At 67.7% G+C, this 85954-nt stretch carries 89 protein-coding genes, 2 tRNA genes and 1 pseudogene (1 of these 92 running past the window's edge); 46 read left to right on the top strand and 46 right to left on the bottom strand.

Annotated elements, in window-relative coordinates; all coding sequences use genetic code 11:
* Positions 1–124 precede the first annotated feature (124 nt).
* Genes ACFX59_RS12960 through purD form a run of 3 tightly spaced genes read right to left on the bottom strand, consistent with a single transcriptional unit; the run spans position 125 to position 2776 of the window.
* On the bottom strand, positions 125–685 hold the full coding sequence (locus tag ACFX59_RS12960) for a hydrolase (RefSeq protein WP_387432685.1): 561 nt from the start codon (positions 683–685) through the stop codon (positions 125–127).
* Between the two features lie 34 nt (positions 686–719).
* A complete protein-coding gene (locus ACFX59_RS12955) occupies positions 720–1439 on the bottom strand; it encodes a hypothetical protein (protein ID WP_309691636.1) in 720 nt (239 codons plus the stop codon).
* 44 nt (positions 1440–1483) lie between these two features.
* Positions 1484–2776, bottom strand: a complete 1293-nt coding sequence (gene purD, locus ACFX59_RS12950) for a phosphoribosylamine--glycine ligase (protein ID WP_387432683.1) — start codon at positions 2774–2776, stop codon at positions 1484–1486.
* Here purD and xseA point away from each other — a divergent pair.
* From xseA to ACFX59_RS12935, 3 genes are read left to right on the top strand one after another with little or no spacing between them, the layout of a single operon-like run.
* The gene (xseA, locus tag ACFX59_RS12945) at positions 2775–4208 is read left to right on the top strand and encodes an exodeoxyribonuclease VII large subunit (RefSeq protein WP_387432681.1); all 1434 of its coding nucleotides are present in this window, start codon (positions 2775–2777) and stop codon (positions 4206–4208) included. The genes purD and xseA overlap by 2 nt on opposite strands.
* Before the next feature lie 16 nt (positions 4209–4224).
* Positions 4225–4425: a DUF2093 domain-containing protein gene (locus ACFX59_RS12940; protein ID WP_387432690.1), complete on the top strand. Its 201-nt coding sequence runs from the start codon at positions 4225–4227 to the stop codon at positions 4423–4425.
* On the top strand, positions 4422–5276 hold the full coding sequence (locus ACFX59_RS12935) for a M23 family metallopeptidase (protein WP_387432680.1): 855 nt from the start codon (positions 4422–4424) through the stop codon (positions 5274–5276). The genes ACFX59_RS12940 and ACFX59_RS12935 overlap by 4 nt, the downstream gene beginning before the upstream one ends.
* Positions 5277–5282: 6 nt before the next feature.
* Here the strand turns inward: ACFX59_RS12935 and ACFX59_RS12930 are convergent, their stop codons facing one another.
* A complete protein-coding gene (locus tag ACFX59_RS12930; protein ID WP_387432679.1) occupies positions 5283–5945 on the bottom strand; it encodes a hypothetical protein in 663 nt (220 codons plus the stop codon).
* A gap of 97 nt (positions 5946–6042) precedes the next feature.
* On the opposite strand from ACFX59_RS12930, the gene ACFX59_RS12925 reads away from it, so the two are divergent.
* From ACFX59_RS12925 to ACFX59_RS12915, 3 genes are all read left to right on the top strand, one after another.
* Positions 6043–8931, top strand: coding sequence for a TonB-dependent receptor domain-containing protein (locus tag ACFX59_RS12925; RefSeq protein WP_309691646.1), 2889 nt, complete (start codon positions 6043–6045; stop codon positions 8929–8931).
* A 908-nt stretch (positions 8932–9839) separates the two neighbouring features.
* Positions 9840–12887, top strand: coding sequence for a TonB-dependent receptor domain-containing protein (locus ACFX59_RS12920; RefSeq protein ID WP_387432677.1), 3048 nt, complete (start codon positions 9840–9842; stop codon positions 12885–12887).
* A 139-nt stretch (positions 12888–13026) separates the two neighbouring features.
* Entirely contained in the window at positions 13027–13767 is a 741-nt protein-coding gene (locus ACFX59_RS12915) for a 2OG-Fe(II) oxygenase (protein WP_387432675.1), read from the top strand.
* A 52-nt stretch (positions 13768–13819) separates the two neighbouring features.
* On the opposite strand, the gene clpB is transcribed toward ACFX59_RS12915, so the two are convergent.
* Positions 13820–16399 carry an ATP-dependent chaperone ClpB gene (gene clpB, locus ACFX59_RS12910; protein ID WP_387432674.1) on the bottom strand — a complete coding sequence of 860 codons (2580 nt, stop codon included), beginning with the start codon at positions 16397–16399 and terminating at the stop codon, positions 13820–13822.
* Between the two features lie 213 nt (positions 16400–16612).
* On the opposite strand from clpB, the gene ACFX59_RS12905 reads away from it, so the two are divergent.
* From ACFX59_RS12905 to ACFX59_RS12895, 3 genes are all read left to right on the top strand, one after another.
* Positions 16613–19468 carry a M16 family metallopeptidase gene (locus ACFX59_RS12905; RefSeq protein ID WP_387432673.1) on the top strand — a complete coding sequence of 952 codons (2856 nt, stop codon included), beginning with the start codon at positions 16613–16615 and terminating at the stop codon, positions 19466–19468.
* Between the two features lie 12 nt (positions 19469–19480).
* Complete coding sequence (locus ACFX59_RS12900) at positions 19481–19780, top strand: hypothetical protein (RefSeq protein WP_307102239.1); 300 nt, start codon at positions 19481–19483, stop codon at positions 19778–19780.
* Positions 19781–20036: 256 nt separating this feature from the next.
* Positions 20037–20471 carry a hypothetical protein gene (locus ACFX59_RS12895; RefSeq protein WP_387432671.1) on the top strand — a complete coding sequence of 145 codons (435 nt, stop codon included), beginning with the start codon at positions 20037–20039 and terminating at the stop codon, positions 20469–20471.
* A 294-nt stretch (positions 20472–20765) separates the two neighbouring features.
* Here the strand turns inward: ACFX59_RS12895 and ACFX59_RS12890 are convergent, their stop codons facing one another.
* Complete coding sequence (locus tag ACFX59_RS12890; RefSeq protein WP_387432670.1) at positions 20766–21152, bottom strand: transposase; 387 nt, start codon at positions 21150–21152, stop codon at positions 20766–20768.
* Between the two features lie 9 nt (positions 21153–21161).
* Positions 21162–21428: a hypothetical protein gene (locus ACFX59_RS12885; RefSeq protein WP_387432669.1), complete on the bottom strand. Its 267-nt coding sequence runs from the start codon at positions 21426–21428 to the stop codon at positions 21162–21164.
* Positions 21429–21601: 173 nt separating this feature from the next.
* Between ACFX59_RS12885 and ACFX59_RS12880 the strand changes: the two genes are divergently transcribed.
* Together ACFX59_RS12880 and ACFX59_RS12875 are read left to right on the top strand one after the other, a co-directional pair.
* Positions 21602–23407: a DUF885 domain-containing protein gene (locus tag ACFX59_RS12880; RefSeq protein WP_387432668.1), complete on the top strand. Its 1806-nt coding sequence runs from the start codon at positions 21602–21604 to the stop codon at positions 23405–23407.
* 45 nt (positions 23408–23452) lie between these two features.
* Positions 23453–24265, top strand: a complete 813-nt coding sequence (locus tag ACFX59_RS12875) for an energy transducer TonB (protein ID WP_387432666.1) — start codon at positions 23453–23455, stop codon at positions 24263–24265.
* 12 nt (positions 24266–24277) lie between these two features.
* Here ACFX59_RS12875 and ACFX59_RS12870 read toward each other — a convergent pair whose 3' ends face one another.
* The 5 genes from ACFX59_RS12870 to glmM all read right to left on the bottom strand — a co-directional run bounded on the left by ACFX59_RS12870 (position 24278) and on the right by glmM (position 28749).
* Entirely contained in the window at positions 24278–25333 is a 1056-nt protein-coding gene (locus tag ACFX59_RS12870) for a 5-(carboxyamino)imidazole ribonucleotide synthase (RefSeq protein ID WP_387432664.1), read from the bottom strand.
* A 4-nt stretch (positions 25334–25337) separates the two neighbouring features.
* Complete coding sequence (gene purE / locus ACFX59_RS12865) at positions 25338–25817, bottom strand: 5-(carboxyamino)imidazole ribonucleotide mutase (RefSeq protein WP_387432663.1); 480 nt, start codon at positions 25815–25817, stop codon at positions 25338–25340.
* A gap of 623 nt (positions 25818–26440) precedes the next feature.
* A complete protein-coding gene (gene gpmA / locus ACFX59_RS12860) occupies positions 26441–27127 on the bottom strand; it encodes a 2,3-diphosphoglycerate-dependent phosphoglycerate mutase (RefSeq protein ID WP_307102248.1) in 687 nt (228 codons plus the stop codon).
* A gap of 57 nt (positions 27128–27184) precedes the next feature.
* A complete protein-coding gene (locus tag ACFX59_RS12855; protein ID WP_354296702.1) occupies positions 27185–27409 on the bottom strand; it encodes a DUF1272 domain-containing protein in 225 nt (74 codons plus the stop codon).
* Positions 27409–28749 carry a phosphoglucosamine mutase gene (glmM, locus tag ACFX59_RS12850; RefSeq protein WP_309691666.1) on the bottom strand — a complete coding sequence of 447 codons (1341 nt, stop codon included), beginning with the start codon at positions 28747–28749 and terminating at the stop codon, positions 27409–27411. The genes ACFX59_RS12855 and glmM overlap by 1 nt, the downstream gene beginning before the upstream one ends.
* 96 nt (positions 28750–28845) lie before the next feature.
* Here glmM and ACFX59_RS12845 point away from each other — a divergent pair, with 96 nt between their 5' ends.
* Together ACFX59_RS12845 and ACFX59_RS12840 are read left to right on the top strand one after the other, a co-directional pair.
* Positions 28846–30090, top strand: a complete 1245-nt coding sequence (locus ACFX59_RS12845) for a dicarboxylate/amino acid:cation symporter (RefSeq protein WP_387432661.1) — start codon at positions 28846–28848, stop codon at positions 30088–30090.
* On the top strand, positions 30087–31079 hold the full coding sequence (locus ACFX59_RS12840; RefSeq protein ID WP_387432659.1) for an aldo/keto reductase: 993 nt from the start codon (positions 30087–30089) through the stop codon (positions 31077–31079). Before ACFX59_RS12845 ends, ACFX59_RS12840 begins: the two co-directional genes overlap by 4 nt.
* Positions 31080–31272: 193 nt before the next feature.
* Here ACFX59_RS12840 and ACFX59_RS12835 read toward each other — a convergent pair whose 3' ends face one another.
* Complete coding sequence (locus tag ACFX59_RS12835; protein ID WP_309691670.1) at positions 31273–32859, bottom strand: peptide MFS transporter; 1587 nt, start codon at positions 32857–32859, stop codon at positions 31273–31275.
* Between the two features lie 149 nt (positions 32860–33008).
* On the opposite strand from ACFX59_RS12835, the gene ACFX59_RS12830 reads away from it, so the two are divergent.
* Positions 33009–33587 (top strand): nitroreductase, encoded by a 579-nt coding sequence (locus ACFX59_RS12830; protein WP_387432689.1) that lies wholly within the window; start codon positions 33009–33011, stop codon positions 33585–33587.
* A gap of 83 nt (positions 33588–33670) precedes the next feature.
* Positions 33671–34027 (top strand): GntR family transcriptional regulator, encoded by a 357-nt coding sequence (locus ACFX59_RS12825; protein WP_309691671.1) that lies wholly within the window; start codon positions 33671–33673, stop codon positions 34025–34027.
* On the opposite strand, the gene ACFX59_RS12820 is transcribed toward ACFX59_RS12825, so the two are convergent.
* The 4 genes from ACFX59_RS12820 to cobS form a co-directional block, all read right to left on the bottom strand.
* Positions 34008–35018, bottom strand: a complete 1011-nt coding sequence (locus tag ACFX59_RS12820) for a PepSY-associated TM helix domain-containing protein (RefSeq protein WP_387432658.1) — start codon at positions 35016–35018, stop codon at positions 34008–34010. The two genes, ACFX59_RS12825 and ACFX59_RS12820, sit on opposite strands and share 20 nt — an antisense overlap.
* 540 nt (positions 35019–35558) lie before the next feature.
* On the bottom strand, positions 35559–35804 hold the full coding sequence (locus ACFX59_RS12815; RefSeq protein ID WP_309691674.1) for a ribbon-helix-helix domain-containing protein: 246 nt from the start codon (positions 35802–35804) through the stop codon (positions 35559–35561).
* Complete coding sequence (cobT, locus tag ACFX59_RS12810) at positions 35801–37624, bottom strand: cobaltochelatase subunit CobT (protein WP_309691676.1); 1824 nt, start codon at positions 37622–37624, stop codon at positions 35801–35803. The genes ACFX59_RS12815 and cobT overlap by 4 nt, the downstream gene beginning before the upstream one ends.
* A 5-nt stretch (positions 37625–37629) precedes the next feature.
* Entirely contained in the window at positions 37630–38637 is a 1008-nt protein-coding gene (cobS, locus tag ACFX59_RS12805; RefSeq protein WP_307102269.1) for a cobaltochelatase subunit CobS, read from the bottom strand.
* Positions 38638–38846: 209 nt separating this feature from the next.
* Here cobS and ACFX59_RS12800 point away from each other — a divergent pair, with 209 nt between their 5' ends.
* A complete protein-coding gene (locus ACFX59_RS12800) occupies positions 38847–39611 on the top strand; it encodes a VOC family protein (RefSeq protein ID WP_387432657.1) in 765 nt (254 codons plus the stop codon).
* A gap of 380 nt (positions 39612–39991) precedes the next feature.
* Here the strand turns inward: ACFX59_RS12800 and ACFX59_RS12795 are convergent, their stop codons facing one another.
* Positions 39992–40606, bottom strand: coding sequence for a J domain-containing protein (locus ACFX59_RS12795; protein ID WP_307102273.1), 615 nt, complete (start codon positions 40604–40606; stop codon positions 39992–39994).
* A gap of 40 nt (positions 40607–40646) precedes the next feature.
* Here ACFX59_RS12795 and ACFX59_RS12790 point away from each other — a divergent pair, with 40 nt between their 5' ends.
* The 4 genes from ACFX59_RS12790 to ACFX59_RS12775 are packed head-to-tail and all read left to right on the top strand — an operon-like array spanning position 40647 to position 42963.
* Positions 40647–40931 (top strand): BolA family protein, encoded by a 285-nt coding sequence (locus tag ACFX59_RS12790; protein WP_387432655.1) that lies wholly within the window; start codon positions 40647–40649, stop codon positions 40929–40931.
* Positions 40932–40935: 4 nt separating this feature from the next.
* Positions 40936–41628: a glutathione S-transferase gene (locus tag ACFX59_RS12785; protein WP_387432654.1), complete on the top strand. Its 693-nt coding sequence runs from the start codon at positions 40936–40938 to the stop codon at positions 41626–41628.
* Entirely contained in the window at positions 41625–42071 is a 447-nt protein-coding gene (locus tag ACFX59_RS12780; RefSeq protein WP_387432652.1) for an NUDIX hydrolase, read from the top strand. Before ACFX59_RS12785 ends, ACFX59_RS12780 begins: the two co-directional genes overlap by 4 nt.
* Positions 42064–42963, top strand: coding sequence for a pirin family protein (locus tag ACFX59_RS12775; RefSeq protein ID WP_387432650.1), 900 nt, complete (start codon positions 42064–42066; stop codon positions 42961–42963). Before ACFX59_RS12780 ends, ACFX59_RS12775 begins: the two co-directional genes overlap by 8 nt.
* A gap of 247 nt (positions 42964–43210) precedes the next feature.
* Here ACFX59_RS12775 and ACFX59_RS12770 read toward each other — a convergent pair.
* The 11 genes from ACFX59_RS12770 to ACFX59_RS12720 all read right to left on the bottom strand — a co-directional run bounded on the left by ACFX59_RS12770 (position 43211) and on the right by ACFX59_RS12720 (position 50193).
* Positions 43211–43286, bottom strand: a tRNA-Phe gene (locus ACFX59_RS12770).
* Positions 43287–43317: 31 nt separating this feature from the next.
* Positions 43318–43485: a DNA gyrase inhibitor YacG gene (locus ACFX59_RS12765; protein WP_307102281.1), complete on the bottom strand. Its 168-nt coding sequence runs from the start codon at positions 43483–43485 to the stop codon at positions 43318–43320.
* Positions 43482–44432, bottom strand: coding sequence for a ribonuclease (locus ACFX59_RS12760; RefSeq protein WP_387432649.1), 951 nt, complete (start codon positions 44430–44432; stop codon positions 43482–43484). The genes ACFX59_RS12765 and ACFX59_RS12760 overlap by 4 nt, the downstream gene beginning before the upstream one ends.
* On the bottom strand, positions 44425–44994 hold the full coding sequence (locus ACFX59_RS12755; RefSeq protein ID WP_387432648.1) for a Maf family protein: 570 nt from the start codon (positions 44992–44994) through the stop codon (positions 44425–44427). The genes ACFX59_RS12760 and ACFX59_RS12755 overlap by 8 nt, the downstream gene beginning before the upstream one ends.
* Before the next feature lie 14 nt (positions 44995–45008).
* Positions 45009–45227 (bottom strand): translation initiation factor IF-1, encoded by a 219-nt coding sequence (infA, locus tag ACFX59_RS12750; RefSeq protein WP_007403889.1) that lies wholly within the window; start codon positions 45225–45227, stop codon positions 45009–45011.
* A gap of 142 nt (positions 45228–45369) precedes the next feature.
* The gene (thiL, locus tag ACFX59_RS12745) at positions 45370–46275 is read right to left on the bottom strand and encodes a thiamine-phosphate kinase (RefSeq protein WP_387432646.1); all 906 of its coding nucleotides are present in this window, start codon (positions 46273–46275) and stop codon (positions 45370–45372) included.
* 16 nt (positions 46276–46291) lie between these two features.
* Positions 46292–46747 carry a transcription antitermination factor NusB gene (gene nusB, locus ACFX59_RS12740; protein ID WP_387432644.1) on the bottom strand — a complete coding sequence of 152 codons (456 nt, stop codon included), beginning with the start codon at positions 46745–46747 and terminating at the stop codon, positions 46292–46294.
* 164 nt (positions 46748–46911) lie between these two features.
* The gene (gene aac(6'), locus ACFX59_RS12735) at positions 46912–47328 is read right to left on the bottom strand and encodes an aminoglycoside 6'-N-acetyltransferase (protein ID WP_387432642.1); all 417 of its coding nucleotides are present in this window, start codon (positions 47326–47328) and stop codon (positions 46912–46914) included.
* Positions 47325–48620: a histidinol dehydrogenase gene (hisD, locus tag ACFX59_RS12730; RefSeq protein ID WP_387432641.1), complete on the bottom strand. Its 1296-nt coding sequence runs from the start codon at positions 48618–48620 to the stop codon at positions 47325–47327. Before hisD ends, aac(6') begins: the two co-directional genes overlap by 4 nt.
* The gene (gene hisG, locus ACFX59_RS12725; RefSeq protein ID WP_261271083.1) at positions 48617–49279 is read right to left on the bottom strand and encodes an ATP phosphoribosyltransferase; all 663 of its coding nucleotides are present in this window, start codon (positions 49277–49279) and stop codon (positions 48617–48619) included. The genes hisD and hisG overlap by 4 nt, the downstream gene beginning before the upstream one ends.
* 185 nt (positions 49280–49464) lie before the next feature.
* Positions 49465–50193: a murein L,D-transpeptidase catalytic domain family protein gene (locus tag ACFX59_RS12720; protein ID WP_309691769.1), complete on the bottom strand. Its 729-nt coding sequence runs from the start codon at positions 50191–50193 to the stop codon at positions 49465–49467.
* Positions 50194–50391: 198 nt separating this feature from the next.
* On the opposite strand from ACFX59_RS12720, the gene ACFX59_RS12715 reads away from it, so the two are divergent.
* Positions 50392–50994 carry a L,D-transpeptidase family protein gene (locus ACFX59_RS12715; protein ID WP_387432640.1) on the top strand — a complete coding sequence of 201 codons (603 nt, stop codon included), beginning with the start codon at positions 50392–50394 and terminating at the stop codon, positions 50992–50994.
* 100 nt (positions 50995–51094) lie between these two features.
* Here the strand turns inward: ACFX59_RS12715 and ACFX59_RS12710 are convergent, their stop codons facing one another.
* On the bottom strand, positions 51095–51724 hold the full coding sequence (locus tag ACFX59_RS12710; RefSeq protein WP_387432639.1) for an HAD family hydrolase: 630 nt from the start codon (positions 51722–51724) through the stop codon (positions 51095–51097).
* 39 nt (positions 51725–51763) lie between these two features.
* The gene (gene ykgO, locus ACFX59_RS12705) at positions 51764–51889 is read right to left on the bottom strand and encodes a type B 50S ribosomal protein L36 (RefSeq protein ID WP_003046794.1); all 126 of its coding nucleotides are present in this window, start codon (positions 51887–51889) and stop codon (positions 51764–51766) included.
* 187 nt (positions 51890–52076) lie between these two features.
* Here ykgO and ACFX59_RS12700 point away from each other — a divergent pair, with 187 nt between their 5' ends.
* Both ACFX59_RS12700 and ACFX59_RS12695 read left to right on the top strand, forming a co-directional pair.
* Positions 52077–52694, top strand: coding sequence for a DUF4136 domain-containing protein (locus tag ACFX59_RS12700; protein WP_307102305.1), 618 nt, complete (start codon positions 52077–52079; stop codon positions 52692–52694).
* 4 nt (positions 52695–52698) lie between these two features.
* Positions 52699–53805, top strand: coding sequence for a M14-type cytosolic carboxypeptidase (locus ACFX59_RS12695; protein ID WP_387432638.1), 1107 nt, complete (start codon positions 52699–52701; stop codon positions 53803–53805).
* 139 nt (positions 53806–53944) lie between these two features.
* Here the strand turns inward: ACFX59_RS12695 and pgmG are convergent, their stop codons facing one another.
* Genes pgmG through ACFX59_RS12680 form a run of 3 tightly spaced genes read right to left on the bottom strand, consistent with a single transcriptional unit; the run spans position 53945 to position 56430 of the window.
* Positions 53945–55318: a phosphoglucomutase/phosphomannomutase PgmG gene (gene pgmG, locus ACFX59_RS12690; RefSeq protein WP_387432637.1), complete on the bottom strand. Its 1374-nt coding sequence runs from the start codon at positions 55316–55318 to the stop codon at positions 53945–53947.
* On the bottom strand, positions 55311–55580 hold the full coding sequence (locus ACFX59_RS12685) for a DnaJ domain-containing protein (protein ID WP_307102311.1): 270 nt from the start codon (positions 55578–55580) through the stop codon (positions 55311–55313). The genes pgmG and ACFX59_RS12685 overlap by 8 nt, the downstream gene beginning before the upstream one ends.
* Before the next feature lie 22 nt (positions 55581–55602).
* Positions 55603–56430, bottom strand: a complete 828-nt coding sequence (locus ACFX59_RS12680; protein ID WP_309691783.1) for a division plane positioning ATPase MipZ — start codon at positions 56428–56430, stop codon at positions 55603–55605.
* A 75-nt stretch (positions 56431–56505) separates the two neighbouring features.
* Between ACFX59_RS12680 and panC the strand changes: the two genes are divergently transcribed.
* From panC to ACFX59_RS12665, 3 genes are all read left to right on the top strand, one after another.
* The gene (panC, locus tag ACFX59_RS12675) at positions 56506–57348 is read left to right on the top strand and encodes a pantoate--beta-alanine ligase (RefSeq protein WP_309699655.1); all 843 of its coding nucleotides are present in this window, start codon (positions 56506–56508) and stop codon (positions 57346–57348) included.
* A gap of 76 nt (positions 57349–57424) precedes the next feature.
* Positions 57425–57727 carry a hypothetical protein gene (locus ACFX59_RS12670; RefSeq protein WP_309691788.1) on the top strand — a complete coding sequence of 101 codons (303 nt, stop codon included), beginning with the start codon at positions 57425–57427 and terminating at the stop codon, positions 57725–57727.
* A gap of 61 nt (positions 57728–57788) precedes the next feature.
* Positions 57789–58028 carry a hypothetical protein gene (locus ACFX59_RS12665; protein WP_387432636.1) on the top strand — a complete coding sequence of 80 codons (240 nt, stop codon included), beginning with the start codon at positions 57789–57791 and terminating at the stop codon, positions 58026–58028.
* Between the two features lie 95 nt (positions 58029–58123).
* Here ACFX59_RS12665 and topA read toward each other — a convergent pair whose 3' ends face one another.
* The 4 genes from topA to plsY form a co-directional block, all read right to left on the bottom strand.
* Positions 58124–60700 carry a type I DNA topoisomerase gene (gene topA / locus ACFX59_RS12660; protein ID WP_387432634.1) on the bottom strand — a complete coding sequence of 859 codons (2577 nt, stop codon included), beginning with the start codon at positions 60698–60700 and terminating at the stop codon, positions 58124–58126.
* Between the two features lie 113 nt (positions 60701–60813).
* On the bottom strand, positions 60814–61320 hold the full coding sequence (locus ACFX59_RS12655) for a GNAT family N-acetyltransferase (RefSeq protein ID WP_387432633.1): 507 nt from the start codon (positions 61318–61320) through the stop codon (positions 60814–60816).
* Positions 61317–62396: a DNA-processing protein DprA gene (gene dprA, locus ACFX59_RS12650; RefSeq protein WP_387432632.1), complete on the bottom strand. Its 1080-nt coding sequence runs from the start codon at positions 62394–62396 to the stop codon at positions 61317–61319. Before dprA ends, ACFX59_RS12655 begins: the two co-directional genes overlap by 4 nt.
* Positions 62389–62994 (bottom strand): glycerol-3-phosphate 1-O-acyltransferase PlsY, encoded by a 606-nt coding sequence (plsY, locus tag ACFX59_RS12645; protein WP_387432630.1) that lies wholly within the window; start codon positions 62992–62994, stop codon positions 62389–62391. Before plsY ends, dprA begins: the two co-directional genes overlap by 8 nt.
* 105 nt (positions 62995–63099) lie before the next feature.
* Here plsY and murI point away from each other — a divergent pair, with 105 nt between their 5' ends.
* Together murI and hemA are read left to right on the top strand one after the other, a co-directional pair.
* The gene (murI, locus tag ACFX59_RS12640; protein WP_387432628.1) at positions 63100–63897 is read left to right on the top strand and encodes a glutamate racemase; all 798 of its coding nucleotides are present in this window, start codon (positions 63100–63102) and stop codon (positions 63895–63897) included.
* A 147-nt stretch (positions 63898–64044) separates the two neighbouring features.
* Complete coding sequence (hemA, locus tag ACFX59_RS12635; protein ID WP_387432627.1) at positions 64045–65286, top strand: 5-aminolevulinate synthase; 1242 nt, start codon at positions 64045–64047, stop codon at positions 65284–65286.
* Between the two features lie 504 nt (positions 65287–65790).
* On the opposite strand, the gene ACFX59_RS12630 is transcribed toward hemA, so the two are convergent.
* Positions 65791–66237 (bottom strand): hypothetical protein, encoded by a 447-nt coding sequence (locus ACFX59_RS12630; RefSeq protein WP_387432626.1) that lies wholly within the window; start codon positions 66235–66237, stop codon positions 65791–65793.
* A gap of 118 nt (positions 66238–66355) precedes the next feature.
* Here ACFX59_RS12630 and rpiB point away from each other — a divergent pair, with 118 nt between their 5' ends.
* The 5 genes and pseudogenes from rpiB (at position 66356) to ACFX59_RS12605 (ending at position 70025) form a co-directional block, all read left to right on the top strand.
* Complete coding sequence (rpiB, locus tag ACFX59_RS12625) at positions 66356–66799, top strand: ribose 5-phosphate isomerase B (RefSeq protein ID WP_387432625.1); 444 nt, start codon at positions 66356–66358, stop codon at positions 66797–66799.
* A 21-nt stretch (positions 66800–66820) separates the two neighbouring features.
* Positions 66821–68119 carry a serine hydroxymethyltransferase gene (glyA, locus tag ACFX59_RS12620; RefSeq protein WP_307102337.1) on the top strand — a complete coding sequence of 433 codons (1299 nt, stop codon included), beginning with the start codon at positions 66821–66823 and terminating at the stop codon, positions 68117–68119.
* A 12-nt stretch (positions 68120–68131) separates the two neighbouring features.
* The gene (locus ACFX59_RS12615) at positions 68132–68323 is read left to right on the top strand and encodes a hypothetical protein (protein ID WP_309691817.1); all 192 of its coding nucleotides are present in this window, start codon (positions 68132–68134) and stop codon (positions 68321–68323) included.
* The gene (nrdR, locus tag ACFX59_RS12610) at positions 68324–68791 is read left to right on the top strand and encodes a transcriptional regulator NrdR (RefSeq protein WP_387432623.1); all 468 of its coding nucleotides are present in this window, start codon (positions 68324–68326) and stop codon (positions 68789–68791) included.
* Between the two features lie 185 nt (positions 68792–68976).
* A pseudogene (locus ACFX59_RS12605) lies at positions 68977–70025 on the top strand (TrmH family RNA methyltransferase).
* Between the two features lie 134 nt (positions 70026–70159).
* Here ACFX59_RS12605 and ACFX59_RS12600 read toward each other — a convergent pair.
* Positions 70160–70468, bottom strand: a complete 309-nt coding sequence (locus tag ACFX59_RS12600; RefSeq protein ID WP_307102347.1) for a chorismate mutase — start codon at positions 70466–70468, stop codon at positions 70160–70162.
* Positions 70469–70570: 102 nt separating this feature from the next.
* Here ACFX59_RS12600 and ACFX59_RS12595 point away from each other — a divergent pair, with 102 nt between their 5' ends.
* From ACFX59_RS12595 to aguB, 7 genes are all read left to right on the top strand, one after another.
* Positions 70571–70795: a hypothetical protein gene (locus ACFX59_RS12595; protein ID WP_387432621.1), complete on the top strand. Its 225-nt coding sequence runs from the start codon at positions 70571–70573 to the stop codon at positions 70793–70795.
* Between the two features lie 160 nt (positions 70796–70955).
* Positions 70956–71570 carry a 30S ribosomal protein S4 gene (rpsD, locus tag ACFX59_RS12590; RefSeq protein WP_183950038.1) on the top strand — a complete coding sequence of 205 codons (615 nt, stop codon included), beginning with the start codon at positions 70956–70958 and terminating at the stop codon, positions 71568–71570.
* 199 nt (positions 71571–71769) lie between these two features.
* On the top strand, positions 71770–72237 hold the full coding sequence (locus ACFX59_RS12585) for a GNAT family N-acetyltransferase (protein ID WP_387432620.1): 468 nt from the start codon (positions 71770–71772) through the stop codon (positions 72235–72237).
* Between the two features lie 76 nt (positions 72238–72313).
* Complete coding sequence (locus ACFX59_RS12580) at positions 72314–73945, top strand: M28 family metallopeptidase (RefSeq protein WP_387432619.1); 1632 nt, start codon at positions 72314–72316, stop codon at positions 73943–73945.
* 11 nt (positions 73946–73956) lie between these two features.
* Positions 73957–74928: an agmatine deiminase family protein gene (locus ACFX59_RS12575; protein ID WP_387432688.1), complete on the top strand. Its 972-nt coding sequence runs from the start codon at positions 73957–73959 to the stop codon at positions 74926–74928.
* A 144-nt stretch (positions 74929–75072) separates the two neighbouring features.
* The gene (locus ACFX59_RS12570) at positions 75073–76095 is read left to right on the top strand and encodes a hypothetical protein (RefSeq protein WP_387432618.1); all 1023 of its coding nucleotides are present in this window, start codon (positions 75073–75075) and stop codon (positions 76093–76095) included.
* A gap of 19 nt (positions 76096–76114) precedes the next feature.
* Complete coding sequence (gene aguB / locus ACFX59_RS12565; protein WP_387432616.1) at positions 76115–76963, top strand: N-carbamoylputrescine amidase; 849 nt, start codon at positions 76115–76117, stop codon at positions 76961–76963.
* A gap of 40 nt (positions 76964–77003) precedes the next feature.
* Here the strand turns inward: aguB and ACFX59_RS12560 are convergent, their stop codons facing one another.
* A complete protein-coding gene (locus ACFX59_RS12560; protein WP_387432687.1) occupies positions 77004–77678 on the bottom strand; it encodes a uracil-DNA glycosylase in 675 nt (224 codons plus the stop codon).
* A gap of 22 nt (positions 77679–77700) precedes the next feature.
* Between ACFX59_RS12560 and folK the strand changes: the two genes are divergently transcribed.
* The 4 genes from folK to ACFX59_RS12540 all read left to right on the top strand — a co-directional run bounded on the left by folK (position 77701) and on the right by ACFX59_RS12540 (position 82024).
* Entirely contained in the window at positions 77701–78177 is a 477-nt protein-coding gene (gene folK / locus ACFX59_RS12555; RefSeq protein ID WP_387432614.1) for a 2-amino-4-hydroxy-6-hydroxymethyldihydropteridine diphosphokinase, read from the top strand.
* 20 nt (positions 78178–78197) lie between these two features.
* A tRNA-Lys gene (locus tag ACFX59_RS12550) sits at positions 78198–78273 on the top strand.
* Between the two features lie 113 nt (positions 78274–78386).
* Positions 78387–80933 carry a DegT/DnrJ/EryC1/StrS family aminotransferase gene (locus ACFX59_RS12545; RefSeq protein ID WP_387432613.1) on the top strand — a complete coding sequence of 849 codons (2547 nt, stop codon included), beginning with the start codon at positions 78387–78389 and terminating at the stop codon, positions 80931–80933.
* Positions 80930–82024 (top strand): glycosyltransferase family 2 protein, encoded by a 1095-nt coding sequence (locus tag ACFX59_RS12540; protein WP_387432612.1) that lies wholly within the window; start codon positions 80930–80932, stop codon positions 82022–82024. Before ACFX59_RS12545 ends, ACFX59_RS12540 begins: the two co-directional genes overlap by 4 nt.
* A 146-nt stretch (positions 82025–82170) precedes the next feature.
* Here the strand turns inward: ACFX59_RS12540 and ACFX59_RS12535 are convergent, their stop codons facing one another.
* Both ACFX59_RS12535 and ACFX59_RS12530 read right to left on the bottom strand, forming a co-directional pair.
* A complete protein-coding gene (locus tag ACFX59_RS12535) occupies positions 82171–82302 on the bottom strand; it encodes a hypothetical protein (RefSeq protein ID WP_309691896.1) in 132 nt (43 codons plus the stop codon).
* Between the two features lie 53 nt (positions 82303–82355).
* Positions 82356–82508, bottom strand: a complete 153-nt coding sequence (locus ACFX59_RS12530) for a hypothetical protein (RefSeq protein WP_387432610.1) — start codon at positions 82506–82508, stop codon at positions 82356–82358.
* Positions 82509–82556: 48 nt separating this feature from the next.
* Between ACFX59_RS12530 and ACFX59_RS12525 the strand changes: the two genes are divergently transcribed.
* On the top strand, positions 82557–83231 hold the full coding sequence (locus ACFX59_RS12525; protein WP_387432608.1) for a phosphatase PAP2 family protein: 675 nt from the start codon (positions 82557–82559) through the stop codon (positions 83229–83231).
* On the opposite strand, the gene ACFX59_RS12520 is transcribed toward ACFX59_RS12525, so the two are convergent.
* On the bottom strand, positions 83208–84059 hold the full coding sequence (locus tag ACFX59_RS12520; RefSeq protein ID WP_387432607.1) for an HpcH/HpaI aldolase/citrate lyase family protein: 852 nt from the start codon (positions 84057–84059) through the stop codon (positions 83208–83210). The genes ACFX59_RS12525 and ACFX59_RS12520 overlap by 24 nt on opposite strands.
* Before the next feature lie 5 nt (positions 84060–84064).
* Positions 84065–85072, bottom strand: a complete 1008-nt coding sequence (gene galE / locus ACFX59_RS12515) for a UDP-glucose 4-epimerase GalE (protein ID WP_387432606.1) — start codon at positions 85070–85072, stop codon at positions 84065–84067.
* A 77-nt stretch (positions 85073–85149) separates the two neighbouring features.
* Between galE and msrA the strand changes: the two genes are divergently transcribed.
* Complete coding sequence (gene msrA, locus ACFX59_RS12510; RefSeq protein WP_307102371.1) at positions 85150–85689, top strand: peptide-methionine (S)-S-oxide reductase MsrA; 540 nt, start codon at positions 85150–85152, stop codon at positions 85687–85689.
* 185 nt (positions 85690–85874) lie between these two features.
* Here the strand turns inward: msrA and ACFX59_RS12505 are convergent, their stop codons facing one another.
* Positions 85875–85954, bottom strand: the 3' portion of a protein-coding gene (locus tag ACFX59_RS12505; protein ID WP_387432605.1) for an L-threonylcarbamoyladenylate synthase. The gene runs 856 nt beyond the window's last position; 80 of the gene's 936 nt are visible here — the last part of the coding sequence; its start codon lies off the right edge, out of view — the gene reads right to left on this strand; the stop codon is at positions 85875–85877.

The raw sequence follows: 85954 nt of genomic DNA, 5'->3' as shown, positions 1-85954 counted from the left end.
CTCACCCAAGCTGCGCTAGCCAGCAGGCTGGCAAGCTTCGCTAACCCTCTCCCCTGTCCAGGGGAGAGGGAAGAAGATGCAATACTGAATGGCGATCCGCCATGGGTGGGATTGATGGCGGGACTCAACCTTCCAACCGAATATCCCCGGACGCCACCACGCGCGCGATCAGCGGCAGGATATGATCGACCGCAAAGGCGTGGAGTTCGCTCGACCGTGACGCGCAGGCATCTTCGGCGATGACCACGTCATAGGACAGCTCCCACGCCGAACGCGCGGTCGATTCGACGCCCATATTGGTCGAGATGCCCGCAATCACCACCGTTCGCACCCCGCGCCGGCGCAGTTGCAGGTCCAGGTCGGTGCCGGTGAAAGCGCCCCAGTGATGCTTGAGCACCACGATGTCGCCAGGCTCGACCAGGCCGGGGACCAGTTCGCTGAAGTCGGGCGGGGTGCCCTCGGGCGGCAGGCTGGGGCGGTCGACCGCCTGGCTGGGCATCGTCTCGGGCGTGAAGCCGACATGGACCAGCACGACCGGCGCACCCGCCGCGCGGAATCGGGCGGCGAGCGCCTTGGCGGTGGCCACGACCTCGTCCCCTGAGCGGGGGCCACCGGCGCGCGGGACGATGCCCTGTTGCAGGTCGATGAGGATGAGTGCGGTGGTGGCGGGATCGAGTGTCGTCATCGCACCTCAACCGACCGGCAAAGCCCCCGTTCCGTCAGAGCCTGCCGAACACCGCCTCGAAGCCCGCACGATCGCCCGCCGCCAGCAGTCGCGCCTGCTCCAGCCAGCGGTCCCGCGCCATCCGGCCCGAAAACGGCCCCAGTTGCGCGTCGAGCGACTGGGCCTGCGCCTCGCTCAGCCCCGCCATGTCGCCGACCGTGGTGATGCCATGTTCGGCCAGCTTTTGGGTCAGCTTGGGCCCCAGGCCCTTGAGTAGCGTGATCGGCTGATCCTCGGGTCGCGCGGCCTGGGCCGGAGCAGGTTGCGGAGCAGCCTCGGCGGCGGGGCTGGCGGCCAACGGGGCGGCTGCGGCGACCGGCTCGGCGTTCAGCGGCTCGTCCGCCACCGGCGATTCCTCCGGTGCCGCAGGGGCGGGCATGACCGGGGGCGGCGGCGGGGCTGCCGGAGCCGGAGCGGGTGCAGGCGCTGGTGCGGGTTCCGGAACAGGCTGGGGTTCCGGAACGGGCCGGGGCTGCGTCAGCGCGGCTTCGCGGATCGGGGCGCTGTCGGGCTGGCGGAGCGCGACGCCCGCTTCCTCGGCATTGTCCTCGACCTGGCGGGTGGCCTTGTTCCGGCGATGCTTGAGCCGCATCCCGATCAGGATGACCGCGATCGCCGCCACCGCGACCAGCGCGATCAGGGCGAAATGGATGGTGGTGATGGTCGCCACGCCATCGGGGATCAGGCTTTGCGCCGTCGCAGAAGTCTCGTTCATCGCCTTACCCTATTGTCCCATCGCCCCGATCGCGAGCCCAATCGTCAGGCTCTGGCCTCGGTTCCCTGTGCATCGGCCTCCCGCGCGACCTCGCGCCAGCCGATGTCGCGGCGGCAGAAGCCGTCGGGGAAGCGGATCGCATCGACCGCGCGATAGGCGGCGGCCTGCGCCTCGCCCACGGTGGCGGCGCTGGCGGTGACGGCCAGCACGCGGCCGCCGCTGGCGACCAGCTGCTCGCCGTCCAACCGGGTGCCTGCCTGGAACACGACCGCGCCGGTCGCCTCGGCGGCGTCGATCGCATCGATGCTCCCGCCCGCGCTGGGCGTGCCGGGATAGCCCGAAGCCGCCATCACCACGGTCAGCGCGGGATCGTCCGAGAAGGCGGGCGCGGGCAGCTCGGCCAGCCGCCCCTCGGCCACCGCCAGCATCACCGCCAGCAGATCGCCCTGGAAGCGCAGCATCAGCACCTGGCATTCGGGGTCGCCGAACCGCGCATTATATTCGATCAGCTTGGGCCCCTGCTCGGTCAGCATCAGCCCGGCATAGAGTACGCCCGAAAAGGGCGTCCCTTCGGCGCGCAGCGTATCCACGGTGGGGCGGACGATCCGGTCGATCGCCTGGCGCTCCAGCTCCGGGGTCAGGACGCGCGCGGGGCTATAGGCGCCCATGCCGCCGGTATTGGGGCCGGTATCGCCATCGCCGACGCGCTTGTGATCCTGCGCCGAGCCGAAGGGGAGGAGCGCCTCGCCATCGGTCAGGACGAAGAGGCTGGCCTCCTCGCCCGCCAGGAATTCCTCGATCACGACTTCGGCGCCGGGGACGGAGAACAGGTCGGCGATCGCGGCATCGGCCTCGGCGCGGGTGAAGGCGACGGTCACGCCCTTGCCCGCCGCCAGTCCATCGGCCTTGATGACGACGGGCAGGCCGAAGGTCGTGGCGAGCGCCGCCTGCGCGTCGGCGAGGGTCGAGACGCGGACATAGCCCGCGGTCGGGATGTCGGCGCGGCGGCACAGGTCCTTGGTAAAGCCCTTGGAACCCTCCAGCTGCGCGGCGGCCTTGCTCGGGCCGAACACCGGCACGCCCTCGGCGCGCAGCGAATCGGCCAGCCCGTCGACCAGCGGCGCCTCGGGCCCGACCACGACCAGGCCGATGGCATGTTCCTTCACGAACGCCACCACGGCGGCGTGATCGGTCGCGTCCAAGCCGACGCAGGTCGCATGCGCGGCGATACCGGGGTTGCCGGGCGCGGCGTAGAGCGTATCTAACCCGTGCGACTGGGCCAGCTTCCATGCCAGCGCATGTTCGCGGCCCCCCGATCCCAGCAGCAGGACGTTCATGCCCGATCCTTATCCCTATGACGAAAGTTCGAGGCTGGTAGCCGAGGAGATCGCCGGCGACAACGCGCTCGCGCTGTCGGTCGGCGAACTCAGCCTGAAGCTGAAGCGGATGGTGGAGGGCGAGTTCGGCCATGTCCGCCTGCGCGGCGAGATTTCGGGATATAAGCGCGCCACCTCGGGCCATGTCTATATGAGCCTGAAGGACGAGAATGCCGTCATCGACGCGGTGATGTGGAAGGGGGCGGCAAACGGCTTGCCCTTCCAGCCGCAGGACGGGGTGGAGGTCATCGCCACCGGCCGCCTGACCACCTTCCCCGGCCGGTCCAAATACCAGATCGTCGTCGAGCGGATGGAGTTGGCGGGGGCGGGCGCGCTGATGGCCCTGTTCGAGAAGCTGAAGGCGAAGCTGGCGGGCGAGGGGCTGTTCGCGCGCGAGCGGAAAAAGCCCTTGCCCTTCATGCCGCCGGTGATCGGGGTCGTCACCTCGCCGACCGGCGCGGTGATCCGCGACATCCTCCACCGGCTGGAGGATCGCTGTCCCACCCATGTCATCGTTTGGCCGGTCAAGGTGCAGGGCGAGGGCTCGGCCAGGGAGGTCGCCGCTGCGATCCGGGGCTTCGACGCGATCGAACCCGGCGGCCCGGTGCCGCGCCCCGATCTGGTGATCGTCGCGCGCGGCGGCGGCTCGATCGAGGATCTGTGGTCGTTCAACGAAGAGGTGGTGGTCCGCGCGGTCGCGGAATGCACGATCCCGATCATCTCGGCGGTGGGGCATGAGACCGACACGACGCTGTGCGACTATGCCGCCGACCTGCGCGCGCCGACGCCCACGGCGGCGGCGGAGATCGCGGTGCCGGTGCTGGCCGACCTGCGCCTGACCGTGGCGAGCCACCGCCAGCGGACCGAACGCTGCGCGCGCCGCTATGTCGAGCGCGGGCGCGAGCGGCTGGACGCCATGGCCCGCCTTCTGCCCAAGCGCGACCAGCTGCTGGGACCCCAGCGCCAGCGCGCCGACGAGGCGGGGGTGCGGCTCGATCGCGGGCTGGAGCGGCGGGTGACGCTGGCGCGCGGCGGGCTGGACCGCGCGGGCGCGGCGCTGCGCCCGGCGATCCTCGAGCGCCAGGTCGAGCGCGGGCGCGACCGGCTGGCCTCGACCTGGCGGCTGGTCCAGTCGCTCAACCCCGACCGGATCCTGGAGCGCGGCTATGCCCGGATCACCGCGCGGCCCGGCGGCGAGACCTTGTCCTCGGCCGAGGCGGCGCGCGCGGCGGACACGCTGACGCTGCGTTTCCGCGACGGCATGGTCGATGTCGCGGTGGACGGGGACGTTAGCCGGGCCGGGGTTGAGCGCCCCGCCCCCAAAACCTATGACAAGCCCAAACGGGAGCCCAGGCCGGATCAATCCCGGCCGGACCAGCCCACGCTCCTTTGACCCGAAAGTGACGAAGATGCTGATGTCGAACACCGATCGCCCCGCGCGGCTCCATTATCTGGCCAATGGCTTTCGCGTCCTGTCGCCGGGCGACCATGTCGTCTGCGCGGTGACCGGCCGTCGCATCCCGCTCGAGGAGCTGAAATATTGGAGCGCCAGCCGACAGGAAGCCTATGCCGATGCGCATGCCACCGCGCAGGTGCTCGCCCCGCAATGAGGAAGGCGGGCGGTGTCGCGCTGGGGCTGCTGGTCGCGGGGCTGGGCCTGTCCCCGGTTCCGGCGCAGACCGTCGCGGTGTCCGCCGCCGCCCGCTCGGCGTTCCGCTGGACCGGCGAACTCAGCCAGGGCGGGTTGATCCGGGGACAGGCGCCCGCGGGCACGGTCGCGATGACGCTCGACGGACAGGATGTGCCGCTCACGCCGGACGGGGCCTTCCTGATCGGGTTCGACCGCGACGCCGGACCCGCCGCCGAACTGGTCGCGACGCTGGCGGACGGTCGCCAGTTGCGCCAGAGCCTGACCGTCGCGCCGCGCGCCTGGCGGATCGAGCGGCTCGACCGCCTGCCCAAATATCCCGTCCCCGATCCCGAATTCCAGCGGCTGCGCCCGCCCGAGCTCGACCGGATCCGCGCCGCCCGTGCCCAGGTCACCGATGCGGAGGGCTGGCGTCAGCCGCTGATATGGCCGGTCCGGGGTCGCATCTCCGGCCTGTTCGGGGCGCAGCGAATCTATCGTGGCGAGCCGGGCAGCTATCACTCCGGCACCGACATCGCCGCCGCCACCGGCACGATCGTCCGCGCACCCGCCGACGGCGTCGTGATCCTGGCGGCGGACACGCCCTTCACGCTGGAGGGGCATCTGCTGATGCTCGACCACGGCCAGGGTCTCAACAGCGCCTTCCTGCATCTGGCGCGCATCGACGTCCGCCCCGGCGACCATGTCCGCCAGGGCCAACCCATCGGCGCGGTCGGCGCCACGGGCCGCGCCACCGGCCCGCACCTCCACTGGAGCCTGCAATGGCGCGGACGTAAGCTCGACCCGCTGCTGGTGACGGGGCCGATGGGGTGAGGGGGGTCATTCCACTCGTTCGATCCGTACCGCTAGGTTGCCGTTGAACGAGGCCCGGAAACTGCCCATCGCCGCCTTGAAGATCCGCACCGGCTGACCGACCTCCGGATCGAATCGCGCCTTTTCGGTCGTGCGCCAGACGCCGCCCTGGTCCAGCCAGACGGTCCATTGATCCCGCCCGAATGGGGCGAGTCGAACCACCTTGGAGCGGACCTCGCGGATTTCCGGCTCCTTGGCTTCCTCGCGGCCGAACAGCTGAATCTCCGGCAGGCGCAAGCCGAACAGCGATTGCCGCTTCTGCCGAACCTCGCCCCGGTCGAGCACGACCATCTGTCGTTCGCTGCGCGCCTTGGCAAGCGCGGTTGCCGCTTGGTCGAAACAGGTCAGCCGTCGACCCGCATCGGCGATCGCGCGACAAGCCGTGATCTTGTCGATCAGCAACGCCGACTGCCCGCTATCCGGCGCATTCTGCGCCGCAGCGGGGCAGGCGCCCAGAATCGTGATCGCTAAAGCTATGACGTGTATAGCTTTTTTGGGTGTTTTTTGGGTCATTTTCCGCCGTCTACCCTTCCTATGATCCGACACGCCCTGTGTCAGTTTTGTCACTAGATTGCTAAAAGCCACGTCATTTTTGCTGTTTATGCGTGTTAGATTGTTGCCTGATGTCAAAACTATTGCATAAACCTTAACCCAGTCGATGGCGCACGGTCTTCGTGTGAGCATCGCCGATCCGCGAAGACGGATGAACAAAAAAAGGGGCTAGTATATGAAGGGAATGCGTTCGCGCTTGCTCGCGACGACGTTCATGCTGGGGGCTTTCGCGGCTGGCACGGCCGCTCAGGCGCAGACGGCGCCGGCCACCGGCGGTAACGCCGATGTCTCCACCTCCGCCGCAACGCAGCAGCCGGAAAGCGGCGAAGTCGTCGTCACCGGTTCGCGCATCGCGCGGCGTGACCTGCAGACGGCCGCTCCGATTGCGGTCGTGGGCCAGGAAGAGTTCCAGCTTTCCGGCACCGTGAACGTCGAGCAGGTCATCAACACCCTGCCGCAGGTGATCCCGGGTTCGACGGCCTTCTCGAACAACCCGGGTGGCGGCGTGTCGACGCTGAACCTGCGTGGTCTGGGCTCGCAGCGTACCATGGTGCTGGTCAATGGCCGTCGCTGGGTCTCCTACGACACCTCGCAGGTTGTCGATCTGAACACCATTCCGGCCTTCCTGCTGGAAGGTGTGGACGTGGTGACCGGTGGTGCATCGGCCGTTTACGGGTCGGACGCGCTGGCTGGCGTCGTCAATTTTCGTCTGCGCAACAACCTGAACGGCGTGATCGCCGGTGGCCAATATGGCATCACCGAGCGCGGCGATGGCCGTCGCTATGAGGGTTATGTCGCGATCGGCGGCGAACTCGGTGATCGCGGCCATGCGACGGTTTATGGCGAATATTACAACCGTGCCTCGATTTTCCAGGGCGCGCGTGACTTCTCGCGAGTCGCCCAGCAGGAGAATTTCGACGCCAACGGCAATCCGACCGGCTTGGTGGCTGGCGGGTCGTCGACCACCCCGAACGGCCGCGTCACCTCCACTTATGGATCGTCCGTCTGCCCGACGGGTAACGTCTTCTGTTCGCCGGGTGCCTTTTTCACTGCGCCGGGCGTCAGCCGTCGTCGGACCTCGACCGACCTCTATAACTATGCGGTCGACAATTATCTGATGGTCCCGCAGGAGCGTTACCTCCTCGGCGGCTATGCGGATTATGAGTTCAAGGACGGGCACACGGCCTATGTCGAGGCGACGTTCGTCAACAACCGCGTTGCCAACGAACTGGCACCGACCCCGGTCACGGGTACGTATCAAGTCAACATCAACGCCGTTTCGCCGTTCCTGTCGGCAAATGACGTGGCGGCGCTCCGTGCGCTGGATGCCGTCGCGGCGTCCGGTAACACGGTGGGCGATGGCATTGTCCCGCTCGCTATCCAGCGCCGTGTCAATGAAACCGGGTCGCGCAATTCGCTCGACGAGCGTAACGCATTTCGCCTGCTCGTCGGCGTTCGTGGTGCCATCACCGACGCTCTGAACTACGACGCATATTATTCCTATGCGCGGACCCGCAACTCGAACATTCAGGCCGGCAATATCTCCAAGTCGGCGTTCCAGGCGGGCCTGAACGGTTCGGCGAACGCGATCAATATCTTCGGTCCGGGTACCCTGACCAAGGCGATGGTCGATCAAATCTCGATCGTGGCACAGAACAGCGATATGTCGGTGCTGCAGGTGGCCAACGCCTCCGTGTCCGGCTCGCTTTTCAATCTGGGCCTGGGGGCCGGTGATGTCGGCTTCGCTCTGGGCGGCGAATATCGCAAGATGTCGGCCGAATTCGTGCCCGACACGGCGCTGTCGTCCGGTGACGTGATCGGCTTCAACGCCGGTGATCCCACCAACGGTAGCTACAACGTCAAGGAAGTCTTTGGCGAATTGCGCGTGCCGATCGTTGCGGACCGCCCGTTCTTCCACCGCCTCGAACTGGGTGGTGCAGGTCGCTATTCCAGCTATTCGCTGGGTGGCGTGGGCAACGTCTGGACCTATGCGGCGGATGCCCAGTGGGCGCCAATCCGGGACATCACCTTCCGCGCCCAATACCAGCGCGCGGTTCGTGCGCCGAACATCGCCGAATTGTATCAGGGCGCCGCAGTCGGCTTCCCGACCGCAACCGATCCCTGCTCGTTGGCTTCGGCGGCGAGTAATGCGACCATTCGAGCTCTTTGCATCGCGACTGGCGTTCCTGCATCGGCGGTTGGGCAGGCCAGCACCCAGATCAACTCGCAGATCCAAGGCGTTTTTGGTGGTAACCCGAACCTGAAGCAGGAAGTGTCGGACAGCATCACGGCGGGCGCGGTAATCCAGCCGTCCTTCATCCGCGGTTTGACGATCAAAGCCGACTACTTCAACATCAAGGTCAAGGATGCGATCAGCACCTTTGGCGGCGGTCTCGGCAATTCCCTCAGCCTTTGCTATAATGTCTTCCAAAACATCAGCAGCCCATATTGCCAGGTCTTCGTCGGCAAGCGGAATGCACTGGGCCAGTTTGACGGCGAGAACCTCCCGTCGTTGCTGAACGCCAATGTCGGTAAGCTGGAAGTCGAGGGTGTCGACCTTGCCGTGGATTACGCCACCAAGCTGGGCTTCTCGGTTTTCGGCGGGGAGCAGGTCAGCCGCCTGAACTTCTCGTTCCAAGGCACCTATACCGGCAAGAATACCCTGACGCCGGTCGCCACGGCACCGGATCTGAACAACAAGTGCGCCGGAGCCTTCGGTTCACTGGCCTGTGGAAGCCCGACGCCGCGTTGGAAGTGGGCGAGCCGCGCATCGTTGCTCGATGGTCCGTCGACCATTAGCGTGCGTTGGCGCCATCTGTCGGGTGTTCGCGACGACGATCCGGATACGACCTACTTCGTCGAGCGTATTCCCGCTTATGACGTGTTCGATCTGACGTTTGCGTTCGATGTTACCAACAACATGAACTTCGCGATTGGCGTGAACAACTTGTTCGACAAGAAGCCGAAGGTCCTGGGCTTGAACCAGGAGCAGTCGAACACTTATCCGGGCGTCTATGACGTGCTGGGACGTGATTTCTTCGCGTCGGTTCGTTTCACCTTCTAATTATCGCTATTCATCGGCGAAATTTCGCGGGCGGCAGGTCAATGATCTGCCGCCCATTTTTTTGGCTATATCCTACGATGCCGATTGATCGGTCCTCCATAAGCTCGGCGGCTTTTTGCCTGTTCGCAGGACGAAGGCGAGGGAGGCCATGGGGGTGCCCCGCGTGATATCCGCACGACGCTGTGGACCACGCTGCCGGACCGGGGCCCCGCGTCGCGGGAGGTGAGCCTGGTTGCAAGGTGAGGTCTTCACCTGCGACAACATGACCGACCCATGGCTGCGAGGCCTCGCAGGTCAGGTCGATTCACGCGATGCACTGTCTGGATTTTCCGCCTCCAAGCGCAGGCGGTGTCCAAAATCCTGTTTGCCGTTCTTGATCGGGTCAGAGGACTGGTGAACGGGTCAAGTGGCGGAATAGGCCTTGGGCGGTCCTATCAAGGCGCCCATTCTGCTGTCGGCGACGTCATTTTATCATCACGTTCTGATCGAGCGATATTGGCCTCGCCATGGCTGCACGCTGACCATGCGGGCGGATCTTGCCGGTAACCCATTCCGGGACCTGATAACCCCCCGATCCGGGCTTGCCCCGCGTCCGATACTGACGGTTGTCCCTACGATCACTTGCCGCACAAGCGTCAGGGATATTGTCATATCGTTTGCATTCAGAAACATGTCATCCTTGTGTCATGTGATGCGCCAGTACCCGGATAGGCCAATGTGGAAGTGGTTGTGTCATTTTTGCGACACACGTACGCTTGATGCGATTGTGGCGCTATTCCGGACTTTACAGCGGCGTAAGTTCCTCTCAATCAAGCAACATTCCATCAAGAAACGCAATTTTTGTTTCACCAGGGTGGGGAGCCGCCGAGCCCAAGGTCGGTCGGGTAAAAACAAGAGGGGTAGTAAACATGACCAATTCATGGATCGGTCAGCGCAAGCTTGGCTTGCTGGCGACCGTTGCGCCGCTGTCGATGCTGTTGGGCGCGCCCGCACTGGCGCAGACCGCGCCTGCCGCGAGCCAGAATGCCGAGAACAATGCGCAGGTCGCTCAGGGCGCCGAGCAGGCGAATGCGGGCACGAGCGGCGATATCGTCGTCACCGGCTCGATCATCCGCGGCGCCGATGTCGGCCCGTCGCCGGTGTCGACCATCACCGCCGAGAATCTCGACGTGCGCGGCATCAACACGGTGCAGGCCGGTATCCAGGCGCTGGCATCGAACAACGGCCCGGCGCTGACCAACTCGTTCACGGCCAATGGCGCATTCGCGACCGGCGCGTCGTCGGTGTCGCTGCGCGGCCTGTCGACCAACTCGACGCTGGTGCTGTTCGACGGCCTGCGCGCCGCCTATTACCCGCTGTCGGATGACGGCACGCGCAACTTCGTCGATCTGAACACCATTCCCGACGACATCGTCGACCGCGTCGAAGTGCTGCGCGACGGCGCTTCGTCGAGCTATGGCGCCGACGCGATCGCGGGCGTGGTGAACATCATCACCAAGCGTTCGGTGAAGGGTATCATGGGCCGCGCCGAGGCCGGTATCTCCGAGCGCGGCTATAACGCCAACCAGCGCCTGTCGCTGACCGCCGGCACCGGCGACCTCGATGAGCAGGGCTATAACGCCTATATCAGCGGCTTCTACTACCGCTCGGAAGGCGTGAAGGCGCGTCAGCTGCCCGCACCGTATAATTCGAGCGACGAGCGCGGCATCTGCTCCAGCCGCACCGGCACGCTGGTCTGCGGCCCCAACAACATCGCCAACGGCCTGGATCAGAACAACCAGTACACCAACGGCTTCGCGATCAACACGCCGAACTTCTATGTTCGTCCGGCGGATGCGACCAACACCACCGCGCTCGGCCGCTATCAGCTGCTGAACCCGTCGGCGGGCTGTCTGACCGGTAACCCGTACAACCCGACCGCGGCCGAACTCGCGCTGCCCGCCAACGCGACCGCACCGGGCACCGTCTGCCAGGTCGACGGCCAGAATCGGTACGGTAATATCACCCCGGACATCGAGCGTATCGGCGGTTCGGCGCGCTTCACCGCCAAGATCGGTGACACGTCGGAAGCCTATCTGCAGGTCAATTTCCAGCAGGCGACGACCAGCTATACCGGCACCCCCACGGTGATCCGCGCCAATGCGCCGGCCGGTATCCTGTTCCCGCAATATTCGACGTCGCAGAACGCCACGCCCTCGATCGATCCCAACTCGTCGATCCTGGCGCTGCCGATCTATATCTGCCCGCGCTCGACCGTCGGCGCGTGCAACGCGACCAACGGCACGCTGAACCCGAACAATCCGTTCGCGGCCCAGGGCCAGGTCGCGCGTCTGGTCGGCCAGCTGCCGGGCAGCTTTGAATCGACCCAGACCCGCAGCCGCGTCTATCGCGCCGCCTTCGGCATCCACGGTACGATCTTCGACGATGTCGACTATCGTTTCGACGCGACCGCGATGCACACCGATCTGCGTCTCGAGCAGAACGGCTATGTCTACATCCAGCACCTGCTCGATGTGATCAAGGACGGCAGCTACAACTTCGTCAATCCGGGCCTGAACAGCCAGGCGACGCTGAACTATCTGACGCCGACCAACATCACCAACGACAGCTCGGACCTGCTGCAGGCGCAGTTCACCCTGGGCAAGGCGATCATGGCACTGCCGGGCGGCGACCTGCGCGTCGCGGTCGGCGGCTCGATCTTCTACGAAGCGATCGACGCGCCCAGCGCCAATTCGGACGAGAACGGCCCGACCCAGCGCTATTTCCGCCTGAACGCGTTCGGCACCCAGGGCAATCGTACCGTCTCGTCGGCCTTCTACGAGGTCAATGCGCCGGTGTTCGACCAGCTGACGCTCAACGCCTCGGGTCGTTATGACCATTATTCGAGCGGCCAGAGCGCCTTCTCGCCCAAGTTCGGCGCGATCTTCAAGCCGATCCGCCAGGTCTCGCTGCGTGGCACCTACTCGCGCGGCTTCCGCATCCCCTCGTTCGGCGAGGCGAATGCGCTGCCCACCACGGGTTACGTGACCCAGCAGCTGACGAGCATCCCGGCGGCGTTCCTGCGCCAGTACAGCATCAATCCGGGTGCCAACCAGATCTGCTCGGCCCAGACGCCGCAATTCTGCTCGTCCTACATCACCAGCTACTCGATCGGGCAGACGACGCTGGCCTCGCAGAATCTCGACCCTGAAAAGTCGCGCAGCTTCACCGCGGGCATCAAGGTCGATCCGGTGCGCGGCCTGTCGCTGACCGTCGACTATTACAACATCCGCAAGACCGGGGCGATCACCACCCCCGACCTGTCGCCTGCCATCGCCGCTTATTATGCGGGCAGCGCGATCCCGTCCGGGTTCCAGGTCATCCCGGATGCCGTCGACGTCAACAACCCGACCGCCACGCCGAAGATCGCCTTCGTCCGTTCGCAGCTGATCAACGCCCAGACCATCAAGTCCGAGGGCATCGACTTCGGCACGTTCCGCTGGAACACCAACCTGAATGCCAGCCTGATCCTGGAGCTGAGCACGACGGTGAACGGCGTGCGCCAGACCTATGTCGACACGCTGGGTAACTTCAACCTGACGGCGGGTTCGGGCACGTTCGAGTGGAAGGGCAACTGGGTCAACACCTTCGACTTCGGCAACTTCGCCTTCACGGGTACGGTCAACTACACCTCGGGCTATGACCTGTCGGCCATGGACCAGGGCGATGCGTACAAGGATTGCGGCCAGGCGCCGGCCTATTTCGGCTGCCGCGTGAAGAGCTACATCACGGCGGATGCGAACGCGTCGTTCAAGGTCAACGACAAGTTCACCTTCTACGTGAACGTCCTGAACGTGTTCAACCGCCTGCCTCCGATCGATCCGGTCACGTACGGCGCGTATCTGTACAACGCGGTGCAGGGCGGCGACGGCATCTTCGGCCGTCAGTTCCGCGCCGGCGCCAAGTTCAACTTCTAACCCCAGGGTTCGCTTCGGCGAGCCCTACTCGGGGGCGGTTCCTTCGGGAGCCGCCCCCAATTTTGTGGAGCGGACAAGCGCGACCGGCCGCGCATGTTAAGGGTTGCTGGCGGGTGGCGGATCGCCGAACAATCGCGTGATGAACCTGCCCCCGCTTCACCTCAATCCATCCCTCGACCCGGATCGTCTGGCCGGGGATTTCGCGCGTGACCGCCGGGTGCGGATTCGCGATATCCTGACCGATGAATGCGCGGGCTGGTGGTACGATCATCTGCGTCAGCGCACCGATTGGCGGCAGGTGGTGAACAGCGGCGACCGGATATTCGAACTGGATCGTGCGACGCGCGAAGGGATGAGCGCCGCGCAGCGACAGGCGCTGGACGATGCCGTCTATGCGGGTGCCCGAACCGGGTTCCAATATCGCTATGAGACGATCCGCACGCCCGATGGCACCGCCGCTCGCGAGGCGAGCGACGATCCGCTGACGGCCTTTGGTCGCTGGATGTCCGAAGGGGCCGTGTCCGACCTCTTGCGCAGGATCGTCGGCGACCCTGCCGTCGCCATGGCCGATGCGCAGGCGACCGCCTATGCGCCGGGGGACTTCCTGACCGGCCATGACGATGGCATGGCGGGCAAGAACAGGGTGGCGGCCTATGTCCTGGGCCTGACGCCGGCATGGCGATGCGAGTGGGGCGGCCTGCTGCTGTTCCACCCGACACAGGCGGATGGGGATGCGGCGGAAGCCTGGGTGCCCCGATTCAACACGCTCAACATCTTCGCGGTGCCGCAACCGCATAGCGTGTCGGAAGTGACCCGCGCCGCGCCCTATCGGCGTTATGCGATCACCGGCTGGCTGCGACGCGGGCCGATCCCGGCCTGATCGGGCAGGGCGGGCGAAGCCGGGCATATCATCCCGGCTTCGCACGGAGAAATCACCCCACCGACAACGCCAGCTTCCCGTCGCCCTCATCCACGGTGACGGTCGCGCCGTCCTTCACATGCCCGCGCAGGATTTCCTCGGCCAGCGGGTCCTGGAGGTGCCGCTGGACCGCGCGGCGCAAGGGGCGTGCGCCATAGACCGGGTCGTAGCCCACCCGGCCCAGCCATTCGCGCGCGGCGTCGGTCAGGTGCAGGGTGATCTTGCGATCGCTGAGCAATTTGGCGACGCGGCCGACCTGGATGTCGACGATCGGTCCCATATGGCTCTGGCCCAGCCGGTGGAACAGGATGATCTCGTCCAGCCGATTGAGGAATTCGGGGCGGAAATGCGCGCGGACGATCTCCATCACCTGCGGCTCGACGCTCTCGATGCTCTGCCCGTCCTCGACATTGGCCAGATACTGGCTGCCGAGGTTCGAGGTCAGGATGATGAGCGTGTTCGAGAAGTCGACCGTCCGCCCCTGGCCATCGGTCAGGCGGCCGTCGTCCAGCACCTGGAGCAGCACGTTGAACACGTCGCCATGCGCCTTCTCCACCTCGTCGAACAGCACGACCTGATAGGGCCGCCGCCGCACCGCCTCGGTCAGCACGCCGCCTTCCTCATAGCCGACATAGCCGGGAGGGGCGCCGATCAGCCGCGCGACGCTGTGCTTCTCCATGAACTCGCTCATGTCGAGGCGCACCATCGCAGAGGGATCGTCGAACAGGAATTCGGCCAGCGCCTTGGTCAGCTCGGTCTTGCCGACGCCCGTGGGCCCCAGGAACAGGAAGCTGCCCAGCGGCCGGTTCGGGTCCTGTAGCCCGGCGCGCGCGCGGCGGACGGCGGTGGAGACGGCGCGGACCGCATCCTCCTGGCCGATCACGCGCGCACCGATCACCTCCTCCATGCGGAGCAGCTTTTCGCGTTCGCCCTGCATCATCCGGTCGACCGGCACCCCGGTCCAGCGGCTGACCACGCCCGCAATATCGTCGGCGGTGACTTCCTCGCGCAGCATCGCGCCCTCGGTCGCGGACTGCGCCTCGGCCAGCTGCTTCTCCAGCTGCGGGATGCGGCCATAGGACAGCTCGCCCGCCCGCGCGAGGTCGCCGCTACGCTGCGCCTGATCGAGTTCGATCCGTGCCTGGTCGAGCTGTTCCTTGAGCTTGGCCTCGCCCGCGATCTTGTCCTTCTCGGCCTGCCAGCGCTGGGTCAGCGCGTGCGACTGTTCCTCCAGATTGGCGAGTTCCTCCTCCAGATGGCCGAGCCGGTCGATGCTGGCGGCGTCGCTCTCGCGGCGCAGCCCCTCGCGCTCGATCTTCAGGCGCAGGATGCGACGGTCGAGCGTCTCGATCTCCTCGGGCTTGGACTCCACCTCCATGCGGATGCGGCTGGCGGCCTCGTCCATCAGGTCGATCGCCTTGTCGGGCAGGAAGCGGTCGGTGATGTAGCGGTTCGACAGCGTCGCCGCCGCCACCAGCGCGCCGTCGGTGATGCGCACGCCGTGATGGAGTTCGTATTTCTCCTTCAGGCCACGCAGGATCGAGATGGTGTCCTCGACCGTGGGCTCGCCGACGAAGACCGGCTGGAACCGCCGCTGGAGCGCGGGATCCTTCTCGACGTACTTGCGATATTCGTCGAGCGTGGTCGCGCCGACACAGTGCAGCTCGCCGCGCGCCAGAGCGGGCTTGAGCAGGTTGGAGGCGTCCATCGCCCCGTCGCCCTTGCCCGCGCCGATCAGCGTGTGCATCTCATCGATGAACAGGATGATGTCGCCCTCGGCGGCCTTCACCTCGTCCAGCACGCCCTTCAGCCGCTCCTCGAACTCGCCGCGATATTTGGCACCGGCGATGAGGGCGCCCATGTCGAGCGCCATCAGCTTGCGGTCCTTCAGCGTGTCGGGCACGTCGCCATTGGCGATGCGCAGCGCCAGGCCTTCGGCGATCGCGGTCTTGCCGACGCCGGGTTCGCCGATCAGCGCGGGGTTGTTCTTGGTCCGACGCGCCAGGATCTGGATGGTGCGGCGGATTTCCTCGTCGCGGCCGATCACGGGGTCGAGCTTGCCGTCGCGCGCCACTTGCGTGAGGTCGCGGGCGAATTTCTTCAGCGCGTCATAACGGTCCTCCGCCCCCGCCGTGTCGGCGGTGCGGCCCTGGCGCAGCTGTTCGATCGCGCCGTTCAGTCCTTGCGGATTGACCCCGCCCGCCGCCAGCGCCTTGCCCGCCGCCGTGGTGGAGGCCAGCGCCAGCGCGAGCAGCAGCCGCTCGACGGTGACGAAGCTGTCGCCCGCCTTTTGCGCGACCTGCTCGGCCTGGTCGAGCACGCGGACCAGGTCATTGTCGAGGCCGGGCGACGACTGCGCCCCCGAGCCCGAGACGGCGGGGATACGGCCGAGCGCGGCATCGGTCTCGCGCTCGACGCGCTTGGCGTCGCCGCCCGCTGCCTGGATCAGACCGGCGGCCATGCCCTGATCGTCCTCGATCAGCGCCTTGAGGAGATGTTCGGGGGCGATGCGCTGATGGCTGTTGCGGATCGCCACGGTCTGCGCGGCTTGCAGAAAGCCTTTGGCGCGGTCGGTAAATTTTTCGAGGTTCATCTGGGGTTCCTGTCGCTTTCCAGGTCAGATGGTGTTGCAAATTGGCAACACAAGGGGTGGGCGCATGATGCTGTCCGCAAGATGGGATGGCCGTTTCGATTGCGAAAGGGTGGCAAGCGGGATGCGGCGAAATCGCTGTGTCGGACCGGGATTGCGGTCCGTCGCGCGCCCGCTATGCTCGACCCCTTACTGAGTGGGGAGACTCAAAAGATCATGCGTATCAAGTCCGTGGCGCTGACCGGCGCCGCCGCCCTCGCGTTCGTCCTGCCGGGCCAGGCCGTTTCTGCACAGACCGCGGTCAAGGCCGCCGCCACCGCGAAGCCCGCGCCCGTATCGACCCTCGTGAAGGCGGTCGACATCCCCTATCAGACCTTCACCCTGAAGAACGGCCTGCGCGTCGTCGTCCACACCGACCGCAAGGCGCCCGTCGTCGCGGTCAGCGTGTGGTACGACGTCGGCTCGAAGCACGAGCCCAAGGGCAAGACCGGGTTCGCGCATCTGTTCGAGCATCTGATGTTCAACGGGTCGGAGAATGCGCCGGGCGACTTCTTCGCGCCGCTCAAGTCGGTGGGCGCGACCGACTATAACGGCACCACCTATTTCGACCGGACCAATTATTTCGAGACGGTGCCGACCGCCGCGCTCGACCGCGCGCTGTTCCTGGAATCGGACCGCATGGGCTATCTGCTCGGCGCGGTGACGCAGAGCGTGCTCGACGAGCAGCGCGGCGTCGTCCAGAACGAGAAGCGCCAGGGCGACAACCAGCCTTATGGCCTGACCCAGTACAAGATCCTGGAGGGGCTGTTCCCCGCGGGCCATCCCTATGCCCACACCACCATCGGCTCGATGACCGATCTCGACGCCGCGACGCTCGACACGGTGAAGGACTGGTTCCGGCAGCATTACGGACCCAACAACGCCGTGCTGGTGCTGGCGGGCGATATCGACGTCGCCACCGCCAAGCCGTTGGTGGAAAAATATTTCGGCGCGATCCAGCCGGGTCCCAAGAGCGTCCTGCCGACCGTCGCCATCCCGACCCTGCCCGCCCCCGTCAACGAGGTGATGAAGGACCGGGTGGCGGCGGTCATGATCAGCCGCAACTGGGCGGTGCCGGGGCTGAACGATCCCGAAAGCGCGCCGCTGGTGGTCGCGGGGTCGATCCTGGGCGGGCTGGCCTCGTCGCGGCTCGACAATATCCTGGTCAAGCAGGAGAAGCTGGCGGTGCAGGTGTCGGCCAGCGACCGTCCCTTCGCACAGGTCGGCATGTTCAACATGACCGCGATCGTCCGCCCCGGCGTCGATCCGGCGCTGGTCGACAAGCGGATGCAGGAGATCCTGGCCGACTTCCTGAAGAACGGCCCGACCGCCGACGAGGTGCGGCGCGCCGTGACCCGGTTCGTGTCGGGCCGTGTCGAGGGGCTGGAATCGGTCGGCGGCTTTGGCGGCAAGGCGGTGGCGCTGGCCGAGGGGGCGCTCTACTCGAACGATCCGGGCAAATATAAGAAGCAGTTGCTGGCGATCGCGGCGCAGACGCCCGCGACCGTCAAGGCGGCGGCCGACAAATGGCTGTCGCGCCCGGCTTATACGCTGACCGTCGTGCCCGGCGCGCGCGACGCCTATGAGGAGGCCAAGGTGCCGCCGCGCGCCGATGTGCCCGCCGCGCCCGACCAGCCGGTCAAGGGGACGCGCGGCAGCCTGCCCGAAGTCGGCGAGGTCAAGCCGCTGAGCTTCCCGGCGGTCGAGCGCAGCCGCCTGGCGAACGGGATCGAGCTGATCTACGCGCAGCGGACCGCCGTGCCGGTGACGCAGATCGCGATGTCGTTCGACGCCGGGATCGCCGCCGACGTGCCCGGCAAGCTGGGAACGCAGCGCCTGGTCCAGTCGATGCTGGACGAGGGAACCACCCACCGCAACACGATCGCGATCGCCGAGGAGCAGGAGCGGCTGGGCGCCTCGATCGGGTCGAGCGCATCGAACGACCGCACGGTCGTCGGCCTCGACGTGCCGAGCGCCAATCTGGCGCCCGCGCTCGATCTCTATGCCGATATCGTCCGCAACCCCGCTTTCCCCGATGCCGAACTGGCACGGGTCAAGGCGCAGACGCTGGCGGGCATCAAGCAGGAGCTGACCAGCCCGCAGGGGCTGGCGAGCCGCGTCCTGCCGCCGCTCGTCTATGGGCCGACCAGCCCCTATGCCAAGGCGCAGGGCGCGGGCGATCCGCGGGCGGTGGCGGCGCTGACCCGCGCCGACCTGATCGCGTTCCAGCAGGCGTGGCTGCGGCCCGACAAGGCGAAGATCTTCGTCACCTCCGACCGTCCGCTGGCTGAGGTGAAGGCGGCGCTCGACCGGGTGCTGGGCGACTGGCGCGGCACGGGCGCGGCGGGGGTCAAGAACTTCGCGGCGGGGCAGCCCTCGGCGCCCAAGATCGTGCTGGTCAACCGGCCCGACAGCCCGCAGTCGATGATCCTGGCGGGGGCGCCGACGGGGCTGAAGGGCATCGACAATCTGCTGGTGCAGAACACCGCCAACGATGCGTTGGGCGGCAGCTTCCTCAGCCGGATCAACACCGATATCCGGGAGAACAAGCACTGGTCCTATGGCGTGCGCGGCGGGTTCCAGACCTCGGAATTCGCGGCGCCCTATGTCATGTCGGCACCGGTTCAGGCGGACAAGACCGGCCCGTCGATCGACGCGCTGCGCACCGACGTCACCGAATTCCTGACCACCAAGCCGATGGACCAGGTGGAGTTCGACCGCGCGATCACCGGGGCGATCCGATCGCTGTCGGGCAGCTTCGAGACGTCGGGCGCGGTGCTGTCGGCGATGCAGGCCAACGACCTGTTCCGCCGTCCCGACGATTATTATGCGACGATCACCCGGCGGTATCAGGCGATGACGCTGCCCGAGCTGAACAAGTCGATCGAGGCGGCGTTGAACCCCAGGCAATTCATCTGGGTCGTGGTCGGCGATGCCAAGACGGTCAAGCCGCAGCTCGATACGCTGGGCCTGCCGGTCGAGGTGGTCGAGGCGGCCGATGTGGCGGGGCCCGCCCCCGCCGCCGGACAATAAGGGAGAGCGAATATGGCCGACATCGACGGCACCTGGAACTGCACCGTCAAGTCGCCGCTGGGCGACCAGGAGATGACCCTGACCGTCACCACCGAGGGTGATCGCTTCACCGGCTCGGGCGGCGGCCAGATGGGGGCGATGGATATCGAGGGGAGCGTGTCGGGCAACACGATCCACTGGAAGATGTCGATCTCCTCGCCCATGCCGATGACGCTGGACTGCGAAGCGACCGCCGATGGCGACACGCTGACCGGATCGGTCGGCGCGGGCGCGTTCGGCAGCTTCCCGCTGTCGGGCACGCGCGCAGGGTGATTTCCACGCCTTGAGCGGGGAAAGGGCGGTACGTCGCAGGACGGGCCGCCCTTTTTCTTTGGGAGTTTCCCTTGGCCTTCGACTTCGCTCAGGCTGAACGGCTGTAGGGGAAAGCCCCGCACCCAACCGCCGTTCAGGCTGAGCGAAGTCGAAGCCCAGGTGCAAACACCTTGTGTGATTTTGGTCCCGCCGCAAGCGGGAAACGGCTCTGCGGCATTCCGCTTGCGGACGTTCGCTGGACCGCTAACATCGCGCCATGGCTAAAGTCGCTGACCTAATTCCTGAATTGAAAAGGTGGAACGAAGGCACCGGCATTTCGCCTGAAGATTGGATATACATCGAAGGGCGAGCCGACCACGCGCTTGGCTTCTGCGCCCTTTTCTGGCCGGATTTTGTGCAAATAGACGATTACGTGCTGCGCGCCCCACTCGATGTTGATCGGTTAAGAGGCTGGGAAAGCACCGGGCATTCTAAGCAGCAGGTTGAGACGGCTATGAACGCCTTCCTATTTGATTACATGTTCCCAGATGATGTCGCCCCAGTCGAACTGAAGAGCGCTCAACTCAACCGCCTGGCCACTATTATGTCCAATATGCTCGTTGCGAAGCTGAAGAGCGAATTTCCGGATCGCAACTTTTGCGCCTTCGTACTAAAAGGAGCCGATTTTGGGCTCTCATTCCATCAGGTGTGACGTCCATTTTTCGGCAAGTGAAGGCTATTTGGGAGAGCAGGCGATGCAAAGCGCAACCAAGCGGGACGCCTGACCGGACGATACTACGATTGGGCTGCCAAGGTTCGAGCTTGTGTCCGAGGTCGGCGCTGGGCCGCCTCACCATGGGTCGTTCGATGGCTGATCGAGGGCTGCTATCTACCTTCGACCGGCTCTGGTGGCACTCCGGTTACGGCGCAGTCACCTAGACCTCGTTCTCTCGGGTTGCCCCCGCCTCGCGGCGAAGCTGGTAAAGGTGGAGCGGAGATCAGGCCGTCATGCGATGGCTTCCTCACGCGTCCACCGGAACTCGGTGCCGTCGGCCCAAATGCGGTGCATGACGAGCGCCAGCTTGCGCGCGACCGCGACAATGGCCCTGCGCAGACCGCGCCGCTTTGCGACGGCCATGCCCCACGCCTTCAGCGTCAACCGCCGCTTCGACCGCGTCAGCAGCGCCAAGGATGTTTGGTAGAGCGTCGTGCGCAGCAGGGCATCGCCTGTCTTCGAGATGGAGCCATTCCGATCCGTCTCGCCGCTCGCATACTTGCGCGGCGTCATGCCGAGCTGAGCACCGACGTCGCGCGAGTTCCGGAAGCGGCTCGGGTCATCGATGACGGCGAGGAAGGTGACGGCCGTGACCGCGCCGACGCCTGGAACGGTCATAAGTCGCCGTCAGGTGTCGTCACGGGCGACGGCATCAAGTAGCATCTTGTGCAGCACGGCGCATTGCTCGCGGAGAGCGGCCCGCGCGATGAGCATCGGCCTCACCATGGCCGCGAGCCTCGGTCGATCCTCAACCAACTCCATGGCGCGCTGCTCGAACCGCCCCGACGCTATCCGGCCCGAAAGTTTCAGCCCGAAGGCGCGGAGCGTGCCGCGTACTTCGTTTTCGATGTCGCCGTACTTGACCAGCAGGGTCTTGCGGTTGGCCAGCAGCATGCGCAACTCCTGGCCGAACGGGGCCCTTGATGGGGACCGGCCGATACCAGCCGGCCCGGATCACGGTGCGCGTCGAAGAGTGTGAACCGCAATCACCCCACCCGCCCCATAACCGCTTCAATTCCCGCCAAATCCCATTACGCTGCCCATCGAAAACCAAAAAGGGGACAAGCATGATCGACCGGCGGCATTTCCTGGGGGGCACGGCGGCGCTGGCCGTGACGGCGGGCAGCGAGGGGGTTCTGGCCCAGACCAGCGCATCCGCCCGCCTGACCACGCTGTTCGACACGCTGGTCCAGGAACAGCTCCGCCGCAGTCCGGAGGGCGCGACCAGCCTGGGCCTAGACACCGGCGCCAATGCCGATCTGCGGGGGCGTCTGTCCGACCAGACCCCCGCCGGGATCGCGGCGGCGAAGGCGGCGACCAAGGCCGATCTGGCCCGGCTCCAGGCGATCGACCCCGCCACCCTGTCGCCCGAGGAGCGGATCGACCTGGAATCGGTCCTCTACACCCGGCGCTCGGCGGAAGCGGTGCAGGCGTTCGATTTCGGCGGCTATTCCTATGGGCCCAGCCCCTATGTCGTGTCGCAGCTGTCGGGCGCCTATCAGTCGGTCCCCGATTTTCTCGACACCAAGCACAAGATCGCCAATGCGGGCGATGCCGATGCCTATCTGATGCGGCTGCGCGCCTTCGGGCAGCAGATGGACGCGCAGACCGACCGGATGCGCCACGATGCGGGGCAGGGGGTGGTGCCGCCCGACTTCATCCTCGACCTCGCGATCGAACAGATGGGCAAGACCCGCCAGCCCGCGAGCGAGGCGCTGGTCGTCCGGTCGCTCGCGCGCCGCGCCGCCGACAAGGGGCTGGGCGACCGCCATGCGCAGGCGGCCGCGAAAATCTATGAAGCGGAGGTGCTGCCCGCGCTGGATCGCCAGCTCGCCTATGCCAAGGCGTTGCGCGCCAAGGCGACGCATGATGCGGGCGTGTGGAAACTGCGCGAGGGGGCGGCCTATTATCCGGTCGCGCTCAAGACCAATACGACGACCAGCTTCTCGCCCGACGAGGTCCATCGCTTCGGCCGCGACCAGGCGGCGATGCTGTCCGCCCGGCTCGACGCGCTGCTGAAGAAGCAGGGCTTCACCAAGGGCACGGTGGGGCAGCGCATGGCCGCGCTCTACAAGAATCCCGACCAGCTCTATCCCAATACCGACGAGGGCAAGCGCGCCGCCATCGCCTATTGCAACGCGCGGCTGGATGCGATCCGGACGCGACTGCCGCAGGTGTTCGAACGCATGCCGCCCTATGGCTTCGAGGTGCGCCGTGTGCCCCCGCAGACCGAGGCGGGCGCGGCGGCGGCCTTTGCGCAGGGGCCTGCCATCGACGGATCGCGCCCCGGCCTGGTCTATTTCAACCTGAAGGACAGCGCCGACTGGCCCAAATTCTGCCTGGCCACGACCGTCTATCACGAAGGGTTGCCGGGGCATCAGATGGAGGGCGGGCTAGCGCTGTCCAACACGCGGCTGCCGCTGATCCGCAAGATCAACGGCTTTTCGGGCTATGGCGAGGGCTGGGCGCTCTATGCCGAACAGCTGGCGGACGAGATCGGCATGTATGATGACGATCCGCTGGGGCAGCTGGGCTATCTGAAGTTCCTGCTGTTCCGCGCCAATCGCTGCGTGGTCGATACCGGGCTTCACCATATGCGCTGGACCCGCGAACAGGCGATCCGCCATTTCGTCGAGGCCGAGGGCGAGGCGGAGGGTTTCGCGACGCGCGAGGTCGAACGCTACTGCGTCAATCCCGGCCAGGCGGCGAGCTATAAGCTGGGCCATTCGGTCTTTGTCGACATTCGCGAGTCCGCCCGGAAGCAGCAGGGCGCGCGGTTCGACCTGAAGGCGTTCCATACCGCCGTGCTGCGCCACGGCCGCGTGCCGCTCGACGTGCTGCGCCGGATCGGCGAGGACTGGGCGCGGACTTGACGTCGATCAGCATCGCGGTGATCCTCCGTCTGGGAGAATAGCGCGATGCGGGACAGCGTTTCGGTCCGGCGGGATCACGGGCGGCGATCGGTGGCGGTCGTCGCCACGGCGGCGGTCCATGCCGTGATCCTGGCGCTGCTGATCTGGGGGCAGCCCCGGCATCGCCTGACCGACGACCCGGCCCGGCCGCTACTGACGCTGTTCGACGTGCCTCGCCCGCCGGAGCCTCCCCCCGTCCCCGTGCCGCCGCCGCCGGTCGCACCCGCCCCGGTCAAGCGCGAGAGCATGGTGCCGCGTCCGACCGCCGGTGGCGGATCGCCACGCCCGGCGCCCGCGCGCCCAGCCCGACAGGCCGCTCCGGCGGCGGTCGCGCCTGCCCGGTTCGACATGGTCGACCTGCCCGCCCCGGCGGCGGGATTGGCGGCCGAGCCGGCCTTGCGCGTCGGGACGGCGATTTCGGACGGGCTGGGGACGGGAATCGCCAGCGGGCGCGGGACGGGTGGCGAGGGGCGCGGCACCGGCAACGGACGCGGCGACGGCGATGGTCCGGGCGAAGGACGGCTCCGCTACGCGCTTGCCGAATGGATCGAAAAGCCGCCGCAGGAGCTGATCGACAAAGCCTTTCCCAAAATGGCTTGGGCGGGCGGGGTCAGCGGCATCGCGGTGCTGCTATGCGACGTGCCCCGGCCGGGAACGCCCAAAAGCTGTTCGATCGCGGCGGAGCGTCCCAAGGGTCGCGGTTTCGGCGCGGCGGCACTGGGGCTCTACCGGCAATTCCGGATCCGGCCGGTGATGAAGGGCGATCAGGTCTATCAGGCGCAGGTGCTGGTGCCCGTGACCTTCACCGTCCGGCGATAGCCTGACGCCCGCTCAGCGCGTCACGCGCGTGATATGCCCCATCTTGCGCCCCGGCCGCGACTCGGCCTTGCCATAGAGGTGGAGATGGGTGCCCTTTTCGGTGAACGCGCCGTCCCAGGCATCGTCGCCGATCAGATTCTCCATCTGCACCCATGCACCCGTCAGCGACGTGTCGCCCAGCGGCAGGCCGCAGATTGCGCGGATATGATTCTCGAACTGCGAGGTTTCGGCGCCCTCGATCGTCCAATGGCCCGAATTGTGGACGCGCGGGGCCATCTCGTTGAACACAGGGCCGTTCTCGGTCGCGAAGAATTCGCAGGCCAGCACGCCGACATAGCCCAGTTCCTCCGCGATGCGGATGGCGAGCGCGGTCGCCTCCTCGGCCTGCGCCACGATCTCGGGCGGCGCGGGCAGGGTGGAGGTGCGCAGGATCGCGTCGCGGTGGATATTGTGCGGCGGGTCGTAGCGGACGGTCGTGCCGTCGGTTCCGCGCGCCACCAGGATCGAGAATTCGTGGCTGAAATGGATGAACCCCTCCAGCACGGCGGGGCCGCCTATCGCCTCCCAGGCGGCGGGGGCATCGGCCATCTCGCGGATCAGCGCCTGGCCCTTGCCGTCATAGCCGAAGCGCGTGGTCTTCAGGATCGCGGGACAGCCGATCCGCTCCAGCGCGGCGGTCAGGTCGGCGGCGGAATTGACCGCGGCCCAGGGGGCGGGGCGGCCGCCGACCTTCTCGACGAAGCTCTTCTCGGCGATCCGGTCCTGCGCGACGCGCAGCGCGGCGGGCGCGGGGTGGACGGGCAGCCGCTCGGCCAGCCATTCGACCGGCGTCACGTCGACATTCTCGAACTCATAGGTGACGACGTCGCAGGCGGCGGCGAAGTCGGCGAGCACGACCGTATTGTGATAATCGGCGCGGGTCAGCGACGACGCGGTCTGCGCCGCGACGCTTTCCTCGTCGGGGGCCAGCACATGGGTGCGATAACCCAGCTGCGCGGCCGCCACCGCCAGCATCCGGCCCAGCTGGCCGCCACCCAGAATTCCGATCGTCGAACCCGGCTTCAGCATCGGCTTACCCTTGCGGATCGTTGGCGACGCCGTCGGTCTGGCGCTGGCGCCAGTCCTTCAGACGCTCGGCGAGGTCCTCGTCGGACAGCGACAGGATCGAGGCGGCGAGCAGGCCCGCATTGATCGCACCCGCCTTGCCGATGGCCAGCGTGCCGACGGGGATGCCGCCGGGCATCTGGACGATCGAGAGCAGGCTATCCATGCCCTTCAGCGCCTTGGACTCGACCGGCACGCCCAGCACCGGCAGATGGGTCATCGACGCGGCCATGCCGGGCAGGTGCGCCGCGCCGCCCGCGCCCGCGATAATGACCTTGATCCCGCGATCGGCGGCGGTGGTGGCGTAATCGTACAGGCGCTGCGGCGTGCGGTGTGCGGAGACGACGCGGGTCTCATGCGCCACGCCCAGCGCCTCCAGCGTCTCGGCGGCATGCCGCATGGTTTCCCAGTCCGAAGTGGACCCCATGATGATCCCGACCGACGTCATATCCGCTGTTCCGCCTTAGCCCCTTTGGCCCCGTTGCCGGGGAAGCGGGCTGCCTAGCGGGACGGGGCGAGGGGGGCAAGTTTCCGTATGCGTTCGGCCATGGTGGCGGGCGATTTTGCCGGAGCGTGGGGACTGGGGCGTTTCAATCGCGCAGACGCGTCTGGACTGGCCGCTCTGCCAAACACGTCTCGACCGGGAGACAGGGCCAAATAGTCGAATGCGAAACGCGGGAACGGGGCGCCACATCTCTGCGTCCTCCGCGCCTCTGCGCGAACGATCTTCGTGTCTTCGCGGCTTCGCGTGAAATAAGATGGTTCACGCGAAGCCGCGATGGCGCGAAGGGGGCTGTATGCGAGGCAATCGCATAGGTTTATCCTGATCGGCTGGCATGCCCGTCAGCCGAAAGGTTCGGGTTGAGCGGGGTAGGCTTTTGTGTTCGCGCAGAGGCGCAGAGGACGCAGAGATAGCGTTCCTTGTTTCATGCCCTCCGTGTCCAATCCGATGGTCATGTCTCCCGACCGAAATCGGATATCCCAAACGACTCTGCGTCCTCTGCGCCTCTGCGCGAAGAGGTCGGGGCGCGAGGCGGTCGCACGTCAGACCGCCCCTCGTCTCCCGATCGCTTAGCGTTCGGACAGATAGTAGCGATCGGTCGGGGTTAGGTCGTCGGCCAGTTCATAGACGATCGGCTGCGCGGTCGGGATTTCGAGACCCGTGATCTCGTCGTCCGGGATGTTCGACAGATGCTTGACCAGCGCGCGCAGCGAGTTGCCGTGCGCCGAGATCAGCACGCGATTGCCGTCGCGCAGCGCAGGCGCGATGCGCTCTTCCCAATAGGGCAGGACGCGCGCGATCGTGTCCTTCAGGCTCTCGGTCTGCGGCACGTCGATACCCGCATAGCGGCGGTCGCCCGACACGTCGAACTCGCCGCCCGCATCCGCCGGGGGCGGGGGCACGTCGAAGCTGCGGCGCCAGATCTTGACCTGCTCGTCGCCATGCTTGGCCGCCGTCTCCGCCTTATCCAGGCCGGTCAGCCCGCCATAATGGCGCTCGTTCAGCCGCCAGTGCTTCTCGGTCGGCAGCCAGAGGCGGCCCATCGTCTCCAGCGCCAGGTTCAGCGTCTTGATCGCGCGGGTCTGCAGGCTGGTGAAGGTCAGGTCGAAGTCGAGGCCCTTCTCGGCCATCATCGCACCCGCCGCGCGCGCCTCGGCCGCACCCTGCGCGGTCACGTCGACATCCCACCAGCCGGTGAAGCGGTTCTCGAGATTCCAGGCGGACTGGCCGTGGCGGATCAGGACGAGCTGGGGCATGGAAACTCCTTCAATGTGATGAGGCCCGCATAGAGCGGCGGGCACGCGGGGTCGAGGTCAGCCGCGAAAACGGCCTTGCGTGGAGGCGGGATTGGCCTTCAGCACGCGGCCCATGCGGGTCGGCCGGTCGAGCAGCTCGCCGCCGCAATCGGGGCAGATCTCGTCCAGCTCGTCGGCGCATTCGGCGCAGAAGGTGGTTTCCAGCGAGCAGATGAACGCGCCGCCCTGGGACGGGGGCAGGTCCGTGCCGCAGCGCTCGCAATCGGGACGCATCTCCAGCATCAGGCGGCCACCTCGCGCACCACGTCGCAGATCCGGTCGACCAGAGTCTCCACCTGGCGCTTGTCCTCGCCCTCGGCCATCACGCGGATGACGGGTTCGGTGCCCGAGGGGCGGATGACCAGGCGGCCGCGCCCGGCGAGTTCGGCCTCGGCGGCGGCGATGACGCCCTGCACCTTCTCATGCTCCAGCGGCTTGCCGCCCGCGAAGCGGACATTCTTCAGGAGTTGGGGCAGCGGATCGAAGCGGTGCAGCACCTCGCTGGCGGGTGCGCCCGCGCGCTTCAGCTCGGCCAGCACCTGGAGCGCGGCGACCAGCCCGTCGCCGGTGCGGGCATAGTCGGACAGGATGATATGCCCCGACTGCTCGCCACCGACATTGTATCCGCGCGTCCGCATCGCCTCCAGCACATGGCGGTCGCCCACCTTGGTCCGGATCAGGCCCAGGCCCTGCGCGGCCAGGTGCCGCTCCAGCCCCAGATTCGACATGACGGTCGCGACCAGGCCGCCGCCCGCCAGCCGCCCTTCGCGGGCGTAGCTGGTCGCGATCATCGCCATCAGCTGGTCGCCATCGACCACCGCGCCGGTCTCGTCGACGATGATGAGGCGATCGGCATCGCCGTCGAGGGCAATGCCGATGTCCGCGCCGCTCGCCACGACCGTCTCGGCCAGCGTCTGCGGCGCGGTCGAGCCGACGCCGTCATTGATGTTGGTGCCGTTGGGGGTCACGCCGATCGCGACCACGTCCGCGCCCAGTTCCCACAGGGCGGCGGGGGCGACCTTGTACGCCGCGCCGTTCGCGCAATCGATCACGACCCGCAGGCCGTCGAGGCGAAGCGCCTGCGGGAAGGTGGACTTGGCGAAGTGGATATAGCGCCCGGCGGCGTCGTCGACCCGGCGCGCGCGGCCGATCTTGCCCGAGGGGACCAGCGGGACATTCTGCTCGATCAGGTCCTCGATCGATTCCTCGGCTTCGTCGGACAGCTTATAGCCATCGGGGCCGAACAGCTTGATGCCATTGTCGGCAAAGGGATTGTGGCTGGCGGAGATCATCACGCCGATATCGGCACGCATCGAATGGGTCAGCATCGCGACCGCGGGCGTGGGCAGCGGCCCGAGCATCACCACGTCCATGCCGACGCTGGTGAAGCCCGCGACCAGCGCCGATTCCAGCATATAGCCCGACAGACGGGTGTCCTTGCCGATCACGACGCGGTGGCGGTGATCGCCGCGCTGGAAATAGGCACCGGCCGCCATGCCGACCTTCATCGCCATCTCGGCGGTCATCACCGCGCCGTTGGTGGCGCCGCGAATGCCATCAGTGCCGAAATATTTTCTTGCCATGCGGCCAAGTCCCTGCCGGATTAAGAGGAAACACCATGCGGTCGCGCCCCGTTTAGCGTGACCTTTCCAAAAGCTCAAAGGAACCGAGGGCCCTTCATGTCCCGAGCCACGCTGATCCTATTGTGTCTGGCCGCCGGTCTGCTGGCGGGGGTGGGGCTGGCGGCGGCCTCGCCCGGGCTGGCGCAAGCGGGTGTCGCGGTCGCGCGGCCGGTCGGCACGCTCTGGCTGAACGGGTTGCAGATGACGGTCATCCCGCTGGTCGTCACGCTGCTGATTACGGGCGTGACCGCGACCGCCGAGGCGGCGCAGGCCGGGCGGATCGCCGCGCGCGCAATCCTGACCTTCCTGATCCTGGTCACGCTGACCGCGACGATGGCCGCCGTCGTCACGCCCGCGCTGCTGCACGCGGTGCCGATCCCGCGCGACGCGGCGGAGGCGCTGAAGGCGGCGCTGGGCCATGCGGAGCCGGCCGCCGCCCCGCCGCCCATCGCCGAGTTCGTGACCGGCATTGTGCCGACCAACATCTTCGCCGCCGCCACCAACAATGCGCTGCTGTCGCTGATCCTGTTCACGCTGGCCTTCGCCTTTGCGATCACCCGGATCGAGGGCGAGGGGCGCGCGCTGCTGCTGCGATTCTTCACCGCGATCCGCGATGCGATGCTGGTCCTGATCGGTTGGGTGCTGTGGCTGGCGCCGCTGGGCGTGTTCGCGCTGGCCTTCGTCGTCGGGGCGAGCGCGGGCGGGGGCGCGTTCGGGGCGCTGGCCCATTATATCGCGATCATCGCCAGCATCGGCGTGATCGTCATGCTGATGGCTTACGGCGTGGCGATGCTGGGCGCGCGGGTGCCGCTGGCGCGCTTCGCCCGCGCGCTGGCCCCGGCGCAGGCGGTGGCGATCTCCACCCAATCCTCGCTCGCCAGCCTGCCCGCGATGGTCGAGGGGACCAAGGTGCTGCGCATCGCACCGGGCACCGCCAGCTTGGTCCTGCCGATGGCGGTGGCGATGTTCCGCGCGACCCAGCCCGCGATGAACGTCGCGGTGGCGCTCTATATCGCCGACTGGTTCGGGATCGTGCCCGGCATGGCCTCGGTCGCGGCCGCGGTGGTCGTGGCGATCCTGTGCTCGCTGGGCTCGGCGAGCCTGCCGTCGCAGATCACCTTCTTCGCCTCGATCGCGCCGGTCTGCGTCGCGCTGGGGGTGCCCGCCGCGCCTTTGGGGCTGCTGATCGCGGTGGAGACGATTCCGGACATCTTCCGGACGCTCGGCAATGTCAGCATGGACCTTGCCGCGACCGCGACCGTTTCCCGAGCCAGCCGCACCATCGACGAGGACACCCCATGAAATACCGCACGCTCGGCCCCGAATTCGAGGTTTCCGCGCTGGGCCTCGGCTGTATGCCGATGGCCGGTGTCGGCCGGAACATGTACGGCCAGGCCGACGAGGCGGAGAGCATCGCCACCATCCACCGCGCGATCGAGCTGGGCGTGACCCTGTTCGACACCGCCGAAATCTATGGCCCGCTGGTCAATGAGGAACTGGTCGGCCGTGCCATTCGCGGCCAGCGCGACGCGGTGGTGATCGCGACCAAATTCGGCTTCCGCTATGACGAGAACGGCATGACGGGCGTCGACTCCACCCCCGCCAATGTCCAGCGCGCGTGCGAGGGGTCGCTCAGGCGGCTGGGGGTCGAGACGATCGACCTGTTCTACCAGCACCGGGTCGATCCCAATGTCCCCATCGAGGATACGATCGGCGCGATGGGGCGGCTGGTCGAGCAGGGCAAGGTCCGGCGGCTGGGTCTGTCCGAGGCCGGCGCCGAGACGATCCGCCGCGCCGCCGCCGTCCACCCGATCGCGGCGGTCCAGTCGGAATATTCGCTGTGGGAACGCGATGTCGAGGCCGACATCCTGCCCGTGGTGCGCGAACTGGGCATCGGCTTCGTGCCGTACAGCCCGTTGGGGCGCGGGTTCCTGACCGGGCAGATCACCCGGCGCGAGGATCTGCCCGAGGGCGATTATCGGCGGAACGATCCCCGTTATTCGGAGGAGAATTTCGATCGGAACATGGCACTGGTCGAGGTGGTGAAGTCCATCGCCGCCGCGCATGACGCGAGTGCCGCGCAGGTGGCGCTGGCCTGGCTGCTGGCGCAGGGCGACGACATCGTGCCGATCCCCGGCTCCAAGCGGCGCGTGACGCTGGAGGATTCGATGACGGGGGCCGAACTGACGCTCTCGGCCGGGGAGCTGGCGAAGCTGGACGAAGCGGCTCCGCGGGGCGGCACGGCGGGGCCGCGTTATGGCGAGCGGGCGATGGCGATGACGCGGCTCTGAGCCGCTCGCCGGAGTAATACCCCCGAACCTCCGTTCAGGCTGAGCGAAGTCGAAGCCCACGCCCCGGCCTGTCCGCAGGCGTCATCCCGTGCACTTCGACTTCGCTCAGTGCGAACGGAGGTGGGGGTGATCGGAAGAGCAGGGGGGTAGGGAAAAAGGGGCGGCTGGGTCATCCCGAACCGCCCCATTTGGTTCACAGCGGCTTCTGCTCCAGCCGCGTATCGACGCCCGCCGCCGCCGGCTCGGCCAGTTCCTTGTCGCCCGCCAGTGCGGCATCGGCCTTCAGCAGGTCGAGGTGCATCAGCCTGGCGATGAAGGGCGACACGACCAGCACGACGACGCCGATCCCGATCGAGAACCAGCCGATCCGCGTATAGACGTCGAGCACCTTGTCCGGCCCCGCGCCCTCGCCGCCGGTCGCCTGCGCGATCAGTCCGGCGATGAAATTGCCCGCCGCCGTCGCCAGGAACCAGGTGCCCATCATCAGCCCGGTCATGCTGGGCAGCGACAGCCGCGTCATCGCCGACAGCCCGACCGGCGAGAAGCACAGCTCGGCCATGGTGTGGATCAGATAGACCAAGATGACGAAGATCACCGGCGTCGGCGCCCCGGCATAGAGCGCGGCCCCCGCCACCAGGACCAGAAAGCCCGCGCCCACGCCGACCAGCCCGATGCCGAACTTGAACGGCGCGCTCGGCTCCCATCCCCGCTTGGCGAGCAGGGTCCAGACCGCCGCGAAGACCGGGGCCAGCAGGATGATGAAGATCGAGTTGACCGACTGGAAGGCCGAGGCCGGGATCGTCCAGCCGAGCAGGCTGCGATCGACCGAGCGGTCGGTATAGACGTTGAGCGATGAGCCCGCCTGTTCGAACAGCGCCCAGAAGAGCGGGCACAGCGCGATCAGGAACAGCGCGGCCAAGATACGGTCGCGATCGATCTTGCCCAGGGTGAACACCGCCCGCCACAGGATGAAGCCCACCGTGCCGATGCTGAACACGATCAGCAGCGTGCCGACCGCATCCTGGTGCCGGATCAGTTGCCACGTCACCAGCGTCGCCACGATCGCGCCCAGATAGATCAGCCATTCGCGCGACAGACCGGCCACGACCGGCGCGCGCAACACGGGCAGCGAGGGCGCTTCACCCGCGCCGTGGAGCTCGCGCTTCAGCCCGATAAAGGCGACCAGGCCCAGCAACATGCCGATGCCCGCCGCGCCGAAGCCATAGGCCCAGCCCACCGTCTCGCCCAGCACGCCGCACACGATCGGCCCCAGCGCGCCGCCGCCGTTGATCCCCATATAGAAGATCGAGAAGGCGGGATCGCGCCGCATGTCGTCGCGGGCATAGAGTTGCCCGACCAGCACCGAGATATTGGCCTTGAGGAACCCGGTGCCGATCACGATCGCGGCCAGCGCCAGGTAGAAGCCCTCCAGATAGACGCCTTGCGCGCCCTGGGGCCCTTCCATCACGGCGATCAGCAAATGGCCGAAGGCGATGAAGATGCCGCCCGCCAGCACCGCGCGTCTGGCCCCCAGATAGCGGTCGGCCAGATAACCGCCGATCACCGGCGTGAAATAGACCAGCGACATATAGGCGGCGTAGATGCCGAAGGCGGGTTCGTCGGTGAACAGGAAATGCTTGGTCAGGTAGAAGACCAGGATGGCGCGCATCCCGTAGAAGGAAAAACGCTCCCACATTTCGGTGAAGAACAACAGGAACAGGCCTCGGGGATGCCCCAAAACCGTCTTGCCGCGCGCGGCGGCCTCATACGCAGTCGCCATGCCGGCGTTTACTCCATCGAAATCGCCCCGCGCGCCGGTCGGCACGCTGGGGCGTAATGGTTCGGTAACCTAGCGGCAAAGCCGCGACTGTAAATATCATGCGCGACGCCGTAAGGATCGAACCCATGAGCGATTCCTCCTCCGACATGGTGTTCAACGACCGTACGACCCCGCTTTCGCTGCTGGCGACGCGCCGCTCGGGCAAGCCGCGCGATCTGGTCGCGCCGGGGCCGGACGCCGCCCAGCTGGCCGAGATGCTGACCATCGCCGCGCGCACCCCCGATCATGGCAAGCTGGCGCCGTGGCGCTTCGTGATCGTGCCGACGGAGGCGCGCGGCCGACTGGCGGAGGTCATCACGACGGCGTACCGCGCCGAACGGCCGCAGGCGGGCGCGACCGAGATCGCCGCGCTGGACCAGTTCGCGCATCAGGCGCCGTCGCTGGTCGTCGTCCTCTCCTCTCCCCGCACCGAAAGCCACATCCCCTTGTGGGAACAGGAATTGTCGGCGGGGGCGGCGTGCATGAACCTGCTCCATGCCGCGCATGCCATGGGCTATGCCGGGGGCTGGCTGACCGGCTGGCCCGCCTTTTCCGATGCGGTGCGCGACGCATTCGGCGCCGCGCCCGAGCGGATCGTCGGGTTCGTCTTCCTCGGCACGCCCGGCCGCCCGCTCGACGAACGGCCGCGCCCGGACATGGCGCGGATCGTATCGACCTGGGGCGGATAGGCCGAGCCGCTGCCGCGACGATTGTGCAAACGTTGTCACTATAGCCCCTCGACTTTCCTAAGGCGTTGCTGTATTAACTTGGCATGACAGCTCTTAGCGGCGACGACAGCCCGGTTTACATCCGCCTGCGCGGGACGATCGCGGCGGGCATTCTCAACGGCACCTACCGGACCGGGGACCAGCTTCCCTCGGTCCGCGCGCTGGCGGCGGACCAGGGGGCGAACCCCCTGACGGTCGCCAAGGCCTATCAGAGCTTTCAGGACGACGGCTATGTCGAGGTGCGGCGCGGCGTCGGCATGTTCGTGATGCCGGGGGCCGCCGACCGGCTGCGCGCCGCCGAGCGCGAGAGCTTCCTGGCGGTGCAATGGCCGCGCATCCGCGACCATATCGACCTGCTCGGCCTCGACGCGACCGACCTGCTCAGCGTCGAGCGGGTCTGACCTTCGGGCGCCGCGTCCAGGCGACCAGCCCGGTCGCCGCGGTTCCCAGCGCCAGCAGGCCGACCAGCACCGCCAGCGCGCGCCCGGCCCAGGACATGGCGCGACCATCATGCAGGCGGCGCGCCCAGGACAGCATCACCGGCGCGGCATGACCCGGCGCGGCGACCGCGCCGACGCTGTCATCGGCGACCTTGACGACGCCGGGCGCGGACCCCGCGAAAGACAAGGTCCAGTCCGCCGAGCGTTCGGTCGGCCAGTCGATCGCCGATAGCGACCCTCGTGACCAGCGCTGCGCGCTGGCGACCACCCGCGCGACGGGCAGGGCGGGGCGGGCGACTGGCGGCGCGGGGCGCGGGGCGGTGGCCGTATCGGACAAGGCGAGCGCGATGCCGCTGACGGTCATCGCCAGCACCGGGACCGCCGACCAGAATCCGATCCCCCGATGCCACGCCCTGACGGCGTCGCCTCTCCGGGCAGGGCGCCTGGCGGGTCGTTTGCGGGCCAGCGCTGCCCAGAACCCGCTCAGGCCGGTCAGGACGATGGCGATCCCGGCGATCCCCACGATCCATCGCCCCGCCCCCGCCAGGAACAGCCCGTCATGCAGGCGCCGGACCGCGCCGATCACCCCGCCGTCGCGCCAGCCGCTGGCCAGGATATGCGCGGTCGGCGGGTCGAGGAACAGCTGGCGCTGCGCACGGTCGCTCACCCGGTCGAGCGTCACGATGACCGGCGCGGATCCCTCGCCGAGCGCCAGCGTGGCGATCCGCTCGCCGGGGCGCAGGCGGCGAGACGCGGCGTCGCTATAGGCCTGTGCGGCGATCCGGGTTTCGCCGCTGATCCGGTATCGGTCCGGCGCGGCGATCCGCTCGATCAGCGGCGCGCAGGCCAGGATCACGCCGGACAGCGCCAGCGCGACCGCGAACAGCCCGCTCACCAGCCCCAGCCAGCGATGGACCCGCAATCCCCGGTCGCGATGCGTAATGCCGGCCACACATACCCCGAAACAGACGGCGCGCCCTGCCGGAGCCGCGCGGCGGCGTCAATCGGGGAGGGGCGTCTTCCCCACCTCCGCTAAGGCGGAGCGACGTCGAAGCCCGCGCCCGGTCCTTTGCCCTGGGGGCAACCGTCATCCCATGGCCTTCGACTTCGCTCAGGCCGAACGGGGGGAGGGAATGGGGGCATGGTCGGTGCCGGAAGCGATCTTGCCCCGGTTATGCCAAGGGTTCGGCTGGCATAACTCCCCCCCTCCGTTCAGGCTGAGCGAAGTCGAAGCCCACGCCCCGTCCTTCGCCCCGGGGGCAACCGTCATCCCATGGCCTTCGACTTCGCTCAGGCCGAACGGGGGGAGGGAATGGGGGCATGGTCGGTGTCGAAAGCGATCATGCTGCGGTCATGCCAAGGGTCCGGGTGGCATAAGTCCCTCCATCCGTTCAGGCTGAGCGAAGTCGAAGCCCACGCCCCCCTTCGCCCAAGGGCAATACTCATCCGTGGCGCGTCGACCACGCCCATCTCCGCCCCTTCGCGAACCCGATCACCGCCGCAGGAACAGCCAGGACCGGATCGCGCTCGCCAGATTGGGGGGATCCTCCGCGCCGATCCGCAGCGCGTCGATCTCCGCCACCAGCGCGGACAGCGGCAGGGCATGGGCCACCGCCGCCTCTTCCAGCGCGGTCCAGAAGACCGGCTCCAGGCTGATCGAGGTCGCGTGGCCCGCGATCGTGATCGAGCGTTTGACCGGCCCGACGAAACCCTCCGCCGGGGGCGCGATCCGGCTCACGGGGTGTCGAACAGGCTGGCCAGCTGCTCGATGATCGTGCCGCCCAGCTGCTCGGCATCCATGATCGTCACCGCGCGGGCGTAATAGCGGGTCACGTCATGGCCGATGCCGATCGCGACCAGCTCGACCGGGCTCTTGCTCTCGATCCAGCCGATCACCTGGCGCAGATGCCGCTCCAGATAGCTGCCCGAATTGACCGACAGCGTCGAGTCGTCCACCGGCGCGCCGTCGGAGATGACCATCAGGATGCGTCGCTCCTCGGGCCGCGCGACCAGGCGGCTATGCGCCCACATCAGCGCCTCGCCGTCGATATTCTCCTTGAGCAGCCCCTCGCGCATCATCAGGCCGAGATTGTTGCGCGCGCGCCGCCACGGCTCGTCGGCTTGCTTGTAGACGATGTGGCGAATGTCGTTCAGCCGCCCCGGCTGCGGCGGACGCCCGGCGGCCAGCCAGGTTTCGCGGCTCTGCCCGCCCTTCCACGCACGGGTGGTGAAGCCCAGGATCTCGGTCTTCACCCCGCACCGCTCCAGCGTGCGCGCGAGGATGTCGGCGGAGATGGCCGCGATGCCGATCGGCCGTCCGCGCATCGAGCCCGAATTGTCGATCAGCAAGGTGACGACGGTATCGCGGAAATCGGTATCCCGCTCGATCTTGTAGGACAGCGACTGGCCGGGATTGACCACCACGCGCGCCAGCCGCGCCGCGTCGAGAATCCCCTCTTCCTGGTCGAAGTCCCACGACCGCGACTGTTGCGCCATCAACCGGCGTTGCAGCCGGTTGGCCAGCTTCGACACCGCCGATTGCAGATGCGCCAGCTGCTGGTCGAGATAGCCGCGAAGCCGCGCCAGCTCGTCGGCGTCGCACAGCTCGCCCGCCGCGATCACCTCGTCATATTGGGTGGTCCAGGGCTTATAGTCGAATTGCGACGCCAGATCGTTCATCGGGCGGTTGGGGCGGGTCGGCTGGCTGCCTTCGTCGCCATCCTCGCCGGGTTCGCCATCGAGATCGTCGAGCGAATCCTGGCTCTGCTCCTGCGACTCGCCGTCCTCGCTGTCCGAGTCGCGCTTCTCGGCGCGGGCTTCTACCTCGCCTTCGCCCTGGCCCTGTTCGTCGTCCTGATCGTCGCTTTCGTCCTCATTCTGCTGGTCCTCGCCCTCCTGATCGTCGCCGCCCTCATCGGCCTGTTCGGGCTCGGCAGGGGGCTCGGCGAGTTCGAGGTCGGCGAGCATGCGCGCGGCCAGCGTCTGGAACCTCTTCTGATCGTCCATCGCGCCCGCCAGCGCGTCGAGATCGGTCGCCCCCTCCAGCCAGTCGCGGACCAGCGCCAGCGCGGGCGCCGTCTCGGCGGGCGAGGGGCGCCCCGTCATCCGCTCGCGCAGCAGCAGCCCCAGCGCGGTCGACAGCGGCACCTCGTCGCGGTTGCGCGCGCGCGTCATCGGATCGGAGCGCAGCCGCACGTCGAGCGCATGCGCCAGATTGTCGCCGATCCCGGCATAGCCCCGCGCGCCCAGCGCCTCGATCCGCGCGGTCTCCACCGCGTCATAGACCGCGCGCGCCACCGCCTCGGTCGGCGCGGCGCGGGCATGGAGCGCGGTGTCGTGCAGCTTCAGCCGCAGCGCGAAGGCATCGGCAAAGCCGCGCGCCTCGGCCACCTGTTCGGGCGGCAGCGCGCGGCCGGGCATCGGCACGCGGATATGCTTGCCCGATTGCGCGGGCGCGTCGGCGGTGAAGGCCAGCTCCACCTCCGGCTCCTGCGCGATGGTGCGCGCCGTGCCGCCGAGGACCGCCTTGAACCGGTCGAGAGGGGTTTCGTTGCCCAAGGGAATCAGGCCCGGCTGACGACGCTCTCGGGCAGGTCCTTGCCGAATACGCGCTGATAATATTCCGCGACCAGCGCGCGTTCGTTCTCGTCGCACTTGTTCAGGAACGACAGGCGGAAGGCAAAGCCCGGATCGTTGTTGAAGATCAGCGTGTTCTGCGCCCAGGTGATGACCGTGCGCGGGCTCATCACGGTCGAGATGTCGCCGTTGATGAAGCCCTTGCGGGTCATGTCGGCGACGCGGACCATGTTCTCGACCAGCTGCTTGCCCTCGGGCTTGTCATATTCGCCCGATTTGGCGAGCACGATCTGCGCCTCGGTCGCGGCGGGCAGATAGTTGAGCGTCACCACGATGTTCCAGCGGTCCATCTGGCCCTGGTTGATCTGCTGCGTGCCGTGATACAGGCCGCTGGTGTCGCCCAGGCCGATGGTGTTGGCGGTGGCGAACAGGCGGAACCACTTGCTGGGGCGGATGACGCGATTCTGGTCGAGCAGGGTCAGCTTGCCCTCGGTCTCCAGCACGCGCTGGATCACGAACATCACGTCGGGACGGCCCGCATCATATTCGTCGAAGACGAGCGCGGTCGGCGTCTGGAGCGCCCAGGGGAGCAGGCCCTCGCGGAACTCGGTCACCTGCTGCCCGTCCTTCAGGACGATGGCGTCGCGGCCGATCAGGTCGATACGGCTGATATGCGCGTCCAGGTTGATGCGGATGCACGGCCAGTTCAGGCGGGCGGCGACCTGTTCGATATGGCTCGACTTGCCGGTGCCGTGATAGCCCTGCACCATCACGCGGCGATTGTGCGCGAAACCGGCCAGGATCGCCAGCGTCGTGTCGGGATCGAACACATAGGCGGGATCGAGATCGGGGACGCGCTCGTCGGCCTCGGAGAAGGCGGGCACCTCCATGTCGGTATCGATGCCGAACAGGTCGCGCACCGACACCATCTTGTCGGGTGCGTCGAGAATCGTCGTATCGCGGCTGTCGGGAAGCGTATTCGGGATGTTGGTCATCAGGCCCTCGTCTCGTCGCTCAACGCCTTAGGCCAAGCGCGGCTCCCTACTCAATGGCGGTGATCGCAGGAAGATAGCGGATCGGCCCGGTCGCGGCGATTGCGTCGGCAGGGCTTGGGCGTCATCGTCGGGGGAGCCGACGGGCCGCCGAATCGGCTCCGGGGAGCGTCATAACGCCCTGAGAGATCGGCAATAAGATGGGTGGGGTGATGGCGAATTTCATCTGGTACGAATTGCTGACCGACGATGCGGCGGCGGCGCAGGCCTTTTATGCGGGCGTGATCGGATGGCAGGTGGGCGACAGCGGCATCGCCGACCTGGATTACCGAATCTTCGCCACGACCGAGGGCGAGGCGATCGGCGGCCTGATGCAGCGGCCGCCGGGGGCGGCGGGCAAGCCGGTCTGGCTGGGCTATCTGCCGGTCGTCGATGTCGACGAATCGCTGGCCACCATCGTCGAGGATGGCGGATCGGTGCTGATGCCTGCCTGGACTATGGCGGGCGTCGGGCGGATGGCGCTGGTCGCCGATCCGCTGGGCGCGCCTTTCTACATCATGGCGGCGGAGGAGGAGCGCCCGTCGCGCGCCTTTGTCGAGCATGGCACCGGCCCCGCGACCGGGCATGTCGTGTGGAACGAGCGGATCGCCAGCGACCCCGACCGGGCGCTCGCCTTTTTCCAGCGGCATTTCGGCTGGGCCCATCGCGGCGGGATGCCGATGGGCGAACTGGGCGAATATCGCTTCCTGGCCGATGGGCCGGTGGTGCTGGGCGCGCTGATGGGATGCCCGCCGGGGGGCGTGCCGGGATGGCATTTCTACTTCGCGGTGGACGATATCGATGCCGCGGCGGCGCGCGTGACCGAGCATGGCGGCACGATCGCGCTCGGGCCGATGGAAATTCCCGGCGGCGATTATTCGCTGTCGGCGCTGGACCCGCAGGGCGCGCGATTCGGGTTGGTCGGGCCGCGGAGGTAATCAGGGCGGATCGACATTCAGGATTGCGTCTTCTTCCCTCTCCCCTGGACAGGGGAGAGGGTTAGCGAAGCTTGCCAGCCTGCTGGCTAGCGCAGCTTGGGTGAGGGGTTGAGCGAGCCTAACGGCTCGCGCGCTCGCGAGGCGAGCGCCCACCCCTCACCCAGCTCCGACTAGGCCTTTGCTCTCGCAAAGACCAAGTCTGCGCAACCCTCTCCCCTCTGCGAGGGGCGAGGGAAGGCATCGCTGAATGGCGATCCGCCCTAAATTCCTCCCCTGCAAGGGGAGGTGGCAGGCCGCAGGCCTGACGGAGGGGTGTCCCGCTATCGAAAGGGTAACACCCTTCCACCCGCTTCTGCCCTTGCAGGGGAGAAATAAGGGGTTCAGGCGAACGCCGGGGCCTGGCGGAGCTGCTGATAGGCCGCGATCACCTTTTGCAACCGTCCCTCATGGCTCCGGTCGCCGCCATTGCGGTCGGGATGATAGCGTCGCACCAGTTCGCTATACCGTCGCCGTAGCGCGCTGCGATCCGCATTCGCCTCCAGCCCCAGCACCTTCAGGCTTTCGCGATCCTGCCCCGACAGCGGCTTGCCGTCGCTGCGTTCGGGCGCGGCCTCGCGGCGATAGCGCGCGGCGATGGCGTCGAGCGGGTCGGAGAAATCGGCCCAGCGCGGCCCCGGATCGGTGCCGCCTTGCGCAAAGGCGCGCGTCTCGCGCTCCCAGCCGGCATAGGGGCGTTGCGCACGATGAATCTCGTCGGCGCTCATGCCTTCGAAGAAATTGTACCGGCTGTTGAAGGCGCGGACATGCTCGAGGCAGAACCAGCGGAACTGCCCCGGTCCGTCGCCGCTGCGCGTGCCCTCGGGCGGGGGCGCGCGGAACTCGCCCGCTTCGGCACAACCGGCATGGTCGCAGGCGCGGCCGGTATTTTCGACCCGGCCGTGAAACCGCGCGCCGGGTTTGTCCTTGGAGGTATCGCTGCTCGACCGACGTACCACGGCTATCCGCTTGTCCCGAAAAACCGTCTATATAGGGGCCATGACCGATATCACCACCGCTCCTGTCGCCGACCAGATCACCGCCCGCCTGACGCAGGCGCTGGTCCCCACCCATTTGGAGGTCATCAACGAAAGCGCGATGCATCGCGGCCATCTGGGCGATGACGGCACCGGCGAGAGCCATTTTCGCGTCATCGTCGAATCGCCCCTGTTCGCCGGGGAGTCGCGCGTCGCCCGCCAGCGCCGGGTGAACCACGCGCTGGCCGATCTGTTGTCCGAGCGTATCCATGCGCTGGCGATCAGCGCGAAGGCGCCCGGAGAATAAGCCCATGCCCTATGACCTGTGGTACTGGCCCGGCCTGCCGGGACGCGGCGAGTTCGTCCGGCTGACGCTGGAGGCCGCAGGTCTGCCCTATCGCGACAGGGGCGTGGAGGAGGGGGCGGAGGCGCTGCTCACCGACATGCGCAAGGGCAGCCGCCTGCCATTCGCGCCGCCCTATCTGCGCGCCGGGGGACAGGCGATCGCGCAGGTCGCCAACATCCTCCACTGGCTGACCGAGCGGCACGACTTGGCGCCCGCGCCCGAGCGTGTCTGGCTCCACCAGCTGCAACTGACGATCAGCGACATGGTCGCCGAGGTGCACAACGTCCATCACCCGGTCGCGGCCGGCGCCTATTATCACGAGCAGAAGCCCGAGGCCGCGCGCGCCGCCGCGCAGTTTCGGGGCGAGCGGCTCCCCAAATTCCTCGGCTATTTCGAGGATGCGCTGGGGCCGCGCGACTGGATGGCGGGCGGGCGCTGGTCGCCGGTCGACACCTCGCTGTTCCAGCTGGTCGCGGGCCTGCGCTACATGTTCCCGAAACGGATGGCGGCGGTCGAGCGCGACTATCCCGCGCTGATCGGCTTGCACGACCGTGTGAAGACCCTGCCCGGCATCGCCGCCTATCTGGACAGCGACCGGCGACAGGCGTTCAATGAAGACGGAATCTTCCGCCATTATCCGGAGCTTGATGCCGAATGACCCGCTTGCCCCGTCCCGCCGCGCGCATCCTCCTGGTGGATGGGGCGGGCCGGACGCTGATGTTCCGCTTCACCCCCGGCGATCGTCCGCCCTTCTGGTGCACGCCGGGCGGCGCGGTCGATCCGGGCGAGAGCTATGAGGACGCCGCGCGCCGCGAGCTGCTGGAGGAAACCGGGCTCGACCGCGATTGCGGGCCGCAGGTCGCGCGGCGGCAGGTCGAATTCCGCACCATCGAGGGGGTCGAGGTGGATGCCGACGAACGCTATTTCCGCGTCGACATCGACGCGCATGAGGTGACGGGCGCGGGCCATACGGCGCTCGAACAGCAGGTCATGCAGAGCTGGCGCTGGTTCACCCGCGACGAACTGGCCGCGCACGCCGAACCCTATTTCCCGACCGACCTGATCGAGCTGCTCGACGCCACGGAGGCGACCCATGTTTGACGATTTCCTGCTGCGTACGCTGCAACCCTCCACCCACGACCTGGGCGGGTTCAAGGTGCACCGGACGCTGCCCAACAAGGAGCGGACGATGGTCGGCCCCTTCCTGTTCTTCGACCAGATGGGCCCGGCGCAGCTGGCGCCCGGATCGGGGATCGACGTGCGGCCGCATCCGCATATCAACCTGTCGACCGTGACCTATCTGTTCGACGGCGCGCTGGGGCACCGCGATTCGCTGGGCACCGACCTGGTGATCGAGCCGGGGGCGGTGAATCTGATGACCGCCGGGCACGGCATCGTGCATTCCGAACGCTCGCCCGGCGAGACGCGGCCGCAGGGGTCGATCCTGTCGGGCATCCAGACTTGGCTGGCGCTGCCCGAAGCGCAGGAGGAGATCGACCCCGCCTTCGAGCATATCGGCGCCGAGGCGCTGCCGGTGATCGCGGGGCAGGGCGCGACCGCGCGGGTCATCATGGGCGAGCTGTGGGGAGAGCGCGCGCCGACGACCACCTATGCGGGCACCATCTATGCCGACATCGCGCTGGAGCCGGGCGGGAGCGTGCCCATCGATGCGTCGGCCGAGGAACGCGCGGTCTATTGCGCGCTGGGCGAGGCGAGCCTGGAGGGGATGCGGCTGGAGCCGCAGCGGCTCTACATCCTGAAGCCGGGGATCGCCGCGACGCTGCGGTCCGGATCGGGCGGGCGGGTGATGCTGTGCGGCGGCGATGCCTTCACCACGCCGCGCCATGTGTGGTGGAACTTCGTCTCCTCGCGCCGCGAACGGATCGAGGAGGCCAAGCGGGCCTGGCGTGCGCGGGAGTTTCCGACCGTGCCGGGGGACGATGCCGAGCGGATCGAGATTCCGGAGATTCCGAAGACCGTCAGCTATCCGTGAGGGGGGAGAGTCGCGGGCTGCCTACTCGGTGAGACCCCTTGCCCTCCCCCAGCCCCTCCCGCCTGCGGGAGGGGAGTGGTGTTGGCGTGGCCTTCGACTTCGCTCAGGCTGAACGGGGCGTAGGATCAGGTCCTATCTGCAAACATCCGTTCAGCCTGAACGAAGTCGAAGGCCATGGGTCAACGCCAGCCACGAAAAAACAGCCCGCAAGAAGCGAACCGTCAAAACACCATCGATGTCAGAAAAATGGTGCCCAAGGGCGGGATCGAACCACCGACACTGCGATTTTCAGTCGCATGCTCTACCAACTGAGCTACTTGGGCCCACACCGCGATTGCGATTGGAGGCGTGCCTTTACGGGTGGCTTTGCCCCGTGTCCAGCCCCTCTTCGTCATTTTCTTTGACCGGAATGCGATAACCCTCGCCCAGCCATTGCAGCAGGTCGCGGTCCTTGCAGCCGCGCGAGCAGAAGGGGGCGTGGTCGGCGGCGGTCGGCTTGTCGCAGATGGGGCAGGTGGTCATGCGCGTTCCAGTTGCAGCGGGCGACCCGTGCGGCGCGCGCATTCGTCGCGCCAGTCGGGCTGGGCCATCAATCGATCGTAAAGGGGGCCGGGGAGCCGGTGGACCATCGCCGGGCCGGGCGGCTCGCGCTCCCATTGGCGCAGGATCGCGCGGGCGCGGGCGCCGACGGGGTCGATCCCCAGCCGCTCGGGGATCGAGGCACGCGGGCGCGGGCGCACGATCTGGAGGAAGCCGAAACCGTTGACCGCCGTCCGCTCGAAGGGAAGGGGGAGCGCGGCATCCAGCGCCTCCGCCACCGCTTGGCGCGGCGCCTTGCCCTCCAGCGTGGGAAAGTCGATCCCGATCGACCCGCCAATGCCGTGGCGCAGGATCGCCCCGGCCACCGCACGCGCCGCCGCGATCGCCAGCGGCTCGTGCGGGGGCGAACCGTCGACATCGAACAGCGTCATCGCCGGGGTCGGCGTCATCCGCAGCACGCCCGCGCCAAAGCCGATCTCCCCCGTCACCGCCTCGTCGAGCAGTTCGGACCAGCCCGCCGCTTCCAGATCGTCCGCCTGATGCGCGCGCAATTCGCGGACCGGCAGGCCGGTGGCGGCGATGCGGGCGCGCAGATCGGGGCCGGGTGCGGGCGTCGCATCGTCGGGGGCCTGTTGCGCCTTGGGCAGCTTGGCGCGGCCGCGCTCGGGGATCGCCTCGCGCGTGACGATGACGGTCAGCGCGGAGCCTTGCGTCATCCCCCTGGGCACCGGCGACAGCAGCACCTCGCCGCCGCCCGCCAGCGTCACCCGGCCCTGTCGACCGGGGAGCAGTTCGACCAGCCGCCCTTCGGCCACCGTGCCGACGGTCAGGGTGCCGGTCAGCTCGATCGCGGCCTGGACGATGCGGCCATCGGCGACCAGCGCGGCGCGCGCCTCGCCGATCCCGGCCTCATAGAGCCATTCAGACAAGCGGCAGCCCGGCGGCTTTCAACAGGGCGCGGGTCTCGAACAGCGGCAGGCCGATCACGCCCGAATGCGACCCTTGCAGGAAGCGGACGAACGCCTCGGCGCGGCCCTGGATGGCATAGCCGCCCGCCTTGCCCAGTCCTTCGCCGCACGCGACATAGGCGTCGATCTCGTCCTCGGACAGCGGCTTGAACGCGACGATGATGTCGGCCAGCCGGGTGCGCGCCTTGCCGGTCGCGTCGATCACGCACACCGCCGACAGCGCATGATGCCGCCGCCCGGACATCAGGCGCAGCAGCTTGCGCTGCACCGCCTCGGTCTCGGCGGGGGGCAGGATGCGGCGGCCCAGCGCGATAGTGGTGTCGCCCGCGACGACGATCTCGCCCTCGGCACGCTCGACGGCCTGCGCCTTTTCCACCGCCAGCCGCAGCGCATAGACGCGGGGAAGCTCGGCGGCGCGCGGCGCTTCGTCGATATCGGGGGAGGCGACTCGGTCGGGCACGACTCCCAGCCGCGCCAGCAGATCGCGGCGGCGCGGGGAGGAGGATGCAAGGACGAGCGGCATATGGGGCCGGTCGCTCACTTGAAGCGGTAGGTGATCCGGCCCTTGGTCAGGTCGTACGGCGTCAGTTCGACGAGCACTTCGTCGCCGACCAGCACGCGGATGCGGTTCTTGCGCATCTTGCCTGCCGTATGCCCCAGGATCTCGTGATCATTCTCGAGCTGGACGCGGAACATCGCGTTGGGGAGGAGTTCCACCACGCGGCCGCGCATCTCGAGCAGTTCTTCCTTGGCCAAAAAATACCTCGGTTCGTCGTGTTATAGGGTATGTCGAAGAGGCGCCGCCATAGCCGCAATGGCCCCAAAAGGAAAGGCGCGCCGAATCTACCCCGGATATGGGGTTGCGGGACGCCTTCGGCAAGGTGGAGGCGGCAGGTCGTTATCGCGCCGTATCATGCTGGAACCCAAGCCGTGCGGGCAGGGCAACCGGGCCGCCAGCGTCGAACAGGCGTAGGCCTTCGCCCGGACCGAACTGGCCGACCCGCGTCGCGGGGGCGGGGGGCGGGGTGTCGGGGGGCAGGGCGAAAAGGAGTTCGTAATCGTCGCCCGCGGTCGCCGCGGCCAGCCGGGCGGTGCGATCCTCGCCGCCATGGGTGCGTGCCTCGGCGGAGAGCGGAACCGAGTCGAGGTCGATCGCCACCGCCAGCCCGCTCGCGCCCGCCATGCGCATCGCGTCGATCAGCAGGCCGTCCGACACGTCCATCATCGCATGAACCACGGGGCCCAGCGCGCGGCCTTCGGTCAGGCGCGGGACGGGGCGGCGATAGGCGTCGCGCAGGGTGGTGGGGCCATCGCCCTTCATCGCGATCGCGAGGCCCAGTCCGGCATCGCCGATCGTCCCGGTGACCCACAGACCGTCCCCCGCCTTGGCCCCGTCGCGCGACGGAGCGGCGGCGTCGCGGCCGAAGGCGGTCAGCGTCAGCGTGCGCGGCCCGCGCATCGTCACCGTGTCGCCGCCGATCAGCCGGGCCTCGAACCGGGTCAGCACGGCGTCGAGCCCGGCGAGGAACGCGCGGTCCCAGGCGGCGTCGCCCAGCGGATAGTTGAGCAGGACGCCCTCGACCAGCGCCCCCTTGGCGGCGAGGTCGGACAGGTTGGTCGCGACCAGCTTCCACGCCACATCGGCGGGCGGGTCATGGGGCAGGAAATGCACCCCCTCGACCAGCGTATCGGTGGTGACGACCAGCGGCGCGGCGGTCAGCACCGCGCTGTCGTCGATCAGCCCGCGCGCGCCGGGATGCAGCGGCATCCGGCGCAACGCGGCGATGAACTCCGCCTCGGTCATCGGGGCGGGTGGGGCTTCAGGCCCGTGCGATCTTGGCGATCGCGTCGAGCAGGCCGTTGACGAAGCCCGATTCGCGCTTTTCGTAAAAGGCGTGGGCGACGTCGACATATTCGCTGATGACCGCGCCGACCGGCACGTCGTGCCGCGCGAGCAGTTCATAGGTCCCGGCGCGCAGGATCGCCTTCATCGGCTTGTCGAGGCGGTTCAGCGACCATCCCTTGGCCAGCTTGTCCTCGATCGCCCGGTCGATCTCGCCCAGGCGGGCATGCACGCCCTTCACGATGTCGTCGAAAAAATCGATGTCGGCATCGGCATATTCGACATCCTCGATGGTCGCGCCGATGCGGTGATTGTGGAATTCGTGGAGCAGCGTGGCCAGCGGCGTTTGTTCCATGTCGTGCTGGTAAAGCGCCTGAACGGCGGCAAGGCGCGCGGCGGCGCGCGCCTGGGTACGGGCGGTGGGACGAGTCATTGGCGGGCCTTTACCGGGCTGTCGCCAATTCGTCACGTATTTTGGGAGGGGCGGGGTGGGACGTGGCCTTCGACTTCGCTCAGGCTGAACGGAGGTTCGGGAACTGGGCTGGATACCAAGCCCCGTTCAGCCTGAGCGAAGTCGAAGGCCAAGGGCCGAAACCCTCACAATTCCCGGCGGAAATAGACCACCCGCTCGGTCTCGACGAACCCCAGCGCGTGGTGCATCGCATGCGAGTCGATATTGGCCAGCTCGGCGTCTGACGCAAACTCGGCACAATCCTGCGCCCGGCCCCAATCCGCCACCGCCGCGACCAGCGCCCCGGCCACCCCTTGGCGGCGATGGCCCGGATCGACATACAGCCCTTCGAGAAACAGCACCGGCGAGCCGTCGCATCCATTGACGTAATCCCGCCGCACCGCCGCCTCGGCAAAGCCGATCACCCGGCCGTCCAGCAAGGTGAGGAAATTGCCGTCACCCTCGGGCAGTTCCGCTGGATCGCCCGCCTCCTCGCCCCAGAGCGCCCCCCGCAACGCCAGCCATCCTTCCCGATGCTCCGGCGTGGCGGGCGTGACGATCATCGGTTGAGCCGCAACCGCAGCGCCACCGACTTGGCGTGCGCCGGAAGCCCCTCGGCATGCGCCAGCGCGACCGTCGCGGGGCCGAGTTCGGCCAGCGCCGTCTCGGTCAGGCCCAGGAAGCTGGTCCGCTTCATGAAGTCGAGCACCGACAGCCCGCTGGCGAAGCGCGCGCGGCGCCCCGTGGGCAGGACATGGTTCGGCCCGGCGACATAATCGCCGATCGCTTCGGGGGTATGGCGGCCCAGGAACACCGAGCCCGCATGGCGCAGCCGGTCGAACAGGGCCTGCGGATCGTCCACCGCCAGTTCGAGATGCTCGGGCGCGAGCCGGTCGACCAGCGGCATCGCGGCCTCCAGCGAATCGACCACGATGATCGCGCCATTCGCATCCCAGGCGGTGCGCGCGACGCTGGCGGTCGCCAGTTCGGGAATCTGCCGGTCGACGGCTTCGGCCACGCGGGTCGCGAAGTCGGCATCGTCGGTGAACAGGATCGACTGGGTGACGGTGTCGTGCTCGGCCTGGCTCAGCAGGTCGGCGGCGATCCAGTCGGGATCGTTCCGGCCGTCGGCGACGACGACGATCTCGGACGGGCCCGCCACCATGTCGATGCCGACCATGCCATAGACCTGGCGCTTGGCCTCCGCGACCCAGGCATTGCCGGGCCCGGTGACGACATCGACCCGCTGGATGCGCCCGGCGCCGTAGGCCAGCGCGCCCACCGCCTGTGCGCCGCCGACCCGCCAGACCTCGTCCACGCCCGCCAGATGCGCGGCGGCGAGGACGAGATGGTTGATCTCGCCCTTGGGCGTCGGCGTGACCATCACCAGCCGCTCGACACCGGCCACCTTGGCCGGAATCGCGTTCATCAGCAACGAGGAGGGATAGGCCGCGCGTCCGCCGGGGACATAGATTCCCGCCGCATCCACCGCCGTCCAGCGCGCACCCAGCCGCACGCCCTGTGCATCGACATAGTCGGTGTCGGTCGGCTTCTGCTTTTCGTGATAGGCGCGGATGCGCGCGGCGGCGAGGTCGAGCGCGGCGCGCAGTTCGGGCTCCAGCGCGTCATAGGCGGCGCGACAGTCGGTCGGTTCGATCCGCCAGCCCGTTTCGCTCAGGTCATGGCCGTCAAACTGCTTGGTGAAGGCTGCCACCGCCGCCTCGCCATCGTCGCGGACCGCACGCAGGATCACCTGCACGTCGCGCGCGACATCGGCATCGCTCTCGCGCCGGGCATCGACCAGTTCGTCGAACGCGGCGGCAAAGCCCGATTCTTGCGTGTTCAGCCGGATCATGCCGCTTCCCTCTCGGCCACCGCGCGGCGGAATGCCTCGACCAGCGGCACCACGGCGCTGCGCGTCTTCATCGCGGCGCGGTTGACGACCAGGCGCGAGGTGACCTCCTCGATCACCTCCACCTCGACCAGCCCGTTTTCCTTCAGCGTGCGGCCCGACGACACCAAGTCGACGATGCGCGGTGCCAGGCCCAGCGTCGGGGCCAGCTCCATCGCGCCGTTCAGCTTGACGCACTCGGCCTGCACGCCCCGCGCGGCGAAGTGGCGGCTAGTGATATGCGGATATTTGGTCGCGACGCGGACATGGCTCCACCCGCGCGGATCGTCGCCCTCCGCCATCGCGACGGGCTCGGCGACCGAGATGCGGCAATGGCCGATCTTCAGGTCGACGGGCGCGTACAGCTCGGAATAGCCGAATTCGGACAGCACGTCCGATCCGACGATGCCCAGCTGTGCCGCGCCATGCGCGACAAAGGTGGCGACGTCGAAGGCGCGGACGCGGATCAGCTCGATGCCGGGGACATCGGTCGCGAAGCGCAGCGCGCGGCTGTCCTTGTCGGTGAAGGCCGGTTCGGGCCGGATGCCGGCGGCGGCGAGCAGCGGCAGCGCCTCGGCCAGGATGCGTCCCTTGGGGACGGCGATGATGAGCGGCTGGACCATGAGGATCGGGGGCTTAACCCCCGCCATCGGGGATCGCAATGTCGTTTCCCTTCCTCCCCTGCAAGGGGAGGTGGCATCGCGTCAGCGATGACGGAGGGGTGTCACCCTGCCGGGAACGCCCCTGCCTCTCCACCACCGCTTCGCGGCGGTCCCCCTCCCCAAGCAAAGCTTGGGGAGGATTGGATTTACACCTTCGCGGCGTAGATCATCCGGCCGGGGCCCAGGTTTGCGAACACCCGGTCCAGGTCGCTCTCGCCGACCGCGAAGCAGCCCTGGCTGCGGCCCAGCATTCCATGGGTGCGGATCATGTCGCGATTGGCGTACCAGGCGGAGTGGATCACGATCGCACGGCCCAGCGCATTGTCGTTGGTCGGATCGAGCCCGACCAGACGCTGCGACCGGCCATGCTTGCCGACATAATAATCGTCGGTCAGGAAGGCGCCCTCGCTGCTGGCGTTCGAGTTGAACGCATTCGAGAAGCGCTGGAGATAGCCGCTGTGCGACGGGTCCGACCCGCTGCCGTGCGAGACGAGCAGCGACTGGCTCTTGCCGCTGACCAGATCGATCAGGTGGAGGCGCGGTTCGGACGAGCCGACCGCGAAGTCGACGATCGCCATCCGGTCGCGCTGGCCGATCCGCCCGTTATGCCGTTGCAGCGACGCCATCGCCGCGCGCAGCAGTTCCGGACGCACCACCCGCGACGAGGCCAGGATCGGCTGCGCCGGAATCGGATCGGGCGCACCGGGCAGCGTGGGATGTTTCGGAACCGGCGGCTGGCGAAGTGGGCGGAGATCCCCCGCGGTCAGGCGACCCCGGGCCGTTGCCGCACCCGGAACCGCGAGCGCCCCGGCCAACACCAGCGCGTTCTTCAACAGCGCGCGCCGACCCGGCGCAGCGTCCAGATTTTCGAGCATTATGATCCTTCAAACCCCAGAATTCCCGCGACTCCTAGATAGCAGGGAAGGGGCCATTTTTCTGCCCTTCCCCCTATCGGTTGATCGCTTGGTTCCATCGATTCGGCGAAAGTTCCGGCTCAGCGTAAAAAATTTCGCTCGGCACCAAATGTGGCTTGACGTGTTTAAGAAATTATGAACTCGCCAAGGAAAAGGGATATGAAGGCTTTCGCTTTTGCCGCCCTGCTCGGGGTGACCACTCTGGGTTTCGCCGCACCCGCTTTCGCCGAAGAGGGGCCTGCCACCGCCACCATCGCCCAGGCCGCCGCCGCCCTGGCGCCCAACCGCTTCGTCTGGGCCGACCCGCAAATGGCGGCGGTCGATCCGGTCGTCCAGCCGGTGACGGTCGTCGTCAGCCTGCCGATGCAGCGCGCCTATGTCTATCGTGGCGACACGATGATCGCGGCGGCGTCGGTGTCGACAGGCAAGGATGGCAAGGACACGCCGGTCGGCATCTTCCCGATCCTGCAGAAGCGCGAGATGCATCGCAGCAATCTCTACAATTCGGCGCCGATGCCGTTCATGCAGCGGCTGACCTGGGACGGCGTGGCGCTGCACGCGGGCAACAATCCCGGATTTCCCGATTCGCATGGCTGCATCCGGCTGCCCAGCGCCTTCGCCAAGAAACTGTTCTCGATCACCACGGTGGGGACCAATGTGATCGTCACCGATCAGATGGTTGGGGATCATCTCGATCCGGCGCTGCTGGATACCGAGGCGAGCCAAGCCAATCAGGCGCAGCTGGCGTCGCTGGCGCGGTGAGATCGGGGCGTGGCCTTCGACTGCGCTCAGGCTGAACGGAGTTTGCTCCTGCGTTCCGTTCACGCTGAGCGAAGTCGAAGCGCACGGGCTGGCCGTGCGGCTAGGCCACCAACCCCAACGCCCGAAGCTGCGGCCGAAGCGCCGCCTCGTCGGTGAAATGCAGCGCATGGATTCCCATCGCCGCCGCCGCATCGATATTGGCGCGATTGTCGTCGATGAACACCGCCTGCCCCGGCTCCAGCCCGAACCGGGCGAGCGCGAGAGCGTAGATGGCGGGGTCGGGCTTCACCAGCTTCTCATCGCCCGATACCACGATGGCGCGGAATCGATCGAACAACGCCGCCTCGCGCGCCCGGAAGGGCGGCCAGAATTCATGGCTGAAGTTCGTGATCGCGAACAGCGGGACGCCCGCCGAATCGAGTTCGGCGACCAGTTCGTGCATCCCCGGAATCGGATCGCCGATGCTCTCGCCAAAGCGCGGGCCCCAGGCGGCGATCAGGTCGCGATGCTGCGGGTATAACGCGATCAGCTCCGCCGAGGTGTCGGCGAAATCGCGGCCCGCATCATGCTGGAAATGCCACTCGGTCGTGACGACATCGCGCACAAACGCATCGAGCGCCCGATCGTCAGCGATCAGGCGCCGATACAGGATCCGGGGATCCCAGTCGTAGAGTACGCGACCGACGTCGAAGATGACGGCGGTCGGCCGATCGGAACGGGCCGCGGACACGCCGCCAGCCTCGTCCTGTTCGATCAGCCCCAAGAGCGATTAGCCCTGGCGCGCCTTGAAACGACGGTTGGTCTTGTTGATGACATAGGTGCGGCCGCGACGGCGGATCACGCGGTTGTCCCGGTGGCGATCCTTGAGCGACTTCAGGGAATTGCGGATCTTCATGATCGATTCGCTTCTTTTGAACTGGAGGGTGATCTGGAAAGCGTCGCCGCCTAGTGGCAAAGGGCGGCCAAGTCAAGGTTGGGGCATGACATGACGGTCATCCGCCACGCGGCCTCTTCCGCCGCTGGATCAACCCCCATATGTCATGCGTTGCCCATCCGTAACATCTTCAAGGTGCCCCCCACTCATGAAAGCCCGCTCGCTCCTGATCCTCGCGGCCGCCGCCGGAACGCTGGCCGCCTGTTCCACCACGGGTGGGCGCCTGCCGCCGACCGAGGTGATTCGCTATCATCTGGGCGAGCCGATCGCGCGCGGGACCGTCCGGGTCGAGCCGCTGTCGAACACCGGCCCGGCCAGCATCGAGTTCAAGACCTATGCCGCCGCGGTCGAAACCGCGCTGCTCCGCAACGGCTATACGCTGCCCCAGGGCGATGCGCAGCCCGACTATATCGCGACCGTGGCCTTCACCCGCGCCAACCGGCTGGGCCCGCCGCGCCCGTCGCCCTTCTCGATCGGCCTGGGCGGCGGCAGCTTCTCGGGCGGTCGTGGCGGCGGTGTCGGGCTGGGCGGGGGCGTCAGCTTCCCGATCGGCAAGAGCCGTCCGCAGGAGATCATCGGCACCGAGCTGTCGGTCCAGATCAAGCGCCGGGCCGACCAGTCGCCGATCTGGGAAGGCAGCGCGCGCAACATCGCCCCGATCGAGGCGGTGGCGAAGGTCGATGCCCAGGCCCAGGCGGCCAAGCTGGCCGATGCGCTGTTCACCAAATTCCCCGGCGAGTCGGGCCGCACCATCGAGGTGAAGTAAGGCGATGACGCTGACCATCAACGCCGCCTTCGACGGCGGCAATATCCGCCTTGTCGGGATCGAGGGCGACCGGGTCGACCTGGAGATCGTGAACGACCGGGATTCGGACTTCTACCAGTGGTTCTATTTCCGGGCCGGTGGGGTGAAGGGGCGCACGCTGACCTTCCGGATCCTGAACGGCGCAGGCTCGGCCTTTGCCGATGGCTGGCCGGGCTATCATGTCCGCGCCTCGACCGACCGGCAGGACTGGCGCATGACCCCGACGCGCTATGCCGACGGGGTGATCGAGTGGCAGTGGACGGGCGAATCGGACCTGGTCTGGTTCGCCTATTTCGAGCCCTATACGATGGAGCGCCACCACGACCTGGTCGCGCGGATCGCTGCGCGCGGCGTCCATCATGAGGAGATCGGCCAGACGCTCGACGGCCAGCCGATCGACTATTTCCGCCTCGGTTCGGGTGCGAAGCAGGTGTGGCTCTATGCCCGCCAGCATCCGGGCGAATCGATGGCCGAATGGTGGATGGAGGGCGCGCTCGACTGGCTGACCAGCCCGGCGGCGGAGTCGCTGCTGGCGGCGGCGACCGTGCATGTCGTGCCCAACATGAATCCGGACGGCACGCGGCGCGGGCATCTGCGCACCAATGCCGTGGGGGTGAACCTCAACCGCGAATGGCACGCGCCCACCCCCGAGCGCAGCCCCGAAGTGCTGTGCGTGCGCGACCGCATGGACCGGACCGGCGTCGACTTCGCGATCGACGTCCATGGCGACGAGGCGATCCCGGCGAACTTCATCGCCGGGTTCGAGGGGATTCCCAGCTGGACCGAGGAGCATGGCGCCAAATTCTATGAATTCGGTCGCCGCCTGGCCGCGCACACTCCCGATTTCCAGACCCAGATGGGCTATGAAAAGGCGAGCGCGGGCAATGCCAACCTCGCCATGTCGACCAACCAGCTCGCCGAGCGGTTCGGCGCGGTGTCGGTGACGCTGGAAATGCCGTTCAAGGACCATGATCCCAATCCCGACGCGGTCCATGGCTGGTCGGGCGAGCGGTCGGCGAAGCTGGGCGTGTCGTGCCTGGAAGTGCTGTCGGAGATGATCGGGGACATCTGATCGGGGAGTGGGGGGGGGCGCTCCGGGAGGGGGCGTCCCTTGGCCTTCGACTGCGCTCAGGCTGAACGGAGCGACGGACGTTACGTCGATTTCCCGAACCTCCGTTCAGCCTGAGCGAAGTCGAAGGCTACGCCCGGCGCTACCGCCGCACCCCCTCCATCGCGAGGTAATGGTCCAGCTCCGCCAGCACCCGCTCCAGCCCCGCCGCATCCCCGGCCTCGGCCCGCACGGTCAGCGCGGCTTGCGTGTTGGACGCCCGCAACAACCACCAGCCATCCGCCGTCCGCACCCGGACGCCATCCGTGTCGTTGACCTGGGCCCCGCCACGGGCCAGCGCCGCCGCCACCCGGTCGACGATCGCGAACTTGTCCGATTCGGATATGACGATCCGCGTTTCGGGAATATCCACCATCGCGGGCATCGCCCCGCGCAGCTCGGTCATCGAGCGGCCCGCCAGATGCGCCGCGCGGATCAGGCGGATCGCGGCATAATGCGCATCGTCGAATCCGTACCATTCGCCCGCGAAGAACATATGGCCCGACATCTCGCCCCCCAGCGGTGCGGCGGTTTCGGCCATCTTGGTCTTCATCAGGCTGTGCCCGGTCTTCCACATCACCGGCTGGCCGCCCAGCGTCGTGATATGGTCGAACAGCGCCTGGCTGGCCTTCACGTCCGCGACGATCGGCGCGCCGGGATGCTCGGCGAGTGCGGGCCCGGCCAGCAGCATCAGGATCTGGTCGCCCCAGATCACGCGGCCCAGCCCGTCGATCGCGCCGATCCGGTCGCCGTCACCGTCGAAAGCGAATCCGAAGTCGAGCGACTTCTCGGCCACGAGTCGCTTCAGCGCGTCTAGGTTGCTCTCGACCGTCGGATCGGGGTGATGATGCGGGAAATGACCGTCCACATCGGTGAACAGCGTGTGATGCTCACCCGGCAGGCGCTGGACCAGCTTCTCGATGACCGGGCCCGCCGCGCCGCTGCCACAGTCCCAGCCGATGCGATAGGCACCCCCGGCATAGCCCGCCATCAGCCGGTCGACATAGGCGTCGAGAATGGCGTGCTCGCTCACTTGCCCCTGGCCCGTGGTCCAGTCGCGCGTCCGTGCCATCCGCGCCAGGTCCTGCACGTCCTCGCCGAAAAACGGGCGGTGGTGCAGCACCATCTTGAAGCCATTGTCGTCGCGGGGATTGTGGCTGCCCGTTACCTGTACGGCGCCGTCCACCCCTAGGGTCGCTTCGGCGAAATAGACCATCGGGGTGGGGCCCAGCCCCAGCCGGACGACATCGACGCCGCTTTCGCACAGCCCCTCGACCAGCGCGGCCTCGAGTGCGGGCGAGCTAAGCCTACCATCGCGCCCGACCGCGACGCGGGAGCCGCCCGCGCGCCGCACCCGGCTGGCAAAGCCGCGCCCGACCGCATAGGCGGCGGCTTCGTCCAGCGTCTCGGGTACGGTGCCGCGCACGTCATATTCGCGGCACGCGCTGGGATGGATCGCGGCGGCGCGTTCAGCCACCACGCCGGTCCAGCAACAGGTCGCGCGCGGCGTTCACCCGCCGCGCGAGTTCGGCGGATCCACCGCGATCGGGATGGACCTGGCTCACCAGCCGCCGATGCGCCTGGCGGATCGCCTCGGCATCGGCATGCGGCGGCAGGTCGAGGATCGCCAGCGCCTCCGCCTCGTCACGCGGCAGGCGGGGCGTGCGCGCCGCCCTGGCGGGGCGGGGCATGTAGCGCCACACCAGCCAGATCACCGCCAGCGCGATCAGCCATTTCACGCCGTCCGCATCCCGTATCCGATCATGCGGCCGCGTCGGTTTCGGTCGTGCCGCCCAGCGCGGAGCCCTCTTCGCCCGGCTCGGGCAGCTGGAGCGCGGCCATCATCTCGCGCAGTTCCTGCCGCGCGGCGACATGGCCCAGCCCCATCGCGCCGAATTCCTTGGAGTCGATCATGGTCAGGCCGTTGGGGAACATCTCGCGATAGATGACCCGCTCGCCCAGCCCCGGAATGATCCGGAAGCCGACCCGGCGCGACAGCTGGGTCAGCGCGTCCGACACGCGGCGCATGTTGCGCGCCTCGATATGCTGAAGCCGGTTGCGCAGCACGACCCAGTCGATGGTGGTGCCGTCGGCCCGCGCCCGCTGCTTGCGCGCGTCCCAGATCAGTTCGGAATAGAAGCTGGGGCGCGTGACCTGGAAACTCTCCGGATCGACCTGGCCGATCAGGTCGAAATCGACGAAGCTGTCGTTCATCGGCGTGACCAGCGTGTTGGATAGGGCCGCTGCCGTCCGCGCGAAATGGTCGTCGCGGCCCGGCGTGTCGACGATCAGGAAGTCGGCATCCTGCGACAGGCCGAACCACAGCTCCTCGAACCCCTCCTCGGTCTGGGTGGTGTGGGTCGCATGGACCGGCATGGGCAGGGCATGGCCGGTGCGCCGGATCGTCTCGGCGCGATTCTCCAGATACCGGCCGACCGTGCGTTGACGATGATCCAGATCAAGACAGGCGACTCGGGCCCCCTTGGCGGCCAAAGCGATGGCGACATGGACCGCCGTCGTCGATTTGCCAGTGCCACCTTTTTCATTGGCAAAAACAATCACGTGGGTTGAAGATAGCCGCTCCGGCAACTCGTCGCTTCCTTATTGATCCCCGTTGCCACCCTTCATAGAAGCCCTCGGCGTGGGGAACGAGGGGTAAAATCAGTGGAAGTCATTCGGGATCGCGAAGCGCTGGCCGCGACGCTCGGCACGTTGCGGGCCGAGGGGGCGCGCGTGGCGTTCGTGCCGACCATGGGCGCGCTCCATGCCGGGCATATCGCGCTGATCGAGGCGGCGAAGCGGCCGGGAACCAAGGTGGTCGCGTCGATCTTCGTCAATCCCCGGCAATTCGGCGCGGGCGAGGATCTGGGCCGCTATCCCCGGCGCGAGGCGTCCGACCTGCGCATGCTGACCGAGGCGGGATGCGATGCCGTCTGGATGCCCAGCGTCGAGGCCATGTATCCGGAGGGGCATGCGACCACGATCCATGTCGCGGGCGTCAGCGAGGGCTTTGACGGCGAGGCGCGTCCCGGCCATTTCGACGGCGTCGCCACCGTCGTCGCCAAGCTGTTCAACCAGGTCCGCCCCGACGCCGCCTATTTCGGCGAAAAGGATTTCCAGCAGCTGGCGGTGATCCGCCGCATGGTCGCCGATCTCGACTTCCCCATCGATATCGTCGGCGTGCCGACCCAGCGCGACGATGACGGTTTGGCGCTGTCGTCGCGCAACATCTATCTCGACGAGGAACAGCGGGCCAAGGCGGTGGCGCTGCCCCGCGCGCTGGGCGTCGCCGCGCGGGCGATCGGGCGGGGCGAGGAGGTGGCGACGGTGCTGGCCGATGCCCGCGCCACGCTGACCGCCGCCGGGTTCGAGGTGGACTATGTCGCCCTGGCCGATGCCGAGACTCTGGCTCCCGATCCCGCCGCCGACCGCCCCCGCCGCCTGCTCGCGGCGGCACGCATGGGATCGACCAGACTGATCGACAATATCGCTATCACACTCGGTTAATGAGTTAACCAATTTGTGACCGTTATGGCCATAGACCCATGCTCGCGGACACGGTGTCCGCAAGAGGGGCATGGATATGGCCAATAGCAGCAAATCCGCGCAGTTCCTGATGGAAAGCCGGATCGCCGACCAGATGGCGACCGACGGCGCGGCGATGTACGATCTGGGCGTCGCCTTTTCGACCGGCTCGGGCGGCACCCGCCTGGACCTGATCGAAGCGCACAAATGGTTCAACCTGGCGGCGGTCGCGGGCTTCCTGCCCGCGCAGATCGCACGGTCCGAAGTGGCCGAAGACATGACCGCGCGCGAAATCGCCGAAGCGCAGCGCCAGGCCCGCGCCATGCTCTACGGCCATCTCCCGCAGATGCGTGCGGCTTGAGCTTTCCCGACGAACCGGGCGCTGGTCACTTGCCCATACCGTCGTGTACCAAGAGAATGCGATGGTACAAGAAAAAGACGGCCCGACGATTATCAGCTTTGGGCGGCTGGCGATCCACTTGGCGGTCGCGATCGCCGTCGCCATGTCCGTCGAGACCATGGTGAAGAGATATGTTCATCTCGACCATTGGATGATCGTCAAAGATTCGAGAGGACGGTCCTTTGTCTGGATCATTGCGCTCTCGGTCGGTCTGATGGTTCGGCGAATGCTCGATTTCGTGCTGCCACTGAAGATCGAGTGATAAATGCCGCTTTGTTGAAGCCACGGCCGACAGTAAGCCGCTCGGCAGGCTGATACCCCGCCGAGCGCTCATGGCCATCGCAGCGCGAGTGGGATTCAGGCTTCGGTCTTTTTGGTTGCCGCCTTTTTGGCAGGCGCCTTCTTTGCGGCCGATGCCTTGGCGGGCGCCTTCTTGGCCCCCGTTTTGGCTGCGGCCTTCTTTGCCGGTTTCTTGCGGGCCGGAGCCGCCGCCGCCCGCGCGTCGATCAGCTGCGCGGCTTCCTCCAGCGTCAGCTGGTCCTTGTCGACCGTCTTGGGGATGGTCGCGTTCGTCTCGCCGTCCGTGACATAGGGGCCATAGCGCCCCTCCATCAGCTTGATCTCCGCCTCGGTGCGCGGATGCTTGCCCAGCACCTTCAGCGGTTCGCGCGACGCCGTGCCGCGCGCGGCGCGCCCACCGCCCGCCGCCGCTTCGGCCAGCTTGACCACGGCGGCGTTCATGCCCGTTTCGAACACTTCGGCAGTCGAGGTCAGGCGGGCATATTTACCGCTATGCGCCAGATAGGGGCCATAGCGCCCGATCGACGCGGTGATCGGCTCGCCCGTCTCGGGGTGGTTGCCGATCGTGCGCGGCAGGCTGAGCAGCTTGAGCGCCCATTCCAGATCGAGATCGACATCCTTGGGGATCGAGGCGCGCTTGGCGTCCTTGCCCTCGCCGAGCTGGATATAGGGGCCGAAGCGACCCGACTTGCGCTCGACCGGCAGTCCGGTCTCGGGATCCTGACCCAGCGTTTCCGGCCCTGAATCCTCGCCCGCGCCTTCGCCGCCCTGCGCGAAGCGACGGGTATATTTGCACTCGGGATAGTTGGAGCAGGCGATGAATGCGCCGAACCGGCCGCCGCGCAGCGCCAGCCTGCCCTCGCCGCAATTGGGGCAGAGGCGCGGGTCCGACCCGTCCGCCTTTTCGGGGAAGAGATAGGGCGCCAGGAACTGGTCCAGCTCGGCGGTGATCGCCGAGGGCTGCTGCTCCATGACTTCGGACGTGCGCGGCTTGAAGTCGCGCCAGAAGGCGTCGAGCACCGCCTGCCACTGGGCGCGGCCGCCGGACACGTCGTCCAGCTCCTCTTCCAGCTCGGCGGTATAGTCATAGCCGACATATTTCTCGAAGAAGCGTTCGAGGAACGCCGTCACCAGACGCCCACTCTCCTCGGCGAAGAAGCGGTTCTTCTCGACGCGGACGTACGCGCGGTCCTTCAGCGTCTTGATGATCGAGGCATAGGTGGACGGCCGCCCGATGCCGAGTTCCTCCATCCGCTTGACCAGCGACGCCTCGGAGAAGCGCGGCGGCGGCTGGGTGAAGTGCTGTTCGGCCTTGACCTCCTTCTTGGCGGGCGCATCGCCTTCGCGCAGGCGGGGGAGGCGGCGCGCCTCTTCGTCCTGGCTGTCGTCCTGGCCTTCCTCATAGAGCGCCAGATAGCCGGGGAAGAGCACGACCTGGCCGGTCGCGCGCAGCACGTGGCGGCCGGTGCCGTCGGCCATGTCGATGGTGGTCCGCTCCATCCGTGCCGAGGCCATCTGGCTCGCCAGCGCGCGCTTCCAGATCAGGTCGTAGAGACGGCCATGATCGCCCGAGCCCGCACGATCGCGCGAGAAGTCGGTCGGGCGGATCGCCTCGTGCGCTTCCTGCGCGTTCTTCGCCTTGGACTGATAGACGCGCGGCTTGTCGGGGACATAGGAGGCGTCATAGCGATCGGCCACCGCCTTGCGCGCCGCCGAGATGGCCGACCCGTCCATCTGGACGCCGTCGGTACGCATATAGGTGATCGCGCCGTCCTCGTAGAGCTGCTGCGCGATCCGCATGGTGTGATCGGCCGAGAAGCCCAGCTTGCGCGCGGCCTCCTGTTGCAGCGTGGAGGTGGTGAAGGGCGGCGGCGGATTGCGCGTCGCGGGCTTGGTCTCGACCGACTGGACCGCGAAGCGGCCTGCCTCGACATCGGCCTTGGCGCGGGTCGCGTCGCCTTGCGTGCCGATCGACAGGCGGTCGAGCTTCTTGCCCTCCCACTGGACCAGCCGCGCGACGAAGGGCGTGCCGTCCTGCTCCATATCGGCCGTCACCGACCAATATTCCTGGGGCTTGAACGCCTCGATCTCGCGCTCGCGCCCGACGATCAGGCGCAGCGCCACCGACTGGACGCGCCCCGCCGACTTGGCGCCGGGCAGCTTGCGCCACAGCACCGGCGACAGGGTGAAGCCGACCAGATAGTCGAGCGCGCGGCGTGCCCGATACGCGTCGATCAGGTCGGTATCCAGCTCGCGCGGGTTCTGCATCGCGTGGAGGATGGCGGGCTTGGTGATCGCGTTGAAGGTCACCCGCTCGACCTTGTCGGGCAGCGCCTTGCGGTTCTTCAGCACCTCCTGCACATGCCACGAAATCGCCTCGCCCTCGCGATCAGGGTCGGTGGCCAGGATCAGGCGGTCGGCCTTCTTGGCCTCGTCGGCGATCGCCTTGAGCTGGCGCGCCTTGTCCGCGTAATTCTCCCACTCCATCGCGAAATTCTGGTCGGGATCGACCGAGCCGTCCTTGGGCGGCAGGTCGCGGACGTGACCATAGCTCGCCAGGACTCGGTAGTCCGAACCCAGATATTTCTCGATGGTCTTCGCCTTGGCGGGCGATTCGACGATGACAAGCTGCATGAGTGGTGAAACGCGTCCCTTATGTGCGTACGCGAGGATGGGGAGGGGGCGGGGGGCCGTCAAGCGGGGTTGGGTCGTTGGCGGTGGCGGTTCGGGCGGGTGTGGGTGCCCCGTTAACGCTCTCGGACGAAACGCAGCGCCTCCCCCCGATAGGTCGGCCGGTCGTGCAAAGCATAGCCCAGCCGCTCCGCCAGGCGGATCGAGCCGAGATTGGCCGGCGCGATGATGCACTGGGTCGCGGCGGGCGCATGATGCTGCTCCATCCAGCGATGCGCGGCGGTCGCGGCCTCGAACGCATAGCCCTTGCCATGCGCGGCGCTGGTGAACACCCAGGCCGCTTCCGGTGGAGAGGGTGAAAGTTTCGGCACGACCTCGCGGCGGAAGTCCATGAAGCCGGTCTCGCCGAGATATTGCCCGTTGGCCCGGTCGAACACCGCAAACATCCCATGGTCGAATACCGACCAATAGCCGATGAAGCGCAACAGCCGCATCCACGCTTCTTCACCCGACATCGGCGGACCGGCGTGACGGACCACGACGGGATCGGCGACCATCGCGGCATAGGCGTCGAAATCTGCCACCTCATAGGGACGCAGGGTCAGGCGTTCGGTCTGGATCATGCCAGCGCCACCCGGCCGCCCGCATGGCGCTCCAGCCGTCCGGCCAGCTCCAGTTCCAGCAGGATCGTCTGGACGATGGCGGGCGGGCGGCCGCTCTGGCGGATGAGTTCGTCCACGCTCACCGCCGCCGGGCCGAGCAGGTCGCCGACCCGCCGCCGGTCGGCATCGCTCGCCTCCTGCGGCGGCGGCGGGGTGTAGGCGCTATCGGGTGCGCGGACCATGCGCGGGTCGATGGGGCGGATCTGTTCGAGAATGTCCCCCGCCGACTGGATCAGCGTCGCGCCCTCGCGGATCAGCATGTTGCAGCCTTGCGCGCGCGGGTCCGCCGGATGGCCGGGCACCGCCATCACCTCGCGCCCCGCCTCGCCCGCCAGCCGCGCGGTGATGAGCGAGCCCGAACGCGGTGCGGCCTCGACCACCACGGTCCCTTGCGCGAGTCCTGCGATGATCCGGTTGCGCGAGGGGAAATGGCGGGCCAGCGGCTGGGTGCCCGGCGGCTGCTCGGCGATCAGCAGGCCGCGCGTCGCCACCTCTTCCTGCAACCGGGCATTTTCGGGGGGAAAGGCGATGTCGATGCCGCTGGCGATGACGCCGATCGTGCCGCCCTCCAGCGCGCCGAGATGCGCCGCGGTGTCGATCCCCCGCGCCAGGCCCGAGGTGACGGGTACATGCTGCGCCGCCAGATCCTGCGCCAGCCCGCGCGCGAAGCGGCAGGACGCGGCCGAGGCATTGCGCGCGCCGACCAGCGCCACCCCGCCGCGATGCGCCAGCCCGATGTCGCCGCGCATGATCAGCGCGGGCGGCGCGGTGTCGAGCTCGGCGAGCAGCGGCGGATACTCGGCCTCGCCCAGCAGGACATGCCGCGCGCCGAGCCGTGCGACCGCCTCGATCTCGCGGGCGATCAGCGCGGGATCGGGGATGCGCGGGCCATCGCCGCCGCCGCGCCGGGCGAGCATCGGCACCGCGTCCAGCGCCGCCTCCGCCGCGCCGAAGCGCGCCATCAATTGTCGCCAGGTGACGGGACCGATGCCATGCGTCCGCAGCAGCCGGAGCTGCGCGAACCGGGCGTCAGCCACGCGTCTTGCCGATGCGCGGTTCGGTGCCCGCCAGCAGCCGCTCGATGTTCGACCCGTGCTTCCACACGACGATCAGCGCGAGCGCGATCAGCAGCAGGACCAAGTCGAACCGGCCGAGCACGGCGGCGGCCAGCGGCGCGCTGATCGCTGCGATCATCCCCGCCACCGCCGAGATGCGGACGGTGGCGAGCAGGCCCAGCCAGACCACCGCATAGACCAGGCCCAGCGGCCAGTAGAGCGCGGTGACGACGCCCATCAGCGTGGCGACGCCCTTGCCGCCGCGAAACTTCAGCCAGACGGGATAGCAATGGCCGACGAACGCCGCCGCCGCCGCCAGCACCTCCTGGCCGGGCAGCCAGTGGCGGACCAGCAGCACGGCGGCGACCCCCTTCAACATGTCGAGGATCAGCGTCGCGGCGGCCAGCCCCTTGCGGCCGGTGCGCAACACATTGGTCGCGCCGATATTGCCCGATCCGATGCTGCGCAGATCGCCCGCGCCCGCCATCCGGGTCAGGATGATGCCGAAGGGAATCGACCCCAGCAGATAGCCGATCAGCAAGGCCCAGCCCGGCGGTCCCCAGATGATGTCGGTCGGCAATGGTCTTCCCCCGGTTCTCCGGGACAGACATAGAACAGCGATCCCGGCCTGTCCAATCGCGGCCCGCTCTGGCCTCGGCGTCGGGGGGCGCTTAAAGACGGCGGGATGAGCGATGCGCGTCCCATCCTGTTCTTCGATTCCGGCGTCGGCGGACTGTCGATCGCGGGGCCTGCGCGCGCCCTGCTGCCGACCGCGCCCTTCGTCTATGTCGCGGACAGCGCGGGCTTTCCCTATGGCGAAAAGACCGAGGCGGAGATTGCCGGGCGGGTGCCCGCCCTGCTGGGGCGGCTGGCGGAGCGGTATCGGCCAAGGCTGATCGTCATCGCGTGCAACACCGCCTCGACCATCGCGCTGCCCGCGGTCCGCGCCGCGCTGGACGTGGCCGTGGTGGGCACCGTGCCCGCGATCAAGCCGGCGGCGGCGATGAGCGAGACGCGGGTGATCGGCGTGCTCGGCACGCGCGCGACGGTGCGACAGGCCTATGTCGACGATCTGGCGGCGCGGTTCGCGGGCGATTGCCGGGTGATCCGGCACGGCTCGGCCGAGCTGGTCGAACTGGCCGAGGCCCGGCTGCGCGGCGAGACGCCGTCGTCCGAATCCTTCGCGGCGGTGCTGGACGGGCTGTTCGGCCAGCCGGGGGGCGAGGCGATCGACGTGATCGTCAACGCCTGCACCCATTTCCCGCTGGTCGAGGCCGAACTGACGGCGGCGGCGCCGCGTCCGGTGCGCTTCGTCGACGGCGGGCCGGGAATCGCGCGGCGAATCGCGTTTCTGACCCAGGGGCAGGACTGGCCCGACTCGGCGGGAGAGGGGGGGGCGGTGTTCACGCATCTGGGCGAGCGCGAGGCCGCCCTGCGACCGGGGCTGGCGGCGCGCGGCTTTTCGCGGATCGAGGCGCTATAGCATCGCTCGCCCCGCCCGAACGGGGCTTGCGAGCCATCCGCATCGGGAACCGTGGGGATGCTGGGACAATATGTCCACCATGATCGATCACAGTCATCGCGGTTATCGACTCGCATCGCCCGCCGCATCGTCCTACATTCCCAACCCATGAGCATGGACGGTACGGACGTGCGCGTGGATTATTCCCGCGTCTTCACCCAGGCGATCGACCGCCTGCACGCCGAGGGACGTTACCGCGTCTTCATCGACATTCTGCGCAACAAGGGCATGTTCCCCAATGCGCGCTGCTTTGCCGGTCATAACGGACCCAAGCCGATCACGGTCTGGTGCTCCAACGACTATCTGGCGATGGGACAGCATCCCAAGGTCATCGCCGCGATGGAGGAGGCGCTGCACGATGTCGGCGCGGGCTCGGGCGGCACGCGCAATATCGGCGGCAACACCCATTATCATGTCGATTTGGAAGGCGAACTCGCCGACCTGCACGGCAAGGAAGCCGCGCTGCTGTTCACCAGCGGCTATGTCTCGAACGAGGCGACGCTGGCCACGCTCGCCAAGATCCTGCCCGGTTGCGTGATCTTCTCCGACGAACTCAACCACGCCTCGATGATCGCGGGCATCCGCAATTCGGGGTGCGAGAAGCAGGTCTTCCGCCACAACGACCTGGCGCATCTGGAAGAATTGCTGGCGGCGGCCGATCCGGGCGTGCCCAAGCTGATCGCGTTCGAGAGCGTCTATTCGATGGAGGGCGATGTCGCCCCGATCGCGGCGATCTGTGATCTGGCCGACAAGTATAATGCGCTGACCTATCTGGACGAGGTCCATGCGGTCGGCATGTACGGCGCGCGCGGCGGCGGCATTTCGGAGCGGGACGGGGTCGCGCACCGGCTGACCGTGATCGAGGGGACGCTGGGCAAGGCGTTCGGCGTGATGGGCGGCTATATCGCGGCCGACCGGATGATCGTCGACGTGATCCGGTCCTATGCGCCGGGTTTCATCTTCACCACCTCGCTGTCGCCGGTACTGGTCGCGGGCGTGCTGGCGAGCGTCCGCCACCTGAAGCAAAGTTCGGTCGAGCGCGAGGGCCAGCAGGCCGCCGCCGCCCGGCTGAAGGCGATGATGCGCGACGCGGGACTGCCCGTGATGCTGGGCGAGACGCATATCGTGCCGGTGATGGTCGGCGACCCGGTTAAGGCCAAGAAGATCAGCGACATCCTGCTCGCCGAATATGGCGTGTACGTCCAGCCGATCAATTACCCGACCGTCCCGCGCGGCACCGAACGCCTGCGCTTCACGCCCGGCCCCGCGCATGACGAGGCGATGATGGCGGAACTGGTGTCGGCCCTGGTCGAGATCTGGGAGCGCCTCGAACTGAAGATGGCGGCCTAGGGGCGATCACCGTTCAGCGATGCCTTTCCTTCCCTCGCCCCTCGCAGAGGGGAGAGGGTTGCGCAGACTTGGCCTTTGCGAGAGCAAAGGCTTAGTCGGAGCTGGGTGAGGGGTGGGCGCTTGCGAAGCGAGCGCGCGAGCCTTTGGGCTCGCTCAACCCCTCACCCAAGCTGCGCTAGCCAGCAGGCTGGCAAGCTTCGCTAACCCTCTCCCCTGGCCAGGGGAGAGGAGAAGAAGACGCGATTGTGAATTCGATCCGCCCCAAGGCCTCTCCATCATTCCATGTTCCCCGGCGAAGGCCGGGGCCCAGTTGCTGCAAAGGCAATGGTGCGCAGAGCGATGCGTGGGAGGCATGCGCCAACGCATCGCTTGGGCCTCCCACGCTTGGCCAGTCCGCTCCATCGAGGTCGTGGTAACTGGGCCCCGGCCTTCGCCGGGGAACAGGGGGCGATAGGGCTATCGGATGCCGGAATTTGGCGGGGAGGCCAACGGCTCGGCCCCGCCTTACGTCTTGCAATAGCCTTCGCCCGTCTTGACCGTCAGGCACTCGGTTTTTCCCGCCAGATATTTCAGCCCGGTCGCATCCCCATTGGTCGGGCGCAGCGTCTCGCGCACGCCGTTGCGCTCGAAGACGATGGTGTCGCCCACCGCATCGCCCCGGAACTCGCCTCGGTGGTCGAGGTCCCATTGCATCTCCAGACGATAGCGGCCGGGCGTCGCGGCATGCTTCACGTTCAGGATCATGCCCTCCACCCCGATCCAGCGGCCGACATAATCCGGTGCCTTCTTCTTGGGCACGCCGCTGAAGGTCGCGCCGTCGCCTGCCGGTCCCGCCGTCGCGGCCGCCTGGGGGCCGCTGGCCGGGGCGGCGCCGTTGGTGACCGAGTCGGGCGCCTCGCGCGAGCAGGCGGAGAGGGTGGCGAGGGCGGCGAGGATCAGGATACGCGTCATGCCGCGCAGAACCCCTGGCCATGGCGCACGTTCCGTTGCGCGAAGGGGTAGCCATCCGCCCCGTGCGCGCGTAAAGGCGCGCTCATTCCATTCCTACCCCGTCAGGAGCGCCCGTCCCATGCGCATCGCGATCGCATCCGATCATGCCGCCGTCTCGTTGAAGACCGTGCTGGCGGACTGGCTGCGCGAACAGGGGCATGAGGTGCTCGACCTGGGCACCGACGGCACGGCGAGCGTCGATTATCCCGATTTCGGCCATGCGGTGGCCGAGGCCTTGGCCGATGGTCGCGCCGAGCGCGGCGTGGCGCTGTGCGGCTCCGGCATCGGCATCTCGATCGCCGCCAACCGCCATCCCGCCTGCCGCTGCGCGCTCGTCTCCGAGCCGCTGTCCGCCGCGCTCGCCCGCCAGCATAACGACGCCAACGCCATCGCCATGGGCGCGCGCGTCATCGGCGAGGAAATGGCCAAGGCCTGCCTGACCGCCTTCCTGTCCACCCCGTTCGAGGGCGGACGTCATCAGCGCCGCGTCGACATGCTGTCCACCGCATCCGCCCAGAATTGAACGCCCAAGGATATCGCCCTCATGAGCACGCTTAACGACGTCCAGCCCGCCGGCTTCTTCACCCGCACCCTGGCCGATGCCGACCCCGCCGTCTTCGCCGGTGTGTCGCACGAGCTGGAGCGCGAGCAGACCCAGATCGAGCTGATCGCCAGCGAGAACATCGTCTCCAAGGCGGTGATGGAAGCGCAAGGCTCGGTCTTCACCAACAAATATGCCGAGGGCTATCCGGGCAAGCGCTATTATCAGGGCTGCGCGCCGTCGGACGAGGTCGAGCAGCTGGCGATCGACCGCGCCAAGCAGATCTTCGGCTGCGACTTCGTCAACGTGCAGCCGCATTCGGGCGCGCAGGCGAACGGCGCGGTGATGCTGGCGCTGGCCAAGCCCGGCGACACGATCATGGGCCTGTCGCTCGACGCCGGTGGCCACCTGACCCACGGCGCCAAGGCGGCGCTGTCGGGCAAGTGGTTCAACGCGGTCCAGTACGGCGTCGACCCCGAGACGCACCTGATCGACTATGACGAGGTCGCCCGCATCGCGCGCGAGTGCCAGCCCAAGATCATCATCGCGGGCGGATCGGCCTATCCCCGCGTCATCGATTTCGCCAAGTTCCGCGCCATCGCGGATGAGGTCGGCGCGTACTTCATGGTCGACATGGCGCACTTTGCGGGCATCGTCGCGGGCGGTCTGCACCCGACCCCGTTCGGCCATGCGCATGTCGTGACCACCACCACGCACAAGACGCTGCGGGGCCCTCGCGGCGGCATGATCATGACCAATGACGAGGGCGTAGCCAAGAAGATCAATTCGGCGGTCTTCCCCGGCCTGCAGGGCGGCCCGCTGATGCACGTCATCGCCGCCAAGGCGGTCGCGTTCGGCGAGGCGCTCCAGCCCGAGTTCAAGACCTATATCGCGGCGGTGGTCGAGAATGCCCGCACGCTGGCGGCGACGCTGAAGGCGCGCGGCGCGAACCTGGTCGCGGGCGGCACCGACACGCATCTGGCGCTGGTCGACCTGACCCCGCTGGGCATCACCGGCCGCGACGCCGACGAGGCGCTGGAGCGCGCGGGCATCACCTGCAACAAGAACGGCATCCCCAACGATCCGCTGCCCCCGATGAAGACCAGCGGCATCCGCGTCGGCTCGCCCGCGGGCACCACGCGCGGTTTCGGCCCGGCGGAGTTCGAGCAGATCGGCCATATGGTCGCCGATGTGCTCGACGGTCTGAAGGCCAAGGGCGAGCATGGGGACCCCGAGGTCGAGGCGAACGTTCGTGCCCGTGTGCGTGAGCTTTGCGCACGCTTTCCGATCTATCAGGGATAAGGACGTAAACGCATGGCCAAGTTCGACGAGAAGTTTTCCGAGGTGCAGAACGACATCAAGTCGACCCCCGGCCTCGGCAAGAGCATGGCGAAATGGGGCGCGCTCGGCGCCGTGGTCGCGATCCCGGTGCCGTTCGTGGGCCCGGTCCTCGGCGCGGCGGCGGGTGCCGGTTACGCCTATTTCAAGGCCAAGAAGAAGATCTGAATGCGCTGCCCCTTTTGCGGCCATGAAGACAGTCAGGTAAAGGACAGCCGCCCCACCGAAGATGGGGCGGCGATCCGCCGCCGCCGCCAGTGCGAGGGCTGCGGCGCGCGCTTCACCACGTTCGAGCGCATCCAGTTGCGCGAACTGACCGTGATGAAGAGCGAGGAGCGGCGCGAGCCGTTCGACCGCGAAAAGCTGCTCCGCTCCATCGCCATCGCCACGCGTAAGCGCCCGATCGACCCGGTGCGGGTGGAAAAGCTGGTGTCCGGCATCCAGCGCCAGCTGGAGACCAGCGGCGAGGGCGAGGTATCGTCCAAGCGGATCGGCGAGATGGTGATGGAAGGGCTGAAGGGCCTGGATTCAGTGGCCTATATCCGCTTCGCCAGCGTGTATCGCGAGTTTGGTGAGGCCAAGGATTTCGAGGCGTTTGCCGGGACGGTTGAGGAAGTGGCGCCGAAGGGGGAGTGAGGTGAGGTTCGGGGCGTGGGCTTCGACTTCGCTCAGCCTGAACGGCTGTTTTTGCCAAGCCCAATTGCACCTCTCCCCAACCCCCACACTCCGTTCAGGCTGAGCGAAGTCGAAGCCCAAGGGAATCCCTTGCCCCAAGCCGCCGTCGCGATAGCATCAGGCGATCGGCAAATGGGAACCGGGCCATGGCCTTCTACTGCTACATCCTCCGCTGCTCCGACGGCAGCTATTACACCGGCCACACCGACAATCTCGACCACCGCATCGCCCAGCACCGATCCGGCGAAATCCCCTGCTACACCCACAGCCGCCGCCCGGTAACGCTGGCATGGTCGCAGGACTTCCCCACCCGCCACGAGGCCCTCACCGCCGAACGCCAGATCAAAGGCTGGTCCCGCACCAAGAAAGCCGCCTTGGTCGTATCGGACTGGACGCGCCTGAAAGAAGCCGCGATACCGCGCGCGGAACGTGCCCTTCGACTTCGCTCAGGGCGAACGGAAGAGTGAACGTGAACAAATCCCAGCCCCCCGTCATCGTCCTGGTCCGCCCGCAGCTGGGCGAGAATATCGGCAAGGCGGCGCGTGCCATGCTCAATTTCGGGCTGGCCGAGATGCGCCTCGTCACCCCGCGCGACGGCTGGCCCAATCCGCAGGCGGGGCCCGCCGCCTCGGGCGCGGACAGCGTGCTGGAACAGGCCAAGGTCTATGAGAGCGTCGCCGACGCGGTCGCCGACTGTGCGCAGGTCTATGCCACCACCGTGCGCAAGCGCGGCGTCACCAAGCCGGTCGTGACCCCGGAAGAGGCAGCGCGCGAAATCCATGCCGACACGACCGGCCGGGCGGCCTTCCTTTTCGGGCCCGAGCGATCGGGGCTGGAGACCGACGACGTGGCGATCGCGCGCAAGATCGTCACCGTGCCGATCAACCCCGAATTCGGCAGCCTGAACCTGGCGCAGGCGGTGATCCTGATCGCCTATGAATGGTCGAAGGGCGTCGAGCTGGCCCAGCCGCCCGAGGTCGAACTGCCCGAGGTCGCGCCGCAATTCGAGCTGGACGGCATGATCGGCCAGCTCGAGGAGATGCTCGATGGCGCGGGCTATTTCTTTCCGCCCGACCGGACGCCCGCCACCAAGCGGACGCTGCGCACCCTGCTGACCAAGCCCGGCTGGTCGAGCCAGGAAATCCGCACCCTGCGCGGCGTGCTGTCGACGCTGGCCCGCCCGCGCGAGCGGTAAAGACCGCGCGTCCAAACTCCGTTCAGGCTGAGCGTAGTCGAAGGCCACGCCGTGATCTCCGCCACGGGGACCGCTTGGCGGGGGATGGCCCTTGGCCTTCGACTACGCTCAGGCCGAACGGAGGTGGAGCCGCCTTACCCCCGCGTCCGGTCGAAGGTCGCCAGTTCATAGGCGATCGACCCTTCGACCAGAACGTCCCACATCTCGGCGATCACGGCGCCGGGCAGGCCCAGCCGTTCGGCTTCGGCCCGCGCCTGTTCGATGACCTGGGTCTTGCGATCCTCGTCGCGCACGCGGTCGCGGCTCGGCTTGATCCGCGCGGCGGCGTCCATATAGCCGAAGCGGCGCGCAAGCAGCGCCACCAGCTCGCGGTCGAGCTGGTCGACGCCCGCGCGAACCTCCGCCATGGTGGTGCAATCGGGTCCGGCGAGAATCTGGGTCATGGCCAAGCTCTGCCGGGCGGCGTTCGCGCTGTCCAGTCCGGCTTGCGGGTCGGGACTGGCGCGGGATAGGCTGCGGCTTCGTTCCAATTGGGAGATAGGACGATGCTGACCACCTTGCTGCTGCTCGCGCTTTCCGGCCAACAGGCCGAACCCACCCCCGCGCCGGTGAAGGAAAAGAAGATCTGCCGCACGCAGGAAACCACCGGCTCGCGCCTCGCCAGCAAGCGGATTTGCAAGACCCAGGCGGAATGGGACGAGATCGCCGCCAATGCCCGCAACGATGTGGAAAGCACGGCCGGACGGCTGAGCACCGCCAACGGCCGCTGATCCGCCGCTTCGCTTGACTCCGGGGTGCGTCTCGGTTAGGCGCGCCCCTTCGCAATTGCCCCCGCATCCCGGTGAAGCGGTGGGCCTGCGCTTGTCCCCATAAAGGCTTGCATGGTGCGATACCGGGACCAACGTCGTTCGTAATTGCCAAGGATTTAAGATGTCGAAGCGTCAGAGCGCGAAGTACAAGCTCGATCGCCGTATGGGCGAGAACATCTGGGGCCGCCCCAAGAGCCCCGTCAACAAGCGTGAATATGGCCCCGGCCAGCACGGTCAGCGTCGCAAGGGCAAGATGTCGGACTTCGGTCTGCAGCTGCGCGCCAAGCAGAAGCTGAAGGGCTACTATGGCGACGTGACCGAGAAGCAGTTCAAGGCCTGCTACCAGGAAGCCGCCCGCATGAAGGGCGACACCTCGCAGAACCTGATCGGCCTGCTCGAGCAGCGCCTGGACATGATCGTGTACCGCGCCAAGTTCGCGCCGACGATCTTCGCCGCCCGCCAGCTGGTCAGCCACGGCCACATCCGCGTCAACGGCGTGAAGTGCAACGTCGCGTCGCGCCGCTGCTTCGTCGGCGACGAGATCTCGCTGGGTTCGAAGGCGACCGAAATGGCGCTGGTCATGGAAGCACAGCAGCTCGCCGAGCGTGAAGTGCCCGATTACGTCACCGCCGACGGCAACACCAAGGTCGCGCTGACCCGCATCCCGACCCTGGACGAAGTGCCCTATCCGGTGAAGATGGAGCCGAACCTGGTCGTCGAATTCTATTCGCGCTAAGTTTTCGGGTCTTACCGAATGCGAAGAGGCGGTCCTTCGGGGCCGCCTTTTTTCGTTTCGGCGTCGCGTGGCGGAGGATGCCGGGCGTCTCCATGCTCCGCTCGTTCGAAGGGACGGGATTATGAGGCGTTGCGATTCCGTCATGATCTGCCCGCTTTTCGTCGTCGTGGTGCCAAGATTCCCCTGAAGATTATCCGTCATGACGATCATACGGACTGCCCGCTTTCCGGATGATATGATGGCCGTTGTGGACATTTGGCGAGAGTTCGTCGCAAGCCCCAGCGTCAGTCTGGACCATCAGAACAATGAGGCCGAGTTTGCCCTGCTGCCCGGCAAATATGCCCGTCCGGCGGGATGCGTCTTGCTCGCCGAGCGGGGCGGCGCGATTGATGGTTGCATCGCCTTTCGTCGCGTGACCCCCGCCATCGCCGAGATGAAGCGGCTTTACGTCCGTCCCAGAGCACGTGGCGAGAGGCTGGGCCATAGGCTGGTCGAGCGGTTGATCGAAGAGGCGCGGGGCGCGGGCTATTCGGAAATCCGTCTCGATGTGCTGGCTGAATTTACTCAGGCGCAAAAACTCTATGCCGAGTTCGGCTTCGTTGCAGCCGACGCGGTATCCTATAATCCCTTGCCCGGAACGGCGTTTCTGGGACTGAAGCTGGATTGAGGGCCGATGCTCGGCATGCTTGCCCTCGGCGACGCCGCCCGGCACAACCTCCCCAAACACAAGGGGAAAGCACATCATGCGTCGTCTGGTCCTATTGTCCCTCCTGCTCTCGGGCACCGCCATCGCGCAGGAACGGCCCGCCATTTCGGTCGACACGCTCAAGACCGTGACGCAGGTCCTATCCTCCGACGAATATGAAGGCCGCGCGCCGACCACGCCCGCCGAGGACAAGACGGTCGCCTATATCATCGACCGCTTCCAGAAGGCCGGTCTGAAGCCCGGCAACAAGGGCAGCTGGACCCAGGACGTGCCGATGGTCGAGATCACCGCGACCGACGTCCAGCCCTTCACGGTGGCGGGCAAGGGGCAGCCCATTTCGCTGGCCTACCGCACCGACATGGTGGCGGGGACCTATCGCGTCACGCCCCGGATCGACGTGAAGGACAGCGAGATGGTCTTTGTCGGCTATGGCATCACCGCGCCCGAAAAGGGCTGGGACGATTATGCCGGGGTCGATGTGCGCGGCAAGACGGTGGTCATCCTGATCAACGACGCCGACTGGCAGACCATGGGGCGCGAAGGGCCGTTCGAGGGCCGTGCGATGACCTGGTATGGTCGCTGGCCCTATAAGTTCGAGAATGCCGCCAAGCACGGTGCCGCCGCCGCGCTGATCATGCACCAGACTGAACCCGCCGCTTACCCCTGGGCGGTGGTCCAGTCCTCCTGGACCGGGCCGCAGCTGGAGCTGGACGAGGCGGGGGATCATATGGACCAGAGCCAGGTCATCGGCTGGATCCAGCAGCCCGTGGCCGAGCGCATCCTGAAGGCGGCGGGCCAGGACCTCGCCACGCTGACCAAGGCGGCGCAGCAAAAGGGGTTCAAGGCGGTGCCGCTGGGCCTGACCCTGTCGGGCGGCTTTACCAACACGATCCGGCGCCAGGCATCCAAGAATGTGATCGGCGTCCTGCCCGGCAGCACCGAGCCGGGCGATTACGTCCTCTATTCGGCGCATTGGGACCATCTGGGCCGCTGCGACGCCGTGGACGGCGACGATATCTGCAACGGCGCGCTCGACAATGCCACGGGCATCGCCGGGCTGGTCGCGCTGGCCGAGGCGCAAGCAAAGGCGGGGCCTGCCAAGCGTTCGATCGCGTTCCTGGCGGTGACGGCGGAGGAAAGCGGGCTGCTCGGCTCGGGCTATTATGCGCAGCATCCGGTGTTCCCGCTGGCGCGGACCGTGGGGGGCGTGAACATGGACGGGCTGAACGTGACGGGCCGCTCGAAGGACTTCGTGCTGGTCGGCAAGGGCAAGTCCGAGATCGAGGATCTGGCCAAGGGCTTTGTCGGCCGGCAGGGCCGCTATATCGGCGAGGAAGCCAATCCCGAGCGCGGCAGCTATTACCGTTCCGACCATTTCTCCTTCGCCAAGCTGGGCGTGCCGATGCTCGACGGCGGGTCGGGGCAGGACAAGGTGATGGGCGGTATCGCCGCAGGCAAGAAGGCGACCGAGGATTATGTCGCCAACCGCTATCACAAGCCCGCCGACGAATATGATCCCCGCTGGGATTGGTCGGGCGCGGTCGAGGATTTGACGGTCTATTATCAATTGGGCAGGACGCTGGCCGACCGGCCGGGCCTGTGGCCCAATTGGTATCCCACCGCCGAATTTCGCGCCATTCGCGATCAAAGCAGGAAGAACGTCCAGTGACCACGCAGACCGTGACCACGCCCCCGCCGCCCGAATGGGCCCCGCATGATGCCGTGTGGATCGGCTTTCCCAGCCATCCCGAGCTGTGGCAGGAGGATCTGGAGCCTGCGCGCGAGGAGGTGCTGGCCTTTGCCCGCGCCGTCCATGCCGACGGCCGGGGCGAGCGGGTGATCCTGGTCGCCGCCGATGGCGAGGCGGCCGACGCCGCGCGGGCCATGGCGGGCGACGCGGCGGAGGTGATCGTCCAGCCCTTCGGCGATATCTGGCTGCGCGACACCGGCCCGATCGTCACCGGCGACGGATCGGCGCGGCTGTTCCAGTTCAACGGCTGGGGCGGCAAATACGACCTGCCCGGCGACGATACGGTCGGCGCGCGGCTGGCCGAGGATCGCGGTATCGCGGCGACGGCGTGCGACTGGGTGCTGGAAGGCGGCGCGATCGATGGCGACGGCACCGGGCTGGTCATCACCACGCGCCAGTGCCTGCTCAACCCCAATCGCAACCCCGAGCTGAGCGAGGCAGCGATCGCCGACCGGCTGGGGCGCGACCTGGGGCTGACGCGGATCGTCTGGCTGGGCGATGGCCTGCTCAACGACCATACCGACGGCCATGTCGACAATCTGGCGCGCTTCGTCGGCCCGAACCGGGTCGCCATGCCCGAGGCCGCCGAGAACGACCCCAACTGGCAGGTCTATGCCGCCGCCAGGCGCACCGCCGAGGCGGCCGGGCTGGAGGTCGTGACCATCCCGTCGCCCGGCCGCGTGCTGCGCGACGAAGAGGTGGTGCCCGCGAGCTACATGAACTTCTATATCGGCAATGCGGCGGTCGTCGTGCCGATCTATGGCAGCGAGAATGACGATGCGGGCGTCGCCGCGATCCAGGCGATCTTCCCCGACCATCAGGTCGTCGGCCTGCGCGCCGACGCGATCCTGACCGGCGGCGGCAGCTTCCACTGCATCTCGCAGCAGATCCCGGCGCGCTGATCCGAATCGCGGCCGGCAAAGGGCCCGCGCTTCCAGAGGGGAGCGCGGGCCTTTTTGCTGTGTAACGCTTCCAGCGGAGGGGGATCGGGGATGCGGCCCCTCGCATAAGGTGCTACTCCTTTCATGATAGAAGGGGGATGCGCCATGATGATCGCCCGCTCGACTGCCACGCCCGATCGTTCCGTCTGGTCGGCCATCGTCCCTCCCCTCGTTATCATGGCGGCGGCGGCCCTGCTCCGCCTGCCGATCGCACTGGCCCATCCCTATGCGGCGGCATTGCTGTTCCTGTGGGTCGCCTCCGACGCGATGATGCTGGGCCTGATCGCCCGCCATCGCCGTCCCGGCTGGCGCGCGGGCATTGCTGCCATGGCGATGGCGGGTTCGGCGGTCCTTTCCCTGTCGCCGGTGCCGATCCGCGCCGCCCTGGTCGACATGCCCTGGGCGCTGGCGGTGCCGGTGGTCGCGATCGGCCTTCATGGCGGCTGGGGCCTGTGGCGCGTGGCGGAGCGGGTGCGACATTGGGGTGCGCGTGATCCCGATCGCTGGGGCGCATTGCTTGGCGAAATTCTACCCCCGCCACTTGCGCGCTTCGCCATGGCCGAGGCGAGGCTGCTGCATCTGGCCCTGTTTCGTTGGAACGGCGCACCAGACGTGCCGCCGGGGACGATCGGCTTTGCCTATCACCGCTATCTCCAGCCGATGATGATCGCGCTGCTGCTGCTATCCTGCATCGAGATCGGGGTCACGCACCTGCTCATCGCGCATTGGAACCGGACGCTGGCGTGGATCCTGTTCGCGATCAGCGACGTGTCGCTTCTCTATCTGGTCGGCCTCATCAAGTCGCTGCGGCTGGCACCCATGTTGCTGACCCGGACGGGGGTACGGATTCGCGCCGGGATTCTGATCGACCGGACAATCCCCTATGAAGCGATCGCCGAAGTCACGGCGAATCCCGATGGAGAGACGGTGCGGGCGCCGGGCAGCTGGGACGTGGCGTTGCTCGCCTGGCCCAACCTGATGCTCCGGCTCGAAACGCCGCTGCCGCCCCGTTCGCCCTGGCATGGCGCGCCGGTCCACGCGATCGCCTTGCGGCTCGACGAGCCCGGTCGCTTCCTCGACGAATTGCGCGCCCGGCTGGTCACTCGGCGGGTGACGGGCCGGTCCTGAGCCATTAAAGGGCGTGGCCATGACCCAGATCACCGTCGCCGCGCTGCAACTGGCCTTCACCGCCGATATCGACCGCAACATCGCCGAGGTGTCGCGCCTCGTCCGCGAGGCGGCGGCCCAGGGCGCGCAGGTGATCCTGCCGCCCGAATTGTTCGAGGGCGAATATTTCTGCCGTGTCGAGGACGAGGGGCTGTTCGCCAACGCCAAGCCGACCGCCGAGCACAAGGCGGTGCGCGCGATGCAGGCGCTGGCCTCCGAGCTGAAGGTCCATATCCCGACCAGCTTCTTCGAGGCGGACGGCCCGCATCACTATAACTCGCTGGCGATGATCAATCCCGACGGGCAGGTCGCGGGCGTCTATCGCAAGAGCCATATCCCGGACGGTCCGGGCTATGAGGAGAAATTCTATTTCCGCCCGGGCAATACCGGGTTCAAGGTGTGGGACGGCCCCGCGACCAAGCTGGGCGTCGGCATCTGCTGGGACCAATGGTATCCCGAGACGGCGCGCGCGATGATGCTGATGGGCGCCGAACTCCTGTTCTATCCCACCGCGATCGGCAGCGAGCCGCATGACGACAGCCTCGACACCGCCCGGCTGTGGCGGCGCGCCATGGTCGGCCATGCGGTGTCCAACGTCGTGCCGATCGTCGCGGCCAACCGGGTCGGCTGCGAGCATGGCCAGACCTTCTACGGCACCAGCTTCATCTGCGACGAGCGCGGCGACATCCTGGCCGAGCTGGATCGCGAGGAAGAGGGCGTGATCGTTGCCACGCTCGACATCGACCGGGTGAAGCGCCACCGCGCGGCGTTCGGCTTCTTCCGCGACCGCCGTCCCGAGCTGTACGGGCGGCTGGTCCAGGATATCTGACGTCTTGTTCCTCCCCAGGCGCGCTTGGGGAGGAGTGGGATCATCCCCGCAAGGCCAGCGCCCGTTCGAACACCGCCTCGAACATGGCGGGGGTCAGTCGCCCGGTATTCTGGTTGTAGCGCGAGCAGTGATAGCTATCGAGCACCACCGGCCCGCCGCCGGGCAGGCGGTGCTCGGCCAGATGCGCGAACCGCGCCTTGGGCAGGCGTCCGCCCAGCGCCTTGATGACCGATCGGTGCGCGATCTCGCCCAGCGCGATGACGACCGACAGCCGGGGCAGCGCGGCGAGTTCCTGCTCCAGGAAGGTGCGGCAGGTGCGGATTTCGTCGGGCGTCGGCTTGTTCTCGGGCGGCAGGCACTTGACCGCGTTCAGGATCACCGCGCCGTTCAGCGTCACGCCGTCATCGACCCGCGCGTCGAAATTCCCCTCGGCCAGCCCGAACCGGGCGAGCGTGCCATAGAGCAGCGGCCCGGCGCCATCGCCGGTAAAGGGGCGGCCGGTGCGGTGCGCGCCATGCTTGCCGGGGGCCAGCCCGACGATCGCCAGCCAGGGATCGGCATCGCCGAAGGGGGGCACGGGGCCGTTCCACCAGCCGGGATATTCGGCGGCGACCGCGTGGCGGACTTCGACCAGGCGGGGGCATAGCGGGCAGTCATGGGGCGGCTGGACGGGCACGAGCGGCGCGGGGATGGCGGGAAAGGATGCATCGGACATCGCGCTCGGGTAGTCGTCGGGCATGACGACGACAAGCTATGCCATCGCGCTGGGTTCCAACCGTCCGGGGCGCCATGGCTCCCCGCGCGCCGAGATCCGCGCGGCGCTGGCCGAGCTGGGCGATGTCCGCGCGGTGTCGCCGATCATCGTCACCGCGCCGGTCGGCCCGTCGATCCGGGCCTTCGCCAATGCCGCCGCGCTGGTCGACAGCCCGCTCGATCCGCCCGCGATGCTGGCGCGGCTGAAGGCGATCGAACGCGCCTTCGGGCGGCGGCGCGGGCAGCGCTGGGGCGCGCGGGTGATCGACCTCGACATCATCCTGTGGTCGGGCGGGGTCTGGCGGTCGCCGGGGCTGGTCGTCCCGCACATCGCCTATGCCGCGCGCGCCTTCGTGCTGCACCCGCTGGCCGCCATCGCCGCGGACTGGCGCGATCCGCGCGACGGCCGCCGGGTGAGACATTTGCGACATGGTGTTGACCGCAGGCGTCCGCGCCCCTAGGTCGCTTCCACCCCGATGGAGGGTCCGTAGCTCAGTTGGTAGAGCAAGCGACTTTTAATCGAGAGGTCCCGGGTTCGAGTCCCGGCGGACCCACCACGGGGTGTTTCAAGACATTGCGGACCTTTCCGGATTAGCGGCGGCATCCTGGCCCGCCGCGTCCCCGCCTGATACGCGTGGCACGATGGGGTCATGGCGGCAGGGGCTGCCCCATGGTAATCCGTAGCGGCGCCAATGACGTAGGATGCTGGCGCGCCGAACAGGACGAGCGCCGCATGGATTTTCCGCTGATCGCCCCCCGACCGCCCCGGCTGTCCGAGCATCTGGACGGGCTGAAGCGGATCGAGGCGTCCGGGCAGTTCAGCAACAACGGCCCCGAAGTCCGCGCGCTCGAGGCGGAGATGGTGGACCGGCTCTTCGACGGCCGGGGGGCGGCGCTGGCGGTGGGCAATGCGACGCTGGGGCTGATGATCGCCATCCGGCAGGCGGCGGGCATGACGCCGAAGCCCGGCATGCTGGCGATGATGCCCGCCATGACCTTTGCCGCGACCGCGCAGGCGGCGATCTGGGCGGGGCTGACGCCGTTGATCGTCGATGTCGATCCGCAAAGCTGGACGGCCGACCCGGCCGAGGAGGAGCGGATGCTCGCGCGCCATGGCGACCGGATCGGGGCGATCGTGCCCTATGCCACGTTCGGCACGGACATCGACCTGGATCGCTATGCCTGGCTGGCCAGACGCCATGGCGTGGGCGTGGTCGTCGATGCGGCGGCCTCGCTGGGCACGCTGGACGAACGGGGGCAGGGGTTCGGCACGGGGGCGCCCTTCACGCTCGTCTATTCGATGCACGCGACCAAGACCTTTTCGGTCGGGGAGGGCGGGCTGGTCTATAGCGGCGATGGCGAGCGCATCGACCAGTTGCGCGCGATGGTGAATTTCGGTTTCGAGCGCGGGCGGGTCGCGACGCTGCCCGGCATCAACGCCAAGATGCCCGAGATACTGGCCCTGATGGCGCGCGCGAAACTGGCGGAGATCGACGCCGTCTGCGCCGCGCGCGCGGATCTGGACTGCGAGTATCGTGACAGCCTGCCCGGCTATGGCTTTCAGGCGGAGCGGGGGCGGCGGCAGGCGACGCAGTTCATGCCGGTGCTGTTGCCGCCCGCCATTGCGGCGCGGCGCGATGCGGTGATCGCCGCCCTGGCGGCGGACGGCGTCGGGGCGGGCCATTATTTCAGCCCGCATCTCGGCGAGCAGCCGCTGTTCCGCGACACCGCGCTGATCCAGCCGACCCCGGTCGCGGATGCGCTGTCGGCGCGGATGCTGAGCCTGCCGATCACGGACGGGATGAAGCCGGGCGATGCCGGGATCGTCGCCGAGCGGCTGAAGGCGGTGGTCGCGCGCATCGCCGCCGAGGGTGCGCCCGCGCCGGACCGCGACCGGCCCTGTGGTTGCCTGGTGGTAGGGGGAGGCCCGGCGGGAACCGCGATCCTGATCGCGGCGAGCAAGACGGGACAGCTGGTGCCGCTGGCCCGGCAGGGGCTGGTCCTGGTCGAACGGTCGGACCGGATCGGCGCGGGCGAGCTGGGCGGCTATGCCATCCGCTCGGACACCACCGCCGAAACCTTCCTGTCGGCGGTGAAGGGCAATCCGCATCCCGAACTGGCCGCGCTGGAGGCGCATCCGGCGGGGCAGGTGATGGCGGGCTATTGCGGGGCGCTGGGCGCGCCGCTCCGCGATACCGCGCCGCTGCTGGAGGCGACGGCGCAGCGGCTGCGCGGGATCGTGACGGATCATGGCGGGGCGGTCCTGACCGCGACCGAGGCGGTGCGCGCGGACCGCATGGCGGATGGCGGGTGGCGCACCACCCTGAACGGTCCCGATGGCGTCCGCACCCTGACCTCGCGGCATATCGTCATAGCTACTGGGGGATATCAGACCGACGAACAGATCGCCGACACGATGGTGGCGGGCGCGCGGCTGGGCGATATGGCGGGGGAGCGGCTGATGCGATCCGACGCGCTGCTGCGGCATGGCGGGATCGATCGGGTGCGGGAGCGGCTGGCGGGAGTCCGCGCGCCGCGCGTCGCGATCATCGGCGCATCGACCAGCGCGATCGCCTGCGCCGTGCAACTGCTCAAATGCCATGATCTGCCCGTCGGAGCGGAGGCGATCACCCTGCTCGTCCGGACGCCGCCCAAGCCCTTCTTCCCGACGGTCGAGGCCGCCCATGCCGAGGGATTCACCGATTTCACCCCGGACGACATCTGCCCAGTCAGCGGCTTCGTGCTGCGTCTCGCCGGGTTGCGGCTGGAGTCGCGCGAACTGGTGCTGCGGATGCTGGCGCTTGGCGGGCGCACGCCCGATCCGCGGCTGGCGCTTCACCGGATCGCGGGCGATGCGGACCTGCACGCGCGCGCCATCGTCGGCGCGGCCGATCTGGTGATCGGGGCGCTGGGCTATCGCCCGCGCGCGCTGCCGCTGTTCGACGCCGACGGCGCGGCCATCGCATTGGCGCATGAGGAGGGGCGGCCGATGGTCGACCGCCATTGTCATATCCTCGATGCGCAGGATCGGCCGGTGCCGGGCGCCTATGGCATCGGCCTGTCCGCCGGCTTCGTGCCCTGGGGGCCGCTGGGGGGAGAGAAGAGCTTCCGGGGGCAGGCCAACGGGCTGTGGCTGTGGCAGAACGATGTCGGCCGGATGATCGTCGATCAGGTGCTGGGGCAGGGCGATGCGCAATCGGGTGCGGCGGCGGCATGAGCGATCCGATCGTCAGCGTCGTCATTCCCGCTTATAACGGCGCGGCGCTGATCGGTGAGACGCTGGCCAGTCTGGAAACCCAGACGCTGACCCAGTGGGAGGCGTTGGTCGTCGACGATTGTTCGTCCGACGACACCCGCGCGCTGGTACGCCACTGGCGCGATCCGCGTGTCCGCCTGATCGAGAATGCGGTGAATGGCGGCCCGGTGCGGACGCGCAATCGCGGCTTTGCCGAGGCGCGGGGACGCTATCTGGCGGGGCTGGACCAGGACGATCTCTGCCGTCCCGAAAGGCTGGCGCGGCAGGTCGCCTATCTGGAGGCGAATCCCGATGTCGCGCTGGTGGGGGCGCAGGCGGAGCAATGGGTCGAGGGGCGGATCCTGCCCATGAACTATGCGCCGCACACCACCCCCGATCTGATAGCCTGGCTGAGCTGGATCGAGAATCCGCTGGTCTGGTCGACGGTGATGGTCCGTGCCGAGGTCGCGCGGCGGCTCGATCCGTTCACGCGGCCCGACATCCTCTATGCCGAGGATTTCGACCTGTATCATCGCATCCGCCCATTCGGCCGGATCGCGCGGCTCGACGAGCCGCTGCTGATCTATCGCCAGCATGCCGGGGGCGTGTCCAAGCGCTTCACCGACACGATGCGGGACAGCGCGACGCGGGTGCTGGCCGAGGCGCATCGGCCGCATCTGGGCGCGGAGGCCGAGGCGGTCGCGCAGCTGCTGGTCCGGCACAATATGGGCGGCCTGCCGGTCGCGGACGGGGTGACGTTCCGGCGGCTGGGACGGGTGATCGCCGGGTTGCAGGCGGCCTTCATCGCCGAGGTCGCGCCGCGTGACGAATCCCTCGCGCTGATCCGCTGGGAAACCGCGCGGCGATGGCGGCAACTGGCGCGCGCCGCGCTGCGCTCGGGCCGCGTGACGCTGGGCGATGTGCTGAGCGCGCGGCCGCCGCATCTGGGGCTGGGCTATGCGGGGCTGGACGATCTGCTGCGCTGGCGTGCCATAGGCGCGGTGCGACAGCTGCGTCGCATCCGTCGGGAATCGGACTCATCCACCGTCGAAAACGAATCGCCCAAGGGGTGATTCGCGGCGGCGACGTCGCGCTTCGGGATCGGGGCGGACCGCTAGCGGACGGCCCAAACAAAAGCCCGCGCAGAGGGGGCTGCGCGGGGGATGGCAATCAGTGCGTCTTGGGAGCCGGGCTTGTCGATCCGCAAGCCCCGGAAAAATCAGAAAAGATGATGAACCAGTCGCGAGGCGCCCAGCGCGACGCCGCCAACGGCGACCCAGCTGGCCATCGCACCGAAGGCCAGGATCAGCAAACGGTCAACGGGCGAAATGGCGTTATCGTTCATGGTCATCGGTCCTCTCCGACCGGTCTGCCTGCCGGTATGAGACATTTCTGCGACAAAATTCACCGAGAAGCAAACCCATTTTTCAAATCAGCCTGATTGATAAATTCTCCGTTCAGGAAAAAGAGGAGGGGCAAAATGCCCGCCTTGGCCTCGCCAGGCCCGGAAATCGGGCATTTCCCCTTGCCTTGCCAGGGAGATGGCACGATCAGCACCCTCCTATGACAGATCCGAACCCCGTCCCCGATATGCGCCCCGCGTCCGTGTTGAGCGAACCCGGTGTTCGACCCTCGACCATGCCGCTGGCGTTGCGCGGCGCCGCCGCGGGCGCAATGGCGCTGGCGCTTCTGCTGATTCTGGGCCTGCTGATCGATCACTGGCCCTTTGCCTGGGACCGGGCGATTCTGACCGGGCTGCGCGCGCACGGCCAGTCGCGCGCGCTGATGCGGGCGGCGGTCGATGTCACCGCGCTGGGCAGCGTGCCGGTGCTGATCCTGATCATGGCGGGGGCCGTATCGCTGCTGGCCGCGCGTCGGCTGTGGCTGACCGCGATCGCCACGGCGGCGGCGGGGATCAGCGGGGGCATGGCGGTGACCCTGGTCAAGACGATCGTCGCGCGGGCGCGGCCCGATCTGGTGCCGCACTGGGTCGACGTGTCCAATGCCAGCTTTCCCAGCGGCCATGCGGCGGGCAGCGCGATGGTCTATCTGACGCTGGCCGCGCTCGCGACGCAGGTGACGCAGGAGCGGCGGGTGCGCCACATGATCGTGATCCTGGCGGTGCTGCTGGTCGGGATGATCGGGGTCAGCCGCGTCTATCTGGGCGTGCACTGGCCGTCCGACGTCGCCGCCGGATGGTGTTTCGGAACGCTCTGGGCGCTGGGCTGGTGGTGGGCGACCGCTGCCGCCCGCGAGTCATGGCGCGGCGCGCGCCAATAGCCGCTGCGCCGCCTTCAGGTGCGGCGCATCGAGCATCTTGCCGCCCAGCTGGAGGACCCCCGCGCCGGGGTTCGCCGCGAACAGGTCGACGATCGCCTGCGCCCGGATCACCTCTTCGGGGGTCGGGGTGAAGGCGGCGTTGATCACCGGCACCTGCCGGGGATGGATCGCCATCATGCCGGTAAAACCGTCGCGCCGCCCGCGCGCGGCATAATCGGCCAGCCCGTCCGCGTCGCTGAAATCGGGATAGACCGTCTCGATCGCCGCGACGCCCGCCGCATGCGCCCCGAACAGGGTCAGCGAACGGGCCAGCTGATAGGGGGCGGTATAGCCGCCATCGGCCTGGCGCGCGGTCGTGGCGCCGATCGCGGCGGGCAGATCCTCCGCGCCCCAGGTCAACCCGGCGAGCGGCAGACGCGCGCCCGCATAGTCGCCCAGCCGGAAGATCGCCGCCGGGGTCTCGGTGGCGATGGGCAGGATGGGGGGCAGGACGGGGATGTCCGCCACTCCCAGCGCCGCCAGCGCGTCCAGGCTGGCCAGCCCTTCCGCCTTGGGCAGGACGAGGCCGTCGGGACGCGCGGGCAGGATGGCGCCGAGATCGTCGGCGGCCAGCGGTCCGTCGACCGGGTTGATCCGAACGAAGATGGCCTTGTCCGTCTCGCGCGGGGCGGACAGGAAGCGGGCGACCGCCTCGCGCGCCATCGGCTTGGCCTGGGTCGCGACCGAATCCTCTAGATCGAGGATCAGCGCGTCCGCCTCCGTCCGCAGCGCCTTGGCCATCAGGCTGGGCTGGTCGCCCGGCACGAACAGGAGCGAACGCAGCCGCATCGGCGTCAGCGGCCCATTTCGGCCAGCTTGCGCTCCCAGGCCAGCGCGTCGCGGACGATGCCGTCCAGGTCGTCGCGCTGCGGGCGCCAGGGCAGCGCCGCCAGGATCGCGCTATTGTCAGCGACCAGTTCCGCAGGATCGCCCGCGCGGCGGCCCTCCATCCGGCGCTCGATGGTCAGGTTCGTCACCCGGTCGACCGCGTCGAGCACCTCGAGGACCGAGAAGCCGCGACCATAGCCGCAGTTGAGCGTGTGGCTCTCGCCCGGCTGCGCGACCAGCAGTTCCAGCGCGGCGACATGCGCGGCGGCGAGGTCGGAGACATGGATATAGTCGCGCACGCCGGTGCCGTCGCGGGTCGCGAAGTCGGTGCCATAGACGCCGACCGCCTCACGCTTGCCGATCGCCGCCTCGACCGCGATCTTGATGAGATGGGTCGCGCCGACCGTCGACTGGCCCGAACGGCCCTGCGGATCGGCGCCTGCGACGTTGAAATAGCGCAGCGCGCAATAGTTGATCGGATGCGCGGCGGCGACGTCCTTCAGCATGATCTCGGTCATCAGCTTGGACATGCCATAGGGATTGATCGGCGCCTTGGGATCGCTCTCCTTGATCGGCACGCGTTCGGGCGTGCCATAGGTGGCGGCGGTCGAGGAGAAGATGAAATGCGCCACGCCCTCGGCCACCGCGCTTTCCATCAGCGAACGGCTGGCGGCGGTGTTGTTGCGATAATATTTGAGCGGATCGGTGACCGACTCGGGGACGATGATCGCCCCGGCGAAGTGCATGATCGCGCGCACGCCATGTTCGCGGATCGCGGCGCGTACCGCCTCGTCGTCGGCGACATTGGCGACGACCAGCGAGGCACGCGGATCGACCGCCCAGTCGAAGCCGGTGACGAGATTGTCGAGCACGACGACGTCATAGCCCGCATCCAGCAGCGCCAGCACGGCATGGCTGCCGATATAGCCGGCGCCGCCGGTCACCATCACCTTGCCGTCGATCGTCGCCATCATCTTTTGTCCCAAAGCCTTGGATTGTCGTCGCCTAGCGCCTTCCTATCTAGGCACACAAGACGACAAGGAGATTCCGAGTGACCGAATATGTGACGCTGGCCGGCGGATGTTTCTGGTGCACCGAGGCGGTGTTCAAGGACGTGATCGGGGTCGAGTCGGTCGAGAGCGGCTATATCGGCGGGACCGTGCCCAACCCGACCTACAAGCAGGTGTGCGGCGGCGATACCGGCCATGCCGAAGCGATCCGCATCGGTTTCGACCCCGAGCAGCTGGCGCTGGACGATCTGCTCGACATCTATTTCGCGACGCATGATCCGACGCAGCTGAACCGCCAGGGCAATGACGTGGGCACGCAATATCGCTCGGCGATGTTCCCGGCCGACGAGGCGCAGGAGACCGCGATGGTGGCGGCGAAGGCGCGTGCGCAGGACGGCAGCGACAAGCCGATCGTCACCACGATCGAGCCGATGGCCGAATGGTATCCGGCGGAGGATTATCACCAGGATTATTGGGAAACCTCGGGACGCTCCAACCCCTATTGCATGGCGGTGATCCCGCCCAAGCTCCAGAAGCTGCGCAAGAGCTTCGCCGCGCGGTCGAAGGCGGTGACGGCGTAAAGCAGGTATGGGGCTGGGGGCGGGACACTTCCTGCCTCCAGTCCTCACCCCCGTTCAGCCTGAGCGTAGTCGAAGGCCAAGGGATTGGCCGACGCCACAAAGGCATTTTTGGCGAAAGTCCGGGGCGTGGCCTTCGACTACGCTCAGGCTGAACGGAGGTTGGGCAGTGCCCTTCAACCGGCGTCTTAGCGCGTCGCCGCGCGCCGCAGCCGGTCGTTGATCGCCTCGCCGATCCCGTCCGCCGGGATGGGGGCGACCGCCAGGC

Origin of the sequence: Sphingomonas sp. NCPPB 2930 (assembly GCF_042867205.1) — a bacterium.
In the GTDB taxonomy this organism is placed as follows: Bacteria; Pseudomonadota; Alphaproteobacteria; order Sphingomonadales; family Sphingomonadaceae; genus Sphingomonas.
Note: the sequence above shows the minus strand (reverse complement) of the source record. Positions and strands in the feature narration are given on the sequence as shown.

Excerpts from the sequence above, each read along its gene's own strand:
- ACFX59_RS12960 (WP_387432685.1), bottom strand. The coding sequence starts at position 685 with ATGACGACACTCGATCCCGCCACCACCGCACTCATCCTCATCGACCTG.
- ACFX59_RS12955 (WP_309691636.1), bottom strand. The coding sequence starts at position 1,439 with ATGAACGAGACTTCTGCGACGGCGCAAAGCCTGATCCCCGATGGCGTG.
- xseA (WP_387432681.1), top strand. The coding sequence starts at position 2,775 with ATGCCCGATCCTTATCCCTATGACGAAAGTTCGAGGCTGGTAGCCGAG.
- purD (WP_387432683.1), bottom strand. The coding sequence starts at position 2,776 with ATGAACGTCCTGCTGCTGGGATCGGGGGGCCGCGAACATGCGCTGGCA.
- ACFX59_RS12940 (WP_387432690.1), top strand. The coding sequence starts at position 4,225 with ATGCTGATGTCGAACACCGATCGCCCCGCGCGGCTCCATTATCTGGCC.
- ACFX59_RS12935 (WP_387432680.1), top strand. The coding sequence starts at position 4,422 with ATGAGGAAGGCGGGCGGTGTCGCGCTGGGGCTGCTGGTCGCGGGGCTG.
- ACFX59_RS12925 (WP_309691646.1), top strand. The coding sequence starts at position 6,043 with ATGAAGGGAATGCGTTCGCGCTTGCTCGCGACGACGTTCATGCTGGGG.
- ACFX59_RS12920 (WP_387432677.1), top strand. The coding sequence starts at position 9,840 with ATGACCAATTCATGGATCGGTCAGCGCAAGCTTGGCTTGCTGGCGACC.
- ACFX59_RS12915 (WP_387432675.1), top strand. The coding sequence starts at position 13,027 with ATGAACCTGCCCCCGCTTCACCTCAATCCATCCCTCGACCCGGATCGT.
- clpB (WP_387432674.1), bottom strand. The coding sequence starts at position 16,399 with ATGAACCTCGAAAAATTTACCGACCGCGCCAAAGGCTTTCTGCAAGCC.
- ACFX59_RS12905 (WP_387432673.1), top strand. The coding sequence starts at position 16,613 with ATGCGTATCAAGTCCGTGGCGCTGACCGGCGCCGCCGCCCTCGCGTTC.
- ACFX59_RS12900 (WP_307102239.1), top strand. The coding sequence starts at position 19,481 with ATGGCCGACATCGACGGCACCTGGAACTGCACCGTCAAGTCGCCGCTG.
- ACFX59_RS12895 (WP_387432671.1), top strand. The coding sequence starts at position 20,037 with ATGGCTAAAGTCGCTGACCTAATTCCTGAATTGAAAAGGTGGAACGAA.
- ACFX59_RS12890 (WP_387432670.1), bottom strand. The coding sequence starts at position 21,152 with ATGACCGTTCCAGGCGTCGGCGCGGTCACGGCCGTCACCTTCCTCGCC.
- ACFX59_RS12885 (WP_387432669.1), bottom strand. The coding sequence starts at position 21,428 with ATGCTGCTGGCCAACCGCAAGACCCTGCTGGTCAAGTACGGCGACATC.
- ACFX59_RS12880 (WP_387432668.1), top strand. The coding sequence starts at position 21,602 with ATGATCGACCGGCGGCATTTCCTGGGGGGCACGGCGGCGCTGGCCGTG.
- ACFX59_RS12875 (WP_387432666.1), top strand. The coding sequence starts at position 23,453 with ATGCGGGACAGCGTTTCGGTCCGGCGGGATCACGGGCGGCGATCGGTG.
- ACFX59_RS12870 (WP_387432664.1), bottom strand. The coding sequence starts at position 25,333 with ATGCTGAAGCCGGGTTCGACGATCGGAATTCTGGGTGGCGGCCAGCTG.
- purE (WP_387432663.1), bottom strand. The coding sequence starts at position 25,817 with ATGACGTCGGTCGGGATCATCATGGGGTCCACTTCGGACTGGGAAACC.
- gpmA (WP_307102248.1), bottom strand. The coding sequence starts at position 27,127 with ATGCCCCAGCTCGTCCTGATCCGCCACGGCCAGTCCGCCTGGAATCTC.
- ACFX59_RS12855 (WP_354296702.1), bottom strand. The coding sequence starts at position 27,409 with ATGCTGGAGATGCGTCCCGATTGCGAGCGCTGCGGCACGGACCTGCCC.
- glmM (WP_309691666.1), bottom strand. The coding sequence starts at position 28,749 with ATGGCAAGAAAATATTTCGGCACTGATGGCATTCGCGGCGCCACCAAC.
- ACFX59_RS12845 (WP_387432661.1), top strand. The coding sequence starts at position 28,846 with ATGTCCCGAGCCACGCTGATCCTATTGTGTCTGGCCGCCGGTCTGCTG.
- ACFX59_RS12840 (WP_387432659.1), top strand. The coding sequence starts at position 30,087 with ATGAAATACCGCACGCTCGGCCCCGAATTCGAGGTTTCCGCGCTGGGC.
- ACFX59_RS12835 (WP_309691670.1), bottom strand. The coding sequence starts at position 32,859 with ATGGCGACTGCGTATGAGGCCGCCGCGCGCGGCAAGACGGTTTTGGGG.
- ACFX59_RS12825 (WP_309691671.1), top strand. The coding sequence starts at position 33,671 with ATGACAGCTCTTAGCGGCGACGACAGCCCGGTTTACATCCGCCTGCGC.
- cobS (WP_307102269.1), bottom strand. The coding sequence starts at position 38,637 with ATGACCAACATCCCGAATACGCTTCCCGACAGCCGCGATACGACGATT.
- ACFX59_RS12800 (WP_387432657.1), top strand. The coding sequence starts at position 38,847 with ATGGCGAATTTCATCTGGTACGAATTGCTGACCGACGATGCGGCGGCG.
- ACFX59_RS12790 (WP_387432655.1), top strand. The coding sequence starts at position 40,647 with ATGACCGATATCACCACCGCTCCTGTCGCCGACCAGATCACCGCCCGC.
- ACFX59_RS12785 (WP_387432654.1), top strand. The coding sequence starts at position 40,936 with ATGCCCTATGACCTGTGGTACTGGCCCGGCCTGCCGGGACGCGGCGAG.
- ACFX59_RS12780 (WP_387432652.1), top strand. The coding sequence starts at position 41,625 with ATGACCCGCTTGCCCCGTCCCGCCGCGCGCATCCTCCTGGTGGATGGG.
- ACFX59_RS12775 (WP_387432650.1), top strand. The coding sequence starts at position 42,064 with ATGTTTGACGATTTCCTGCTGCGTACGCTGCAACCCTCCACCCACGAC.
- ACFX59_RS12765 (WP_307102281.1), bottom strand. The coding sequence starts at position 43,485 with ATGACCACCTGCCCCATCTGCGACAAGCCGACCGCCGCCGACCACGCC.
- ACFX59_RS12755 (WP_387432648.1), bottom strand. The coding sequence starts at position 44,994 with ATGCCGCTCGTCCTTGCATCCTCCTCCCCGCGCCGCCGCGATCTGCTG.
- thiL (WP_387432646.1), bottom strand. The coding sequence starts at position 46,275 with ATGACCGAGGCGGAGTTCATCGCCGCGTTGCGCCGGATGCCGCTGCAT.
- nusB (WP_387432644.1), bottom strand. The coding sequence starts at position 46,747 with ATGACTCGTCCCACCGCCCGTACCCAGGCGCGCGCCGCCGCGCGCCTT.
- hisD (WP_387432641.1), bottom strand. The coding sequence starts at position 48,620 with ATGATCCGGCTGAACACGCAAGAATCGGGCTTTGCCGCCGCGTTCGAC.
- hisG (WP_261271083.1), bottom strand. The coding sequence starts at position 49,279 with ATGGTCCAGCCGCTCATCATCGCCGTCCCCAAGGGACGCATCCTGGCC.
- ACFX59_RS12720 (WP_309691769.1), bottom strand. The coding sequence starts at position 50,193 with ATGCTCGAAAATCTGGACGCTGCGCCGGGTCGGCGCGCGCTGTTGAAG.
- ACFX59_RS12715 (WP_387432640.1), top strand. The coding sequence starts at position 50,392 with ATGAAGGCTTTCGCTTTTGCCGCCCTGCTCGGGGTGACCACTCTGGGT.
- ykgO (WP_003046794.1), bottom strand. The coding sequence starts at position 51,889 with ATGAAGATCCGCAATTCCCTGAAGTCGCTCAAGGATCGCCACCGGGAC.
- ACFX59_RS12700 (WP_307102305.1), top strand. The coding sequence starts at position 52,077 with ATGAAAGCCCGCTCGCTCCTGATCCTCGCGGCCGCCGCCGGAACGCTG.
- ACFX59_RS12695 (WP_387432638.1), top strand. The coding sequence starts at position 52,699 with ATGACGCTGACCATCAACGCCGCCTTCGACGGCGGCAATATCCGCCTT.
- ACFX59_RS12670 (WP_309691788.1), top strand. The coding sequence starts at position 57,425 with ATGGCCAATAGCAGCAAATCCGCGCAGTTCCTGATGGAAAGCCGGATC.
- ACFX59_RS12665 (WP_387432636.1), top strand. The coding sequence starts at position 57,789 with ATGGTACAAGAAAAAGACGGCCCGACGATTATCAGCTTTGGGCGGCTG.
- topA (WP_387432634.1), bottom strand. The coding sequence starts at position 60,700 with ATGCAGCTTGTCATCGTCGAATCGCCCGCCAAGGCGAAGACCATCGAG.
- ACFX59_RS12655 (WP_387432633.1), bottom strand. The coding sequence starts at position 61,320 with ATGATCCAGACCGAACGCCTGACCCTGCGTCCCTATGAGGTGGCAGAT.
- murI (WP_387432628.1), top strand. The coding sequence starts at position 63,100 with ATGAGCGATGCGCGTCCCATCCTGTTCTTCGATTCCGGCGTCGGCGGA.
- hemA (WP_387432627.1), top strand. The coding sequence starts at position 64,045 with ATGAGCATGGACGGTACGGACGTGCGCGTGGATTATTCCCGCGTCTTC.
- ACFX59_RS12630 (WP_387432626.1), bottom strand. The coding sequence starts at position 66,237 with ATGACGCGTATCCTGATCCTCGCCGCCCTCGCCACCCTCTCCGCCTGC.
- rpiB (WP_387432625.1), top strand. The coding sequence starts at position 66,356 with ATGCGCATCGCGATCGCATCCGATCATGCCGCCGTCTCGTTGAAGACC.
- glyA (WP_307102337.1), top strand. The coding sequence starts at position 66,821 with ATGAGCACGCTTAACGACGTCCAGCCCGCCGGCTTCTTCACCCGCACC.
- ACFX59_RS12615 (WP_309691817.1), top strand. The coding sequence starts at position 68,132 with ATGGCCAAGTTCGACGAGAAGTTTTCCGAGGTGCAGAACGACATCAAG.
- nrdR (WP_387432623.1), top strand. The coding sequence starts at position 68,324 with ATGCGCTGCCCCTTTTGCGGCCATGAAGACAGTCAGGTAAAGGACAGC.
- ACFX59_RS12600 (WP_307102347.1), bottom strand. The coding sequence starts at position 70,468 with ATGACCCAGATTCTCGCCGGACCCGATTGCACCACCATGGCGGAGGTT.
- ACFX59_RS12595 (WP_387432621.1), top strand. The coding sequence starts at position 70,571 with ATGCTGACCACCTTGCTGCTGCTCGCGCTTTCCGGCCAACAGGCCGAA.
- rpsD (WP_183950038.1), top strand. The coding sequence starts at position 70,956 with ATGTCGAAGCGTCAGAGCGCGAAGTACAAGCTCGATCGCCGTATGGGC.
- ACFX59_RS12585 (WP_387432620.1), top strand. The coding sequence starts at position 71,770 with ATGACGATCATACGGACTGCCCGCTTTCCGGATGATATGATGGCCGTT.
- ACFX59_RS12580 (WP_387432619.1), top strand. The coding sequence starts at position 72,314 with ATGCGTCGTCTGGTCCTATTGTCCCTCCTGCTCTCGGGCACCGCCATC.
- ACFX59_RS12570 (WP_387432618.1), top strand. The coding sequence starts at position 75,073 with ATGATGATCGCCCGCTCGACTGCCACGCCCGATCGTTCCGTCTGGTCG.
- aguB (WP_387432616.1), top strand. The coding sequence starts at position 76,115 with ATGACCCAGATCACCGTCGCCGCGCTGCAACTGGCCTTCACCGCCGAT.
- ACFX59_RS12560 (WP_387432687.1), bottom strand. The coding sequence starts at position 77,678 with ATGTCCGATGCATCCTTTCCCGCCATCCCCGCGCCGCTCGTGCCCGTC.
- folK (WP_387432614.1), top strand. The coding sequence starts at position 77,701 with ATGACGACGACAAGCTATGCCATCGCGCTGGGTTCCAACCGTCCGGGG.
- ACFX59_RS12545 (WP_387432613.1), top strand. The coding sequence starts at position 78,387 with ATGGTAATCCGTAGCGGCGCCAATGACGTAGGATGCTGGCGCGCCGAA.
- ACFX59_RS12540 (WP_387432612.1), top strand. The coding sequence starts at position 80,930 with ATGAGCGATCCGATCGTCAGCGTCGTCATTCCCGCTTATAACGGCGCG.
- ACFX59_RS12535 (WP_309691896.1), bottom strand. The coding sequence starts at position 82,302 with ATGACCATGAACGATAACGCCATTTCGCCCGTTGACCGTTTGCTGATC.
- ACFX59_RS12520 (WP_387432607.1), bottom strand. The coding sequence starts at position 84,059 with ATGCGGCTGCGTTCGCTCCTGTTCGTGCCGGGCGACCAGCCCAGCCTG.
- galE (WP_387432606.1), bottom strand. The coding sequence starts at position 85,072 with ATGATGGCGACGATCGACGGCAAGGTGATGGTGACCGGCGGCGCCGGC.